The organism is Chitinophaga solisilvae (assembly GCF_009928525.1).
Lineage (GTDB): Bacteria > Bacteroidota > Bacteroidia > Chitinophagales > Chitinophagaceae > Chitinophaga > Chitinophaga solisilvae.
Genome location: NZ_JAABOK010000017.1, coordinates 1 through 115,343, shown reverse-complemented (window position 1 = coordinate 115,343; position 115,343 = coordinate 1). Strand labels below are relative to the sequence as shown.

Sequence of the window (115,343 nt, the reverse complement as noted above, 5' to 3'; positions counted from 1 at the left end):
GAACATGTTATCCTGCCCTTTGTAGAAGCTGAGGTATAGCCTGTTTTTGCTGTTGATGACCTGGTTCAGTTTGAAGTTGACATCATACAGAGAGTATTTGCCATACCGGTCATGAAACCTTTTGCCGTATAATACATCTACCAGCGATCTGCGGATAGACAGGGAGATGGCGCTTTTGTCTCGTACGATAGGGCCTTCCAGTTCCGCGCTGGCGGAAACGGGGCTGAAGGTTCCCTTTCCGTGCCATTCCTTCATGTTACCGTCTTTCGTGCGGATGTCCACCACAGAGGAGAGGCGGCCGCCATAACGGGCGGGGAAGGCATCTTTATACAGCGAAACATCTTTTACCGCATCTCCGTTGAAGATAGAGAAGAGGCCGAAGAGGTGGCCGGTATGATAGAGGGGAACGCCATCCAGCAGATAAAGGTTCTGGTCAGCGCCGCCGCCGCGTATGAGCAGGTTGCTGCTGCTTTCCAGGGAACTGCCTGTGCCGGGATACAGCTGCAGGGATTTCAGTACATCCTTTTCCCCGAGCAGGGCGGGGAAGTTGGATACGTAACCAACGGGCATATTGATATACCCGGCCTGGAGGGTAACAGAATCGTTTTCACCGCTTACAATGACCGTCTGCAGCTGATTACGGGCGGTCATATGTATGTCGAGCTGTCCTTCATCCGGTGGGGGAAGGGCCTGTATCACTGTCTCATAGCCAATATGGGAGAATACAATACTGTTGCAGCTGTCGGGGACCTGCAGGCTGTAAAAACCGTAGGCGTTGCTGACAGTACCTTTGCGGGTTACCGGGTCATAAATGGAGGCGCCGATGATGATCTCATGGCTGTTGACTTCCTTAACGAATCCGCTGATGGTATAGTATTGTGTCTGCGAGCTTTCGCGCAGCAGGAATATTTTACCGTTGACCGGGGCAGCCTGTATACCGGTTCCCTGTAGGATGGTATTGAGTACGGCTCCGGTGGTATGCTCCGTACCAGTGAGTTGAATTTTTTTATTCAGGTGCAGGAAGTTGGAACTGTAGGAGATGCTGATGCCGGTAGTGCGTTGTATGTCCTGTATAAAAAACAGGATGGAACCCTGCCGGGCGGGTGGCGTATAGGGGCGTATAAGCAGCGGATCCCGCATGTTTTGCGCATGCAGGATACCTGCTGGTAAAAATGCCAGCAGTAAGAATAAAGCGTATAATAAGTAGTTCGTTGATCTACCTGCCGATGACGATGATGCCGTCTTCTTCCTTGTAGTTGAAACCAAGCAAAAGTTGTAATTCGTGCAAAACCTCATCGCAGGACTGATCGTGGAAGGAGATCGTTGCTTTCTGCTGCGTTGCGGTGGCCCTATATGATTCGTCAATCCTGATATCTTTCCCGTAAAAATCGGCTAATTGCGGCAATATTTCAACAAGTGATTGATCATTAAATTGCAAAATTCCGGTTTTCCACGCCATAAAGTTAGGATTGTCGTTGCTGATGGCGCTCATCTGGCCATTGCCCCAGACGCCTTTCTGGCCACTGGAGAGGATTACGGCGGAAGTATCGTTTTCGGCGCCCAGTTTAACTTTTCCGGAGGCTACGATGACGGTGGTGTGGGCACTGGCAGTTTTCACGGTGAAGGCGGTACCCAGTACTTCCACAAAGGACAGGTTGGGTGTTTTCACTACGAAAGGGTGGGCAGGGTCGCTGGCCACTTCGAAGTAGGCTTCTCCTTCCAGTTCCACGAGGCGGCGGGCGCCTTCGGTATATTTGATGCGGGCGCCGGGCCGCAGGGTGATAACGGATTTATCGGATAATTCCAGGCTTTTGATCTTGCCTTCATTGGCCGCCAGTTCCTGTACTTTCAGCGTAGGGCGGCTTGCCAGCCACCAGGCTCCTGCAGAGAGTAATACGAGTATTGCGGCGGCAGCGGCATATTTAAAGCCTGAAAACCTGGCCCGTAGGGGAACGGGAGCCTGTACGCTATGGCTCACTTTTTCCCATGCGGCGGCGGTATTATACTGCTTTTGCGGCTTTACTGCATGGACAGAGTCCTGCCATATCAGCTGCAGCTTTGCATAGGTATCCCTGTTTTCTGCGGATTGTTCCAGCCATTGTTCGATGACCGTATTTTCTTCAGCAGTGGTAACAGATGATAATTGCTTTGCAATCAGATCATATAAGGAGGTATCATTGTGGTCCATATTACAGTGTGTGCTCTATCTTTAAAACGCGGGGAATGAAGATACCCCCTACTATTTAATTAACATATTTTTAGTAAAAAAAGCAAGCCTGCCGGCAGGCCGTACTCTCCCAGGTATTTCCGGAGTATTTTCAGTGCGCGGCCCATATAGTTCTCCACAGTTTTGGCTGAAAGGCCCAGTTTAACGGCTGTCTGCTGATGAGTCATGCCCTGCAGGCGGCAGCAGGTAAATACCTCGCGGCACTGCGGCGGCAGATTGGCAATAGCTTCATATATCAGTTGCTCATAATACGGCTTGGCATTCTGCTTCTCCAGTGCATCCGGCTCCTCACTCACGTCTACCACCCATTCATAGGCCTTATTGCCGGTTTCCTCCGCGTTGCGCCGGCGAAGCGCAGAAATGGAGTTGTTGCGCACCGCCCGGAAAAGATACGCCTTAATATTCGGGATACCGATTATTTCCCGGTGTTTCTGCCATAATTTGATAAAGGTCTCCTGCACCACATCCTCTGCAGCATCATCATCATTCAGAAAAGTATTGGCATAATTACACAATTCATTGTACAATGAATGAAACAGATCGTTATATGCCTGAAAAGAAGGTGTTGCTGTCATTTACCTTCATATAGTTTTGATAATGAATAGAACGCCGCTAAAGTAGCTATTTTTTTATTTATAAAATGATAGGGGGTATCTACATTTTTTGCGTCATTATATTATAACGGCCAGGCCTATATGCTGTAATGCACTTCCAGTTTTTTTAGTTTGTGTTTTTTTTTAGTTACCACGGTTGCATATAATCATATGCAACCGTTTCTTTTTTCCGGCTCCTGAATATTCGCCAATACTGGTGAAATTTTACGCATTATTTGCAAAGCGCCGCCATGGCACGTAACTTGGCTCCGGCACATCAACTGAAAAAACATGCAGCTTCTGATCAGACAGATTACTGCCGGCATCCTGCTGTCTGCCCTCACAGGCACAGCAGCTACCGCGCAGCAAACATCCTCCATATACAGGCATGGATGGATTGACTTTAACAAGAACGGACGGAAAGACATTTTCGAAGATCCCGCACAGCCGGCAGAACGCCGCATCCAGGACCTCCTCTCACAGATGACGCCGGAGGAAAAGACCTGCCAGATGGCAACCCTCTACGGCTATGGCCGGGTATTGAAAGATGAAATGCCCACCGCAGAATGGAAAACAAAAGTATGGAAAGACGGTATCGCCAATATTGATGAGGAACTGAACAGCCTTCCCTTCAATAAAAAAGCGGCGTCAAAATATTCCTTTCCCTACAGCCGGCATACGGAAGCTCTAAACACCATACAGCGCTGGTTTGTGGAAGAAACCCGCCTGGGTATTCCCGTGGACTTCACCAACGAGGCCATACACGGGCTTTGCCACGACCGCGCCACACCTTTCTGCGCCCCGATTGGTATCGGCAGCACCTGGAACCGCGCACTGGTCAGCCAGGCAGGCCATATCGCCGGCCGCGAAGCCCGCCTCCTCGGATACACCAATATCTATGTACCCATCCTGGATCCCGCCAGGGACCCGCGCTGGGGAAGGGTAGTGGAATGCTATGGGGAAGATCCCTTCCTGATAGCGGAGCTGGGCAAACAGATGACGCTGGGCGTGCAAAGCGAAGGCGTGGCCGCAACACTTAAACACTATGCGGTATACAGCGTACCGAAAGGCGGCCGCGACGGTAACGCCCGCACTGATCCGCATGTAGCTCCCCGGGAACTCCACCAGATTTACCTCTATCCCTTCCGCCGCGTCATCCAGGAAGCCCGCCCCATGGGGGTGATGAGCAGCTACAATGACTGGGACGGCGTACCGGTGACCGGCAGCTATTATTTCCTCACGGAACTGCTACGGCAGGTATATGGCTTCGACGGTTATGTGGTGTCCGACAGTGAAGCGGTGGAATACCTTTTCAGCAAGCATCATGTGGCGGCAGACTATAAAGACGCTGTACGGCAGGCGGTGGAAGCCGGTCTGAATGTACGCACCAACTTCACCCCGCCGGAAGAATATATCACCCCGCTACGCGAACTGATAAAGGAAAACAGGCTGTCCATGAAAACAATAGACAGTCGCGTGGCAGACGTACTCCGCGTGAAATTCAGGCTGGGGCTTTTCGATAAACCCTACAATGATCCCGTACCGGCCGATAAAGGGGTGCATACCGCTGCCGATGAGGCTTTTGCCCTGCAGCTGAACAGGGAATCCCTGGTGCTGCTGAAAAACGACCACGAAACATTGCCACTGGATAAAGGTAAACTACGTAACATCCTGGTAACAGGTCCACTGGCAGCCGCTTCTACACATGCAATCAGCCGCTATGGCCCTTCCAATAATCCGGTTACCACTGTGCTTGATGGCATCAAAACCTTTGCCGGTAAGGATATCCGGGTACAGTACGCCAAAGGATGCGATATCGTAAACCCCGGATGGCCAGGTACGGAGATCATCCCGACCCCGCCGGACAGCAGTGAACTGGCCTCCATAGCGGAAGCCGTGAAACTGGCCCGTCAATCGGACGTCATCATTGCGGTAGTAGGTGAAGATGAAAAAAGGGTGGGAGAAAGCCTTTCCCGTACGGATTTATCCCTTCCCGGCCGGCAGCTGCAACTGTTGCAGGCGCTGCATGCTACCGGGAAACCGGTCATCGCCGTGCTGATTAACGGCCAGCCGCTGACCATCAACTGGGAACAGCAAAACCTGCCCGCTATCCTCGAAGCCTGGTTCCCTGGCCCGCAGGGCGGCACCGCTATCGCGGAAACACTGTTCGGCGCCTACAACCCAGGCGGCCGGCTTCCGGTGACTTTCCCCAAATCGCTGGGCCAGATAGAACTGAACTTCCCCTATAAACCAGGATCTCACGCTGACCAGCCATCTTCCGGTAATAACGGTTACGGACGTACGAGCGTGAACGGCGCACTGTATCCGTTCGGCTTCGGCCTCAGCTACACCAGCTTCTCCTACAACAACCTGGTGGTTACGCCGCAAAAACAGGCATCCCAGGGCGACATACACGTAAGCGTAGATATCACCAACACCGGCAAGAGAAAAGGCGACGAGGTAGTACAACTATACCTGAAAGACCTTGTCAGCAGCGTTACCACCTACGTGATGCAACTCCGGGGTTTCGAACGTATCACCCTGCAACCCGGAGAAAAGAAAACCGTTCACTTTGTTCTCCACCCGGATGACCTTTCCATCCTGGACCGTAACATGAATACCACCGTTGAACCCGGCGACTTCGAAGTCCTGATTGGCACTTCCTCGGAAGACATAAAGCTCAGGCAGGGATTCACGATTATATAAGGTAATTGCGAATTATGAATTGCGAATTGCGAATGAAAGCGAAGACCGCAGCGGATATGATATCTGCTACGGTCTTCGCTTAATTAAGAATCACAAAATTTCGAAATCAGAAAATTCCTGAATCGCACATCAAATCTCAAATAACCAAATAATTAAATGTTTGTTATCTTGCTGCAAATTTTCCATTGTATCTATGAAAAGATTAACTACCTCGGTACTGGTAGCGCCATTATTTGCAATATTGTCGTGTGGTGGTAACAGTAACGCACATACGGAAACACAGACCGATACCTTAAAAACCGCATCTTTTGGATTCAGCGACTGGATAAAAAACCTGTCAGTACTGGATAAACCGCTGGAGCTGACGCAGCTGAAAGACGTTACCGGTAAATCCGGCCCCCTGCAAGGCGACCAGTACGCCACGGTGGAAGCGGGTATTCTTTCCGGCAACGACCGCTTTATTGCCGTCATCGTGAAAGGCACACTGAAGAAGGAAAATAACAGTATTACCTACCTGATTACCTATACGCCTGACGGAAAAGAAATTGCCCGGGCGGAAGTAGGCATGCAAACCGATGGGGAAACTGATGGTACCTCCATCTTCAAATTTCCGCTGGCAGACAACGATGCCATGATTGAAGTGCGGGAAGAATGGTTTATCAGTAAGAAGGGAGAAGATCCGGAAATGAGGTACAAGACCAGGTTCCTGAAGCTGGAAAGCGATGGCAGTATTGCTGCTGTTCCGCAGGAAACAGCTACGTTCGATGCTTTTGCCGGCCGCTTTAATGATATCTCCTTACCGCTGACCGTCAGCGAACCGGATGTTGCCAGGCTGAAACCTTTATCGAAACTGACTCCCTACTATAATTTTGAAGAGCTGATGCGCATCGGCGATGTACGGGCTTTTCACTATGGTAAGGCTGCTATACCCGGCGGCCCGCTCTATCTCTTATATGCTACCAGTGAAACAAAGAACACCAGCGATTATTTTCAGGCGCCTTCCGTGCAGCTGGTGTCCTATATGAATGGTAAAGAAGCAGATCATCTCTGGATCTGGTCTGCCAGCTCCAGCGAAGGGGTAGAATCCTCAACAAAAGATGCTGTAGTAGAGAAAGATGGCGCCATTACCCTGTCTCAGACGGAGGATGCAGACGGCCCCGGATCAGACTATCCTTATACGGGTAAATTCAAAAATATGTACAGGTATAAACCTGATGCCAGCGGCAAATTTGTAAAGACGCTGACTGGCCTTGAATTTATCTCTCCTGATTTTACTGCAGCTGCCCTGAAGAAAATAATGACCGAACAACAAAACGTTGTCATGACAGCAATGATTCTCCGTTTTAAACGCGAGATGCCTGTATTTGTGCACCTGAAATGGCACGACCAGAACGGGGAGCAGCTGGTAGAATTCTTCACCACCGATCAGGCAGGGAAGGTGCTGGATAGATATCAGGTATACAATACCCTGAAGAAAACCAGCTATGCTGAGGTGAGTGCTAAAGATGGCGCAGTAACAGGCAACCAGGTTGATGCTGCGGATGAAAAGCTGGAAGGCGCCGCGCGGCTGGTGCTGGGAAATAAAACAGTGACGATTGCGCAGGATGGGATGTTTGTTCCACAATAACTGATACGGATCTTTCCTGATGATAAATATGCTTAAACAGCGCCTTTACGGGCGCTGTTTTTATTTTCAGCCATGGCAGCCTGCTCTTACGGATGAGCAGGAATGATAATTGCGGCATATCAGCTTTGATCCGCAAGTTGTATTTTTATATAAAACCATGTACTATGTCCGGAACTTTCACAAAACTGAAAAATGCCTATCATCTGCTCAAAAGCATTGACTTTAAAATGCTGGCGAAGCTGTCTGAAAAGATAGACCTGCAGCAGGTGATGCAATCTGTCGCTAAAATGGATGAGACACAGCTGAATGGCCTGATGAAAATGCTGAGCAGCAGGGGCAGCAAAAAGGCGCTGCCACCTATCGACGGGGACTTTTACGACCTCAGTGCTAAGTTGTCGCGGGAAGACAGGGAACTGCAGCTGAAAGTACGAGCGTTCATGGAAAAGGAAATCCAGCCGATTGTGAATGAATACTGGCTGAAAGCAGAGTTCCCGTTTGAGATCATACCGAAATTTGCAGCACTGAATATCTGTGGCGTCACCTACGATGGCTACGGCTGTCCGAACCGTTCCTATCTCATGGAAGGCATCATTGCCATGGAAATGGCCAGGGTAGACGCATCTATTGCCACATTCTTCGGGGTGCAGAGCGGGCTTGCCATGGGTTCTATCTATATGCTGGGTTCTGAATCCCAGAAAGATGAATGGCTGCCGGGAATGCAGCAGCTGAAAACCATCGGAGCTTTCGGACTCACAGAGCCGGAAGTAGGTTCAGGTACTGCCGGCGGACTAACCACTACGGCTAAACGGGAAGGGGATACCTGGATATTGAATGGTCAGAAGAAATGGATTGGTAATGCCACTTTTGCAGATGTAATCATTATATGGGCCAGGGATGTGGATGATAACCAGGTGAAAGGTTTCCTGCTGCGCAAGGGTACTCCCGGTTTCAGTGTAGAAAAAATGCACGATAAAATGGCCCTGCGTATTGTACAGAACGGGTTAATCACGATGAAAGACTGCCGCATTGCGGAATCAGACCGCCTGCAGCGCGCCAACAGTTTCCGGGATACCAGCCGCGTGCTGCGCATGACCCGCGCCGGGGTGGCATGGGAGGCCGTAGGTTGCGCCCGCGGCGCCTATGAGAATGCATTGGCGTATACCCGTTCCCGTAAGCAGTTCGGTAAGCCGATTGCTTCCTTCCAGCTGATCCAGGGACACCTGGTGGAGATGCTGTCTAACCTGACGGCTATGCAGACAATGGCCTTCCGGCTCTCTGAAATTCAGGATGAAGGCGGACTTAAAGATGAACATGCTTCTCTTGCAAAAGTATTCTGCACCCTGCGTACCCGCGATGTGGTGAGCCGCGCCAGGGAAGTAATGGGAGGCAACGGCATCCTGCTGGAGTATAATGTGGCCCGCTTTGTGGCCGATGCGGAAGCCATCTACTCCTATGAAGGAACGAAGGAAATCAATTCACTGATCGTTGGCCGCGCTATTACCGGCGCCAGTGCTTTTGTCTGAAAAAATTAAAATCTTTTTTATAGATTTAAGAGTTTGTATGCGAAGTCCGCATACCCTGTTAAATCAAATGCAAACGTTATGACTAACGCAAACCGCCGTAATTTTCTGAAGAATGTTTCCCTGGGAAGCCTTGCTGCCATCAGTATTCCGAATATTGTATCTGCTGCAACGGTAGCCGATAAAACAAAAAAGGTCACGCTGAAAAAAGAAAGCGTGGTATTGTTTCAGGGCGATTCCATCACGGATGCAGGCCGTAAACGGGAGGTGGATACGCCGAACAACAGCGGCGCGCTGGGTGGCGGATACGCACTCATGGCGGCATCTGCCCTGCTGCTGAAACAGGCTTCCCTGAATCTGAAAATATACAATAAAGGTATCAGTGGCAATAAGGTGTATCAGCTGGCGGAACGCTGGGATACCGATTGCCTGCAGATAAAGCCGGATGTGCTGAGCATGCTCATTGGTGTGAATGACTTCTGGCATACGCTGAACGGCAATTATAAAGGCACCGTAAAAATATACCGCGATGATTACGATAAACTGCTGGACCGCACCAGGCAGGCTTTGCCGGATGTGCAGCTGATTATCGGCGAACCGTTTGCCGTGAAAGGCGTAAAGGCGGTAGATGATAAATGGTACCCTGCATTCGACGAATACCGCGCTGCCGCGAAGGCTATGGCTGATAAGTACAAAGCAGTATTCATTCCTTACCAGCGCATCTTTGATAAGGCGCAGGAATCCGCTCCCGGAGCCTACTGGACGGGCGACGGCGTACACCCCAGTGTAGCGGGCGCTCAGCTGATGGCCGCCGCCTGGCTGGAATGCGTAAAATAATATTTACCTTATATGCTCACAGCGCCCTGCCGGCGCTGTGATTGTTTTAAATTGTTTGCACCTTACTATGAAAAAAATCTGCATTTTATTGCTGATAACAGGATGGAGTATGATGACTGACGCTCAGAAAAGAGAAAAGATCCATTTGTGGCCCGGTGCAGTTCCCGGCGAAACGTCAGAAAAGATGTTTGCCGCGGTGGTATCGGATCGCAGCGGAAATGTAACCCGGCTGACCAATGTCACTGATCCGCTGATGGAAGTGTATCCCGCTGATCCTGCCAACAACCGCGGCGTTGGCGTGATTGTTTGTCCGGGTGGCGGCTACAGGATTCTGGCTATCAACCTGGAAGGCGATGAAATTGCAGCATGGCTCAACAAACTGGGCTATACTGCCTTTGTGCTGCAATACCGTGTTCCGAGAAAGGAAACCGGCGCCCTGCAGGATGCGCAACGCGCATTGCGTATTGTGCGCAGCAAGGCGGCGCAGTGGAACCTGAACCCCGAAAAGGTAGGCATGATGGGCTTTTCAGCCGGCGGCAGTCTCACTGCCAGGTCTGCCATACTCTATAACCTCAATACCTATACGCCGGTGGATAGTGCAGACTCCTTATCTGCCCGTCCTGCATTCGGTATGCTTATTTACCCGGCCTACCTGGATATGGGGCCCGGCCGCACCATCACACCTGCTTTAAAGCCGGACGCCAAAACGCCGCCTATGTTTCTATTCGCTACTGCCGATGATGTGCATGGTAACAGCGCACTGGTGATGGCCGGCGCGCTCCGCGATGCCAAAGCTCCTGCAGAGCTGCATTTTTATCAGGCAGGAGGGCATGGCTACGGCCTGCGTTCCGGTAACCCTGCAGCCGACGTATGGCCCGGACTGGCAGCCACCTGGCTGGAAACCGTGACGGAGCCAGGGAAGCAGGCAAACAGGTTATCCCGTAAACCCGCCGATAGCGGTAAAACATCCCGCTGAAAAATCATGTAAATCTTTCTGCATATTATGTAAATCTTCTCCTGCTATAATCGGCATCTTTACAACAATTAACCTGAACAGTTGTAATTATTAAAAGCCGATATAGTTATGGAAGACCACCAATATATGCATGTGCATATGGATCATGATCACCACGATCATTCGCCGGAAACGCCCCGTCAGCATGAGTCGCATGCACATCATGCTGTAAAGGACGCACATGCCGGTCACAGCGGTCATGCCGGCCACGATCATCATGCCATGATTAATGATTTCCGCAGACGTTTTTATGTTGTGCTCATACTGACCATCCCCGTCATGTTGCTGTCTCCCATGATACAACACTGGCTGGGACTGGATATACATTTTACGGGAGATAAATACCTGTTGTTTACCCTCTCTGCCGTCATATTCTTTTTCGGCGGATGGCCTTTTCTTTCCGGATGGTGGAATGAAATGAAAACAAGGAATCCGGGTATGATGACACTTATCGGATTCGCTATCACTGTGGCTTTCATTTACAGTGTGGCTACACTGTCCGGGTTGCAGGGCATGGATTTTTTCTGGGAGCTGGCTACCCTGATCCTCATCATGCTGCTGGGGCACTGGATAGAGATGAAATCGGTGGCCGGTGCATCGCGGGAGCTGGAACTGCTGGTACAGCTGATGCCGGCGGAAGCCCATCTGGTAGCCGGTAATCAGATACAGGAAGTAAAAACTGACAGCCTGCAGCCGGGAGATATTATACTCGTCAAGCCCGGTGAAAAAGTAGCTGCAGACGGCATTATCACAGAGGGAGACAGCTACCTGAATGAATCCATGCTCACAGGAGAATCCCGCCCGGTGGGCAAGCATCGGGGAGATAAGGTCATCGCCGGTTCTCTTAACGGTAACAATGCGCTGCGGGTGAGGGTGTCCCATAATGCAGCTTCCTCTTATCTTTCACAGGTAATTAAACTGGTAAACGACGCGCAGCTGTCCAGGTCGAACACGCAGCTGCTGGCCGACAAAGCTGCACGATGGCTTACCATCATTGCTATTGTAGCAGGTGTCAGCACTTTTCTCTTTTGGTATATCGATGGTAAATCACTCTCTTTTGCGATGGAGCGGATGGTTACCGTTATTGTGATATGCTGTCCGCATGCGCTGGGACTGGCGGTTCCGCTGGTGGTGGCGCGATCCACTACCGTGGCGGCGCAACATGGCCTGCTGATAAAAAACAGGACAGCCTTTGAGAATGCACGTAAAATTACCACGCTGGTATTTGATAAAACCGGTACGCTGACAGTCGGTAAGTTTGAAGTAGTGAAAGTGGCAGCCTTCAGCCCGGCCTGTAAAGAGCATGATTTGCTGGCGCTGGCTGCTGCAGTGGAACAGCAATCCGAACATCCTATTGCTACGGGTATCGTTAACAGGGCACAGGCATTGCAGCTGCCCGTACCTGTTGCAACGCAGGTACAGGCAATGGCAGGGAAGGGCATCAGCGCAGAGGTAAACGGTAAAGCAGTGCTGGTGGTGAGCCCCGCTTATATGCAGGAAAAATTTCCTGCACAGCAGCCCGTCGAAAACAGTGATACCGGTACCTTATCTTTTGTCATTATTGATAATGAGCCGGCCGGGTACATATTGCTTGCCGATGAAGTGAGGCCCGAATCCCTGCCGGCAGTTCAGGCGCTGAGAAAGGAAAATATCAAAACGGTGCTGCTGACCGGCGATAACCGGAAAGTGGCTGCAGCCGTGGCGGAGCAGCTACAGCTTGATAATTATATTGCAGAAGTGTTGCCGCATCAAAAGCTGGAAGAAATCAAAAAGCTGCAGGCCGCCGGCGAATATGTAGCGATGACCGGCGATGGTATCAACGATGCGCCGGCGCTGGCACAGGCGGATGTGGGTATTGCCATCGGTTCCGGATCGGATATAGCTGCAGAAACAGCGGGCATTGTGCTGGTGAACAGCAACCCGGAAGATATCGTAAGCCTGATCCGGTTTGGAAAGGCTACCTACCGCAAAATGATACAGAACCTGGCCTGGGCAACGGGTTACAATATCATTACCATGCCGCTGGCTGCGGGTATTCTGTATCACTGGGGCATTCTGCTGAGCCCTGCTGCCGGCGCTGTACTGATGACCGTCAGCACCGTGATCGTTGCTATCAATGCAAGATTGCTGAAATTATAACAAATCATTATTGGCATTTCAAATGAATATTTCTATAAATTTGACAGTGACGTTTAAAACCTGTTACTATGGGAATATTTGATAAACTCCGGAATGAATTTATTGACATTATTGAGTGGACTGATACGTCTGCCGATACGATTGTGTGGAAGTTTCCCCGCTACCAGAATGAAATAAAGATGAATGCAAAGCTCACTGTGCGTGAATCACAGGTAGCTGTTTTCATGAATGAAGGTAAAATCGCTGATGTATTTCAACCGGGCATGCATACGCTGAATACGCAGAACATGCCGATTCTGAGTACATTACAAGGCTGGAAATATGGCTTTAACAGCCCTTTCAAGGCAGATGTGTTTTTTGTGAGCATGCGCCAGTTCACCAATCAGAAATGGGGGACCAAGAACCCTGTTATGCTGCGTGACGCTGAATTCGGCCCCTTACGTATCCGCGCATTCGGCAGCTATGCTTTCCGGGTGAAAGACGGCGCTGAGTTCCTGAAAGAGGTGGCTGCCACCAATCCTGAATTTACGGTGGAAGGTATCAATGAGCAGCTGCGTAATCTCGCAGTTTCCCGTGGTATGGATGCCATCGCAGAAGCAAAAATTCCTGTGCTGGACCTGGCAGCAAAGTATGATGAAGTTTCTCAGCTCATCACAGATAAGATCAGACCTGAGTTTAATGAACTGGGTCTGGAACTCACAAAGTTTCTCATTGAAAATATTTCACTCCCGCCAGAAGTGGAAGCCGCGCTGGACAAACGCAGCAGCATGGGTATCGTTGGTAATCTGGGCGCTTATGCGCAGTTCCAGGCAGCCAATGCCATGGAAAAAGCCGCTGAAAATCCATCCGGCGGCCTTGCTGCAGCTGGTCTGGGTGTAGGTATGGGCGCTTCCATGATGGGACAAATGGGTAACATGTTCAACCCCACCCAGGTAAATCCGCAAACCGGCGCACCAGGCGCACCAGCAGCAGGAGCAGGCGCTCCGCCGCCATTGCCGCCAACCGCTGCCTTCTTCGTTGCGATCGACGGTAAACAGGCCGGCCCCTTTGACATGGACCAGCTGCGTCAGCTGGCCATCGGAGGCAGCCTGCAGTCACAAACACTCGTATGGAAAAACGGTATGCCCGGCTGGGCCGCTGCTTCCACCGTTCCGGAACTGGGAGTTGTGCTGAGCACAGTACCGCCGCCTTTGCCTTAAATTGCGAATTACGAATTACGAATTACGAATGCTGAGCGAAGATATAGGTAAAGAAAAAGAAGTAAATTCTTTATCCGCTTATATCTTCGCTCAGCATTCGTAATTCGTAATTCGCAATTCGTAATTGCTCTCAATTATACTTTTGCTCCAATCACACCACTCCTATGTCTTTTGAGGAAAAAACAAGTGAGACCGTCTCCTCACTGAAATGTCAGAACTGCGGTGCAATACTGCATTATGCCCCGGGTACCAACAGCCTGAAGTGCGAGTATTGCGGTACCACCAATGTTATTGAAGAAGCGCCTATGCCTGAAGGTATCCGTGCTTTTGATTATGAAGAATTTCTGGCCAGCCAGCAGCAACATATTGAACCGACACAGGAAGCCGTAGTGGTGAAATGCACTAACTGCGGTGCGTCTACTACCATGTTGCCGAATGTAACATCAGATTCCTGCCCGTTTTGTGCGTCGCCGCTGGTAATTGATCATGTGCAGACTACCGCCATTCTCCAGCCGCATTATGTGCTGCCCTTCGACGTGAAGGACCGGCAGGCGCTGGAATTTTTCCGTAAGTGGATGAGTAAATTATGGTTTGCTCCTTCCGACCTGGTGAAGAAAGTGAAAGACGGATCCTCCCAGCAGCTGAAAGGTATTTATATTCCGCATTGGAGCTATGATACCGATACAGCCACCGCATACCGCGGACAGAGAGGAGAGTATTATTACACCACCGAAACCTATACGGAAGAAGTGAACGGCAGAACCGAAACGCGTACACGCCAGGTGCGGCATACCGCCTGGTACAATGCTTCCGGTGAAGTAGACAATGTTTTCCGGGATGTGCTGGTATCCGCTAGCCCGTCGCTGCCGCGTAAAATGGCAGAGATACTGGAACCCTGGTACCTGGATCAGCTGAAACGCTTTGATGAACGTTATCTCAGCGGCTTCCGCGCAGAAATATATCAGACCACTGCCGAACAGGCGCTGGTAATCGCCAAGAAACGTATGGACAGCGCTATCCGTAACAGCATCCTGGACGACATCGGCGGTGATGAACAGATCATTGACAATTATGCGGTAGATTATCAGAACCTGGGACTGAAATATATCCTGCTGCCGGTTTGGATCAGCGCATACCGATATAATAATAAGCTGTATCACTTTGTAGTGAATGCCAGCACAGGCGAAGTTACCGGCGACCGCCCCTACAGCTGGATGAAAATAGCGGGACTCATTATCGGTATTATTGTCGCAGTAGTTGTACTGTATGGATTATTTGCCAATCAATAAAATTTTTACCGGCCTGAGACTTTTCAGGCCGGTAATTGACCCGGTCTGGGGAAAACAATCTACATGCAGGCGCGCGCGGCCGTAGCATTTCATCTTCTGCATTGATCTTCTGTAATGCTTTACTGTACTGTGTTTGGTGGGATGCCTCTTTCTGATGGTATCTTTTTTGACTGTTATACTGCTTAACAGCAACACATTATTAACCCAAATAACAGTTGTCATGAAAAAGACCATATTTTTAGCTACAGCACTGTCTGCTGCCTGGATGTTATCTTCCTGCGGCGGAGGTAACAATCCGCAAAACGAAAAACCTGTTGATTCTGCTCAGGATATTAATGAAACAGTAAAACCGGTGGATAACCAGTCTTCAGAGTTTGCTGTGAAAGCAGCCAACGGCAGCATGATGGAAGTAGAAATGGGTAAGCTCGCACAGGAGAAGGCCCAGAACCCACGTGTGAAGGCATTTGCAACCATGATGGTGAATGACCATTCCAGAGCAAATGAGGAACTGAAAGCGCTGGCATCCGGAAAGGGCATTACTTTACCTGCAGAACTATCTACCGAAACCAAGGATCACATAGATAAGCTGAGTAAGAAGACAGGTAAGGATTTCGACAAGGATTACATCAGTATGATGGTAGATGACCACAATAAAGATGTAAAGGAATTTGAGAAGGCATCCAATGATGTTACAGATGCAGACCTGAAGTCGTGGGCTTCAAAAACATTGCCCACCCTGAAAGCGCATCAGGATTCTGCCAGGGCAATTAAAGACGGACTGAAGAGATAAATCACTCAACCGGAAAAATCCTCCGCTCCGCATTCACCGGAACGGAGGATTTTTTTATTACTTTAATGATCTGCCGGCTCCGTAAATCCAGGTGCCTGCAATAGCGCTTAAAAGGGTGACTGCCACTACGGTGAAGCCGCTCCCGATCTGCGCGAACAGGGGGCCCGGACAGGCGCCTGTGATGGCCCAGCCGGTACCAAATATCAATCCGCCGTAAATCTGCCCCCTGCTGAATTGTTTAGGGGCAATAACTATCGGTTCTCCCGCTAATGTGCGGATGTTAAAACGTTTTATCAGCTGTACAGAGATAATGCCTGTAACTACTGCGGTACCAATCACTCCGTACATATGAAAGGAGGTGAACTGAAACATTTCCTGGATACGGAACCAGCTGATGACCTGTGTTTTTACCAGCAGGATGCCGAAGAAGATGCCGGCCAGCAGGTACTTGAAATTTTTCATGTATGCAACCATTTAAAGAGTAAGGGAAGAATAACATTGGCGCTGAATATACCGCCGGCCATAAAGCAGATGGTGGCTACCAGGGAGGGCCACTGCAGATTGGATAACCCCATAATGGAATGCCCGGAGGTACAGCCGCCGGCATAGCGGGTACCGAAGCCTACGAGGAATCCACCAATGATAAAGAAGACGAGCCCTTTCCAGTTGAACAGGTTATTCCAGGAAAATATCTCCGGAGGCAGCAGTGCGCCAAAATCACGGACGCCGTAAGTGGCAAGTCTTGCCTGCGTGGCGGCGGCTACCTGTATGTCTTTCGGATCATGCAGCAGCGTGGTGGCTATAAATGCGCCGATAAGAATACCTGCAACAAAGAAAAGATTCCAGGCTTCCTTCTTCCAGTCGTATTTAAAAAAAGAAAGACCTGCCGGAAAGCAGGCCGCACAAATATGCCGAAGGGAGGAAGAAATGCCGAATGTTTTGTTACCCAGTATCAGTAGCAGCGGAACGGTCAACCCGATCAGAAACCCTCCGGCAGACCAATGCCAGGGCTGTTGTAAAAAACGGAGCAGTTGCATATGAGGGAATATTTACCGGTGAAAACAGTTATTGTTCCAGAAGATCATTATACTCCGGATGGCGTTTCATATAGGCGTTTACGTAAGGGCACAGCGGTCTTACCTTCAGGTTGTTGGTTCTTGCATAGTCGAGTACATATTTAGCCATCTGTGAGGCAATGCCTTTGCCTTCCAGTTCCGGCGGCACTTCTGTATGGATATAGGCGATACCACCCGGAAACCTGGCGTAAACAATAAATGCCGTATGCCCGTCTACGGTAGTCTCAAATCTGTGCTGGGCCTGGTTTTGTTCAATAGTTAATTCCATATCTTTTTATTGATTGTCTTTGAACTGAATTTTTACATGGGTGCCGTCGCAATACGGTTTGTTGGAAGAGGCGCCGCAGCGGCAGAAGGCTGTCACTTTGTTTTTATGTGTTTCCCTGCCATGAGCATCCTTGACCACGATATTGCCATAAACCAGCAACGGCCCGTTGGGCAGCGGTTCTATTACGCTCGCAGCGCTGATTTCCGGGGCCACGCCTTCACCGGCGGCTACTTCGCTGTTCATGTAATAGGTGAGTGCGCCGGAGGGGCATTGTTTCACCTGTTCCATGATACGCGCGGTGGTACTGCCTTCGGCATTGATCCATGGCTTCGCGTGCGGATTGAATACCTCCGGCAGGCCATGAAAACACATCTCAGAATGTACGCACACATTGGGTTTCCAGACGATGGTCACCTCTCCGTTGCTGTATTTTTTTGTGATGTCATTCATACTCAGTCTTCTTTTGCGTTAATGATAACAGGGTTGGTAAGCACTTTATGAATAGGGCAGGAGTGGGATATTTCCATCAGCCTGGCCCGTTGTTCATCAGTAAGATTACCTATGAAGCGTATATCGTAATCGATCACAGTTGTTTTCGGATCGGGTTTGGCGGCGCTGTTAAACCGGAGGTCTATTTCCACGCCTTCCAGGGGCCATTTTTTCCTTTGCGCATACATGGTGAGTGTGATGGCGGTACAGGAACCGAGGCTGCTGAGCAGCAGTTCTCCCGGGTTGGGGCCTGTGTCGCCACCGGATATGTCTGTCGGTTCATCGGCCAGCCAGCGGTGATCGCGGGCAGATACAGATACCTGATAGGGGATACCTGTGATGCTTACTTTTACTTCTTCGTCCATGTGCGGGTTATTTAAAATTTTCTTTTATCCATGAAGCAGCGAGGTCTATGTCCTGCTGTGTTAAATTGTGTCCGGTGTTGATGTGATGGGCGCTCACCCGGAAGCCGCTGGCGCTGAGCAGGGTGGCATATGCTTCTGTGTCAGCAGCGTTCACGGTACCGTCCTGTGTACCGGAGCTCATAAATACCGGTTGCTGCCTGCTGGTATCGAAAGGATCTTCAATTCCCTGCAGGGGCTGCATAGGGCGGAATAATACCGCGCCTGCCAGCAGCTCCGGATATAGCATGAGTACAGCGCCGGCAATATTGGCGCCGTTGGAATAGCCGGCAGCTACGGTTTTGTTGCTGTCAAATCCTTTCTCTGCTGCCAGTTGTCTGATAAAATGTACCATTTCATGTGTTCTGAAATGTACGTCTTCTTCATCAAAGATACCCATTCCCAGCCGGCGGAAGAAGCGTGGCATACCATGTTCACTGACGTTGCCACGAAGGCTCAGTACATGAAAATCCTTTGCCAGCACCGGCGCCAGCGGCAACAGATCTTTTTCGTCGCCGCCGGTGCCATGTAGCAGCAATAACGTGTAGGCGTCATTGTTAGCTGCCGGCTGATAAATATATTGCATTGGTTTAAAATCCATTTCAACCCAGTTTTATCAATTTACTTTCAATCTCCTGGCGCTGCGGTTCAAACTGCGCAGGGAGTTTCAGGTGTGTGCCCAGTTCTGCCAGCGGTTCATCTACGGTGAATCCGGGACTATCGGTGGCCAGCTCAAACAATACGCCACCGGGTTCCCGGAAGTACACGGAGCGGAAATATTTTCTGTCCAGCTGCTCTGTGGCATGTAATCCCAGCTTTTCAATCTTTTCGCGATACAGCAGTTGCTCGGCTTCATCTTTCATGCGGAAGGCCACATGATGAACGCTGCCACCGGCTACATGCCCGCGTTGTTCGCCTTTGGCTTCCACCAGGTCCACATAGGATCCCGGCTCGCCTGACGGGCTGGCAAAGCGGTACCGGTTGGCGTGATTTTTCTGCAGCTGGTAGCCGAATACGGATACCAGCAGATCTGCCGTCGGCTGAATATCTTCGAGTGTCAGCGTTACATGGTGAAAGCCTCGTGTGGCGTTATCTGCGCTCACTTCTGCCGTTTCCCAGGGAATGCGGTCATCCGATTTTTCCGGTACGGTCAGTTCTACCTTCAGGCCATCCGGGTCCAGGAAGGTAAGATACACTTCGCCGAATTTGGAGGAAGGCTTGTTGTAGATCATATTGGCGGCATCGAGGCGCTTGAGCCAGAAGTCAATACTGCCTTCAGGAATGGAGTAGCCCACTTCCGTAGCCATATGCGTACCCCGGCGCCCTGCCATAATCTCTTCCCAGGGAAAGAAGGTCAGGATAGTTCCCGGCGTTCCTTTCTCATCTCCGTAATAAAAATGATAAGTGTGAGGATCATCGAAGTTGACGGTTTTTTTTACGAAACGGAGTCCCATTATCCTCGTATAAAAATCATAATTCTTCCTGGCATTACCGGAGATGGCGGTAATGTGGTGAATGCCTTTTACTGCTTGTTCCATATTCCGTTTTTTTAGTATTCCACTCCCGCCGTATTAGGCAGCGGGAGCGGGAATGATTATTGTTGTTTCAGCAATTGTACTTCACAGTTTATCTTTACTTCATCGCTCACCATCACACCACCGGCTTCTGTGGCTGCATTCCAGGTAAGTCCGAAATCCTTGCGGTTGATTTTTCCGTTCACGGTAAAACCAGCTTTCGTATTGCCCCACGGGTCTTTTACCACGCCGCCGAATTCCACGCTCAGCTTAACATTTTTGGTGATGCCACGGATGGTCAGGTCGCCGTAGAGTGTGTAGGATCCATCATTATCCACGCTTTCAGATTTGGTTACCTCGAAAGTGATGTTCCTGTACTGGTTCACATCAAAGAAATCCGGTGAGCGCAGATGCTGATCCCTGTCTGCATTGCCGGTGTTAATAGAGTCTACATCTACTGTAACTTTCACCGCTGCTTTCATGAAATCTTCCTCTTCGGTTGTTGCTTCCACCCGGAAGCTGTTGAATTTACCATTGACGTTGGTAATCATCAGGTGCCTGATTCTGAATCCGAGTTCGCTGTGGTCAGCGTCTGAAACCCAAGTGTGTTTTGCCATTGCAGGAGTGTTTTTATGATGAATAAATAAGGTAATCTGGTAATGCAAATATCCGTCACAGTGTGTCTGGCAGAAATGGATAAAATAAATTTAATGATGTACTATTTATGTGAAGTACTTAAAGGTACGGTATTTACCATGATGGTATTATTATCATATTACGATATTTTTTTTCCGGTATCAAAAACATTATGTATGAAATATTGTTTACTGGCAGGACCATCGCGCTGACAGTATCATAGACCGAAACGCTATTTTATGAGATACTTCCTGTTACTAACAATCATGCTGCCAACGTTGTTTGCGAGAGCACAGGAGAACGTGCAGACACTCACGCTGCAGGAATGTTACCGGCTGGCGAAGCAGCGTAATGCGCTGGTAAAGCAGGCCGAACGCTCCCTGCAGGCCCGCGAGCTTTCCCTGCAGGCGGAGAACCGTTCCTACTATCCGAAAGTAGATCTGCTGGCCGGCTATAATTACCTGGGCAAACCGCTGGAAATAAATCTGCAGCAGGTGAAAGATGGTGTGGTAAATGGTTCTGCGGCGCAAAGCGTGCATACTGCCAACACTGTTTTCCAGGAAATTACCGGGCAACCGCTGCCGCCGCGGGTGCAGCATGTAATTTCCAATGCTACCAAAGACCTCATCAACGCCTTTTATCCGGATTATAACCCCACTCTGGCGAAACAATCCTATCTGACTGCGGGCGTATTTGTGCGACAACCTATTTACCTGGGCGGTAAAATCAGCGCAGCGCAGGATCTGGCGAAATCGCTGGTTGTATCCGGACAGTTCAGTCAGCAGCTGGTGGAAAAGAACCTATACTTTCTTATCAGCGCCCAATACCTGCGTATCATGTACCTCAATACCATCATGGCGCATGAAACCGTGATAGTTGATGCGTTCCGCAGGAACCGCGACTATGCCGTGTCGCTGAAGAAAAATCAGTTATTGCCGCCATATCTGCTCAACTGGGCCAACGTATCCTATACACAGGCCACCAACCGTTATGCCAATCTGGAACTGGAAAAACAGAATGCTTTACTGGAGATGAATAACCTGCTGGGACGCCCGATAGATACCGCCATTACCATCAGCGATACCCTGCGCTATGCAGTAGCCTCGCTGCAGCCGGGAGAGCGTCACTTCTGGGAGCAGAACCCTGCTTACCGCCTTATTCAGAGTAAAACAGCCCAGGCGCAGGTAGCGGTGAAGGCTACACGCTCTTTGTCTCTGCCCAATATTTTTGCTATCGGTAATGTATCGCTCTACCAGCGGGACCTGCCTGTAACGGTGCCGCCCTGGCTGATCGGCGTGGAGCTGCAATGGAATCTGTTTGATGGCTTCCAGCGGTATAAGCGTACCAAAGCCAGTAAGGTGCTGGTGGAAGAAGCCCGGATGGCCGCGGAGAATACCCGTAACACCCTGGAGCTGCAACTGCGGGTAGCCGGCAATAAGGTTCAGGCGCTGCAACATGAGGTGGCATCGCTCGACAGTGCCCGGCAGCAGGCACATCTGACAACTACGCTTATCCATGACCGTATGCTGAACCAGCTGTCTTCCGTGAAAGATGTAAATGAAGCGCTGCTGCTGGAAGAAGAGATGCATAAGGTGTATTATACCGCGGTGCTGGGCTATTACCTGGCCCTGGCGGAATACTGGAATATCGTTGGCGCACCGGAACAATTCGCCACTTACGTTAACAACTAAACCGGTAAAATTCATGAGAGCCTTTTTAAAAAATTACTGGGCACTGCTGATCCCCATTGCTATCCTCATCATAGCACTGGTATTTTTTCTGAAGAAGCCTGCGGCAGCAGCCAATACACTACTGGGTATGGTGGATGCGGAATACGTGGATGTGGCAGCGGAATTTCCGGGGAGGCTGGACAGCCTGCTGGTAGGGCAGGGCGATACGGTGAAGAAAGGCCAGCTGCTGGGAGTACTGCGTTCTACCGAAATCAATGCCATCCGTAACCAGGCGCTCGCAGCCATTGATGCGGCAAAAAGCCAGCTGCAGCTGCTGGAGAAAGGGTCCCGTCCGGAAGCCATCAAGGCGGCAGACAACCTCTACAACATTACACAGGAACAATATGCGCTGATGCAGAAAACCTATAAACGTATGCAAAATCTTTTTGATGATGAGGTGATCTCCGGTCAGGAAAATGATCTCGTTTATTTTAAACTGCAGGCCGCCAAAAAAGAGATGGAAACGGCCAAACTGAATATGGACATGCTGAAGCAGGGAACGCGCCCGGAACTTATCAGCGCTGCCGCAGCCATCCTCCGTCAGGCAGAATCCGGCTATGAACTGACCCGCGCGCTGTCTGACAATACCTACATCCATGCGCCTGCAGATGGCATCATTTCCTCCATGGTCATTGAATCCGGTGAAATTGTTGCGATAGGCTACCCGCTGATGACGCTGCAAAAGCCCGCCAGCTATCACCTGCGCTTTAATATCCGGCAGGACGATATGAAAAAATTTGCCATGGGCACCCGGGTACAGATGCAGGTGCCGGGCTGCACACCGGAAAAATTTGAAGCGGAGGTATCTAAGATCGGCGCTTCGCTCACTTTTGCTGACTGGGTGCCGGTAAAGGAAAAGGGGAAATTTGAGCTGCGCACCTTTACTGTTGATTTCAAACCTGTTCATTTGTCCGCTCTGCAGGGCCTGCGCCCTGGTATGACGGCTTCCATGCAGATGCCATGATATTATCCATATTAAAGGTCACTATCAGAGAATGGAAACGCATCTTCAGGTTTCCGGTGTATTACCTGGCATTGCTGGTACTGCCACCGGTATTATGTGTTTTCTATGCAGGCATCTACAGCAGGCATTTTGTAAAGGATCTGCCGGTGGCTATCTGGGATGATGCACAATCGCCGCTGTCCCGGCAGTTTACCTTCATGCTGGAGCAAACAGAAACTATTCATATCACGCAGCAGATCAAATCAGAAGCAGCGCTGCAGGCTGGTTTGCGCCATGGCACCATTATGGCGGCCATTCATTTTCCGAAGCGGATGGATGAACATATCAAAAGCCGGCAACCGGTAACTATTACTGTTTATACCAATGTGTCCTTTCTGATTCCATCCAAACTGTTATATAAAGACGCCGCCCAGGTGCTGCTGACAGCCGCCGGAGGCGTGCAGCTGTCAAAATTCGTGAAAACAGGAATGCCGGCCGGAAAGGCCATGGCGCTGGTGATGCCGGTAAAGCTGCAGGCATTCACGTTGTATAACCCGCGGTACGACTATATGCAGTACCTGGTACCCGGACTGATTGTAGTGGTGATTCAGATGATGATGATCATGGTGTCTGCACTGGCTGTCAATTACGAATACCATACCGGTACCATGGATGATTTGTATGTAACAGCTCAGGGCTCCGCTTCCAACGCTATTGCCGGTAAAGCGCTGGCACTGCTGGGCATAGCCTGGCTCGATTATTTTATGGTGACGCTGGTAATATTTCCGCTTTTTGCCTCCGGTGCCTTGTATGTAGACGGACAGCTGTTTGTCATCTATACCTTGCTGGTGGTTGCCTGTATCAGCCTCGGGCTGATGGTATCCGCCATTCTGAGAGACTTGCTGCTGGCGGCAGACGTAGGGATCTTCTATACATCGCCGGCTTTTGTATTCAGCGGATTTACCTTTCCGCGCTGGGGGATGCCCTGGTACGATCAGTATTATGCCGCGCTGATGCCGCTCACTCCATTTGTAGACGCCTTTTTCAAAGCTTATTTTATGGATCTGCCATTGCGTTATATGTGGCCGGAGATGGCGCATATGCTGGTATTCCCGGTCATAGCCCTCCCGCTGGCCATTGTATTCCTGCAGCGATCCATGCATACTTTAAAACTGCAACATGCCTGATAACAGCAGACATACCGGTCATTTGTTCGTGCGGGAGCTGAAGCTGATTACCGGCAACCACAGCCTGTTGCTGACGTTGCTGATAGCGCCGCTGCTATATGTTTTTTTCTATGGTACCATTTACAGCTATAAGGTAGAAGAAAAAGTAGTGCTGGCAGTTGCGGATGAAGATAAAAGCGAGATGTCGCGGCAGCTGACAGAACAGCTGAATAACCTGCAGATTATTTCGGTGATGAGCGCCGGCAATCTGCAGGAGGCTCAGGAGCTGATGTATCACGGGAAAGCCATGGGGTATTTCCTGATTCCCAAAGGCACGCAAAGCAATGTGCTGGCATTGCGGCAGACAACCGTTGTACTGGCCGTGAATGGCGCCAGGTTCCTGCCTTCCAGCGAGCTGACGGGCGCTATCACGCAGATAGGGCTGGGGGTAGGCGCAGGAGTACGGCTTAAATACCAGGAGATGTCCGGTGGGCTGAACAGCACCATGGCCATGCAGGAGGCCATGCCGGTAAATGTAGACTTCCGGCCGTTGTATAACCCTCAATCCAGCTACGGCGGCTTTATTCTGCCCGTGCTGATTGTGCTGATACTGCAACAGACTTTGCTCATAGGGCTTTCAGAGAGTGTGGCGCTGGACCGCGAAAATGGTCATATTCCTTTACTGGTGAATGCCCGTGGCGGCTTCTCCGGGGCCTTGTACGGTAAAGGGCTGTTTTACCTGCTGCTCTTTGGCGCCTATGCTGCTTTTTTCATGAACGTAAATTACCGCCTGCTGGACCTGCCTTTCCGCGGCTATGCGCCGGATATGGCGGTATTGCTGCTGTTATTCCTGCTAGCCCTGATACCTATGGCTATCTGGGTAGGCACGCTGTTTAAAAACCAGTTGCTGGCAGCGCAACTCATGGCATTTTCCACCTATCCGTTTTTTATGATATGTGGTTATGCCTGGCCGCTGAAATCCATGCCGCTGGTATTCCAGTGGATTGCCGCCCTGATACCGCTTACGCCGTTTGTAAAAATCTATATTTCCATCGTGCAGGCCGGAGGTACGCTGGCAGACAACATGGGAGCGGTAATTCACCTGCTGATACTCTGGATTTTTTACGTTCTGCTGGCATTACTCGGATTGAGAAGATTGTATAAAAAGCAACAACCTGTATCTTTGTAAGGTGTATGCAATAGTAGATATAGAAACCACCGGTGGTCATGCCAGTGCGAACGGAATTACCGAAATCGCCATCTTCCTGTTTGATGGAAATGAAGTCACCCAACATTACCATACCCTGGTCAATCCGGGGACGCCCATCCCTTATTACATAGAATCGCTGACAGGCATCAGCAACAGTATGGTAGCGGATGCGCCGCCATTCAGCGCGGTTGCTCCCCTGATCTATGAACTGCTGCACAACAGGATCTTTGTTGCGCACAATGTCAATTTTGATTATTCCTTTATCAAGCACGGGCTGGCGGCGGCCGGGTATGACCTGCAATGCAAAAAGCTGTGTACCGTGCGGCTGGGGCGTAAAATATTTCCGGGATTGCCATCGTACAGCCTGGGTAATTTCTGCCGGCAGATGAATATACCGGTGAAGGACCGCCACCGCGCCACCGGCGATGCGGAGGCCACTGTGCGGTTGTTTTCCCTGCTGCTGCAGAACGATAAGGAAAAAATGATAGCCGCAGCGCTGAAGTCCGGCTCCAAGGAGCAGTTCCTGCCGCCTAACCTGGAACCGGCTGTAGTAAAGAAATTGCCGGATTCGCCGGGAGTATACTATTTCCATGATGTAAAGGGAAAAGTAGTGTATGTAGGCAAGGCCAAAGACCTGAAGAAGCGTGTTAACAGTCACTTTACAGGTCACAGTGCCGGTCGTCAGCGACAAAATTTCCTGCGTACCATCCATAACATCACCTACCAGGAAACCGCCACGGAACTGATGGCGTGCATCCTGGAATCGGTAGAGATAAAGCGGCTGTGGCCGGCTTTCAATACCTCCCAGAAACGGGTGGAGTTCCGATATGGGTTTTACCTGTTCGAAGACCAGGAAGGATACCTGCGCCTTGCCATCGAAAAGAGACGGAAGTTTTCCCATCCGGTTCACAGCTTCAACCTGCTGATAGACGGGCACCGGCTCATGCGCACGCTGATCCGGGAGTTTCATCTGTGCCCCCGTTTATGTTTCCTGCAAAAAGGAAACGGCACCTGTGCCGGTATTACAGCCGGTACCTGCTACGGCGCCTGTGAGAAAAATGAAAACCCCGGAAGCTATAATGAACGGGTGAAGACAGCCATCGCCTTCCTGCAGGAACAGCAGCCTTCGGTAACCATCCTGGACAAAGGCCGCCATGGCGGCGAGAAAAGCTGTATCCTGATGGAAAAGGGCCGCTTTTACGGGATGGGATATGTTCCCCTGCATATCGATACAGCGGATACTGAACAGCTGCGCCCGCACCTGACACAGTATCCGGAGAATGAAGTTATTATCAGCCTGTTGCGCCAGTACGCCGGAAATAGCCGCCAATTGTCATCTCCGGCATAATCATCTCCCGGAAAAAATATGTAAAGTGCACTTTTTCCGAAGGTTAGTGTTTTTAATTCGGTCATTCAGAGTTACTTTTGCACACTCGTCAATGTGCGTTTAATCTTTAATTTTTATATTCATGTTAGAGTCAAATTTCAAATTCCCGGGTCAGACCGCCTTCTACAAGGGAAAAGTACGCGATGTATATACCATTGAAGACAAGCTGATGGTGATGGCCGTAAGTAACCGTATCTCTGCATTTGATGTGGTGCTTCCCCGTCCGATTCCCTACAAGGGTCAGGTACTGAACCAGGTTGCAGCTATTATGCTGGATGCGACTAAAGACATTGTACCTAACTGGGTAAAGGCTACGCCTACACCTAACGTAACCATCGGTCTGAAATGCGAAACCTTCCCGGTTGAAATGGTAGTACGTGGTAACCTCACCGGCCATGCCTGGAGAACCTACAAAACCGGTCAGCGTGTACTGTGCGGTGTAACCATGCCGGAAGGCCTGAAAGAAAATGATTTCTTCCCGTCTCCGATCATTACCCCTACTACAAAAGCGCATGAAGGACATGACGAAGACATCTCCCGTGAAGAAATTATTGCCCAGGGGCTTGTCAGCAAAGAGGACTACGAACAGCTGGAGAAATATACCCTGGCATTGTTTGAGAGAGGTAAGGAAATGGCTGCCAAACGCGGTCTGATTCTGGTGGATACCAAATATGAATTCGGTAAAATCGGCGATACCATCTATGTTATCGACGAGATCCACACACCTGATTCTTCCCGTTACTTCTATGCAGAAGGCTATGAAGAAAACCAGAAAGCCGGCAAACAGCAGAAACAGCTGAGCAAGGAGTTTGTACGCGAATGGCTGATGGAAAACGGCTTCCAGGGTAAAGAAGGTCAGCAGGTTCCTGAAATGACCGACGAATTCATCAACAGCGTCAGCGAACGTTATATCGAGCTGTTCGAAAACATCACCGGCCAGTCATTCAAAAAAGATGATATGACACCGGCTGAAGAAGAGCAGAAAGTGCTGGAAGCGCTCGGACAGCTGAAGTAAAGAATTACAAATTACGAATTGCGAATTGCGAATGTGCGCGGAGAATTCAGCGATACCTGAAACGGGTTCGCTGAATTCTCCGCGCTTTTTATTTTATCTATCATCATCTCTGTATCACATTCGTAACCTGCAATTCGCTTTTGTTTCCGCTGCCATCTCCCCATTACATTCGTAATTCGTAATTCGCAATTCAGAATAATCTTTACTTTTGTACCGATGAAACACCTCGCGGCACTTAATACGTACTTTCTGAAATATAAATGGCGGCTTATCCTGGGATTACTGTTTACCGCTGTGTCTATTGTTTTCAGTGTTTTCCAGCCTATCATGGTGCGGCAGATCTTTGATCTGCTGTCGCATAACCTGGATGAATACAGGCTGCTGAGCGATACGGGGCTGAAAGGGGCCTTCCGGGCGGATTTCTCACGTATCCTGGCATTTTACGGCGTCAGTATTCTGCTCTTTGCATTGCTGAGTGGCTTCTTTCTGTTTCTGCAGCGGCAGACGCTGATTGTGATGAGCCGGCATATAGAATTTGATCTGAAAAATGCCATCTATCAGCATTACCAGAAGCTGGACCTGAACTTTTTCAAGATGCATCGTACGGGCGACCTGATGAGCAGGATTACAGAAGATGTATCACGTGTACGCATGTACGTAGGACCAGCCATCATGTATGCATCGCGCACGGTGTTCCTGATCGTCATCATAGTTTACCTGATGTTGCAGGTGAATCCGCTGCTTACGCTGTATACCTTATCACCACTGCCTTTCCTGGCACTGACTATCTATTACGTGAATACGATTATTCACCGGAAGAGTGAAAAGATTCAGTCAGAGTTATCCAATATTACCTCTATTGCCCAGGAATCCTATTCAGGTATCCGGGTGATTAAATCCTATGTGCAGGAAGAAGCCAGCACGGCTCATTTCCAGGAGGCGAGCGAAACCTATAAGCAAAGCTCCATCAGTCTGGCTAAAACCGATGCGCTGTTTCAGCCAGTGATGGCGCTGATGATCGGGCTGAGCGTTATCTTAACCATCTTCATCGGTGGGATGCAGGTAATTGCCGGTAATATCACGGTAGGTAACCTGGCAGAGTTCGTGATATATGTGAATATGCTCATGTTCCCGTTCCTGTCTATCGGTATGGTAGCATCTATGATACAGCGTGCGGCTGCCTCACAGCAACGTATAAACGAATTTCTGCAGATAACACCGGTCATCGCAGACGCGCCTTCCACTACAACAGCCTCGCTGGAAGGCGGTGTGCATCTGGATAATGTCACCTTCACCTATCCGCATACGGGCATTACTGCGCTGAAGGAGGTGAACCTGCGTATTGCACCCGGTCAGAAAGTGGCTGTGATCGGCAGAACAGGTTCCGGCAAGAGCACGCTGGCACAGCTGCTGATCCGTATGTACGATCCGCAGCAGGGCAGTGTGATGCTGGATGGGCACGATGTGCGTAACCTGCGCCTGGAGAGTCTGCGCTCACAAATCAGTTATGTGCCCCAGGATGTATTTCTGTTCTCCGACAGTATTGCCAACAACATCCGCTTCGGCGGCCCCGGCGCTGATATTCAGCTGGTGCAGCAGGCGGCGCGGCAGGCTTCTGTGGAGAAAGATATACTGGGCTTTAATGAAGGGTTTGAAACGGAAATAGGGGAGCGTGGCGTCACCCTCAGCGGTGGTCAGAAACAACGTATCTCCATTGCCAGGGCACTCCTTAAAAACCCCGACCTGCTTATATTTGACGACTGTCTCTCTGCCGTGGATGCACGCACCGAAAAAGAAATCATCGGTAACCTGTATGCCTATCTGAAAAATAAAACTGCTATCATCATCACCCATCGTATTTTCTCCCTGTTCGAATTCGATAAAATCATTGTGCTGGATGAAGGAAAGATCGTGGAAGAGGGTACGCATGATGAATTATTATCATTAAACGGATACTATTCCGAACTCTATGCGCGTCAGCAATCAAATGAGGATGATGGTGTAACTGAGTAACAATCATGATCTTGTATAGCCCCGGCCACAGCCGGTTACAGGTATCTTTTATGATTTTTCAAAATCATTTAAAAATATTTTGATATTTGTAAAACAATAGTATATTTGTTCCTTATTGTAACAGGATTTGATTCGTTAACACTTAAATCTATCAACTGTGGCGTACGAAAACAACAATCAACAGGAAAGAAACAATGATAGCATCTTTTCTAAACGATTGAAAGCGGGCAAAAGAAGAACGTACTTCTTTGATGTAAAGACCACTCGGGGAAACGACTATTTTCTTACTATTACTGAAAGTAAGAAGCGTTTTAATGACAACGGTTATGACAGGCACAAAGTATTCCTTTATAAGGAAGACTTCAACAAGTTCCTGAATGCATTGACCGAAACAATCAACTACGTGAAGACTGAGTTGATGCCCGATTTTGACTTTGATGCCTACAACCATGACTATGTGCAGGAAGATCAGGACGATGCAGAAACAGAAACATCCGCAGCTGATGTTACTGCCACTGTAGAAGCGCCTGTAGCGGCATCCGTTTCGCCGGCTTCACATAACTCAGACGAAGTAGACAAATGGTAAAAATTTACTCGAAATAATTATCACGCACCCCTGGATTTTTCCAGGGGTTTTTTTGTGCCCGACTTTGGTGGGCAATTACAAATTATAAATTACGAATTACGAATTACGAATGAAGAGCGAAGACATAAGCGGATAAAGAATTTACTTCTTCGCTTATGTCTTCGCTCTTCATTCGTAATTCGTAATTCGTAATTCGCAATTTAAGCGCAGCGCACTAAACCCTTTCTTCATTTTACTGTTATAGGTTTAAACATTGTTTGCATGCGAAAATGGCTTAGAGTAGTGCTTATTGCAGGAGGTAGCCTGCTGGGATTATTGATATTGCTGTTACTGGGGCTGGCCTGGTATATTAACGCCAACAAATCCAACTTTCTGAAGCAGATCACCGGACAGCTGAATGACCGTATCAGTGGTAACCTGACCATCGGGGATATGGAGCCTTCGCTGTTCCGTAGTTTCCCGAATGTATCACTGGCACTGAAGAAGGTAGTGCTGAAAGATAGCCTCTGGCAGCGGCACCGGCATGCCCTGGTAGATGTTGACTATATTTTCGTACGGGTGAACACGTTATCACTGTTACGCAGATACGTAGATGTAAAGGAAGTGTCGCTGCAGAATGGCAGCATCTATCTTTATACAGATACTACCGGATATACCAATACTACTGCATTGCAGGGAAACGGAGGCGGGAAGAAAAGCGGCAGCAAAGATGCGGACATCAAAATGCTGAACCTGGAACATATCACCTTCGAGCTGGAGAATGAACAGAAATTCAAACGGTTTACCCTGGAGATAAAACAGCTGAGTGGCAAAGTACAAGCCGCTGATTCCGGTATTCATGCTGATATCCGCTCGGAGATACTGGCGAAGAATTTTGCATTCAATACTACCAAAGGCAGCTACCTGAAGAATAAAACCCTCGGACTGAATCTTTCGCTGTTCTTCAAAAGGCAGACCAGACAGCTGGAAATACCACAGCAGGAAATGCGTATAGACGGCCAGCCGGTGATGATTACCGGCCGGTTTAATTTCTCCGAAAAGCCGCCGCCATTCTATCTTAAAATCAATGCCACCCAGGTACTCCTGAAAGATGCGGCCTCCTGGCTGTCACCCAGCATATCATCGAAACTGGGTAGCATCAACCTCAGCGCTCCGCTGGATGCAGAAGCCATACTGAACGGACATCTCAAATACAGGGATACCCCCAACGTACTCGTTACCTGGAAGACCACCAACAACGTGCTGATTACAACCATGGGTGAGTGGACGCATTGCAGCTTTACCGGAAGGTTCAACAATGAAATCATTCCGGGAGCCGGGCACAATGATGAAAACTCTGCGGTTAATATCTTCGGATTACAGGCTTCCCTGAACAGCGTACCACTCAAAGCAGATACCATCCGTGTGGTGAACCTGAAACATCCGCTGCTGCACGGACATTTCCAGTCGCAGTTCCCCCTGGCTAATCTCAACAGTGCCGCGGAAGATATTCCCATTCTGTTTAAAGAAGGTAACGCCAGGGCTGACCTGTATTACAGCGGCCCGGTACTGAAAGACGACAATACGCCTTCCTCCCTGCAGGGAATTGTGGAAGTGCAGCAGGGTGCATTTAATTATCTTCCCCGTGATCTTACCTTCCGCAACTGCAATGCCACCCTGCGTTTCCAGGGGCAGGACCTGCAGCTGGAGCGCGTCACTATCCAATCGCAGAAGAGCACATTGAAAATGGAAGGCACTATTAAAAATATGTTGAACTTCTACTTTTCAGCACCTGAAAAAATAGCGCTGAACTGGAAGATTACCAGCCCCCTGGTAGACCTGAATGAGTTCAGGAGTTTCCTGGTAGCGCGTAAGAAAGGGAAAAAACCAGTGAATAAAAAAGTACAGGGCGGAAAGGTGGCCCGCCAGCTGGATGCCGTGCTGGATGCGAGCAACGTACGTATGCAGGTACTGCTGGACAAAGTAATCTATGCGAATTTCACCGCCCAGCAGGTAGCAGCAGAACTCTCACTCACCAAAACAGATGTGCTGATTAATAAAATATCCCTGCAAAGTGCTGGCGGCAGCGCACAGGTGTCTGGTATAGTGCATCCCCAGGGTAATAACAATACCTTCAAAATAAACGCAGCTGTCACCAATATGCATATCGGCCAGCTGTTCTACGCCTTTGATAACTTTGGTATGGAATCGCTGACTTCCAAAAATCTCAAAGGCATTGTTTCAGCAAAGACCAATATCCGCGGTAATATCCTGGATAACGGTACGATGGCTAAGCATTCTCTTTTCGGCTCCATCAACTTCAGCCTGAAGAATGGCGCCCTGATTGACTTTGCGCCGCTGGCAGATATCGGTAATTTTGTTTTCCGCCGCCGCCGGCTGGACAGCATCACCTTTGAGAACCTGAGCAACACCTTCCAGGTGGAAGGCAACAAAATACTGATACCCCCTATGCGTATCGCCTCCAGCGCCGTTAACATAGACGTAAATGGCGTATACGGTATCAATGGCGGTACAGATATCAAACTGGACGTACCCCTCCGCAATCCCGCCAAAGACTCCGCCATCACCGACAAGGCAGAAAAAGAACGCCGCAGCCGCAAAGGCATCATCGTTCACCTCCGCGCTGTCAGCGAAAAAGACGGCAAAGTAAAAATCAAGCTCGGCAAAGGCAACTGAGAATATGTGGTTATTTTATTATTTGGTTATTTGAGATTTGATGTGCGGAGGAGATTTACGGATTTTGGAATTTTTTGATTTACGGATTTATTAAAATGCAGCGGAGATGCTTGCGAACAGCTCCATTATAATCTCCGCTGCATTTAAATAAATCCGTAAATCAAAAAATTCCAAAATCCGTAAATCTCCTCCGCACATCAAATCTCAAATAACTAAATAACTACATTATTAAATGCTCCCTGGATGTCGGCTTTGATGTCTTCTATGTGTTCGATGCCGAGGGAGATGCGGAGCAGGCCTGGTTCTACGCCGGCGGCTTTTTGTTCCTGCTCACTGAGTTGGGAGTGGGTGGTGGTGGCCGGGTGGATGATGAGGGTTTTGCTGTCGCCTACGTTGGCGAGGTGGTATATTAACTGTAATGACTGTACGAATTTATCGGCTGCTTCGCGGCCGCCTTTGATTTTGAAGCTGAGGACGCCGCCGAAACCATGCTGCAGATATTTCTTAGCCAGCTCATGGTACTTATTGCCGGGCAGGCCGGGATAGTTGACGTAGGCTACCTGTGGTTGCTGCTCCAGCCATTGGGCGAGGTGAAGGGCATTGTCTACCGTGCGCTGTACGCGCAGAGAGAGACTTTCGAGGCCCTGCAGGAAGAGAAAGGAGTTCTGCGGCGCAAGGGCGGGACCCCAGGAGCGGAGGCCGGCCACGCGCGCCCGGATAATGTAGGCGATGTTGCCAAAGGGGCTGTGGGCGCCGAATACTTCCCAGAACTTCATGCCGTGATAGGCTTCGTCCGGCTCGCTGAACTGCCTGAATTTACCATTGCCCCAGTTGTAATTGCCACCGTCTACAATAATGCCGCCGATAGCGGTGCCGTGTCCGCCAATCCATTTGGTGGCTGCTTCCACCACCACGTTGGCGCCATGTTCCAGGGGCCGGCTCAGGTATCCTGCTGCGCCGAAGGTATTGTCCACTACCAGCGGCAGGTCATGCCTGCGGGCAATAGCACTGATCTTTTCAAAGTCAGGAATGGCAAAGCCCGGGTTGCCGATAGTTTCTACATATATCGCTTTTGTATTTTCATCTATCAGCTGTTCAAAGCTCTCCGGCTCATCCAGGTTGGCGAAACGCGCTTCCACACCTATTCTCTTAAAACTCACCTTAAACTGGTTATAGGTGCCGCCATACAGGTAGGAAGAAGTAATAAAATTATCTCCCGGTAACAGGATGTTATGCAGGGCAATGAATTGCGCAGCCTGTCCGGATGCCACTGCCAGTGCGCCTACACCACCTTCCAGGGCAGCTATGCGCTTTTCAAATACATCCGTGGTAGGGTTCATGATACGGGTGTAGATATTACCGAACTGTTTCAGCTCAAACAGCTCGGCTGCATGTTCCGCACTGTCAAAAGTATAGGAAGTTGTCTGGTAAATAGGTACGGCAGCCGATTTGGTGGTGGGGTCAGGACTGTAACCGGCATGTACCTGCAACGTATCAAAATGCAAGGGCTTGGTAGACATAAAATGTAGTTTGAAGGTGGAAGAATATTAGTCTACAAATATAGTAGACTAATATGGATTTCAAAATATTTTCATTAATATCTTATCATGGGATACTTACAGATTAGCAGAAAATGTATAATTTGGAATAAATTTGATTTTGTAAGAAGAAGAGAATGAAAGAGGATTAACCTATGTTATTAACGATTACGACTACACGTTACCCCGCAACCGACCTTGGCTACCTGCTGCACAAACATCCCGCTAAAGTTCAGACGATACCTTTTGCTGCCGGAGATGCGCACATCTTTTACCCGGAGGCAACGGAGGAAAAGTGCACTGCCGCACTGCTGCTGGACATAGATCCGGTAAAGCTGGCAAGGAAAAGCGGTCCGGGAGGAAATGATTTTGCCCTGGAGGCATATGTGAATGACAGGCCCTATGTAGCCTCCTCATTTATGAGTGCGGCTATTGCCCAGGCATATTCCACCGCCATGAACGGGCGCTGTAAAGACAAACCGGAGGTAGTGGATGAAGCCCTGCCGCTGGAAATAAACCTGTCGTCTCTGCCGGTAAGCGGCGGAGAACAGCTGCTGCGGAACATCTTTGAACCGCTGGGATATGAAGTGAGTCTGCAGCCGGCCATACTGGATACACAATTTCCGGAGTGGGGCAGCAGCCGCTATTTTCAGGTGTCGCTTAAAAACACCATCCCGCTGAAGACATTGCTGTCGCAGCTCTATATTCTGATCCCCGTGTGCGATAACAATAAGCACTACTTTGTAGGCGATCATGAACTGGAAAAGCTGATGGAGAAAGGACAGGGCTGGCTGGACGGGCATCCTTTAAAAGAGCTTATCACGCGCCGTTACCTAAAACATATCGGAACACTGACGCAGCAGGCGCTGGATATACTGACCCGTGAAGAAGGAACGCCGGAAGAGGCGAAACCGGCCCAGGAAAAAGTAAGACTCCATGACGTACGGCTGCAGGCCGTGCGAGACATCCTGCTGGAACATGGTGTAACCGCCGTAGCTGATATGGGCTGCGGAGAAGGTAAATTATTACGGCTCCTGAAAGATAACAGTCAGTTCAAACGTATACTGGGCATGGATGTGAGCTTCCGCTCCCTGCAGATTGCCGCCGGTAAACTGAAATTGGAAAGGCAGCCGGAATCCCAGAAAGACCGAATCACACTTATACATGGATCTCTAACGTATAAGGATAAACGTTTATCGGGATATGAGGCAGCTACACTGGTGGAAGTGATTGAACACCTTGATCCTCCACGCCTGGCAGCCCTGGAGAAAGTAGTATTTGAATGTACCCGTCCGCCAATGGTGATTATCACCACAGTAAATGCGGAGTATAACATTAAATATGAAGCGCTCACCGCCGGTGCTTTCCGCCACTCAGATCACCGCTTTGAATGGACCCGCGCTGAATTTGAAGCATGGGCAGGCCGCATCGCTGCGCAATTCAGATACAGCGTAACTTTCAGACCGTTGGGCGACTACGATGAAACCGTTGGGGCTCCCAGCCAGCTGGCCTTATTTAAAACCAGTGCATCATGACCTTTGAAGAACTGCAACAACAACGGCATTACCTGTTACTGGAATGTGTCAGCGGCAGCAACGCGTATAACCTGCAGCTACCTTCATCAGACAGGGACCTGAAAGGTATCTTCATCATGCCCCAGGAAGAACTGTACGGTATGACACAGACCGCGCAGGTAGCCAACAGCACCAACGATGAAGTATACTTTGAAATAAAACGCTTTCTGGAGCTGCTGGAGAAAAACAATCCAAATATCCTGGAGCTGCTCAATACGACAGACGGGAACCGGTTGTATGCACACCCGCTGATGTCGATGATCCGTACCGAAGACTTTTTATCGCGCCTTTGCCTGGAGACCTTCGCCGGCTACGCCAAATCGCAGATCAAAAAAGCCAGGGGCCTGAACAAGAAAATAAATCAGTCGCACACCGCTGTCAGGAAGAGTATCATGGAATTCTGCCATGTCATCAGAGACAGCCAGAGTATTCCGCTGCAGCAATGGCTGACGGAAAACAATATACAGCAGGAAGATTGCGGGCTGGCTGCCATCAATCATTTCCGGGATGTGTACGCCCTGTTTCACCGCGGACAGTTTGCGCAGCCGGTGCAGTTCAAAGGGATTTTCTCCGGAGAAAAAGCCAATGATGTACAGCTGAGTGCTGTCCCTAAAGATGTACGCCCGGCGGCCATCATGAACTGTAACAAGGACGGCTATACGGTATACTGCAAGGATTTCGCCTCCTACTGGGAATGGATGGCATTGCGCAACGAAGCGCGGTACCAGCATAACCAGGAGCTGGGTGCTGATTACGACAGTAAGCACATGATGCATACCTTCCGCCTGTTAACAATGGCCGAAGAAATTGCCAGGTATCAGGAAGTACGCGTTTTCCGGCAGGACAGGGAATTCCTCCTGCGCATCCGTAACGGCGCATTTACCTACGACCAGCTGCTGGAAATGGCAGCAGAAAAATTAGATAACATGGAAGCACTGTATGCCGCATCTGACCTGCCGGACCATCCCGATCCGGAGAAGACGGCAGCGCTGCTGACAAGAATTAGAGCAACATTTTATGGCCAGAAGAAATAAATTATCACATATATCTATCCCGGAGTTGTCGCTGGTGATGCTGATAGGTCCATCCGGCTCCGGCAAATCTACTTTTGCGCGGAAATTTTTTAAATCAACGGAAATAGTTTCCTCTGATGCCTGCCGCGCAATCGTCAGCGATGATGAGAACAATCAGTCGGCCTCAAAAGATGCGTTTGAGCTGGCGCACTATATGACGGCCAAACGCCTGAAGAACGGGTTACTCACTGTAATAGATGCTACCAATGTGCAGCATGAAAGCCGCCGGGACTGGATACGGCTGGCAAGGGAATATCATGTATTACCGATCGCCATTGTGCTGAATATGCCGGAACAGGTTTGCACCACCAGAAATGCCGGCAGAACAGACCGGCAGCTGAAAAGCCACGTGGTGCCACAGCAGCTCAGTCAGCTGAAGCGGGGACTCCGCGGGCTGCGGGAAGAAGGCTTCCGCCAGGTATTTGAGTTGCGCTCCGAAGAAGACGTAGCGCAGCTGGAATCCATTATCCGCACACCGCTTTATAATAATAAGAAAGAGGAACATGGTCCCTTCGATATCATCGGAGATGTACACGGTTGCTATGATGAACTGTGTACCCTCCTGGAGAAACTGGGATACAGCATCGATAAGGAGCAGGGCCATCTTATCAGCGCACCGCAGACAACTAACGATGCCGGCTATACGAGAACGCGCAGGCCGGTGTTTGTCGGCGACCTGGTTGACCGCGGGCCGGCCTCTCCGCAGGTATTGCGCCTGGTGATGAACATGGTACAGAACGGACAGGCGCTCTGCGTGCCCGGTAACCACGACGCCAAACTGCTGCGCTGGCTCAATGGCAAGCAGGTACAACTGCGTCATGGTCTGGAAGCTACCGTTACCCAGCTGGCAACGGAAACACCGGAGTTCCTGGAGTCAGTGAAAACTTTCCTGGACGGGCTTATCAGCCATTATGTACTGGACGATGGCAAACTGGTGGTGGCACACGCGGGATTAAAGGAAAATATGCAGGGGCGCGGTTCCGGCGCTGTACGGGAATTTTGCCTGTATGGCGAAACTACCGGAGAAACCGATGAATTCGGTTTGCCGGTACGTTATAACTGGGCGCTTGAATATAAGGGCAAAGCAATGGTCGTATACGGTCATACCCCTGTGCCGGAAGCCCGGTGGCTGAACAATACCATCGACATCGATACCGGTTGCGTATTCGGTGCAAGCCTTACTGCGCTTCGTTACCCTGAACGGGAGCTGGTAGCAGTGCCCGCGTTGCAGCAGTATGCAGTGCCGGCAAGACCTATCGGTTACAATGAAAACAGTTCACTCGATGTAGCCCAGCAATACGACGGGCTGCTGGATATTGAAGACTTTACCGGGCGCAACATTTTATCTACCCGCTACAGTCATAATGTAACCATCCGGGAAGAAAACAGCATTGCTGCGCTGGAAGCAATGAGCCGTTTTGCTATCAATCCTAAATGGCTCATCTATCTGCCACCGACCATGTCGCCGGCGGAAACATCCCAGCGGGAAGGGCTGCTGGAATATCCTGAAGAAGGATTTAAGTATTTCCGGGAAGCAGGGGTCAGTAAAGTAATCTGTGAAGAAAAACATATGGGTTCCAGGGCAGTGGTCATCGTTTGTAAAGATGAAGCAGCAGCCCTGCGCAGGTTTGGTATTGAAGGCGAAGGTAACGGAGTTGTATATACGAGAACGGGCCGGTCGTTTTTTGCTGATAAGGCGCTGGAACAGGAATTCATTGGGCGCGTGAACGATGCCCTGCAGCAATCAGGATTCTATGAGCAGTTCAGAACAGACTGGGTATGTCTGGATGCAGAACTGATGCCATGGAGCGCCAAGGCTCAGGCATTGTTGCAGCAGCAATATGCCGCTGTAGGAGCTGCCGCGCTGCAGTCGCTCCCCGCTGTCACGGCCGCGCTGGAACAGGCTGTGCAAAACAATGTGCCTGCTCAGGCGTTATTGGAAAAGTATAACAGCCGGATGCAGCAGGTGACAGGTTATGTTGCCGCCTACAGACAGTATTGCTGGCCGGTAGACAAGCTGGAAGGGTACAGGCTGGCGCCGTTTCATATCATGGCTACCGAAGGAGCCACCTATTTTGATAAGGACCATGAATGGCATATGTCTGTCATCAGCGAAATCTGTAAGGCAGATGAAAAACTGCTGCAGGCTACCACTTCGCAGGTGGTAGACCTGAACGATGCAGCGGCGGTAGCATCCGCCGTCAGCTGGTGGGAAACCCTTACGGGTAAAGGGGGAGAAGGAATGGTGATAAAACCGTATACTTTTTTATCTTCCAATGATAAAGGACTTATCCAGCCGGCAGTAAAAATCCGCGGAAAAGAATACCTGCGTATCATTTACGGACCGGAGTACGATGCGCCGGAGAACCTGCAAAGGCTGCGTTCCCGTGCCCTGGCATCCAAACGTTCGCTGGCCATGCGCGAATTTTCACTGGGCCTGGAAGCACTGGAGCGTTTTGTAAATAAAGAACCACTGCAGTCAGTGCATCAATGTGTATTTGGAATTTTGGCGCTGGAAAGTGAACCGGTAGATCCGCGTTTATAACGTATTGTAAGACACTAAAAAATAGTTGCATTATGAAAGCCATAGCAGTTGCTAAATTTAAAGACAAGCCTTCCCTGATGGAATTGCCCAAACCCGCAGTAAGGCCGGGAACCATGCTGATAAAAGTGGTTGCCGCAGGCATTAATCCGTTTGACTGGAAAATGGTTGACGGTATCCTGGATGGGGCCATGCCGCATCAGTTTCCGCTGATAATGGGGGTAGACGGCGCAGGCGTAGTGGAAGAAGTAGGAGAAGGCGTAACCCGTTTTAAACAGGGAGACAAAATTTATGGTCAGTTCATACATGCGCCTATTGGCGAGGGTTCTTACGCCCAATACGCCATCGTACCGGAATCAGCAGCTGTTACCAAAGCGCCTGTAAGCATCAGTGCTGCTGAAGCCGCGGCAGTACCTACTGCTGGTATGACTGCCCAGCAGTTGCTGGATAAGCTGAATCTGGCGAAGGGAGACACCTTGCTGATCAACGGCGCTACCGGCGGTGTAGGCTCTTTTGCCACACAGCTCGCAGCTGCAGCCGGCATCAAGGTAATCGCTACCGTTGGCGACGATGCTGCCGCAGACCGCATGAAAAAGCTGGGCGCTGCCTATACCATCAATTACAAATCCGCTCCGCTCATCGATCAGGTGAAGAAGGAATTCCCGCAGGGCGTCAATGGTCTGATTGATATGGTCAGCCACACCACCGCCGGCTTCAACGCCAACCTCGGCCTGGTGAAAGCCGGTGGCGGCGCACTTACCACGCTCTTTGTGGCTGACGATGATGTATTGAAATCCAAAAATATTGCCGGCGGCAATTTCGAAACCAAAAGCTCTCCCGACGCATTGGATAAACTATCCATCGCCATCGACAGCGGAGATCTGGCTGTTCCCCTGGAAACCCGCATTACCCTGGAAGAAGCCCCCGCGGCTATCGCCCTAAGCCGCGATGGCCAGGCAAAAGGCAAAACAGTAATTGTTATTTGAGACTTCCTTAAATCAGGGAGGCCCTTTGGGGAATTACAAATTACGAATTGCGAATTACGAATGTTGAGCGAAGATTTAAGCGGATAAAGAATTTACTTCTTCGCTTAAATCTTCGCTCAACATTCGTAATTCGCAATTCGTAATTTGTAATTCCCCAAAGGGCCTCCCTGATTTAAGGACAATATCAAACCGGAACCGTAGCCTTATACAGCTCCACGTTCCCGCTGGTGGTGATTTCGTAGGTTTCGCCGTAGGCGGCCATAACGCACTGTCCTTTTTCGAGGGAAAGGGTATCAGAGCCTTTGATGGTGGCGTTGCCGCTGATCACTATCATGATTTCTGCAGCTTTGGCGGTATAGGTGTATACCTGGCCCGGCTGGAGGTTTATTCTGCTCACAACAAAATCAGGAGCAGGAGTAGGATATATTTTTTCAAGTCCGCCGGAGATGTTGTCGCCCTGCAGGATGTTGGGATGTACGCCTTCAAAGCGCGTGTGTTTCAGCAGTTCCGGTACATCTACGTGTTTGGGGGTCAGTCCGCCGCGTAATACGTTGTCTGAATTCGCCATCAGCTCTACGTTCTGGCCTTCAAGGTAGGCATGCGGAATGCCGGCGTCCTGGAATACGGCCTGTCCGGGTTGTACCTGCATGATGTTGAAGAAGTAGATAGAGAAGATGCCCCGGTCGATTTTTTCTGCGCTTTCAGGATCATTCAGCACTGCGCGGGCGGCCCAGAAGCCGGGATCAGACTTAGGCAATGTGCCTGCCTGATAGGAAGGGAGCATGCGGTCGGTCAGTGGACGCAGGATCATGTTCACCAGTGCCTGCGGCATTTCCATCACACTTTTATATAGTCCGTAATAGCCTTCTTTTTCGTATATGCCTGACAGTGAGGTGAACTCCGGAATGGTCTTCAGTACCCGCGACAGTTGTTCCTGTGGCAGAAATCCGTGCAGCAGCCAGAATTCGCTGAGTGCCACCATGATTTCCGGTTTATGGTTATCATCTTTGTAATTGCGGTTGGGGGCGTTCAGCGGGATACCGGCAGCGTTTTCGCGGGCAAAACCTTTCTCTGCCTCCGCTTTGGTAGGATGCACCTGGATAGACAGCATGTCTTTCACGTCCAGGATTTTAAACAGGTATGGCAGTTCCTTAAACTGTCCCCATACCTGCGGACCTACTATTTCCGCGGGTTGTTGCTGAATCAGTTCATTGAACGGTACAGGACCGTTACCGGTTGTAATGACGGATGGTGCGCTGGGATGCGCGCCCATCCAGTATTCTGCACTGGGTTTTTCCGATGGTGCTATACCCAGCAGGGAAGGAATATATTGATACCCCCCCCATGCATAATGCTGTACTTTCCCATCCAGTCTGAATAATTTCATATTGCTGTTTTTCGTTTTGCTCTTTTATTGCTGCAAAGTACAGCCAAAATATTTAATTTCCTGCTATCATTAAAACGATATGTTTCGTTGTTGTTTGTTAAAATCCAATAAGATATGAAGGATCGCCAGCTGCTGGGACAGCAGGGAGAAGCCATTGCGCGGGAGTATACCGGAAGGTATTGCAGGCTGCTGCATACGAACTGGAAATACGGCCGGAAAGAAATAGATATTATTGCTGTCAGGAATAACATCATCTACTTTATTGAAGTGAAAACCAGAACCGGCAACCGTTTCGGATGGCCCGAAGAAGCAGTGGATGACAGAAAGCAGGAACATATCCGGGAAGTAGCCGCTGCCTACCTGGAAACATTCGATCTGCATCCGGCTGCTATCCGCTTTGATATTATCGCTATCACTTTTACAGCCGCTTCCTGGGAACTGCTGCACCTGCGGGACGTATTTTGAGACAGTCCTTCATTAACGAACACTTAACAAAATAAACACCTGTGATGTATTTACAATGTGATGTTTTTTTATATCTTTGCGAAGCTTTTAAGAATTAACCCTGGATGTATTGCATGACCCGGTATCCCGGCATGTTTCAAGCAAAATCATCTCCCTGGAAAAAACTCCGTACAACACCTTTTGGGTATTGTTCATCATATAATTTGTTTATTATGAACTTATGGAGTCTGTCAATATGGTTACAGCAAACAACGGGAATGATAGCGGCAGGTAATGAGCAATTACACTGTAGCATTACACAACAACAGGGTGACAGCATGAGTATCCGGATCAGGATGGAAGAAGAAGAGAGCGGGTGTTCACAGCTGACAATATTAAACAGTCAACACTTTCCTGTGCGCATGATACCTTTTGCGCCCCAAAGCATATCAGCAGGACAACTGGTGTGCGTTACCGGTCTGCCACCGGGAATCTATATTGTCCGCATCACGATGGCCGGTAAGGCCGCCGAGAAGCAATTCGTCATAAGACAGTAAGCTGTCTTGCTGCTTTCGGGAGTCATAAAAATTATTACAAAACACAACAGGCTCCGGTTAATCCGGAGCCTGTTGCTGTTTATATGGTTAAGCACCAGCTTACATCGTCCACAACCCGGTATAGTTATGCGGGGTAATGGCTTTCAGCTCTTTCTTCAGCGCGGCGCTGATCTTCAGACCGTCGATGAATTTATGCATGCTCTTTTGTGTGATCTGCTCGCCGCCACGGGTCAGCTCTTTCAGGGCTTCGTAAGGCTGCGGATAATTTTCGCGGCGCAGTACAGTCTGAATAGCTTCTGCTACCACTGCCCAGTTGTTCTCCAGGTCTTCTTTCAGCTTGGCTTCGTTGAGGATCAGTTTGTCCAGGCCTTTCTGGATGGATTTAGTCGCCAGCAGGGTGTGACCAAAGGGAACACCGAGGTTACGTAATACAGTAGAATCGGTCAGGTCGCGCTGCAGGCGGGATACCGGCAGTTTGGCGCTGAGATGTTCAAACAGTGCGTTGGCCAGGCCGAGGTTACCTTCTGCATTTTCGAAATCGATAGGATTCACTTTATGCGGCATCGCGGAAGAGCCGACTTCGTTCTTTTTGATTTTCTGTTTGAAGTAATCCATGGAGATGTAGGTCCATACATCGCGGCAGAAATCAAGCAGGATATTGTTAACACGTTTGAGTGCATCAAACTGTGCGGAGATATTATCGTAATGTTCGATCTGCGTGGTATATTTCATACGTTGCAGGCCCAGTGTGCCATTCACGAATTTCTCCCCGAATTTCTCCCAGTTGATTTTAGGGAAAGCTACATAGTGGGCATTGAAGTTACCGGTAGCGCCGCCAAACTTGGCTGCAAAAGGAATATCGCCCAGCAGTTTGATCTGGCCTTCGAGTCTTTCCACAAACACGAGTATTTCTTTACCGAGGATGGTAGGAGAAGCGGGTTGTCCGTGGGTACGGGCCAGCATAGGCACCTTCATCCAGGACTGCCCCATTTTTTTGAGTACCAGTACCAGGTTGGCGAGCGCAGGCATGTATACATGTTCCACGGCATCTTTCCAGAGCAGGGGCGTAGCGGTATTGTTCACATCCTGTGAAGTAAGACCAAAGTGAACCCATTCCAGCTTGTCTTCCAGACCCAGGTTCTTCATTTCATTCTTCAGGAAGTATTCAACGGCCTTCACATCGTGGTTGGTAATCTTTTCCGTATCCTTGATGAGCTGCGCATGTTCGATGGTGAACTCCTGATAGATCTTACGGAGCGCAGGTACCTTGGCTTTTGGCAGGGTAAAGAGCTTCTGCTCCGACAGCGCAATAAAATATTCCACCTCTACCATCACACGGTAACGGATCAACGCAAATTCAGAAAAATAATTCGCCAGCTCGTCCAGTTGCTTGCGGTAGCGCCCATCCAGCGGGGAAATGGCAGTTAATGGTTGTAGTTGCATAATGTATGAATTCCAGATATTACAATTAACACGATGAAGGAAAACAAGTTCATAATCGTTCCGTTTAAAGAACGGTATTTTTCAATTTGGAACTTGTTAACCGGGATTTAGTTACTTTTGCAGCTTCAAAATTACTGAAATTGGAACGGAAAGTAAAAGTTGCGGCTGTAAGTTATTTGAATACGAAGCCTTTATTGTATGGATTCAGGAATCATCCGGTGATGGAGATGATGGAATTATCGATGGATTATCCGGCTAAAATAGCCCAGCAGCTTATAGATGGCGAGGTGGACGTGGCGCTGGTACCGGTGGCTATCATTCCCAGATTAAAGGAATACCATATTATCGCAGATTATTGTATCGGTGCTGAAGGAGCGGTTGCTTCCGTTTGTTTGTACAGTGATGTACCGATGAATGAAATAAAGCGTATTTACCTGGACTACCAGAGCCGTACCTCAGTGGCGCTGCTGCAGCTCCTGGTGCGTGAATACTGGAAGCTGGATGTGGAATTTGTGGCCACTACCGGCGATTACCAGGATAAAATAAAAGGTACGGATGCAGGTCTGGTGATCGGCGACCGTGCACTTGAGCAGCGTAAAGTTTCTCCTTATATATATGACCTCGCAGAAAACTGGCTGCGTTTTACCAGCCTGCCTTTTGTGTTCGCCGCCTGGATCAGTAACAAACAACTGCCAGCTTCATTTACCACTGCCTTCAACGACGCCACCGGCGCAGGTATCAGAAATATTCCGGCAGTAGTGGCTGAAAATCCCTATGAGGTGTATGACCTGGCTACCTATTACATACATAATATCAGCTACCCGCTGACACCAGCCAAACGCCAGGGGATGCAGAAATTCCTGGGTTACCTGATGCAGGAAAAATAACAGGGCAGCCCGGGACGCGTTCTGGTGAAGTGTTTTTTAAGTATCTTCATAGTTCACATTTCACCAAACATTAACGCGGTCATGAAAATCGGTATCCTGGGTAGTGGTCCTGTCGGGCTTACACTTGGCAGCGGACTAATTCAAACAGGTCACGAAGTTACTATCGGCACCCGTAACCCTGCACGTGAGTCACTGCAACAATGGCTGAAGAAGCAGCCTGAAAAGGCTGCAGCCGGAACCTTCCGGCAGGCCGCTGAATTCGGAGAGCTTATTATCATCTGTACCAGCTGGGCAGGTACCAAAAAGGCTATTGAAGCTGCCGGCATCTGGAATTTCAAAGGCAAGACCATCGTAGATGTCACCAATCCGCTGGATGGTAAAGGTCCAGATGATAACGGCCGCCTGTCTTTCGTGATCGGTCATAACAATTCCGCCGGCGAACAAATCCAGGCGTGGCTTCCCCCTGATGCCTCCGTAGTGAAAGCCCTCAGCTGTATAGGGCATCAGCATATGCTGCTCCGCGACTTCAAAGACGGAACTCCCACCATGTTCATCGCCGGCAACAGCGATAACGCCAAACAAACCATTATCCGCCTCCTCCAGGAATTCGGCTGGGACGATGTCGCCGATATGGGCAACATAGAAATGAGCCGGAGCATAGAACCGCTTTTTATCCTGTGGTCAGCATATGGATTTATGAATAATACGAGTAAGCACGCCTTTAGGTTGCTGAAAGAATAATTGAGCCCCTTTGGGGAATTGCGAATTACGAATTACGAATTGCGAATGTAGGCGCGAAGATTAAAGCGGAGATTAAGGCAGATCAACATTAGATATCTGTCTTAATCTCCGCTTTAATCTTCGCGTCTACATTCGCAATTCGCAATTCGTAATTCGCAATTAACTACTTCGTTTCTTTCACATTGATATAAAAATTCTTATCTACTTCAAAGGATTGTTTGCCCGGAAGACTGATGCTGGCGGTGCGCCAGGTGGTGCCCGGATAGATGAGTTTGTAGCCGCTTTCGTTCAGTTTTACCTTTACGGGCATATTGAAATCCTTTACATCTGATACCCAGCGGTACTGCAGCTGCTGCCCGACGATGCGGTATTCGAGTGTAGGGATGGTGGTACGGCGCAGGTACTGATCGAAGATACGGCCCATGTCAAAGCCGGCAGCCTGGCTCATGTAGCGTTCTACCTCCTGTGTGGTGACAGTCTTGTGGTAGAAGGTTTTGTTGAGCCCGCGCAGCATCTGACGGAAAGACTCATCATTATTCATAATCTGACGGATCATGTGGATCATGTTACCGCCCTTGTAGTACATGTCGCCGCTGCCTTCTGTATTGACGCCATAGGGTCCGATTACAGGAATGTCGTTCCGGATATTCTGACGGGTGCCGGTAACATATGCCTGGCCTGCCTTCTGCCCGTACTGGCATTCGGTGAAAAGGGTTTCGGAGTAGTTGGTAAAGGATTCATGAATCCACATGTCGGCGATGTCCTTGCTGGTAATGCTGTTACCAAACCACTCATGGCCGCTTTCATGGATCACGAGAAAGTCCCATTTAAGTCCCCAGCCGCTGCCGGAGAGGTCTTTGCCGCTGTAGCCCATCTGGTATTTATTGCCGTAGGCTACTGCACTCTGATGTTCCATACCCAGGAAAGGCACTTCTACCAGTTTATAGCTGTCTTTATAAAACGGATATTTTCCGAACCAGTACTCAAAGCATTTAAGCATGGGCTTTACTACCTTGAAATGTTCCCGTGCCCTTTCTTCATTATAGTCCAGCACCCAGTAGGCCAGGTCCAGTTTACCGCCTTCTCCGGAATAGGTATCCTTTATCTCTGTGTAATGCCCGATGTTGAGCGCTACGTCATAGTTGTTGATAGGGTTGGATACATACCATGTATAAGTAGTGGTACCATCGCCATTCTCTGTTTTCTTTTTCAGGCGGCCATTGGAGATATCTGCCAGATCGGAAGGGACAGTAACGTTGATGTACATATTTTCCGGCTCATCGCTCTGATGGTCTTTGTTAGGCCACCAGGCGCTGGCTCCCAGACCCTGTACTGCGGTAGCTATCCACGGGCGCTGCAGGCTGTCCTTGGCCCATACCACACCGCCATCCCAGGGCGCATTTTTAGCCCTGCGGGGTTTGCCGCTGTAGAAAACGGTAATTACCCTGGACTTTTGCCGTAGCTGAGGTGAGGTTACTTTAATCATCCAGGCATTGCCTTCCCGGGTAAAGGCCAGCGCTTTCCTGTCCTGTATCACACTGTCGATCACCATCGGTTCCTGCAGATCTATCTGCAGCACGGAATCAGGTTTGAGTATTTTGTAGGTGATATTATTATGTCCGCTGAAGGTGCTGTCTTCCGGGTTTACCCGCACATGCAGGTCATAGGTAATGACATCCCACCAGGCCCGCTGCGGGGTGATGGTACCCCTGAGGGTATCTGCCTTCGTAAATGGCTGTTGTGCTTCCGCCGAAAATGCGGTGAGCAGGGCTACACAAAGTATTGTTATGCCACGCATATATATAAATACATTTTAACCGGCAAGATATTAATTACCTGTATTAACTTATTTGCAAATTTTATCCAGAAGATATTAAATTACCGTCAAATGAAAAGTTATTATTGTCAGGCGGTTACAGTCTGGATACCGATAGCTGGATTATTACTCCTGTTTTGCGGCGGCTGCGGTAATCCTGAAAAGGAGTATAAGCAGGTGTTCCGGTATAATCAGGCAGAAGGAATCAGCAGCCTGGATCCTGCGTTTGCAAAAAGTCAGGCGGTCATATGGGCGGTACGGCAGCTCTACAGCACGTTGGTGGAACCGGACAACGACCTGGAGATCAGGCCGTCACTGGCGCGGCAATGGCGCGTATCTGCCGACCGGCGCACCTATACTTTCGACCTGCGTACGGATGTTTACTTTCATGATAACGATGTATTCCCAGGAGGTAAAGGACGCCGGATGACGGCACAGGACGTGGTGTACAGCCTGCGGCGTATTATGGACCCAGCCACCGCTTCGCCCGGAGCCTGGATCTTCAACGGCAGGGTGCAGGCAGACAGCGGCTTCCGCGCTTTGAATGATTCCACTTTTGAACTGACGCTCATCCGCCCGTTTCATCCTGTCCTCGGTATTCTCAGTATGCAGTACTGCTCTGTGGTACCCCGTGAAATAGTAGAAAAATACGGGAAGGATTTCCGCAACCATCCCTGCGGCACCGGACCATTCCGCTTCTTTTACTGGGATGAAGGACAAGGCCTGATACTACACAGGCATCCGCAGTATTTTGAAAAAGACAGTACCGGCGCCCGCCTGCCTTATCTGGAAGCCGTGAAGGTTACCTTTCTGGAAAGCAAGGCCGCGGAGTTCCTGATGTTCCGGCAGGGCCAACTTGATTTTATGAGCGATATCGATGCCTCCTTCAAAGATGAAGTGCTGACCAAAAGAGGAACCCTGAAAAAAGAGTGGGAGGGCAGAATGGTGCTGAACAAACATTCCTATCTTAATACGGAATACCTGGGCTTTATGACAGATACCGCCAGCAGCGCGCTGAAAGTATCTCCCACACGCCTGAAAAAAATACGGCAGGCCATTAACTACGGTTTCGACCGTACGAAAATGATGACCTACCTGAGAAATAATATCGGCACACCAGCCTTGTCGGGTTTCGTGCCAGCCGGACTACCTTCCTTCGATGCTGCAAAAGTAAAGGGGTATAGCTATGATCCCGGGAAAGCAAGGCAATTGCTGCAGGAAGCTGGATATCCCGGCGGGCGGGGGCTGCCGGCAATCAAACTGTTGTCTATCCCCAATTACGCGGACCTGGCTAATTATGTAGCCAACCAGTTGCAGGAAGTAGGTATCCGTATCCAGGTGGAAGTTGTGCAGAAAAGTCTGTTGCTGGAACAGACTGCCAAGTCGCAGGCGCTTTTCTTCCGGGGGAGCTGGATAGCAGATTATCCGGACGCGGAAAGCTACCTGGCAATGTTCTACAGCCGCAATCCCGCACCTCCGAATTATACCCGTTACAACAACCCTGCGTTCGATAAATTATATGAGCACGCTATCAGTGAAAATAATGACAGTATCAGGTATGAATTATACCGGGAGATGGATCAGCTGGTAATGACAGATGCTCAGGTAGTACCCCTGTTTTATGACGAGGTAATCAGGCTCGTACAGCCCAATGTATCAGGGCTTTACAGCAACGGAATGAACCTGCTGGAACTGCGGCATGTGAAGAAAAATTGAAATTTGAATTTTTTTTAACATTTCGTTCACATCAAAAGCCACATTTTAATTTGAGTTACAGGTATTTAGCATACCTTTGAAGATTATTTGTCACCTTTTCAACAAAAATTAATGACGGCGATACTGATATTCTTCTGTGTGCACTGGTTCTTTTCATTGTTCTTCCACACATTCTATTTACATCGTTATGCATCCCACCAGATGTATACCACCAGTAAATTCTGGGAGCGTTTCTTTTATTTCAGCACCTGGTTTTTCCAGGGTTCATCATACCTGATTCCGAGAGCATATGGTGTTATGCACCGCATGCACCACGAATACAGTGATACTGAAAATGATCCGCATTCTCCGCACTTCTTTAAGGATGTATGGACTATGATGGTACAGACCCGTGTGATTTACAATGGTTTCGTAACCCGTACCAGCAAAGTGGATCCTAAATTTATGGAAGAGCCTTTACCGGAATGGGATGCTATGGATAAATTCGGTGACAGCAATATCACCCGTTTCCTCTGGATGGCTGCCTATGTAGCATTCTACGTAGCATTTGTGCCGGCTGGTATGTGGTATCTGTATTTCCTGCTGCCGATCCACTTCCTGATGGGACCAGTACAGGGAGCTATTGTGAACTGGTGCGGTCATAAATATGGTTACAGCAATTTCGATAACGGCGATCACTCCAGAAATACTTCCCCGTGGGGTATCATCCTGCTGGGTGAGCTGTTCCAGAATAATCACCATAAATTCAAAGACAGTCCTAACTTCGCCAAGAAATGGTTTGAGTTGGATCCAAGCTATCAGGTGATGAAACTGATGAATTTTGTCGGCATTATTAAACTGAAGCCTGCACTGGTTACACCGGCGCAGATGAAGAAAGTGAAAGCCGCCTAGTACTCCGTACAGTCAATCTGTTACAATAATAAAAAGTGCCTCGCCTTTATGGCGGGGCATTTTTTATTTATCCCTGAACGGGCGGAAAGCGGCGTGGTGTGCCAGCGCGAGCATGGGTTTATCCCCTTCGCTGTCACCATACGCAAATATTTCCTGGTAATCTTCCAGGCGGAATTGCTGGCGTATCCTGTTCACCTTTTCTGTTCCGTTGCAGTTGATGCCAAGTATATTACCGCTTATCCGTGCATCCCTGGTTTCCAGGCGGGTGCCGATACAACCGATCTGCAGCGATGCGCACCAGGGCGACACCCAGTTTTCGGCGGAGGCAGTGACCACCACTATGCGGTGGCCCTGCTCCTGATGTTTTCGTATAGCCGTCAACGCCTGCGGGCGGATAATAGTTGGTAATCTGTTTCTACAGAAGTCAGCGCAGCCAGCATTGAAATCCTCTTCGGTCATCTCCCCGAAATAATACCGGAATACCCGTTGCTTCATCTCCTGTGCAGGAAGCTGTTTCAGTTTAAAACGGATCAGCGCAGGCAGTAGTTTCACCACACCCAGGTACATACGCATACTGCCCCTGTGGAACCGGATAATCTCCCAGAGTGTATCCTTCTGCGTGATGGTACCATCAAAATCAAAGAAGGCTATCGTGGTCACAGTTTAAGTTTTTTGAAAATACCTTCTGGTATAAGTTTAATAATCAGCATGATATATTTCCAATGCCATTTCACATAGATACTGTTCTTCCGTCTTTTACCCGCTTTGTATACTGCTGCAGCCACGGCTTCCGGACTGGCGGTAAGTAGGGGCGGCAGGTTCAGGTGCTGTGTCATCCGGGTATTAACGAAGCCGGGTTGAACGCTCATCACGTGAACGCCACTACGAAAAAGCCGGTTGCGCAGACCACTGAGATAGGCGGTGAATCCTGCTTTGGCACTGCCGTAAATATAGTTGCTCTGCCGGCCGCGTTCACCGGCCACAGAGCTGATGCCTATAATGGTACCGGTTTTCCGGGCCTCGTAATTTTCGGCAACTACATTTAATATGGACACTGCGCCGGTGTAATTGGTATGGATAATAGCAGCAGCTTCCTGCCAGTGTTGCTGCGCCTGCTCCTGGTCGCCCAGGTAGCCGAAGGCACATACAGTAATATCCGGTTGGACGGGTAGCGCGTTGAAGAAGGCTGCATGGGTATCGCAGGCGGTTGCGTCGAAAGTATGTACGGTGACGTTTACGCCATAGCGTATGATGAGATCCTGCTGCAGTGGTATCAGGGCAGCCGCATGACGTGCTGCCAGTTGTATGTCATATTGTTGAGCGGCGTATTTCCGGGCCATGGCTACCGCCATGTCGGAGCCGGCGCCTAAAAAAAGTATTGTCGGCATTCGGTGGTATTTGGTTAATCGGGGGTTACTATTTCGTCAGTAATAATCTGTCGGATTGCAGGGAAGCAAAGCGCTGGCTGGTATTGTACGTCTGTACAATCTCCGCGAAGCGGTTTGCATTGGGGTAGCTCTTCCAGAATATTTCCTGTTTCATGCGCGCATCTTTGGACAGGTATAACCGTCCGCCATACTGCAGCACAATTTCATCCAGCTCATCGAGGAAGGGAAACAATCCTTTACGTACCGGGAAATCCAGCGCAAGGGTATAGCCTTCCATGGGGAAAGAGATGAGGGAATCCTGGTTGCCGAATACTTTCAGGACTGCGAGGAAAGAGCCCCAGCCTTTCTCACTGATTCTTTTCAGGATAGCTACCAGTCCGTCTTTCTTTTCCAGTGGCAGTACAAACTGGTATTGCACGAACCCTGCCTTGCCGTAACCGCGGTTCCAGTGCAGGATAGCATCCAGGGGATAGAAGAAGGGTTCGTAGGGTACCACATTGGAGATTTCCCGTTTGAAATTTTTGCCGTAGTACAGCCAGTTGAATGCCTTGACCGTGAAGGTGTTCAGTACAAAAGAAGGCAGATTGAAAGGAACGGATAATTTTCGTTTAGCCGGTAACGTAAGAGGAGCTGCCTGCTGTGCGGAACTAAGCTCTTCGGGCGTGGCATGTTCTCCTACGATGAGGATGCTGCGGCCGAAGGAGTCGCCTTTCTGCAGGCAATCGATCCAGGCCATGGAGTAGGTATAATGCTTATATTCTTCAAAAAGCCGGATAACTTCTTCCAGGTTTTTTGCCTTGATCTGCTTCTGGCGGATGTAGGCGGTTTCAATTTTTTTCAGATGGAATTTTACGCGGGTGATAACACCGGTAAGGCCCATACCGCCACAGGTAGCCCAGAAGAGGTCGGGGAGCAGGGTTTGCGAACAGGTGGTGGTAACGCCGGACCCGATGATCACATCCATATCAATGATGTGTCCGGAGAATGCGCCGTCCACATGATGATTTTTACCATGTACATCAGAGGCTACCGCGCCGCCCACCGTAATGAATTTGGTACCGGGGGTAACCGGGAGGAACCAGCCTTTGGGTACAATGATGTCCAGGATCTGATCCAGGGTAACGCCGGCCTGGGTTTCCAGGATGCCATTTTCCGGATCAAACGAAAGGAACTTATCGTACCTGAGCATGGAAATACTGTGCTGCCCCAGAGAGGCATCTCCATAGCACCTGCCATTGCCGCGGGCAATAAGACGGGTATTGGTTTCCACGAAATTCCGCAGTTGATCTTCCTGCGTAAAAGCACTTTCTTCAGATGCTACTGTAGGGAAATTTCCCCAGTTCGCCAACCGCTTTTGCATTATTCAAAAAAACTTTTGTTAGTGGGCAAATAAATTAAAACATAAAAACTCAGGACCCACAGGAGTATGGTTAATTGAATAAAACGGTCTTTATATAGGATCTTGGTGGGAGAACCGGTATTGTTCTCCACGTAGGTTATTTGCAAATATCGTAATAATCCGCCAATTACAAAAAGGGTCGTATAATAAAGGCGATAGGTATGAAAGCGGTATTGTGTTTCGGGCGACATGGTATACATCAGATACGCAACGATGATGACTGCGGAAACCAGTGACAGCATTACGTTCAGAAAGTCGGGGTTGTAACCTTTTACCGCCTTGCGCATTTCCTGTCCTGATTGTATTTTAATCAGCACATCGTCGCGGCGTTTGGCTACGGCCATAAATAAAGCGAGCAGAAACACCATGACCATCAGCCATTCAGACATGGGTACATTGCCTGCAATGCCTCCGGCTTTTACCCGTAGCACAAATCCGATGGCGAGGATGATGACGTCCAGGATGGAAATATTTTTCAGCCCGAAACAATAGAAGAGGTTCATCAGGAAATAGATGCCCAGTACAAAGGCGAATTTCTGTTTCACCAGCAGCGCCAATCCGAAGCCTGTGAGTATGCACAGCCCGAAAAGCACCAGTGCCATAGGTTTGGACACAGCCCCGGAAGCCAGCGGACGTTTACATTTTTCCGGATGTTTTTTGTCTGCCTCAATATCCTGGTAATCATTAATAATATAAATACTACTGGCAGTAATGCTGAAAGCAACGAAAGCGAGTAATACCTCCATGATCTTCTCCACAATAAATATCTCACCTGCGAAGAATAACGGAATAAAGAGAAATGCATTTTTAGCCCAATGTTTGGGGCGCAGTAATTTGATATATTTCATGGGGGCCCTAAAGTTGACGCGACAAGTTACAATTTATTCAATTACTTTTGGTTACGTTAATGTTATTGCAATTGTAGTTTTTTGCTGCTAATCCCTTTTTTTCTTTATGCCAACAACATCCCAAAGTGCCCGCAAAGGGGCAATTGCTGAAGTATTTATTATTGTAGCATTGGCCATTGTGCCGCTTTTTGTCACCTTTCCCTATCGTGTAAACATCTTTTTGTCATGGGAGGGAGCTTACCGGTTATCATCCGGTCAGGTTCCTTTCAGAGATTTCGGGACCCCGCTGGGTTACGGTTTCTGGATGATCCCTGCGTTGTTTTTTAAGCTGTTTGGTCCGCAGATGATTTCCCTGGTAAAAGCCCAGGTGTTCATCAATATTATTGCAGGGTTATCTTTCAGGTCTATTCTCAGGAGTCTGGACGTGCAACCGGCTATACGCCTGTTATCGGTGCTGGTGTTTGCGCTGTCTTATTCCTTCTTCAATTTCTGGCCCTGGTACAATCATACGGTAATAGTATATGAGCTGGTAGCGATCAGTTTTTTGCTGAAGTCTTTCTTTACAGAGAAACTGATAACCAGGTACCTGTATATTACGGCTGCCGCACTTTTCGTGTTCCTGTCTGTTTTCACGAAGCAGGACGGTGGGGGAATGGCACTGATGCTTTGTCTGGCCCTCCTGGTGTATAATAGTTATATCACCGGTAAATGGTGGGACCCGGTTCGTTTCTGCGGGGCGTTACTGATCATTGGCGGCCTCTTTATTATACCCCTGCTGCCTGGTTTTGCCTATTGGTTCAACCACGGGCAGCCACCGCATAATTCCCGGTTAGCCCTGAACGATTTTACAGATGAAATTATGGGTAATTCCAACTGGATCAAGGCTTATGTGGTCCTGGCAGTACTTTGTCTGGCTGCCGGTGTAAAGCATTGGGGCACGTGGATGCATACACGAAAAGAAGTGTTGTTTGCCCTGCTTACCTTTGGCATACTGGGAGAAGCGGCTATCTTCCAGGTAACCAGCTACACCCCGCCGGATAACAATATTTTCTTCCACAGTTTTGCCTTTGCCTTCATCGCTACCTGGTTATGTGCCCTGCTGCAAGTGCCGCTTAATACAGGAAAGTCGCTGCTGTTTGCTATTGCGCTGGTATTGTTCTGGTGGTCAGGTACCTGGTGGAAGTATATCGGCCGGTATACAGACCGCCTCTTCCCGGTGAAGGAAGCCTATGCGGCCACCGATAGTACCCATGAGAATGTAGTATCGCGCCGCAACTTTATGATCAACCGGGATACGACTGACGTACCGGTTTCCAGGTGGGTATTTAGCGACCTGCCGGTATTCCGCGGCATCTATATGCCTCAGCCTACGGTAGACGGTATTCACCGCGTACTGGCGTTACCGTTAGTACATGAAAAGAAGGCAGATATTAAGGTGCTGAATATGACAGAGTTAACGCCGCTGGCAGCGGCTATGCCCTTCCGCCTGGAAACGGGACCGGACTATCCGTTATGGTACCACCTCGGAGTAGGGATGTTTAACCGGCAGCTGGCCGCATTCAAAGTAAAGGTGCAGCAGCATCATTATGACCTGGTATTGTTTGAGTATGCGCCCTCGCTGAATAACTTTTTCCCTTTCGCACTCCGCGATGAGCTGAAGCTGCATTACCAGCAGATAGATTCTTTCCTGGCGCCCCGCAGACCTGCCAATGCCATGATTGAGGTATATGTGCCGAAACAGTAAAGTCAGATATTGTATTTATAAGTTGACGGGTTACCCTTGGGTAACCCGTTATTTTTTGCCACAGGAGGAGAGAAATTACCGGGTACCTGACAGGTTGGAAGCAGACCGTTGGAGGTAATCTTATGTAAGATACAGCAGAGGAAAACCGGTGAGTTCAGGGGCAGAAAACAAGGATACACCAGGCGGTATTTACCGTTATAGTAAACTGCCGGACTGACAGTTTTATGAGTAGGGCAGGTTGCCTGACTGCAGGTACATTGTTTCACTTACGGCATCTTTTCAGGGTAGGATACAGGTATGATATCGGTAACCGTATTGATGAAAATAACTGTTTTTGTGATCGGCTGGTCACCTGGTTAAGGTGGCTGTACATGATCCGGTATGCGGGTTAAAAACCAGGCAATCCGTTTTTGAATTGATAAAAATAATTATTCTTAATATTTATAATATTATATAAATATTTATTTGTAAATTCATTGCTGTATCCGCTTTAATTGCTTTAATATTGCACTGATTTTAATATGATACCTGCAGGCTGCAGCTGATGAAAAAGCTACACCCCGGATAATAACAACCTCCTTAAAATACTATTGGTTTACCTGAATGACAGCCTCGAAAAAGGCTGTTTTTTTATTTTGTAACTATTTCATTTTAAATATATTAGTCTGTAAATGATAATACGATGCTTTAGGTAATGAAAAGTACCGTTTTTCCACTGATTTTTATTAACCGGTAAAATTAATTTTGGTGGTTAAAATTAATATGTACCTTTGTCATGTACCCGGAAAAACAGGCTTATGTCAGCGTTAAAATCTATTGATACGTTACGCTTTGATGGGGGAGTGCTCTGCCTCGATTTTGTCAACACTATCAGTAACCGGATGAAGCCGGACCCTTATGACTACCTGCCGGGTTTCAGGGAGTTGTTGCAGTGGTATACCCGGCAGGAGATATTCCCATCCAAGGTGTTGCATACCCTGGAACGGCTCGCCAAAGGATACCCCCAGAAGGCGGCAGTTGTGTTTGAAAAAACGATACAGCTACGGGAGCTTTTACTACGTTTATTCACTGCCGTTATGGCACATAAGTCACCCGCCGCAGGTGACCTGCAATTATTTAATACCTATCTCTCAGACGCCTATACGAACATCGAAATGACCTGGCGACCATCTCAGCAGAAGGGAGAATTACTGTTCAACGCACCCGCGCTGGAGCAGGTTACCTGGTGGCTGGTGAAATCGGCCCAGGAGTTATTTACCGGAACACAGCTGCAACAGGTAAGGCAATGCCCGGCCTGCGGCTGGCTCTTTCTCGATAAGAGCCGCAACGGTTCCCGCAGATGGTGTAATATGAGCAGTTGCGGAGATATTCATAAAGTTACCAAGTACTATCAGCGCAATAAAAAGAAGCAACCATGATCACAACGACCAAACCCGCCGGATCCCTGACAACAAAAATGTTCCTGTATCTCCTGGCGGTATATATAATATGGGGCAGCACTTATCTCGGAATGAAGATTGCCACCAAGTCAGTTCCTCCGTTTTTATTATCCGGCCTGCGGTTTTTGCTGGCGGGGCCTGTCTTACTGATAATCGGTATTGCCAAAGAAAGAACAATGCCTTCCGGGAAGCAGATCCTGTCCGCCGTTTTCGTAGGTACGTTACTGATAGGTATCGGGAATTCCTCGGTGGCGCTCGCCGTTCACCATATGCCCTCCGGCCTGGTAGCCTTGCTGGTAGCAGCCATGCCTGCCTGGTTCCTGGGTATAGACTGGGCCTTCTTCAGCAGGAAGCGGCCTTCGGCGCTGACCATGACAGGTATTGTTCTCGGATTCACCGGTTTATTTCTCCTGTTTAATCCTTTGGTGCACAACCACGCAAAATCGTTTCCGTTATGGCCCATCGTGGTAGTGGTATGCGGCAGCATCAGCTGGGCTACCGGCTCTCTTTTTGTACAGCGCCTGCCCATGCCCACCCAGATTACCAGCACCGCCATCCAGATGATAACAGGCTGTGTTTGCTCCTTCCTGGCCAGTTTCATTTTTGAACACGGCGCCTGGAGTACACTGCCACTCATGATGTACGAAGGATGGATCGCTTATTTTTATCTTGTGTTTATCGGTTCCCTGGTAGGATATACTTCTTACAGCTGGCTTACCAGGAATGCACCACCCAGGCTGACGGCCACCTATGCCTATGTGAATCCGGTTGTTGCTATGTTCCTGGGCTGGGCCATCGGGAATGAAGCTGTTAATTCGACGGTAGGTATGGCTTCCGCTGTTGTTATATCCGGTGTTGTGCTCATGACTTTAAAGAAATAATTTCTATTTTGAGGTATGACTACTATCAAATGGGGAATTATTGGTTGCGGTAATGTGACCGAAGTAAAAAGCGGCCCGGCTTTCAGGCTGGCAGAAAACAGCCTGGTTACAGCAGTTATGCGGCGGGATGCCGCATTGGCGGAAGACTATGCCAGGCGCCATCAGGTGGCCCGGGCTTATCATGATGCCACCGACCTGATGAATGATCCGGAAGTAAACGCTATCTATATTGCCACTCCTCCCGGCAGCCATGAAGCCTATGCGCTGGCTGCCATGGAAAGGGGGTTTCCCGTTTATCTGGAAAAACCTGCAGCGCCGGACAGTGCCGGTGCAAAGCGTATAGCCGACGCCGTAGCACGCACCGGCGCCCGGCTCAGTATTGCGCATTACAGGCGCAGGTTGCCGGCTTTTGCCTGCGTAAAGCAATTACTGGATGAGGCCCGCATAGGAGAGGTGCAGTCTGTAGACCTACGCCTGTGGAAGCCCCTGCCAAAAGAAGGCGCGGGCTGGCGGCTGGATCCGGCCCTGTCCGGTGGCGGCCACTTTCACGACCTGGCGCCTCACCAGCTGGATATACTCCTTTACTATTTCGGGCTGCCGGAACAGGTCAGTGGTATCAGCACCGGTACGGATGTACGTATAGCCGACATCGTTAGCGGCCAGGTTTTATTTCCCGGTAACATCCTGTTTAACGGCAGCTGGAATTTTGTTTCTCCCCGGCAACAGCAAACAGACGAATGTATTATCAGCGGAAGTAAGGGAAGTATTGTCTTTCATTTCTTTACAGATTTTGACCAGGTAACTTTACATACAGCTCATCAGACAAAAACATTCCGCTTCAATAACCCCACTCATATTCAACAACCTATGATAGCGGATGTGGTGAAATATTTCCGCGGCGAAATTCCCAATCCATGCAGCATTTCCGCGGCAGTTGACGGGCTGGTGCTGATGGAAAAACTGCTGGGATGATTTTCTTTTCCCCATGAAAACCATTATATTGCAATCTCACGCTTTGCAGGTATACCCGATATCCGATTCCTGGATATAGCCCTGTTGATGAACCACCGCCGCTTTAGCAGCATTAGTTTTATTTATATATATAGGTTCCGCTCTTTTGGGTGCATTATTTGTTTTGTTTGGTGTGTCCGCTATTGTAAGTAATTAGAAATTAACAGATATAAACTGACTATGAGAAAAACCATTATTGTATCGAACAGGCTGCCGGTAAAAATTTCAGAAAAGAACGGAGAGTTTACATTACAATCCAGCGAAGGCGGTCTGGCGACGGGACTAGGCTCTATCTACAGGGAAGGTAACAATATCTGGATCGGATGGCCCGGTCTTGAAATTGAAGATCTGAAGCAACAGGAGAAAGTAACGAAGCAGTTAAGACAAATGAACCTGATGCCGGTTTTTCTTACCCAGGAGGAAATCAATAATTTTTATGAGGGATTTTCCAACGAAACACTGTGGCCTGTTTTCCACTATATGGGCGTTTATGCCCGCTATGAGCAATCTTACTGGGATGCCTACCACCAGGTAAACCAGAAATTCAGGGATATTGTTTTGCAGATAGCGGGGCCAGGAGACATCATCTGGGTACATGACTATCAACTGCTTTTACTGCCGGGAATGATCCGTACAGAGATGCCGGAAATATCAGTGGGCTTTTTCCAGCACATCCCGTTTCCCTCTTACGAATTATTCCGTCTTATCCCCTGGAGGGCGGAAATACTGGAAGGAATGCTGGGAGCAGATCTGATGGGCTTCCATACCTTTGACGACACCCGCCATTTCCTGAATGCCGCCAGCCGCCTGCTGCCGGTAAACACTACCGCCAACGTGGTGTCCTATAATGACAGGGCAGTGGTGGTGGAAACCTTTCCGATGGGAATCGACTATGATAAGTTTGCCTCCCTCGGAAATAATCCCGAAGTACAGGAACACCTGAAAACACTGCGGGAAAATTTCAGGGAAGAACGGCTGGTACTATCTATCGACCGGCTGGATTACAGCAAGGGTATTATTCAGCGCCTGCAGGCATTTGAATTATTACTGCAGTTGCATCCCGAATACATCAGCCGGGTGGTATTATATATGATAGTGGTGCCCTCCAGGGATACCGTACCGCAATACAAGGAGCTGCGTGACGACATTGATAAGCTCGTAGGAAACATCAACGCCAGGTTCCGCACACTCAGCTGGCACCCGATACAGTACTTTTACCGTTCCTTCCCCGTGGAAATGCTGTCTGCCTTGTATAATTTTGCGGACATCTGCCTGGTGAGCCCTATGCGCGATGGGATGAACCTCGTCAGCAAGGAGTATGTTGCCAGCCGTAATAACAACGACGGCGTGCTGATACTCAGTGAAATGGCAGGTGCTTCCAAAGAACTGAGCGACGCCATCATTGTAAATCCCAACAACCTGGGCGCCATCACCCGCGCTATTACAGATGCCCTGAATATGCCGCTGCCGGAACAACAGCGCCGGATGCGGCAGATGCGGCAGGTAGTTTCCAAGTTCAATATTCATCACTGGGTGAAACTATTTATGACACGCCTCGCGGAAGTAAATGAAATGCAGCAGAATATGCTGGCGCGTCGTGTGAACCAGGAAACTGCCGTATTAATCAGGCAACAGTATCGTCAGGCTAAAAAACGGATTCTCTTCCTGGATTACGACGGCACCCTGGTCGGCTTTCAGCCCAACATAGATATGGCTTCTCCGGACCCGGACCTGTATCAGCTGCTGCGGGAGCTGGCAGCCACACCTGGCAACGATGTGGTCATGATCAGCGGCCGTAAGCACGAAACGCTGGGAGAGTGGTTTGGTAACCTTCCGCTGGACCTCATCGCGGAACACGGCGCCTGGCAGAAAACGAAAGAAGGAGAATGGTATCAGCTTCCTGGCCTGAACGACAGCTGGAAACCGGAAATTCTCACCATGATGGAACAGGTAACTGACCGTACGCCCGGCTCCTTCGTGGAAGAGAAAAGTTTCTCGCTGGTATGGCATTACCGCAAAGTAGAGTCCGGCCTCGGAGAACTGCGGGCCAATGAACTCATGAACACCCTCCGCTATTATACCGTAGAAAAAGGGCTGCAGGTATTACCCGGAGATAAGGTCATAGAAGTAAAAAACATTGAAATCAATAAGGGCAAAGCAGCTCTGAGCTGGCTGCACCATAAAAAATATGATTTCATCATGGCCCTCGGTGACGATGTCACCGATGAGGACATATTCAAGGCGCTGCCCTCCAAAGCCACCAGTATCAAAGTGGGCAGCCAGTTATCAGCAGCTAAATATTACCTGCGTAGTTATCATGAGGTGAGGCATTTGCTGAGGACACTTAGGAAAAACTAGTGTTTAATTGCGAATTACGAATTGCGAATTACGAATGAGGAGCGAAGACATAAGCGGATAAAGAATTTACTTCTTCGCTTATGTCTTCGCTCCTCATTCGTAATTCGCAATTCGTAATTCGCAATTAAAGAAATATCGGCGTGTCCAGCTTCATCGATATTCTGTATGCGGCGTTCATCAGTCCTACGTGGCTGTATGCCTGGGGAAAGTTGCCCCATTGGCTGCCGGTGGCGGATTCTACGTCTTCGCTGAAGAGGAGGAGGTGGTTGGAGTATTGGAGGAGTCGTTCGAACTCTCGCCGGGCATCGTCGAGGCGGCCAACACAGGCGAGTGCTTCCACGTACCAGAAGGCGCAGACGAGGAAGGTGGTTTTGGGTTTACCGAAATCGTCGGAGTGGAGATAGCGGTAGAAGAGTCCTTCAGGTGTTTTGAGTTCCTTTTCGAGTCCGGCCAGGTGATCGCGGGCGCGTTCGGAGGCCGGGTCCAGGTAGTTCATCATGATGAGCTGCAGAGTGCTGGCGTCCAGGTGTTCGCTGCCTGCGGCGTTGGTGTAAACTTTCCGGACGGGGTCGTAGCAGCTTTCGATATGGGCGGCGGCCCGTTCCTTGAGGGCAATGGCGCGGGCAATCAGTTCTTCGTTGCCGATGGTGCGGGCCATTTTTTCGGCGGCATTGCATCCGGCCCATTGAAACAGGTTGGTATAGCAATGGATATTGGCCATGTTCCTGAATTCCCAGATGCCTGCATCTTTTTCATCAATGGTACGTTCTATCTTTTTCAGCAGCAGATTAATCCATCTGTCAGAATCTTTTCGTTCGCTGAAGATAAAGCGGTGATCTGTATACAAGGGGAGCATCGAAATTAATACCTGCCCGTAAATATCATTCTGAATATGTTCATATGCCTGGTTGCCAACGCGTACGGGCTTATTTCCCATATAGCCGTTGAGGTGAGGCAGGATGGTTTCGGAAAGGGTTTTTTGTCCGGTGATACCGTACAGGGGTTGGTAACGGAAATCTCCGGAGAAAGAGATGTCCGTGATGTACCCGAAGTAGCGTTCCATTTCTTCAAAATGTCCGATGTGGTTCAGCGCCATAATTACATAATAGGTATCGCGCATCCAGCAGTAGCGGTAGTCCCAGTTGCGGCCGCTCTCCGGAAATTCAGGCAGGCTGGTGGTACTGGCGGCAATGATAGCGCCGGTATCTTCGTACTGGTGTATCTTCAGGGCGAGAGCAGAGCGGATAACATATGGCTGGAAATAGTTGGCGATGGAAGAATGTTTGATCCAGGTGTGCCAGTAAGAGACGGTTTCCCGCAGGAACCGCTCAGCAGTGCTGACCAGCGGGGCTTCCAGCGGATGTCCGTAGGTAAGGATCAGATAGCGGGTATCATTCAGTACAAAAAATTCTTCTTCAAAAAGATAGCTGACAGCAATATTGGTGGTCAGCCGGATATTTTCCTCACAGCCGGTAAACTCAATGTGGCTGCTGCCTCTGAGCGGACGCAGTTTTTTTGCGCCATAGTCGCAGGTGGGGGCACATTTCACGCGTATGCGCGGGGAGCCGTCAACCGGTTCTACTTTCCGGATCAGCATTAGTGGTTTAAAGAAACGTTCATACTGCATGAAGCGCGGCGCGAAATCGGTGATGCGGTAGCTGCCTTCAGCCGTCGTTATTTCCGTACAAAGAATGTTGGTGTTTTCAAGATAGTATTGATGGGAAGTATAATGTCCTTCCGGGAGCACTGAAAATTCGCCTCCCTGTTTGCGGTCGAGCAGTCCGCCGAAAATGAAGGAGCTGTCCATCCGGGGCCAGCAGAGCCAGTCTATATTCGTGTCTTTGTTGATATGCGCCAGGTAAGCGCAGTTCCCAATAAGTCCGGTCTGGTAGGTATGTCTTTCCATTCTTAATACAGTTTATTGGTTTACATAAATTTTTATAAAATTGTTCAACTGGGGGGCAAATGCTGTTCCAATTTGACTATTTTTAAGGGATAAGTTGCTATCGTCATGCAGACATTAAAAAAAACACATTATTTACCCCGCTTTGTAACTCCGGTGCATAATGGGGATGAGATTACGTGGTTGCTGGCCGGAGATCTTGGCGGCACCAAAACGAATCTGGCGCTGTTCCGGTCCGGCGAGGGCATACTGGATATTGTGCGGGAGGGTAAATATGCGTCCCGGGATTATACAAACTTTACAGACATTATACAGGATTTTATCAGCCAGGGCGAAGGCATGCCGCCGCAGCGTGTATGCATTGGCGTAGCCGGTCCGGTAGTACGGGGAAAAGTGGAGCTGACCAATCTTTCACGGGATTTAAGTGAAGATGATATCAGGCAGGCTACGGGGATAAAATCGGTAGCATTGATTAATGACCTGGAGGCGACCGCCTACGGGCTGGCGACTTTATCGCCCAGTCAGCTGACTACACTGCACCGGGGTGCGGCAGACAGTAACGGTAATATGGCCATCATAGCACCTGGTACAGGATTGGGGATGGCGGGACTTTTCTGGGACGGGCAGCATCACTTTCCGTTTCCTACGGAGGGGGGCCATACAGATTTTGCGCCGCGGACAGATCTGGATATATTATTATTAAGATACCTGCAGGAGAAATATGACATTGCCAGTTGTGAGCGGTTAATTTCAGGTCCGGGTATTTATACCATATATCAGTTTTTGCGGGATGTGAAAGGAATGGAAGAAAGTGCAGAGCTGGGTAGGGCAATTGCTGACGGGGATCCTGCGGCGGTCATCAGCAAGGCAGCCCAGGAATCGCGGGTAGCTATCTGTGTAAAAACGATGGAGTTGTTTGTCAGATATCTGGCGCGGGAATCCTGTAACCTGGTACTGAAGATGAAAGCCACAGGTGGCTTATTCCTGGGTGGTGGTATTCCGCCCAAAATAGCGCCCATGCTGGAAACCGGGGAGTTCTACCATCATTACCTGCAGGGGGACCGAATGGCAGAGTTGCTGGCCAGTGTACCAATACATATCGTTAATAATGATAAATCAGCCTTATGGGGAGCAGCATATTATGCTGGCTTATTAGAAGATAAATAATTACATTTGCTGCACAGGAAATGGTGTCTTCCTGACCCAAACCGTTTCGCTAACAGGAACTGATGGCGCCTACAAATAAATAATGGTACAGGTAGTATCATTACTAAACTGCTATTTGTAGGAATGAAACAATTCAGAAAATCACTGGAACAATTGACAGTAGCGTATCAGCTGCTGCGCTGGACATTGCTGGTATTGCCTGTGGCGGTACTGGCCGGGTCTATGGTAGCCCTGTTTTTATGGCTGCTGGATAAGGCTACCCATCTGCGTTGGGAGCATGAATGGCTGTTGTATATGCTGCCGCTCTCGGGTATAGTTATTTATTGGCTGTACCGGTTGGGAGGCAGGAATGCGGAGAAGGGCAATAACCTGATCATGGAGGAGATTCACCAGCCGGGTGGAGGTGTACCTGCGCGTATGGCGCCGCTGGTGCTGCTGACGACTATTATCACTCATCTTTTCGGTGGGTCTGCCGGGCGCGAAGGTACAGCAGTTCAGATTGGCGGCAGTATTGCCGGGCTGTTGTCCAGGAAGCTGGGGCTAACGGCATCGGATACACGAATTTTACTGATGACTGGCATAGCCGCAGGGTTTGGGGCTGTGTTCGGGACGCCTGTTACCGGAGCGGTATTTGCGCTGGAGGTGTTGGCCATCGGCGTAATGCGTTACAATGCACTGATTCCCTGTCTGATTGCCGCTGTGCTGGCCGATGTAGTGTGCAGCGCGTGGGGCATCACTCATACAAAGTACCACATTGATTTCAGCGGCACACCGCTCAGTGCTGCCATTCCTTTCATTCATACAGATTTACTGCTCCTGTTGAAAGTGATACTTGCAGGAGTTGCATTCGGGCTGACCAGCTTGTTGTTCTCCAGGCTGATGCATACGATAAAGCATAACGCCAATGCCTATATTAAAATTCCCTGGCTGATTCCTGTCGCTGGTGGACTGATGATAATTGCCCTTTGTTATGTGGCCGGTACCTGGGATTATCTGGGACTGGGTGTTATGAGTAAAGACCCTGACGGTATCAGTGTTGTGAACGCTTTCCGGGAAGGCGGACGGATCAATGACTGGAGCTGGCTCTGGAAGCTGGTTTTCACTGCAGTGACGCTGGGAATGGGATTCAAAGGAGGGGAGGTCACCCCCCTGTTTTTTATGGGCGCTGCGTTGGGGCATACACTGGCGCTGTTAATGGGCGCTCCGGTGGATTTGTTTGCCGCGCTGGGTTTCATCGCTGTATTTGCCGGCGCCACGAATACGCCGATAGCCTGTACACTGATGGGAATTGAATTATTTGGCGGCACGCATGTTCTTTACTTTGGCGTGGCATGTTTTACTGCATATTATTTCAGCGGTCATTCCGGTATTTATGGTTCGCAGCGCCTGGTTGTTCCTAAGTATGATTAGCATTTGATAAGTTTCATATAAAACTTATCTGCAACTTTTTTATTAATTGCCGCCGGTAGAGGATAAGCCATCTCTCTGCCGGCGGTTTTTTATTTGCATGATCTCCCGCTCATTTCATTTTTCTATTGTAATGCTGGTTCCTGTGTCTGAATTATCCGGAGCGTATATCACTACGTCATCGTATAAACGATTCTCAGTGCGTTCATTTTAAGCGTTTTTCGGCCGCGTTAAAGAGGCCCTGGCTTCGTTATAAACTCTTCGCACTGGGAGTCTCAAAATGATATGCCAATTATTCCTATAATATATATTATGTTAAATTGAATAATCCACCTTAGAAATGATAATCTATAATACTCCCGCCCTTCGATTCCAAATCGAAAAACATCCCGAACCTCTGCCATCAGGCTGTAATTCAAATGTCAAGTAATTAAATACGGGGATTTACAGGAAGGATGCGTCCTCCACTTCCTGCGGATGATCAGGAAAAAGCAGAAAATTCTATCCAAAAAATGAAGTGGAAAAATAATGTCGGTCAGACGCCGAAAAATTGGACCAGGGGGTCAAAGATTTAGTTGAGCAGATGATTACATCCTGATCCTGATTCAGATTTGCCTCTCGCCTATAGGCTCACTCAGCAATATTCCGGGTGAAACACCCAGGAACTCTGCAATCCTGAATAATGTTGCAAGGCTTGGCTGCGATTTGTTCGTACACCAGCGGCTGACAGTATTTTCTTTTGTCTTTAAAAATGCAGCCAGCTCTTTGTTAGAACGTTTTCTTTCAGCTAGTTCTGCTTTAAGTCTGTTACAATCCATAAATACTTAAAATGATTCGCTGCAATTATAAAGATAAAAGCCAGAGAAACCATCACCGCTGCTGCCACCTGCTTCGCAAAAAAAGGCTGCAGTTACATACTGCAGCCTTTTTCTAATTTCTAATATTAAGACTTATTCAATTCTTAGTTAGCACTTCATGTAACAAAGTCGCCAGCCAGGATGCGCCTATGACAGCGGAACAAATCCCTGAAATCCGGTGCCGGAATGCAAAGAAAAGTATGGCGCCCAGTATTATTAAACCAGGACCACTGAAAAATACCTGGATATATCCATGCAGTGGTAGCAACGGCAAGTGACTGTATATGCTTTTATAATCCTGCAGCAGGTACAGTACTATCGGATAAACCAATATTATTCCGACAATATATAAGAAGATCAAACCTATATTTCTTACTGAAAAAGTCATAACTGATTATTTAATTATTCTACGGGCTTTCGTTCTTTGTTCAATTCATCCAAAATACGGTTTACAACTGCTTTTAAAGCAGCATCATCAATCTGGCCATGGTCATTTACGATACTGGTGACATCCACATTCACCATCCGTGTATTGCTGCCTTCTTCCTTTTTATTCGCGTCTCCATGTGACCTAATTCCGGACGGCTTTGTCTGATAGATATTTATATTTCTATCCACATTAGAAGGTATGGTTCTGTCAAGATTATCAGACTCCGGACCTGCTGCTGCGTCCACTGTAACCAATAGCGCAACCGGAATATTGGCCTTCTTCAGTCTTCTCGCCAGATGGGTAACCAGTACTCCTCCATAACTATATCCCTGCAATATAACTTTTCCCCCCTTAACATCTTTACCATTATCTTTATTATAATTTGACAGGATATAATCATAGGCACTTTGTGTCACGTCATCCAATGTTTCAGGTATCCTATGATTCGAATTCCAAAAGTCTGAATGAAACGATTTGGCCTGCCCCCCTTTCTTGCTAAGATATTGTTCCTGCACTGCCTTGAGAATCAAGGGGGCGCCGCCTTTATCTCTTTGCATCAAAAGGTCAGCGCCACCGAAAGCAACAACCACATCTCCCGGATCTTCTCCCTTCACATCAATAAAGCGAAGCGGGTTATTATAGGCATAGGCATTAGGAGAAACTGATTCATACTTCTCCGCTTTGGGGTCAAGGGCATGCCATCTGCCTATCTGCGCGTCATACATCCTTGCGCCATAATCATACCATTCCAGACCGCTACCATCACTGAACTCTGCATTCTGCAATTCTTTCCCGTTATACTTCATCCTGTTCTCCGGATAATTTTTCCCTTTCAGGGCATTACTGCTGATCCCCGCCATTGTTAAACCGAAGGGATAATAATGCGTTTCTTCCACCACCTTGCCGGTCGCCTGCGTTACGACCACATTATCAAAGAATACATCCTGCGCACTTTCATTACTGGTATAGACATACAGGAATCCGCTCTTCTTCATAATCAGATTATCCGCAGCGAGCGTCTGCAGCTGGTCAGGCTCGCCTTTTACCTGTTTCACACCGCTATTTTCTTCTACCATATTAAACCGGTCGTCGAACAATGCATAGTTCAGATAGGCTTTGGGTTTATCCTGTCTGTTCTCATCCGGATCTTTATCTTTCATCTTCCTGTAATCATTATTATAGAAGCCGGCATTAAAAGGTGTCTGATTATTTACCATGCCGCCGCCGTGATCTGCTGCAGTTTTACTGTTCCCGCCAAATGCCTGTACCAGGTCAGCCACCATATTTTCAACCGGCGCCCCTGCCTGTTTTTTCTCATTCGGTACCTGTGATTTATAGAACGCTCTGGCCCCTATCCGGATGGTATCGCCAGCCATTACCCGCAATACTAATGAAGGCCCGACTTTCTTACCGCCGTCTTTCGCATTCAGCCTGGCTACGGATTCATTTTTACTGCCGCTGCCATCATCAGGATAACCAGCCGGTTTAGGCACACGGGTGGCATCCACATTGCTGAATAATGCATTTTCCTTAGCTGCTGCCGCTGATTCCATTGTAGCGGAATACATGGTAAAATCATTTTGCTCTGTGAGTACCAGGCGAACATTGCCCAGGTGATCTTTCACAAAATAATCATACACAAATTGCGGCGCTACGCCCGTTTTATAAACCAGTCTTATCCTGCCCTCTTCATGACCCAGGTACTGCAGGATATCATTCTGATATACCATATCGCCGACATAGCTGGTGGTAATGGTTTTGGCCGGTGTAACCGTTTTATCCGTCACTGTTTTCTGCAATTTATTACCGGCTGCATCATACTGGTAAGTAATGGTTCCTTTACCGGAAACAATCTGCACTGGCTTATTCTGGTGATTGTAGCTGATGGAGGTGATTGTTTTATTGAGATCCTTTTTGAGATTACCGTTCAGGTCATAATCATAATCATCGCCTGTTTTGTTACCATCTGTGAAATCTCCCAGCTGTGTAGCGGCCGTGCTGCCATCCTGTACTGCCAGGAGCTTGTTACTGTTATCCCTATAACGGTAGGTCAGCTGATCGATGGGTACAATTCCATTACCTGCCATGCCTTTCTGCGACATGCTGATGATATTACCATTTGCATCATAGGCGACCTCCCCTACTGTGAAATCTACTTTATCCCTGGTCCATGTACTGCCGGCAGTATTCTGTTGTGTGAAGTCTCCCTTACTCAATCTGTTTGCCCTGTCATATGCATAGCCATAAGCTCTGGGTAACGGATCATTCCAGCCTTTCCAGCGGATGCCTGCAATATTACCGGTGTATGAATTGGCACTGAAACCATCATCATAATTTATTTCCTGGCCAAAGTGGGCGGTATTGCCACCACTATTTAAATATGCTTTGTTAATACTTTTCAGCCAGCCACGGAGATGATATTCATAGCTTAGCTGTTCTATAGCCTGGCTTCCGGTTTGCATGCCCAACGCTTTGGTATTCAGTCTGCCCAGTTCATCATAATCATTGGCGGCAATGGTTTTCTCTGTGGCGGCATTATCATTTACTTTTTTCTTAACGCTCAGTGCTCTTCCTGCAGCATCGTAGCTGGTCATTGTCAGCACGGTTGTCTGCGGCGTTGCGCCACTGCGTGGATTGGTATGGCGCAGGTAGCTGCTGAGCACTTTGCCGCTGAAGTCGTACAATGTAGTGACGATATCCTTTCCGCCGGCTGCATTATCACTGATTACCTGGACGGGTCTTCCTTTATCATCATAATAGGTGGTGATGGTGAGCCACTGGTCCGTGTCCAGTACGCGGATCTTTGTTCCGGTAACTTTACCCTGCGGCATATTTCCCGGCGCTGTGAGGATTTCTGCATAGGGATTATCTCCCGGCTGCAATTTTGTGAAATCACCTGTGACAGCAGCATGTACACCATTGTAATTATATTTATCGTAGAAGATGTAAGTCAGCGGAATCAGGTCCTGCTGCGATATACCGGGCAACGGATTGCTGACCGGCATATTAATAATACCACTTCCCAGTGAAGGATCAATGTAAGCCAGTACATCTGCTGTACCGGAAGTTTCAAATCCGCTTTCCCATGTCACGCTGTTGGTGGCCACATAAGTATTGCGGTCATGCACCGCTACTACGAGGTCTGCGATTCCGGGCACCGGATAGGAAGTACTGCCGTCTGGTTGTACATTATTCATGGTAGTCTGCAGCGCATCCCTGGCGGCTGCTGATTTATACAAGGCTGTTTCCACAGGTCTGTTCACTGCATCATAAAATGTTACCAGCCATGAACCACCGTTCGTATTTTTCAGATTACCATCACGGGAGAAAACCAATCTGTCTCTGACATCATACACCATTTCAGTTGAATCAACCCCCGGCAGTTTTTTCACAATCAGCCGGTTACGTTCATCGTACCGGTATTGATAACAGAGTTCAGCAGCGATAGAAGTAAAATTCCAGGTAGTCGTGATTTTCTCTACTGCCAGCGGAGGAATAACAAAGCGCAGGTTATCTTTATTATCATACACATAATAGGTACTCAGCCAGCCCATATGTGCCGGTCCGGGAACATCAGCCAATTGCAGTTTCTTTAATACAACGCGGCCGTCTTTATCCTTATATTCTACGGATGCACTGCCTGCTTCATTGGTGGTTACTCTTTTAGTCAGCTGACCGGCATCATATATCGCATCAGTCGTTGCGGTATTGCCGGATACTTTCCATAGCCTGACAGAATCACTGACAGTATTCACAAGATATTGTTCTTTTACCGGACGGTTACCTCCTGACTTAGCCCAGCTGTTTCCTGCTGCATATTTATTCAGTTCCCTGTTGAGCGGTGATGCTTCATAGTCTGTCTGACTATAGAAAATGCTTTCTCCTTTGGCGCCGGGGTTCAATGTATTATTCTGGTAGAATGTCTGCTGCGCGCTGAACGGGTCTGCCTTGAATTTGCCGTCACTGGTGTTGCCGGTCTGTGGTACATAGGGCAGATACTTAAACTGTTCTCTTCCTGATGCATCATAGGTAACAGGAATGACTACGTCTTTACCACTGCCACTGATACCTTTTGAAACGCTTTGCAGTAACCGGCCCAGACCGTCAAGATACACCGTTGTCTGCTTCACTGCCTTCACATCCGTTGAACCGGCTATGACTTTAGCGTCTGCAGATGGCATGTAAGGCTCCCAGGTACGGACATAGTTAACGGTAGGTCCGCTATAGGCCGGAGGTAATGCCACGGCTTGCGCCGCGGGTCTGGTACTTGCTGCAGGAATATTCTGTGCACCGGCGATTCCTGCAGTCAGCGTACCTGCGATGAGCAATAAATATTTATAGCAATAATATTTTTTCATATACTGATGTTCTCACTGGATAAATAAATTCAACCGGGACCAATTATCTGGTATATCCTGTTCCAGGCAGAATACTGTAGTCATAGGTGAAATAATTGACGGGGGTTCCCATGGCATTAAAGAACCATTCGGATACAACACCCGATTTGATTAAAACCTCGTTGCCGCTGAATGTGACGGACCGATCGGTGTTGGTCACCTTCTTATTGGCATCATACGTTTCCTGGTAGTTTACTGTGAGGTTAGTGGCATTTACCTTGTTGCCCTGCAGGTCGCGCAATACAATATAGATATTGGAGGTCCGCTGATAGTGGTCTGTTTCATCAATAAGACTTACCTGTCTTTCTTCCACACTGGCTACTATCACCTGCGGCGCCGGGCAATTATTGGTTATGCCGAGGCTCACCCACCTTACTGTGTTATAGGTAGGGCTTAATGGATTCATATCTTTCTGCTCCTTCTCTTCTTCACCTGTATTCTGGTTATTGGCATCTTTCTTACAACGCTTGTTGCCGGTATCCGTCCATTTTTCGAGCGGGCAGGCTGCGCTGACACCTATATCTACCCATCTCACGGTGTTGTAGGTAGGGCTGGCCGGATTAATGTCTTTTTGTTCCTGCTCTGACCTGCCGGTGTTAAATCCTGCTGTGCTTAACTGGCACCTGGAATTACCTGTAGCCTTCCATACAGGGTCGCTGCTGTCCAGTACCTTGTATCTGTAGTCCATCAGGCGGACGATTTTCCCCTGCGCATCGCGCACTACTTTTAACCTGGCGAATCCGTCATACTCGTAGGTAAGCAGCTGGTTGCTGATATCACATTTGCTGGTGATACCCAGGTAAGGGTCATAGGTATAGGTTGTCATCTGCGCATCGCGCGGGTACAATCTTAATTCGTCTATCAGGCCGCTGCCGCTTACCGTTATTTCGGCGGCACTACTCACCTCGTACTGGTAATATTTCCATCCGTTATTGCCGGCAGCGCCCACGGATACCGGACTGGCGCCATTTACAAGCGGCACGGCATTTTTGGCCCAGCAGGATACGATGTATTGGCGGGTGGTACGGACAGGCGTTTTAATATTACCACTGGCAAGGCTATACGCTTTTTTACCGGTGATGCCATCCGCAACATAGGTGGCGGGAGGTACAATCCATCGGCCATTATCACTGGCATATTCAAAACTGGTATAGGCAATATCGCTGCTGTCAGCGTTAACTACCACTGCTACCGGTAATGTATTATTATAGCCCCATATATAACTTTCCGACTGGCTGCCGTTCTGTATCAGCGTTTTCAGGTTGAAGTTAGGTACGTCGTATATCTGGGATGTACGGAGTTTATACCTGGCGTCCTTCTGTAAACCGTTGCTATAGGTAGTTTTAACGAAACCGGCATCTGCTATGGGCCCTGACGCTTCCAGTACATGTGCTGTACTGTGTACGAATTTACCGGCAGTCTGTTCCGCATAGGTGTTCAGTACCCCTCCGGTTATATAGGTCTGAGTGCCTGACTGGAGGAGGTTTCGTTGTTCTATAGTATAATTGAGCTGATTGGCGGTCAGCATTTTGTTATGTACGTTGGTGGCGTCTGCAGGCGTATAGAAATCGAAAGGATAATATGTTTCAGTTCTCCTGATATCGCCGTTGCTGGTCTGTTCCCGTGTAACGGTGGGCAGCCTGTAGCTGTTATTATAGGTATATTCCCTGACAGTGGTAACGTAGCTGTTGGTCAGCTGATCGTACAACATGCTTGTTTGCTTTGAAGGGAGGAAACTATAATAAGGCAGCGAGTAGGCCACTTTAGTGGTAGCACGGCGGCCATCCTGGTTCTTGCAGATGATGAGGATGGTGCTGTTTACAGCTCTTGCCACTTCAGTAGCCGCATTCCCTACAACGATATATTCATTGAGCGTTTTGGACAACGCCTTGCCGGTGCTGTTATAGGTGGTCTGCTCCAGGAGCTGCCCCCGCCTGAAGTCCTGGGTGGTGAAAGGAACATAGGGTACATTCTGGCGGTTATAGGAGTTGTAGGCCGGAATGTCCTTATAGTCACCGTTATCGTGGTTGGAAAATTTATAAATTGTGTACCCGCCATTCTTTTCTTTTTCCACCACTTCAGAATAACCTACTGCGAGTCCGGAGCTGTTTAAGGTTAACGGAATGATGGTGTTGGGTGTGTAAATGGTGGAGGTAAAGTCCATATTCTGCTCATCTTTACCGCTTATAGAAAACAGGTACTGCGGTTTTACATCCAGGATACCGCTTCCGGGAAGGCTGCCGGGAAAGGCGCCCGCCGTATAGCCGCTGACGTAGTAATATTCCTTTTCGGTAGTATTGCCCGCATTGTCAGTATTTACGATCCTGGAGATACGCAGGCCGCCGCCATCGCCGGCCGTTGCGGTGAGAGAGGTTCTGTCATTGGAAAGGATCTTCGCATACCTGTTCATTTCATAGAAGAAGCTGGTTTTCCCGCCTGTAGGATAATTGATCGTTTCCAGTATCCTTGCTTTTACATAATCAATGCTGGGTGTTTTCGCAGTCAGATAATTCACGTTACTGACGCCGGCCGGCATCTGTCCTCCATTATGAAATCCCCAGTGGTCGCCCATACCTTCAAGATACCTGGGCAGTTCAGTGCTGTTATAATCAAAGCTGTAATCTTTTGTCTGCCCGCCCAGGTTTTCCCGGAAGGAAACACTGTTCAGTTCCAGTCGTTTCAGCGGGTTATTATTATAGTTGAAAAGAACGGACTGGTAAGTGTTATTACTGTTTTTTTCTGTGATGTTGATGCTGTCCAGCTTCAGCCATACAAAATTCTTGTACTTGGAGTTTTCCAGCTGGTGCGTCTGATAGTATGGTATCCCTGCCGTAGCCTGCAGCATTTCCAGGTAATAATCCGTATCCGGAGCACTGTTATAAAACTTTCTGCAGATATTGGTGTACACCACTGTCGGATAGGTATATTCGTCGCTTTTGGACATATTAAAATCTATCCGGAAATTTTTGTTTTCTATTTTACGCAGATATACCGGGGAGATAATTCTTCCGTTAGGAAAAGAACTGTAGGAAAAGGACTCGCAGGTAACATCCAGAAAACCGCCACCAACGCCGTTGATACTTGTATTAATATTATTCATATACAAGCTGCTGATGAAGGGACCGCGGTCGTAGGTAAAATAGATCACATCTTCGCCATTGGCGCTGATAATTTTGCTCAGGTACCAGGTAGAAGCCATATGGGCCACTCCGTTCCGGTAATTCTTCTTGTCGGGCGCAATTTCATCATTATATTCAATAGCGCCGGCGCCTCCGAAGATATACTGGTTCCCGTATTCGTCAGTAATGGTAAACTGTTTGAATGCCTTGGAGATGGCATTTGTTTCTACAACGTAAACAGGCTGTGTTACTACATAGGGATCAATCAGTTCATTGTTGAAGGTTATTTTAAGGGGTCGGTTTCCCTGTATCTGCCATTTGCCTTTTTCATCCAGGAAGAACTTCCCGGAAAAACCCATGAAATTGAATACAAACTCATCTGGTTCTTCATCCAGGGTTCTGGAGATCGGAAATGCCTTCATCACCTCATCTGATGACCAGTCAATGGTATTCAGGGTGCCTTTGTTGTAGTAATATCCGGTAGCATCCTGGATCTTATCCAGCGCCTGCTCATCGAATACTCCCTTTACAATCCGGTTGATGGCGCCGCCGGCAATGATGCTCCACCCCATCCCCACCCAGCCCGGATGGGTTTCTATTCTGTTCCCCCCGGCATGATAGCTCAATGATAACGGTAGTGATAATTTCGTTCCTTTCACATCGAAGATAGGAATGGATATTCCGGGAACCCCGGAAAAAAATGAGACCGGTACTTCGCCATAGGCACCCAGCGATGCAGCAGTGGGACTGGGGATAGACTGTCCCAGGGGTTTAACCTGCGCAAAACATAGCTGGACGCAGTACAGCAACATACATAGTATGCCGGTTTTCAGGGCATAGGTTCTTTTCATATTCTGATGATAATTATGTGCACGGTTATCCAGACACCAGGTAGGCTTTGATAACATCCGCCTGTGCCTGTGTTATAAATTGGTATAAGAGTGTTTACGGGCAGAATATATCTATCTGGTGGTGGGTATAGATATAGAGATATGCTGATAAACAGGCTTAACTGGTAACTGAGAAAATGTTGTTAACAACCAGACCAAATTATGTAATTACATGGGATAATTAAAAAGATCCTGCAGCTTGATATCATTAGCAACAGCGGCCTGCCGTCTGGAGTGGCTGACCATTTTTCTCCGGTGATAACTTCCCGTTCGCATACTTTACATGTACCTGCAGACAGGGGTGTATACCTGTAGGAAAATAACGTTCATATATTAATCCACTTGATAAGACTCCTAAAATCCATATCTTGTTATTCTGATGAGTACAAACCAACCATGGAATATAGAGGATCTGTTTAGTGCGCCGGGTACAATTCAGGCTGCAGATGCCTATAAGCACTACTATAAGCAGCTATACAATTACGGCAGAAAACTGACGGATAATACCAGTCTGATTGAAGACGCCATTCATGATGTTTTCATTTCCGTATGGCAGGCCAACGTACGCAACCCGGAACTGGCAGCGGGTAAGAGCTACCTTTTCAGCAGCTTTCGCAGAAGGCTGTTCCGTTACCACCAGGATGCAGTGAAACGAATACAACGGGAGCAACAGGTACAGGCAACACAGACTCCAGAATTCGGAGCCGACCATTTTATTATTCGCGAAGAACAGGATCACCGGATGAAAGCTGCTGTCCTGACAGCTTTACAGCAACTCACTCCCCGTCAGCGGGAAGCCGTATTTCTCCGGTTCTACGAAAATATGCAGTATGATGAAATCGCTGCAGTATTGGATATCTCTGTAAAGGCTACCTATAAACTTATGGCCCGCGCACTTGACGAACTGAAACAGCTGGTCAGCATCCCGCTTTATATGCTTCTCCCTCTCCTCCGGCTATTGTTTACCCGGTAATTAAAAATTCCTGAAAAAAACTTTAACGTCCGTGGGGTAATACTTCCTCCGGCAGACTTATTTATACAGTTAAACGGCAGAAACAGCATGCAGCAAGGTGATAAACCGCACAAACATTACAGTATAGCAGATCTTGCGGGAGATCCTTCCTTCCAGGAATGGGCGACCCGGCAAACAACCACTGCGGACAGCTACTGGGATCAGTGGATACAGGAACATCCGGACAATGCCGCTAATGCAAATACTGCCCGGCAGATATTGCATCAGGTACGCTTTCGCCTACACGAACCTGATGAATCTGAGTTATCAGCTTCCTATGAGCGGTTTACAGCTGCTATGGCAACAGCTCAACCAGCAGCCGGCCGCCTCCGCAGCCTGTTTCGTTTCCGTAATGCCGCCATCCTTTCAGGGTTGATTGCCGGCGCAGGACTGATTGCCTTTTTTGCCCTGCGCACTACAGAACAACGGATCAGCACCGCCTTTGGTGAAGTAAAAAGCATTACACTCCCCGACCGTTCCGTAGTCTGGCTCCGGGCCAACTCTGAACTGCGGTTCCGTTCTGCCTGGGCCAAGGGCATGCAACGGGAAGTATGGATCACCGGCGAGGGCTTCTTTGACATACATCCGGATAAAAACCTGCCAGCAGCAGGATTTATAGTTCATACCCCTGCTACGGATATTACCGTGCTCGGTACCGCATTCGATGTGAAACACCGGCACAACCAGACTACCGTATTCCTGAAAACAGGAAAGATACGGGTGGACTTTCCGCACAGGAAAACGCCTGGTATGATACTGCTGCCCGGCGATCTGATTACCTATCATGCACAGCAGCAGCGGGTTTCAGCCAGCAAGGCAGACAGCACCTATAGCAGCTGGATACAGGGCAAACTCCTGCTGGAAAATGCCCCGTTATCTGATATCATCCAGATACTCGAAGAGAATTATGGTGAGAAAATTATTGTCAGTGATCATCAGTTATTACAAAAAAGAATAGAGGGAACCATTTACCTGGAAAGCAGGGAAGATATACTCTTTATCATTTCCCATGTGCTGGATATCCAGATCAGCCACAGGAACGATACTTTGTATTTCAATAACAAAAAATAAAACGATAGCAATCAGGCAGATGGACATCCACCATTCCACAGACTGCCTGTCATCATGAATTAGCAATTAGCAGAAAGCTAACCAAAATCAAGTTCAACTATGAGGAAAGTACTATTCTTCCCTTTGGGAATGGTATGGCTCTTTGTGACCGTAACTGCCGGCAACCAGCAGGTACAGGCACAGCAGCGCATACCCTCAGTCAAAAATCAGCCACAGCGCATGACGGTAGATGCTGCATTGAAAAAACTGGAGAAAAAAAACGGGGTCACTTTCGTGTATGACAAAACCCTGGTAAAGGAGCTTTATACCTCTTTTGATCCGGAGAATGCAGGGAATAGCAATGTGGAGGAACAGCTCAAATCTATTCTTTATCCCAACGGGCTGTTATTTCTCTACATCAAAAAAGATTACTATGCCATCGTCACCGGCAAGGACAAAAACAACAACCTGCTATCCGGGGACACCCACTCTCCTTCCGCCGCCCCAGTGGTTGTAACCCAGTTCGGCAGTATATCCGGGAGGGTTACAGATGAAAAAGGAGCGCCGCTGGAACGTATCAGCATCCAGATTACCGGTACCAACAGGGGCGCCTATACGAATGAAAACGGGGAGTTCACCGTTGCCGGAGCTATGAACCGGAAACTGCTGATTTCCGGTATCGGTTACAGCGCGCAGGAAATCACACCGGCAACATCCGCCCCGCTGAAAATCACCCTGGCCAGCTCTTCCCGGGCACTCTCTGAAGTAGTGGTCGTAGGTTACGGCGAACAGAAGAAAGCCAATATGGTAGGAGCTGTGAACAGCGTGAGCGGCAAGGAACTTGCAGAAGCGCCAGTAGCCAGAGCTTCAGACGCCCTGGCCGGAAGAGTGCCCGGCATATTTGTTACCAAAACGAATGGGGCACCCGGCGCCGGTTCCAATATATACATCCGTGGCATCAGTACCACCAACGATTCCAAGCCGCTTATTGTTATTGACGGCATACCGGATCGTAACCTGGACAACCTCTCCCCTGCGGATATTGCCACCGTCAGCGTATTGAAGGATGCATCCGCCATTGCGGTATATGGCGCCAGAGCTGCCAACGGCGTATTACTGGTCACTACCCGGAAAGGCAATACCGGTAAGGCTTCCATTAACTTCACGGCTAACACTACCATTCAGCAGCAGACCAGGCAGCTGAAACCACTCGGCTCCTATGACTACGCACAACTTTATAATGTGGCGCTGAAAAATGAAAACAGCTTCAACCCGGCTGCGGGCAAAGGTTACAGTGATGAGGTACTGGAGAAATTCAGGACGGGCAGCGATCCCGATCGTTACCCTAATACTGACTGGTATAAAGCGGTGCTCTCTCCCACTTCCCTGCAGCAGCGCTATGACCTGTCTGTCAGCGGTGGCAATGATAAAACGCAGTACTACGTTTCTGCAGGCTATAATGATGAAGGTGGATTCTATCCGGCCACGCATTACAAACGCTACAACCTGCGTTCCAACCTTCAGTCGGAAGTAGCCAGGGGACTTATTTTCAACCTGCAGCTGGCGGGTTTCATGACAGAGAGCATCAATCCCAGGATCGGCAACTCCGGTATTATGAAAATTACCACGTCCAGTCAGCCGTTTTATGTAAATCAGTTCAGCAACGGGCAGTATGGTTTTGTACCCGCTGCCAGGGGTAACGTTTACCGGCAGTCGAGGGGTGAAGATGGCTACAACCGTAGCAATGGTACAGCTTTCAACGGAAACATCTCCCTGCAGTATGCTATACCCTATGTAAAAGGCCTGTCCGTAAAAGGGTTATTTGCCTACGACCGGGACCAGACGCTGGATAAAGTTTTCTCCAAACCCAATGCCCTGTATACTATGGATAAGGCAGGGAATATGAAGAAAGCCAATAACTATCCGGCCGCAGCCGACCTGATGGAAACCTTTAAACAGACCAGCAGCGCCACCAGCGAAGTTTCTGTCAACTATGACCGTACCTTCCGGGATCATCATATCGGTGGTATGTTGCTCTATACGCAAACGATGGATGCAGGCAATGATTTCAGCGCCAGTGGTTATAATTTTGTATCTCCTGCACTGGAAGTACTCAACGCTGCCGACCCGACCAATATCGGTATAACCGGAACGGGCAAACGAAAAAACCGGCAGGGAGTAGTCGGTCGCCTTATCTACGATTTTTCACAGAAGTACCTCCTGGAAATGAACTTCCGCTACGATGGTTCTGATATCTTCCCTCCCGGCAGCCGCTTTGGTTTCTTCCCTTCCATAGGTGCTGGGTGGGTCATCTCCAAAGAATCATTCTTCCGGGATGTAAAGCTGATAGACTTCCTGAAGCTGAGAGGATCCTGGGGGCTGCTGGGTAACGACCGGGTAGATCCATACCAGTTCCTGTCTACCTATAATATCATAGGCATCGACGAGAACCTTGTCAATCACGGATATTCCTTTGGCGGCACCAGCCCCGTTTACTATCCCGGCCTGGAACTGAATGTATTGCCCAACCCTGCATTCACCTGGGAAAAGGCCGTGATGAGTAATATCGGTTTTGATATGCAGCTATGGGATAACCGCATCAGCGTTTCTGCGGATTACTTCTACAAACGGACAAAAGATATACTCGCCCCGCGGGCAGATGCCATACCGGATGTTATCGGCGTAAAGCTCCCGGTAGAAAACGCGGCTATCGTTGACAACAAGGGATTTGAAATAAGTATAGGCTATGAAAACAGGCACCATGACTTCAGTTATTATGTAAGACCGAACCTCACCTATGCCCGCAACAAGGTGGTATATTATCCCGAAGCCGGCGCTATTCCTGAATGGCAGCGACTTACAGGCAAATCAGTAGGTCTGAAAACGGTACCGAAATTTGTTTCCCAGGGGTTATACCAGTCGCAGGAAGAAATAGATAAAGGTCCCAAACCACTGTATGCCAATGTATCGCCGGGAGATATCCGTTATGCAGATATTGACGGCGATGGTAAAATCACCTTTAACGATAAAACACTCACTGACCGCGGCAACTATCCTGAAATTCAGTATGGTATATCGCTGGGGGGCCGCTATAAGGGGCTGGAGCTGAACATGCTCTGGCAAGGTTCAGGTAATATACAGGCATATGTATACGGCGCCTATGCCTTCCCCTTCGGATACGACGGGCATGTACAGGAATTGCACAAGGATTACTGGACACCGGAAAACCGCAATGCCAGCTTCCCACGGCTGTTTATCTCCTATCCCAACAACACACAGGAATCTGACTACTGGCTGCATAACGCATCATATATCCGTCTGAAAAATCTGGAACTGGCCTATAACCTGCCTGCACAATGGCTGCGTCATGCGGGTATCCGTAATGTCAGAATATATGTCAGCGGCAACAACCTGCTGACCTTCAGCCGGCTGAAACAGATAGATCCGGAAGCCGGGGCTTACCTGACTATCATGTATCCGATGTTGCGCAGCTATAACGGCGGTATCAATATACAGCTCTAATTATTCAACCGACTAATCACCCGCATCATGAAAAAATATATCATACTGCTGCTCTTCATCACCGGCATATCGGCCTGCCAGAAAGGGTTTCTGGATAATGGCCCCCTGGATAAACTGACTGATGATATTATCTGGAAAGACAGCAGCCTGGTGAATCTGTACCTCGCCAACATTTACGCTGGTATCACCAGTGAATATGACAGGGCCGGAGGTTACCTGATGATGAGCCTCACCGATGAGGCAGAATCCAACAGGCCAAACCAGCAATCTCACCTGGTGAATTTCGCACTCCATAATTCAGGAACCGGCATCTTCTCTGATGAATGGACTTCCGGTTATGTCAGTATCCGCAAATGCAACCAGCTGCTGGAACAATTACAGACCGCGCCGTTCAGCGCTGCACTGACGCAACGCATGAAGGGGGAAGCCTATTTTCTCCGCGCCTTATTCTATATGGAAATATATGCGCGCTTCGGCCGCTTCCCGGTTATCCTCAAAACACTGGCCCTGACCGATGAACTGGCCGTACCCCGTGGTACCGACCAGGAATGTGTGAAGGCAATGACCGACGACCTGGATGCAGCTGCCCGCCTGTTACCAGCGAGATATGCAGACGCAACGCAGACAGGACGCGCCACACAGGGCGCCTGCTATGCCCTGAAATGCCGGCTGCTGCTCAATACCAGAAACTATACCGCCGCAGCCGAAGCAGCAAAAAAGGTAATAGACCTCAAACAGTATGAACTGTTTCCCGACTTCAGCAGCCTGTTCCAGCCCGGCAACGATAACAACGTGGAAGTCATTTTCGACAAACAGTTCGGCAGCCTGCAGAGTCAGCAACGCCACTATATGAACGACTATGAATATCCCCGCAACTTCACCGGCTTTGCCAGCGGTATCGACGATCCCACACAGAATATCGTAGACGCTTTTATGATGAAAGACGGTAAACCCTGGAATACCTCGCCGCTCTATAATCCGGAACATCCCTATGATAACAGGGACCCGCGCTTTTACAGCAGCATCCTGTATGACGGTATCTTCTTCCGGGGAGAAACACTGGACCTGATGAGAGGCAGCGCCGCCAATCCCTCTGAAAGAGGTACGCCAACAGGATATTACCTGAAGAAATTCCTCGATACCACCTACGACCTGAGCGGCGTTACCATACCTAACTTCAACAACTGCATCATCATGCGGCTGGCAGAAGTATATCTGAACTACGCCGAGTGTCAGCTGCAGCTGGGTAATCCGGAAGAAGCACGCACTTATGTAAACATGATAAGAAGCCGGGCAGGGATGCCACCGGTACCAGCAGGGGAAATGACATGGGAGAAATACGTGGCTGAAAGAACCGTGGAGCTGGCCTTCGAAGGTCAACGCTGGTTTGACATCTGCCGCTGGAAAAAAGGACCGGAAATACTCGGACAACCCATCTACGGAATAGTTGTCAGCGAAGAAAACGGGAAAAGAAAATACACCCGTACCAAAGTAGAAGACCGTACCTTCATCAGCCCGATGATGTACCTCTTCCCGATACCGCTGACAATTCTCAACAAATACCCGGCAGGCAAGGAGCTGGGACAAAATCCTGAATGGAAATAATCAATATCACCGTTAAAAAATATCATCATCATGAGACTTATGAAACACGCCTGCCTCTCGCTGTTACTGGCGGGATTATACACAGGCAGCCATGCACAGCAGCAGGAGGTAGTCATCAAAGGTACCGTCATCGGCGACACCAGGGGATATAACCGTATGGACCTGTACTCCAGGTATCCGGACAGATACGATTCCCTGAAGATAGTGCATAACACCTTTACCATCACCTATTCTTTTGAAGCACCCTATCGCCAGCTGTTTGCTTCCCAATACGATATGGAAGTAAAAGACGGATATGCTCCGCAGGGAATACTGATCGATAAACCAGGTACATACAACATCATAGCGCGCATCGATAGCAACGGTACACACTACTCCGCCACCAACGGCGATGCACAGCAGGTATTTGCCGCCTTCGCCGCAGACCAGGACAAAGCCTCGGATGCAGCAGAAAAAACCATCATGCAGAAATACGGAGCAGATGTATTTGCTAAGCGTGAGCCTAATCCGGCAGCAGAAGCTGATTTGACATCGCTGACCAACGCAGCTACCTCCAGACTGGTAAAACAGTACGTAGGTAAAAATCCTGGATCCTATGCTGCCGCTATCATCCTTCAGCGCAACAGCGGAGCAGTTGACAGCAAAACACTGGAATCCCTTTATCAGCGGCTTACACCAGCCATCAAATCACTGCGTGAAGCCAAAGATGTAGCCACAGAAATTTCAGCACGTAAACTGAGTACCGTAGGCTCCACACCGGCAGACTTCACCCTGAAAAACGGCGATGAACAACCCGTTAAGCTCTCCGCCTTCAGAGGTAAATACCTGCTGATAGATTTCTGGGCCAGCTGGTGCGGCCCATGCAGAGCCGCCTTCCCGCACATGCGCGAACTGTATGCAAAGTATAAAGACAAAAACTTCGAAATACTCAGCATCTCCACAGACCGGGATAAAGCAGCCTGGCTGAAAGCTATGAAAGAAGAAAACAACCCGTGGCCACAGGCACACGACGGGCAGGGCACTGTATCCAAAAAACAATTCAACGTACAGCTCCTCCCCACCCTCTACCTGATAAGCCCGGAAGGAAAAATCATCGCCCAGAAACCCGATGAAGCCGCGATTGATAAGAAGCTCGCAGCGATCTTTGGGATTTAATTATTTGATTATTTGAGATTTTGTGGCTAATAGTGAAGCCCCCTGAAGATAGATTGACGGATTTGGGAATTTTGAAATTTTGGAATTTTAAATGCAGCGGATGATTACGAAGATCTTTGCTCCATTTAATAAATTTCAAAATCCGTCAATCTATCTTCAGGGGGCTTCACTATTAGCTGCAAAATCTCAAATAACCAAATAATTAAATGGTTAAAAGGTGGCGGCAGCGGGTTGTTTGGCCTTTACGTCGATGATGGTCCGGTTGATGAAGGGAGCCATTATAATGAGCAGCATTAATCCCAGAATGACGATGCAAACTATTTCGTAGTAATCCATGGCATATTTCAGGAAGGCCTGCTTTTGTATGGCTTTGTCCAGCAGGCCGGTGGCGAGCTTTGCTGCCTGGTCCGGCGGCATTCCCCTGGCTTGCAGTGAATGCTGGTATAATTGTATTCTATCCTGTAAGCCATTGTCAGCCCGCGAAATCCGGTCGCTCATGCGCATGGAGTGAATCTTCGAAAAATACAGGGAGAAGTAATTTATCAGGGCGGTACTCAGCCCGAAGAACGTATACCGGATAAATACGCCTACTGCGGATGCCGACTGGCTGATAGCCTCCGGTACCGATGAAATGATAAACAGTACCACCGGCGTCAGCAACATACCGGCGCCCATGCCCTGGAGCATCAACGGAATCGCAAAGGTGCGCATGTCCGCTTCAGAAGTAAAGAGGAAATACATACTCCCGTGAAACAGCAGCAGCAATAAAAAACCGGCGAGCCAGATGAACTGAATAGGACGTTTCTTCACAACAAGTCTCCCTGAAATAACTGCTCCTGCAATAATCCCCAGGATGTTATACAACAGGAGTTCATACAGGTTAATAGGGTCCATCCCGAGTACCACAGAGAAAAAGTTGATGGTCAGATTAAAGGAACCGCGGATCAGATAGAGCATGCCCAGCAGGAACAAGCCAAAGATGAATGCCCTGGACTGAAATACTTCCTGGTGAATAAACGGGCGCTTGACCACCAGCTGCCGGATCACAAATACAGTTCCCAGCAATATGATGGCAATGATACTCCCTACAATGGTGTTGTCCTGCAGCCAGTAGTATTGCTGTCCGTATATCAGTACGTAACCAATCAGAATCAGCATGGGACTGTAGAGGAAGAAGCTGGCCCAATCCAGCTGGTACAGCGGTGTTTTGCGTACCAGGTGCACCTTGTTCATTAACAGTAATAATAAAATGGCGCCAGGTACAAACGTGTAAATCACCATTTTATATAACACGTTGTACTCGAAGTTATCGACCAGCGGAGCAGTCACCAGGGAGGTGAGTGAGGCTGAGCATAGAATCATGGCATAGAAGATAGCATAGCCCGTTTCCCGCGCGTGTTCTGACTTCAGGCGGCCAAACAGCAGGGTAAGGCAAATGCTGGTGACGCCGCAATTGACGATCCCCTGCAAAAAGCGGCAGACAAACAACACCGGCAGTTCCCTGGTATGGTAGCAGGCATATGTGATGAGCACTTGAAGCACCAGGCACAGGAGAAAATATTCCTTTGTGGATACACGGCTGAAGAATCTTCTTTCCAGTGGTGTAAAGCTGGCCAGGGATGCATAATACAGCAGCATTGAAAACTGGATATCCGCGGGCTCTACGCCATAAAATCCCGTAGCGGCGTTTACGTTAGCCGTAGATAACGCAAACAGCATTACTGTGGGGAACAGCACCAGGAAGATCGTCAGCCTGATGAGCCATTCCGGCGCCCATGCTCTGAATATAGGATTTTCTTTTCCCATAATCATTTATGTGCTTTAGCTACTGAAACATTGGCACTCATACCGGCGGAGAGCATTTTCAAAGATGACGGCGTACCGTTTAGCCGTATACGTACCGGAATACGCTGGGCTATCTTCACAAAGTTACCGGTGGCGTTGTCCGGAGGCAGCAGCGAGAATCTTGAACCCGTAGCCCCTGAGAGGGATTCTATTTTTCCGGTGAAGGTGACTCCGGGAAAAGCATCGATGGTGATCTGCGTAGTTTCCCCTATAAACATATGTCTGATCTGCGTTTCCTTGAAATTAGCCACCACCCATTTCCCGGACTGCCAGTCTACGATAAAGGCCAGTGTTTGTCCGGCCAGTACCAGCTGCCCTGGCTGTACGGTCCGGCGGCCCATCTTGCCGTCATATGGCGCTGTGATGATGGTATAGGAAACGGTGAGGTCATTTTTCCTGACAGCGGCTTCTCTTCCTTTGATGGTAGCTTCCAGCGCACCCTGCTGCACCTGTGCATCCTTTATCTTCGCCAGCGCTACATCATAGGCTTCTATGGCTGCATTGTAATCGGAACGCGCCACGGCGAGCGCCGCTTCCATTCTTTCCAATTGCTGTTTGGTGGCGGATTCCACATCGTACAGACTTTTATACCGCTGATACTCCTGTTCCTGATGCACCAGTTTTGCTTTGGCGGCAGCTATCTGCGACTGGTATACTTTAGCTGTCTGCGCGGACGTACGGATACCGCTTTCCAGTACGCTTACCTGTGCCCTGGCATTCTGCAGGGAGGCTTCCGATTCAAGCTGTTGCGCAGCATACTCACTGTTATCTATGATAATGAGCGTATCACCTTTCTTTACTTCCTGGTTTTCTTCATACCTGATCTCCTGTATATACCCGGTTACTTTCGCTACAATGGGGTTGATATATTCATCTACCTGCGCATCATTGGTTTCCTCAAACTTCCATTGATGCAGCAATGTTCTCACGCCCCATACGGCAAGGCATATCACCACGATGGAGGCAACGATAGTGGTAACTCTTGAAATAATCCTGTCTGTTCTGTTAGTGGTAGTGTTGGTGTTTGTCTTGCTCATATATTAAAGGTTGCCGGTTGCTTTCAGTAATTGATAGTATTGTAATTGTGCCGTCACTTCTGCGTTTGTCAGGTCAAACCTGGATTGCAGCAGTTGTGTTTCTGCATCCAGCAGGTCTGTCAGCAGTGACAGCTGATTGAAATAGGTGTTATTCACGATCCTGAAATTCTCCCTTGCCTGTTCAATGTTTGTCCGTGCTACTTCAATACGGGTAAGCGCTTCTGTGTACCGCAGGTAGGCGGCTCTGACCTCCTGGCGCACCTGATCCCTGGTATCGGCATGTTCTATTTCCTGTCTCTCCAGGTTAATCCTGGCTTCTTCTTTCTTATGTTTATTCTGGTAGAAAGCAGAAATGGGCAGCCCTGCTTTAACGCCTACCTGTCCCAGTCCGTACAGGCTGATGGCATAAGGGAAGAAGGCTATCTGCGGATAGGTGTATGCGTATTCAGCATACAATCCTACTTTAGGCAGGGTGGCCGATTTTACTTCCTTGAGTTTCAGTTCGCTCAGTGCTGTTTCTTTGCCGGAAATCTTAAATGCAAAGGAATGTTCGTAGGCGTCAGCGAGGTATTCTTCGTAGCTGCGCATGGGTATGTGTGCTATGGCGAGGCTGTCTGCAGCAATCTGGTTGTCGGTGCTGTCAGGCTGACCTATCATAATGTTCAGCCGTTGATTGGCAATTTTAATACTGTTACGGATTTCCAGCAGGGACATTTTCTGTTTGGACAACTTCAGTTCTGCGCGTAGCACATCTGTTTTCAATACTACGCCATGCTGCAGCAGCTGCCTGATTTCTTCCAATTCCTTTTCCCGTTCGGCAATATCCTGCAGCATTACTTTTTCGTAGGTGCGGTACCGGTAGATATCGAGGTAGTGGGCAGCGGCTTTGTAACGTATTTCAGTAGCGGTGAGGTTGCGCTGTTCTCTGGCCAGCTCGCTCTCCGTCTGCCGTACTGTAATTTCTCTGGTGGTTTTACCGCCGTTATACAGGTTCAGGTAAGCATCTGCGCCTATCTTATAGAATTCATGCACCACGGGAAATTGCGAGGGCGCATTAAAAAGGCCATCTTCATAAATGGCCAGGTTGGATACGCGTGCATAAAGTCCGTCTGCTTTTATTTCAGGCAGACGTTCATCTTTGGCGGCTTTTACTTTCTGGTCCATGCCCTGCACACGGAGGTATTGCATCTGCAATTGTTTATTGTAGACTTCCGCTTGCTTCCATACTTCCGGTAATGTGAGGGTGCGCTGTTCAGGGTTCTGACTGATGGCTGTTTTCCAGGGTAGTAATACTGCCAGCATCATACCTGTAAGCCATTTAATACTAATAGAAGACATATTGAATCTAATGAAGATGCAAAGTTCCATCCATCCTGATTAAAATATTTTCTATAAATTGCCATAAACTTGTTAGATCCGGCCAAAAATGACAAATCCCAAATCTGAGTTAGTATTGGAAGAAGTGGACCTGATACCGGATTCCGCTTTTATATGGCACCAGAAAACGGAGCATTATTTTCCTTTTCATAAGCATAACAAAGGACAGCTGACCTATGTTGAGGGGGGTGTGGCATTTTTATATACCCGCGATAAAACATATTTTCTGCCGGCCCGCCACTACATGTGGGTACCGGCCGGTGTGGAACACTATTTCCAGCACCGGTACCCGGAGAATTTTGTGCGTACCATTTATTTTTTTACAGATGAGGGAGATGACAAAAATGCTTTCTTCAGCCAGACAGGCATCTATCCGGTCAATAACCTGTTGCTGGAGATGATTCTGTTTTCGGAGAAATGGGATAAGCAGGATGTACTTCCCGGCTCACAGGGCTACAGCTTTATCAGGGCTATCAAAAGCATTCTTCCTGACATCAGCCTGCTCCCCCTGCCCATCAACCTGCCAACCACACAGCATCCCCGGATGCGGCCCATATTAAAGTATATACAGGAGAACCTCTCAGAACCGCTCACCCTGGAAAGCATAGGGCATACGTTTAATTTCAGCGAACGTACGCTGACAAGGCTATTCCGTTCCACTATGGACATATCCTTCTTTCAGTACCTCAAGCTGGCCCGTATGACCAAAGCCATGGGCTACCTGCTGGAAACAGATAAAAACATCAGTGAAATAGCCTGGGATACAGGGTATAATAGTGTATCTGCTTTCAGTAACACGTTTTATAAGCTGGTGGGGAAAAGGCCGTCGGAGTTTCTTTAATTCGTAACTCATTCATTTCTTTCTCGCATACGCCACCCTGTAAAACTCATACCCTTCCTCACTTCTATCCGGCATATACCGTTGTCTGTAGGCGGCGGCGCCCATGTCTTCCAGAAGTTCAAGATCGAATGACAGCAGATAATCTTTCAGTTCTTCAGGGCGGAATCCGAAGGTCCATTTTTCTTCCAGGGCGGAAACGTCCTGCAGGAGCTTTTCTCCGCCGGTGTATGCGGCAGGGGTTTCCAGCACTTTTTTATCGATATAGGTAAAGATGATGCAGGATCCTGATTTAAAGCGCCTGATGAAGGCAAAGGTATTATCGATGGCTTCCGGGGAGAGGTAGTTGGTAACGCCTTCCCAGATCACGGCAGTAGGCCGCGAGAAATCGAAATGATGCATGGCACTCAGCTGGTCGAGGCTTTGCTTATTAAAATCTATCTGGTAGAACCGGATGCGGGAAGGTATTTTTTTATTACGCAGTTTAGTGAGTTTAAAGCGGGCGGTGTTGGGATGGTCAATTTCTATGACTGGTACATTACCCAGCGAGGATAGCCGGAAACCGCGTGTGTCAAAGCCGGCCCCCAGTATCATCACCTGTTCCACGCCATGCTGAACGGCGTCATTGAGCAGGTCATCGATATATCTGGTACGGGCAATACCGGAAGTATAGGCGCCTGGAATTTTTTTCCGGATAATTCTTTCTGCCAGTGTTCTGACCGGAGACAGGCGGCATAACCAGGCCCATATTTTCAGGCTGCCGGAGAGAAAGAGGTGTGCATAGTTATCGGTAAATAATCTTTTTTCCTTTGGCCGGGTAGTTTCCAGTGCGCGGAACAAGGCCATATACTGAGCTGTTTTGCTGGTTGCTGTAGCCTTCATGTTGTGTCTTTTGGAGAATACCAATATACGAAATTTTTGCCGGGATAAATGCGTATAGGCATTAACGATAGAGACGGGTTAGTTGATTATTTAATTATTTAGTTATTTAATTATTTGAGATTTTTTTCCTGGTGGCAGGTTTGCCGGATGCAGGTAGCAGATAATGCTGGTTTATATAATTGATTTATAACAAGATAAAAAGGTTGCTTTGCAGTGTGGTGGAGGAAATTAATCCGGTATCCGGCAGAACCGGGGCCTGCGGAGGGTTAACAGTATGGTCATTTCATAATTTTTTGCGATTATTGCAATAAAATGCATATTTTTAGAAAAAAATCTAAATCGCACTGCGAAAATGAGCCACTCATTAAATATTGACAAATTAGACTTACAGATTATCTCAGAAATGTCAACTGATGCCGGTATCTCTTATGCCGAGCTGGGTAAGAAATTATTTGTTTCCGGGGGTACTATTCATGTACGCATTAAAAAGCTGCATGAAATGGGCGTGATACAGGGTACGCGGCTGCAGGTGAATCTGCGCGCCATCGGGTATGATGTGCTGGCTTTTATCGGTATTTACCTGGAGAAAAGCTCCCTGTATGAAAATGTGGCCAGACAGCTGCTGAAGATCCCGCAGATAGTGCGACTGAACTATACCACCGGAGCCTATAGTATGTTTGCGGAAATTATCTGCCGCGACAGCGGCGAGCTGCGGAAGATATTACAGGATGACCTGCAGCATATCAAAGGTATTGAGCGTACAGAAACCATTATCTCGCTGGAAGAAAGTTTTTCCCGGCCTATTAATGTCAGCGAAGTTATTTAACACACCATATGAATGAAGGCTGTCCGCAGCCTTCATTTTTTTTTGCGACCTCCTTCTTCTCCCTGCAACCCTTCTCTCAAAAAAATATTTGGAAAGTAATCGTCTTTTCCTATTTTTGTACTAAATAGTACACAATGGCAGGGAGATCCAGAATTTTTGATGAGCAACGGGTAATACAGCTGGCAACAGCAGTATTCTGGGAGAAGGGCTACGAAGCCACTTCTACTGACGACCTCCAGGCTGCCATGGGTATCGGCAAAGGCAGTTTCTACAACGCTTTCCCCGGAGGCAAAAAAGAAGTTTTTGAAAAGGCCCTGGATCACTTTAATACCGCCGCATTTGAACAGTTGCAGCAACAGGTGGCTGTCAGTAAAAAGCCGGTCTTTGCCATCCTGGAATTTTTCCGCAACATCGCATCAGATAACCGTCATACTCATATGAAAGGTTGCCTGATGGGTAATACCATTGCTGAGTTATCCAATGTAGACAAGGGGCTGGAGCAGAAAGCCGCCCGCCGCCTGCAACAGATGGAAACCCTGTTCCGGGAAGTGATTACCGCTGCGCAGCTGAATGGCGACCTGACTACCAAGGCGCCGGCGGATCTGCTGGCGCGGCATCTGCTGAACCTTTGGAACGGACTGGGCATTACCCGCCGTATGTACCCGACGCAGGCCGGCCTCGCCTCCCTGATCGAAATGAACCTGGCCGTTATCAGTTAAATTTTTTTATTCATTTTTGTACTAAATAGTACAATTTAAAATATCACTATTATGCATACCGTCACTTATCACCAGGCAACTGTAGATGGATTACAACTGTTTTACCGGCAGGCCGGAGATGCCACCGCCCCGGTTATACTTCTGCTGCACGGATTCCCGTCATCCTCGCATATGTTCCGCGATCTCATCCCCCTGCTGGCGGAGCGCTACCATGTTATTGCACCGGACTATCCCGGATTTGGCCACAGCAGCCACCCCACGCCGGAATCATTTGAATACAGCTTCGATCACCTCTCTGTAGTAATGGAACATTTCATCGACCACCTGCAGCTTCGCCGCTTTCATCTCTACGTGCAGGACTATGGCGGCCCTATCGGATTCCGCATCGCTGTCAGACGCCCGGAACTTATCGCCTCCCTGCTCATACAAAACGCCAACGCCTATACGGAAGGCCTCGGCCCCTTCGTACAACGTGTTGGCGCCTTACAGGATGCCGGCGACTGGGCAGGTATGAGCGCCCTGTTCGATTATATGATCAGTGAAGACGGTATCAAAGATGATTATATGCATGGCGCTAAAAATCCGGCGCGTATTTCTCCTGACGCCTGGAAAACAGATGCCTCCTTCATGAATACAGCCATACAACGTACCCTCTTTGCCAACTACAAAACCAATTTCCCGCTGTATCCGGTATGGCAGGCATACCTGCGGCAATACCAGCCCCGCACCCTCATCACCTGGGGCAAGCATGACCGCATATTTCCCGGAGAAGGCGCGGTAGCCTATCTGAAAGACCTGCCGGAGGCGGAACTGCACCTGCTGGATGGCGGACATTTTGTATTGGAGGAATATCACCGGGAAGTGGCTGCCCTCATCAGAAAATTCATCGGTTAAAACAAAAACGCTCCGCCGTCATGGCGGAGCGTTTCATTATCTTTTACTGCCTGCATACAACTCGTATTCCAGTAAGCGGCAATCAATGGTACTGGTATAAAATTCAATGCGCCGTTTTGCTTTCAGCCCTATCTTCTTCGCCAGGTCCAGGTTGCCGGTGAAGATATATCCGAAGTATCCCTTACACTGCTGCTTCATAAAGTCACCTATCCGCCCGTAGGTATCTTCCAGTGCCTGTATTTCTCCCAGACGTAATCCGTATTCCGGGTTCATATACACCACACCGCCGGCATCCTGCGGCACTTCAGTGGAGGCAAAATCGCAGACTGCGAAGGTAATCATATCGTCTACACCCGCAGCCCTGGCATTTTTGCGGGCATTCTCAATAGCCTGCGGACTCAGATCCGTAGCTATAATACGCAGACCGGGCGCTTCAGTTATCTGGTTTTCCAGCCGGCCTCTCTCCTCCTGGTACACTGCCTCATCATATCCGATCAGGTGCATAAAGGCATAATTGCTGCGGAAAAGACCCGGGCGGCTGTTGGTCGCTACAAGAGCTGCTTCTATAGCCACGGTACCGGAACCGCACATCGGATTGATAAACGGAGATTTCCGGTCCCACTGCGTGGCAAGGATAGTGGCAGCAGCCAGCGCTTCCAGCATCGGCGCTCTGCCTGGTATCTTACGGTAACCGTGACGGGCCAGCGAATCGCCGGAAGTATCTACAAAAATCTCTGCCTGTTCATTTTTCCAGAAAAGGTGTATCACGCCTCCGCTCAGCTCAGCACCTGTAGAAGGGCGTCTGCCATGCTTTTCGCGCATACGGTCAATAATAGCGTCCTTCACCCGGAGGTTGGCGAACATGCTGTTATTGATCGTTTCGTTCTGTACGTTGCTGGTAATGGAGAAATAACCATCTGCAGGAATCAGTGTTTCCCAGGGATAGGTATGAAGTTCCCGGTAGATCTCGTCCGCATCGCGGGCTTCAAATTGTTTCAGGCTGTAGAGTACCTGGCTGGCGCAGCGCAGGTTGAGATTAAGCCGGATACACTCATTCACAGACGCATAAATACGCACCCCTGTTACAAAAGTTTCTTCCACCTGAAATCCCAGCTCCTTTACTTCCTGCTCCAGGTAAGGCGTTAAGCGCTTGTTACAGGTGATGGTAACAGCGGCTTTCTTTGTATATAAAGACATAATGGCCGCAAATTACCAATAAATATCCTATATACCGTTAGCGGCAGTCAGGATTACGGGCTGTCCATCCGTAATAACGATGGTATGTTCGTGCTGTGCTACATATCCGCCCTTGTTTCCGACAAGGGTCCAGCCATCAGGAGCCTGATTCGCATAATTGGAGGCAGTGGAGATGAATGTTTCAATAGCCACCACGCCATTGGTACGGAATCTGGTTTTAATGCGGCGCTCATAGCAATTGAGAATATCTTCAGGGGCTTCATGCAGTTTTCTGCCGATGCCATGTCCGGCTAAATTACGGATAACACCATACCCTGCCCTTCCGGCTTCCTTCTCAATCAGTTTCCCGATCTCTGAAATTTTCACCCCGCCGCGTATCTGTCCGAGGGCTTTGTAAAGAATAGCCCGCGATGCATCCACCAATGGCTGATGCCCGTGAATATCCTCTCCCAGCACAAAGGACCCGCCATTATCCGACCAGTATCCATCCAGCTCCGCCGAAACATCTATATTCACCAGATCTCCCTCCTGCAGTATTTTATGGGCAGAAGGAATGCCATGGGCAATCTCATTATTCACACTGATACAAGTCCATCCGGGAAAGCCATAAGTCAGCCTTGGCGCAGACTTAGCGCCAAAACCATTCAACACCTCCCCGCCAAAATCATCCACTTCCCTGGCGGACATACCTGGTCTGGCATAATTCCGCATCTCTTTCAGTGTAGTAGCTACCACTTCACTGATCCGCTTCATTCCCTGTAATTCTGCTTCTGAAGTAATTGACATAATGATGCTTTTTCCAAAAATAGAGAAAAATTAATTACGAATTACGAATTGCGAATTACGAATGAGAAGCGAAGATTAAAGCGGATAATAATTAAGTATCCTTCTTTAATCTTCGCTTCTCATTCGTAATTCGCAATTCGTAATTCGTAATTATTTTATTTTATACGCTTCATTCTGCTCCATATTTTTATTGGCGTTCATTTCTGATTGCGGAATGGGCAGGATGGTTTTGCCGTTGCCGGGTTGAATGGCAATGGTGTTGGTGCCGGAACGGTATTTTGTGAAGGCGAGTTTGTTGCGGGTGAGGTCGAAGAGGCGGTGACCTTCGAAAGCAAACTCTTTACGGTTTTCGTCCAGGATCAGGGCCTGAAGGGCAGCGCCGGTAGCGGCGGTGGGTGTCCAGGAGGCGTCGGCGCGGGTGGCGATAGTGTTGAGATCCTGTGCCGCAGCGGCATCCAGGCCCTGACGTTGACGGGCTTCTGCCCGGATCAGGTACATTTCGGCCAGGCGGATCACTTTAACCGGTTCTTCAAAGCTGGTGTTGTTGATATATTTCAGCACCAGCATAGCGGGGTCTTCGCCGTCCTTGCGCTTGCCTTTGGTAATATATCCGCGGCGTATGTCCGTAGAGGCGTAGGCGTTATAGAGATTTTCGGAGGCCAGTGCATCGCCGTAACTGCCGGACTGCCAGTAGAAGTTTGCGAGGGCATCGCTACCCGGATTGTCCAGCAGGTTGTATTGCAGTTCAAAGATAGACTCCGCATTATTCAGCTTTCTCCCCTCTTCAATATACTGGCTGCGGCTCAGCAGCGTATAGTAACCATTAGTGATGACATCAGCGGCAAGGGTATCCGCTGCTACCCAGTCTTCGCGGTAGAGCTGCACTCTTGCCAGCAGCGCTTTGGCTGCATAGTGGCTCATCCTGCCACGCATAGCCGTCTTGAAGCCTACCGGCGTTTTCGGCAGCAGGCTGATGGCTTTGCTGAAATCAGCGATCACCTGATCGTATACTTCTTTTACCTTATTGCGGGAGGGCGACTGGATTTCATCTTTGTTGGTACCGCTCTTCAATACAACGGGAACGCCAGTATGATCTGCCGCTGTGGTAAAGTTGTAAGGCATGGCATAAAAACGTACCAGGTCGAAATGCGCCATGGCGCGGAGTGCATAGGCTTCCCCCATAATATGCCTTGCTTCTGCCTGGTCGGCCACCGGGTAGTCCACCTTTTCCGCCTTGCTGATGAGCAGGTTGGTGTTGGCGACCACGCGGTACAGCTGGTTCCACTGACTGGCAGCATATCCATCTGTAGCTACCGTATTGTATTGATCGTAAGCCAGGTACCGTCCCTGGTTTTTCTTGCTGATGTATACGTTATCGCTCATCAGGTCAGGCAGCAAGGTAGTGGTTCTGCCATAGCCATTGATGCTCTGCATCAGGGAATAGATACCGGTAATAGCGGCGCGTGTTCCCGGCAGATCCTGTATAACCAGGCTGGCATCCGTCTGCTGCTGCGGATCTATCTGCAAAAAATTTTTGCTGCAGGAGGCAGTTATCATCATGCCGGTGACAGCAAATATGTAGTGTAATTTTTTCATCTTCCAAAAGTTATTTACGGTTAAAACTTAATATCCAGCCCCAGCAGGTATGTTTTATACATCGGGGCATTCTGGTCTGCCTGCCCGTCGATACCCACTTCCGGGTCGAAGTTCATACGCTTGTCCTTGATGTAGGTGAACAGGTTGCTACCTCTTACATACAGGCGTACGCCCGCCATCCTGGCCGCTTTTATCCAATGCTGCGGCAGGTCATAGGATAAGGAAACATCTCTCAGACGGACATAATCGCCGCTATATAAGAACCGGGTGGAAGAAAAATTGGAGGAGCCGGATTGTGTACCGTCATAATCCATTTTCGGCACATCGGTGATGTCGCCGGGTTTACGCCAGCGGTGATCGTAGGTGTAACGCGGCAGACCGGCAGCGCCGTTCAGGCCGGAATTACCGTCGGAGTTGGCGTTGGCGCCCCAGTTATCGTAGATCTTATTACCGAAATTATAGGAGAACAGGAAGCTGAATGTAAATCCTTTATAGGTAAGGGTGTTGGTTAAACCACCAAAATATTTCGGTAATGCGCTGCCCTGGTTGTATTGCGCAGCTTTGCCGAATTCGGTGGTGGTTTTACTTTCCGTGCCATCAGTATACCACAGCGCCGTTCCTGTTTCCGGATCAACACCGGCATAACCGCGCAGATACAGCTGGTAAAAATCGCCACCGATAAACCTGTTGTAGTAACCGGAGAGAATAGGATTATTCAGTGCCGTGATACGGTTTTTCAGCGTTGATATGTTGAAGCTGGTTGTCCAGCCCAGGCCATGCTGCGCCGGTACCAGGTTTTGCGAAGTGATTTCAAACTCCCATCCGCTGTTTTCCATTTTACCGATGTTGGACAACAGGCTGGTAGTGCCGTTGGTGGCAGATACCGGCAAATCCAGCAGCAGATCGGAAGTGGTGCGGGTATAGTATTCTACGGTACCCGTTATACGATTTGAAAAAATACCGAAGTCAAGTCCGGCATTGAATGGTTTATTCTTTTCCCATGTCAGTACAGAGTTACCGTATTTGGAGAACACATAGCCCGGTTTCTGATCGTAGTCAGCATCCGTAACGGTGTACAATGCGCGGGAAGCGAAGTTCCCGATATCCTGGTTCCCGTTGACGCCATAGCTGGTGCGCAATCTCAGTTCAGAGACAATGCGCTGTGATTTCATAAAGGCTTCTTCTGCGATGTTCCAGGAAGCACCTACCGACCAGAAAGTACCAAAGCGTTTGTCCGCACCAAAGCGGGAAGATCCGTCACGGCGCACGGAAGCACTCAGGTAGTAACGTGATTTAAACTGATAGGCCGCATTGGCAAAAACGGAATTCAGGGAGTTGGAAGTAACGTTGGAGCCAGCGGCAGTAGCCTGTGCGGCATTATCCAATGTAAAGGTATTAGGCAGGAAGTTCTGCGCTTCCGCATTGTTGCCGGACCCGGTCACCTGCTGTGCTTCATAGCCGAGATAAGCATTTACACCATGTTCCCCGAAAGTCTGATTATAGCGGAAGATGCTGGTGTTTACCCAGTTCAGTGTACGGTAAGTGGAGTATCCTCCTTTACCACCGTTGCTGCGGGCGGTACCTACGCCGCTTTTATAAAACACCTGCTGGTCATTGTAATTGAAGTCAATGCTGGCCTGGTTTTCAATGCTGAAGTGTTTATTGAATTCATATTTTGCGCTACCATTTCCAACAGCGCCGTAATCAGCAATGGTATTCCAGTTTTCTTTTACTACTGCTACCGGGTTGTAGGCATTCAGGTACCCCAGGTCGTAGGAGCCGTCAGCTTTATAGATACGCAGCCAGGGCTGATAGCGCTTGTACATACGTACCGGATTGCCGTTGGAGCCTTCGTCCGGCTGAATGTTCATCCGGCGGTGACTGAGCTGCATGCCCAGGTTAAACGATAATTTTTCCGTTGCCTGGTTATGCATTTTCAGATTGGCGGTGTAGCGTTTGAAATCGCTGCCTTCCAGGGCCGCCTTACTGGTATAGTAGCTGCCGGAGAGATAGAAGGTGGTTTTTTCTGTTCCGCCTGCGGCAGATAAATCGTATTGCTGGTACTGTCCCGGACGGGTAAGTACATCGAACCAGTCGGTATTCACGGTGGTGTCTACACCGCCACGTTTCAGTTCGGCCGGGAAGCCGGCTGCTGCGTTGCCTGCGTTGACCCATCCTTCTCGCAGCAGCTCCACCATTTCGGTGGTGTTCAGGGGATATTTATCTTTAGACAAAGTCACTTTGTTAAAGCCGGCCTGTACGGCAGCATTGAATTTTGTCTTACCGCTTTTTCCCTTTTTGGTGGTAATCAGGATAACGCCGTTGGCTGCGCGGGAGCCATAGATGGAAGCTGCGGAGGCATCTTTCAGAACGGTAAAGCTCTCGATGTCAGCGTTATTGAGACTGCTTACACTGGTGGCAGCCAGTGGAACACCGTCTACCACATAGAGCGGGGCGCTGCCTGCATTGATAGAGCCGATGCCGCGGATGCGGATATTCGGCGCTTCGCCGGGCTGGCCGCTGCCATTGGAGGCAATTACGCCGGCCACGTTACCTTGCAGGTTTTCCTGGAGGGAGGCGCGCGGAGAACGGGCGTAGGCTTCCGGTTTTACGGTAGCCGCAGAGCCGGTGAAGCTCGCGCGTTTCTGGGTGCCGTAAGCTACTACCACCACTTCGTTGAGAGGGTTCAGGCCATCGGGCAGCGCCAGGGTGATATGAGCTTCGTCGTTATTCAGTGTAACCGTTCCCGTAGCTTTTTCATATCCGATGGAAGAAGCCACCAGCTTATAGGTTCCGGGCTTCAGCCCTTTGATGATAAATTCTCCTTCCTGGTTGGTGGCAGCACCCTGGGAGGTACCGGCAATATGCACCGTAGCGCCGGCCACCGGTTCGCCTTTGGCGTCGGTCACCTTTCCTTTAATGATGCCATTATCTTTCTCTGCGCCGGTAGCCGGTTCCGGACTAAGTTCTGCTACATTATAGATGATAAAGTGATCATTCACCACCCGGTATTTCAGCGGGGTGCCTTCCAGTATCAGCGTCAGCTGCTCTCCGATGGTACGTGCGCCTTTGGGCACATGAATACCGGTAATGGCCGATACCTGCTCCTGGTTGTAGATGAAACGGATTTCCGCCAGCCGTTCCATACGTGTAAGCACTGCTTTCAGCGATTCGTTCTGCACGCCCATTGTCAGCAGCTGCCCGGCTTTGCCCTGCCCTTTTGTAGGGCCCGCCAGCATCAGCTGGGTGCTGACAATCAATAACGCGGTGATGATAAGTTGTATTCTCATAATGAAGGACAATGTTCCTGGTGTGACTCCCTTTTTCCGGGGTTTGCTCCGGGCACGGCAAGGCGCTTCTGCCCCGGGCAAAAGAATGTTTTTTTGCATAAATTGCATTTGGTTTTAAGTGTCAGTAAAGTATTTAAGACCGCTTCAGCAATCCCGGTGGCAGCCGGGGTTGCTTTTTTTTAAGATGATGATAGCATAAACTGTAATTTTTCTACTGGCAACCACCTCCCCTGATGGTTACGATACTGTCCTTTATAGTGAAGGAAGACTGGTTGAAGGCGCATAGTACGCTGAGTATATCTTCCAGGGAGGATTGACGCATGAAGGAGGTTGTAAAGCGGCATTGCTGTACGGTGCTGTTTTCAAAAACTATCTGTATGCTGTATTTTTCTTTCAGTACAGCTGCTGCTTCCGCATAGGTGATGTTGTTAAATACAATGTCTTCCTGAGTCCATTCTGCTACGGGTAAAAAACTCACCTGTTCCGTCTTCGCTGCAGCCGTCTTTTTCCTGTCCACTGAAATCTGTTCATTGGAGCCGATGATGCCTATCTGGCGGCCGTCGGCATCTACCTTTACCTTTCCCCTGGCTACGGTAACGGTCACCTGTTCTTCCTGTGGCAGGGCTTTAATATTGAATACGGTTCCCAGTACGGTAGTGGTCACCTTTCCGGTATGCACAATGAAAGGCTGGCGGGTATCGCCTGCAATATCGAAATAGGCTTCGCCGGTGAGGTATACCTCTCTGGAATTGCCTTCAAATACAGCAGGGTATTGCAGCCGGCTGCCGGCATTCAGCAGTACGGAACTGCCGTCGGATAATTTGATAAAGCGTTTACGGACATTTTCCTTTGCCGCAATGGTAACTACCGGTTGCTGACGCGCAGGAAGTAACCACTGGCTGCCGGCGAAAGCGGCCAGCAGCAATGCAGCGGCAGCGGCGGCCCATCGGTAACGGTACAGGAAACTACGGCGGGCAGCTGGTGCAGCCTGTATACGGGCAGCCATATTTTCATAAAGCGCCTGATAATGCTCCTGCATGGCAGTAGTATCCGGCAGCCGGTCTTCATCTGCATCAAAACCCTGGTAGAAATTCTCTACCAGGTAACGTTCTTCCTCCGTACACTGGCCATCCTGGTATTTCTGCAGCAGGGCAGCCAATTTTTTTGCGTTCATATGGCAGGCATCTTTCTATCAATACACATAACCTGCTGACTGCCGCCATTGCAATTCAGGATTTTTTTTACATTTGTAGCGATACATGATAAAATCAACCAAAATATTCGAGACATATACCGATGAAGCGCTGCTGGCCGCCATGAAGGAAAATCAGACGGATGCCTTTGCAGCCCTGTATCAGCGGCATGTGGATCATCTTTACCGCACCGCCTGGAAACGCCTGCAGTCCAAAGCCGCTGCAGATGATATGGTACAGGAAGTATTTGTGAATTTTTACGAAAGAAGACATACCATTGATGTGCCGGTGAAACCCTACCTGATGGCCAGCCTGAAAAACCGGATCATCAATGAATTCCGCAACCGGCTGATACACGAAACACATCATGCGGCTATTGCCGCCACACAGAAGCAACATAGTCTTCCGCATACGGGGATAGACAGCAAAACGCTGCAGCTGCGTTTCCGGCAGACCCTTGAAAAAATGCCGCCGAAATGCAGGGAAGTTTTTGAATTGAGCAGGTTTGAATCTATGCCTAACAAATCCATTGCAGAGAAATTAGGGATCTCCGTCAACACCGTTGAAAAACATATGGGGAAGGCGCTGGCCATCCTGAAAAAGGAGCTGAGCGTACATGAACTGGGGCTGGCATTGCTGCTCCTCTCCCACCTGTAAGCTGCTTATATCACTTCATATTTTGCCGCAAGGTGTTGCATAAACGCCACCCTGTCCTGTATAAATTTCCGGTTGAAATAAGTATGACTGTAATACTCATAGCTCTCATGCTGGAACTGCAGGTAGAATAGCAACAGCATCCAGGCCAGCAGCGGGATAGCTGCTTCCTCTGCAGCCGGCAGCGGTTTTATTTTCCGGTAAGATGCCAGCAGCAATTCCATAGCGCGCCGTCCTTCTTCCGGAGTAATACGTTGCAGGTACATGACTATTTCGTAGTGAGCAAACAGCGTGGCGATATCATATACGAGGTATCCTTTACCAGAGAAATCAAAATCAAAAAGGGTGACAGTATTATCATCCCTGAAGTAGTAATTATGGGGGAAATAATCGAAATGGCAATACCCGGTGCTAAACTGCTCCGGGCACAGCTTTGCCAGCTTCTCCAATACTAATGGCGCCGTATCTGCCAGCTGCCGGTATTCCGTGGTGCAGCCATATCCTGTCAATGCCGCCTGCAGCACCTGCAGCGGTTCATGGACAGTAGTATGGATATTGTATTCCGGGCGGGGATAAGCAAGTTGGAGATCCTGGGTGATGAGATGATTCCGGGCCATGACCACGCCAATGGCAGCAAGTTGTTCATCCGTCAGCGTGATACCCGCGCGGGCGCCGGCGGCGAAGGTAAATAATACCGCGCAGCGTTCTCCTTCCGGTGCGTTAAAAGTCTGTATAGTATTTCCGGTATTGTCTTTCAGGGCATACACCACATTGGCGCCCTGCTGTTGCAGGATATCCAGCAATTGTATTTCAGCTTTGATTTCTTCCGGCGAGCGATGGTTGTGCCGGTACACTTTGAAGAAGAAACGGGTATTATCTTTTTCCAGGCGATAGGCGTCGCCGCTGGCGCCGCGCTGGATATAATGCCATGAAAAGCCTGCCAGGTCATACTTTTCATGGACATATTGCTGCAGAGCATCCATACGCAGCGTGGAAAACTGTACGGGGAATATCGTCATAAAGCCGGCGGAAATTTAATGAAGCCGGCAAATGTACGATGTCATTTTCAGGATTCAATATAATCAGGCGGCACATGATCAGTTAACCAGACATTATTTTCGGATCTGAAGAAAAGGAGTCCGTCGCGGTGCATCTGACCGCTTCTCACAGTCAGTATTACCGGGATTCCACGCCGGGACCCCACAGTGGCAGCCGTTTCCCTGGCAGCTGATAAATGTACATGGTGCCGGCTCATTTTCAGCAGGCCTTCGCGGCGGATGTTTTGCAGGAATTTTCCTACCGTGCCGTGATACAGGAACTCCGGCGGCGCTGCTGCTTCCAGATCCAGCGCCACTTTTACCGAATGGCCCTGGTTGGCGCGGATGCGGGTTTTATCATCATTGAAGGCAAAGCGTTGTTTATCGCATGTGGCTACCACCTGTTCCAGGTCCTTTCCGGAGAAGCGCTTTCCTTTGCCGTTGGCCAGCGTAATGAGGGTGGCCACATCTGCCCATCCGTTTGCATCCAGCTGCAGTCCGATAGTTTGAGGGCTGTGCCGCAGTATAAGACTCAGGAATTTACTGAGAGATTTATTTTCCATTGTTGTTTAATTTATCCCTCGCAGCCATCAGGGCGTATCCGAGCAGGTTCTGTCCTTTCCAGCGGAGGGGGTTTTCTATATGTTCATGATCGGCCTTCATCCCTATTCCCCAGATTTTATCTACAGGGCTGGCTTCTACCAGTATCCTGTTTCCTGTCTGCAATAAAAATTCTTTCAGCGCAGGATGCTGGGAAAATTTCAGGATGTTACCGGCTGTCACGATATTAAATTTATGCTCGTTCCAGATGGCGGGATCGAAATTTTTCACCTGCCGGCCCAGTTTTTTTGCTGCGGCAGGGGTTTTAGCCTGTATGATTTTTTCCAGTACGGGCATGTCATTGAACAGGCGTGCTTTACCAGCCATCATCCAGTGTTCGGCGGTGCCGTAGGAGATACCGTTTTCTCCAAAGGCGGCAGGCCACCACTGGCTGAAACAGCTTTTGGTAATGCTGCCGTCCGGAGAAGCCTGGTGCCCCCAGAAGAACAGGAACTTTAATTTTTCCTTGGCTTCATATTTTGCGATGAGCCATTCATTATTATATAACATGAGCGGAGAATTTACTTTCAAAAGTTTTCAATGTCTGTTTTTCATCTGAGCTGTCGTATATCGCAAAGACAATCCGGGAGAAGGCATGCCTGAACCGCGGGTTATCCAGCAGGTGAGCGGCGAACCAGGTGGCTACATCTTCCGGTTTGTTTCTGAATACACCGCATCCCCAGGCGCCGAGTATCAGGGTGGATTGCCGTTGTGCCACGGCGATGGCCAGCAGCCTTTCAATACGGTCCAGCATCACCGGTGCTATGCTGTCCACATGCTGCGGTTCCTTAAATTTCACAGCGCCTGTATTTACTGCCGGTGCTGTGATAACCGACACACAGTAGTAATTATCGAGCAGCTCATCCGCATCATTCCGGAATACGGGCACCTGCGGGGAAAACAGGATGTTGTCTGTATACAGGCAGGACGGATGCGCACGATTGGTAAGATAAAAATCCGGCTGACTGCCCAGGCAGCTGTACAGCGCACTTGCGCGGGCCAGGCTTTCCTCCTGCGCCTGGCTGCCTTTCAGGAAGCCGCCACCGGGGTTTTTAGCGGAGGCAAAGTTCAGGCAGCATACATTTTCCAGCTGTTCCTGTACAACAAGCCGGTGCGCTGCCGCAAAAGTAGTTTCCGGTGTCACTTCTATAATTGTCTGCGGAAAAGCAGGTCCTGTAACGTTTTGCAGCAATCCGCCATCTTCCGGGTAATAGCGTACGGTGTTTTCTACCGCATATTTCAATGCCGGCTGCAGGCTGATGATCTTATCCCGGCTGTTGGTATAGCTGCCTTCTTCGAGTATATCTACGGTTTCGCGTGCTGTTCCTGCTCTTGTCTTTCTTTTCATAATCGTTCGTTGTTCCCATCCGGAAATGTGCTGTCAGGGTTAACTGCTCCTTTTGCGGTATGGGCGGGTCTTTTATTGTTTACGTCAATTTGACGCAAAGTAAACGATTTTTTAAATACAATGGTAATTTTTTTTGAATTACGAATTACGAATGATGAATTGCGAGTGAAACGCGAAGTGTAAGCGGATAAAGAATTTGGATTTTAATACATCATCTCTGCTTATCCGCTTACATCTTCGCGTTTCACTCGCAATTCATCATTCGTAATTCATAATTCAAAAATAAATTTGGTTTTAAATTGCACACAATTTAATTTTACACAATTAAAATTTAATACCATGACATTGACAGAGACATTATATACGGCAGCAGCCACAGCCACCGGCGGCAGAAACGGACACGTAGCTTCTTCAGACGGTATCCTGGCGCTCGAAGTACGGATGCCCAGAGAGCTGGGTGGACAAAACAACAACTACACCAACCCGGAGCAGCTGTTTGCCGCCGGTTATGCAGCCTGCTTTGACAGTGCGCTCAACCTCGCTATCCGCTCGCAACAGGTAAAAACCGGCACAACCAGTGTTACGGCAGAGGTAAGTATTGGTAAAAACAATTCCGGAGGTTATGGGTTATCTGTAAGGTTGGGAGTACATATTCCTGATACCGATCCGCAGACAGCGCAGGAATTAATGGAAAAAGCACACCAGATATGTCCTTATTCCAATGCTACCCGCGGTAATATAGAGGTAACGCTTGCACTCATTTAAAAAAGACATGGTATGAAAATTCTGATGGTACTGACCTCCCACGATCAGCTGGGCAATACAGGTCAGAAGACAGGCTTCTGGATTGAAGAATTTGCTGCTCCGTATTACATACTGGCAGATGCAGGAGCCGATATCACCCTGGCTTCTCCTAAAGGCGGGCAGCCGCCGGTGGATCCCAAAAGCGAGCTGCCAGACTTCCAGACGGAAGCCACCCGCCGGTTTGACCAGGATGCAGCACTAAAAAACAAACTGGCGCACACCATTAAACTCCAGGAAGCAGATGCCGCAGATTATGACGCGGTATTTTACCCTGGCGGCCACGGCCCGTTGTGGGACCTGGCCAACGATCCCAACTCCATTGCCCTCATCGGCAATTTTTACAGTCAGCATAAACCGGTAGCCTTCGTATGCCACGCCCCCGGCGTATTGCGTAAGGTAAAAGACACCAACGGCGAACCACTGGTTAAAGGCAGGGAAGTAACCGGTTTCAGCAACAGCGAAGAAGCTGCCGTACAGCTGACGCATGTGGTGCCTTTCCTGGTGGAAGATGAACTGAAAAGCAATGGCGGCATTTACAGCAAGGCGGCCGACTGGCAGTCCTATGCCCTGCGCGACGGACTGCTGATTACAGGACAGAATCCCGCTTCCTCCGAAGCAGCCGCCAAAATATTACTGGAAACATTAGCGTAGATTTGCGTTGTTAAATCAGGCAAGAAATTGAAACAACTCAAATTATCCAATCAGCTCTGCTTTCCGGTATATGCATTGTCAAGACTGGTGACCTCCCATTATCAGCCATTCCTTGGTGAGCTGGATCTTACCTATCCGCAATACCTGGTAATGCTGCTGCTATGGGAGCACCGGACAATGACTGTGAAAGCGCTGGGACAGGCACTGATGCTGGATTCCGGCACACTTACGCCGCTGCTGAAAAGACTGGAAGCCAAGAAACTGATTAAACGCACCCGCAGCACCGAAGATGAACGGGTAGTGAACATTCAGCTGACTACCGCCGGAACGGCGCTGAAAGAACAGGCAGCCGGCATTCCGCAACAGATGCAGCAAAGCCTGGGCCTGTCACAAGAAGAGGTGCGCGGCCTCAAAAACCTCATCGAACCTATTCTGCACCGCCACGACAAAGAAGATTAAGCGGCGCAACGATAACGGATACACGAAAACATAGCCGGTTTCCCGCATACATTTTTTCTGTAGCACAGGTATAGTATTTATCAGGATAAAAAATTATCTTATGCCTGCTAAACCACGTTATGTATGCGAAAGATTCTTGCACTGATCAGTTTATTGGCGGGTGTATGGTCCGCTACAGCCCAGCAGGCGGGCAACTTCAATGGCCTGGATATGCAGCTGGGCAACCTGTACCGGCTGTCAAATGCACAGACACGCTCCATCAGCCCGGAAAACTTCACCGGAGAAAAAGGAAAAGGCGGGATGGCCATTCCGAAAGATAATGCCGCCCCTAATACCGCCAATGCTTCCCACGCCGCCAGGGACCTGGGACAGGGATGGAAGGTAAATCCCTTTGTAGTGATTAAACCCGGACAAACCTTTACCATGGGAGAAATCAGCGGTCCGGGCGCTATTCAGCACATATGGATGACCCCTACCGGCATCTGGCGATACAGCATCCTGCGCATTTACTGGGACGATGAAAAGGAACCTTCCGTAGAATGCCCCGTGGGCGACTTCTTCGGTATGGGCTGGAATGAATATGCACCGTTGAATTCCCTGCCGGTTACAGTTAATCCCGGCAGCGCCTTCAACAGCTACTGGATGATGCCTTTCCGGAAAAAGTGCCGCATCACCATGGAAAATATCAATACAGAGCCGATGAACCTTTACTACCAGATCGACTATACGCTAACAAATGTTCCCGACGATGCGGCCTATTTTCATGCGCAGTTCCGGCGCGCCAATCCGAACAGCACTTCCGATTATGTGCTGCTGGACAATGTGCGGGGGCAGGGCCAGTACGTCGGTACTTACATGGCCGTAGGTGTCAATAACTCCGGCTGGTGGGGAGAAGGTGAAATTAAATTCTTTATGGACGGCGATGCCAGGTTCCCTACTATCTGTGGTACCGGCACGGAAGATTATTTCTGCGGGTCCTACAACTTTGACCGCGGCGGAAAATACATTGCCTTCTGCACACCTTATGCCGGGCTGCACCAGGTGATAACGCCTGACGGCACTTACCGCGCCCGGCAACGGTTTGGGATGTACCGCTGGCATATCATGGATCCCGTGCGGTTCAGCAAAGATCTGCGGGTAACCATACAGGACCTGGGATGGCGGCAGGGAGGCAGATACCTGCAGCAGCATTCGGAAATTTCTTCCGTTGTATACTGGTATCAGTCAGAACCACATCAGCCTTTCCCGAAATTACCTTCCCGTGATGAACTTGAAATTAATTAACTAATAATTTTTCTTATTTTACGTTAATAACATGTAGCAAACATAAATCCCTAACCTGTTCCATTGTTTCATGCAACAAAAAACTATCCCTTTGTCAGCCAGGGATGTGCTGACATTGCAGTCGCTCAGAAATGTAAATCATACTGAGCCTGTTGCCTTTATCATTACCGGCACGCTGATGCTGACCATGGGTCTGCTCATGGCGTGGCTGCTGCGTATGCACCCGCAGGATACCGGCCTCTGGATATTTACGCTTTTTCTGCTGGGCACTGCCACTTTCTGTTTTTATCATTCCCGTAAAAAAAGACAGCTCAGAAATATTTTTGAAGAGCTGCTGAAAGCCAACCGGAAAGTTACCTATTCAGGAAGACTGATCCACATGGAGCTGACGCCACGTAATACCATCCGGTACAAATTTGAAGGCGGACGTTCGGTGGAAGCCTATCCCCTGCTGGTGCAGGACGGCGCCTCTCCTGCTTCCGGCTACAGCCGCCGCATGATTTCCGCTATGGGACTGGACCGTTCACCCGTTACACTGGAAGTAGCGCCCCTGCAGGAAAATACCGGTTTCATGCTCCACATTGCCTACGAAGATCAGCCCGCGCAGGTGTCTGAACAACCTATTCTGGCAGAAGACCGTAAATTTATCATGAAGGAAATTATTCTCCTCGGTATCATCTTCCTGATCCTGCTCTTTGTATTATATCTCTTTATTTCCTTTACCAGCAAATTCAGTAAAGCGGCGCTGCTGATGGGCTGGATTCCGCCCGCAGCCATCATTGCAGCGGGGCTGATTATTCTACTTTCCAGGTACAGGCGCAGCGTAAAAAGTGCCACGCATAAAATTGTCATCACCGGAGTTGTCACGGAAAAAATTACAGCCTGGGCACGCGTAGGAAAAAGCAGCATGCTGCAAACCTGGTATCGCGTAGGCCCGGAGACATTTGAAAGCAACGACGCTTCCCTTGCACATCCGGGACAGAAATTACAGATTGCTTTTACTGCCCGTAAAGATGGCAGCCGGGGCAGGTTAATCGCTATCCGCTAAAATCCTATTTTCGCATTATGATAAATGCGATTGATCAATCCGGTATCCTGGCGCTGGCCACCAGGCTGCAACGCCTGGGAGAGCTGCTGCGCAAGGACGGACTTCAGATATACAAAGCCCATGGCGTTGACTTTGAACCGAAATGGTTCCCGGTGGTATATTCCCTCTACATCAACGATGCGCTGAGTGTAGTGGAGATTGCCAACGAGATCGGCTATACGCACCCGTCAACCATCAGCCTGCTGAAAGAACTGGAAGCGCTCAGGCTGGTACGCTCTGCAAAAGATAAGACCGATACGCGGAAACGCATGCTTAGCCTGACCGACAAGGGCCGTAAAACCGTTGAAACCATTAAACCTATCTGGGATATCATTGCCGCAGCGCTGACAGACCTCACCCATTCCCCCCATAATATTATGCAGGCCGTTAATGAAGTGGAAGCCCGTTTCCGGGAAAAAAGCCTTGCTGAACGCGCGGCAGAAATCAGTAGAAAATCGTCATAACCACTACCCCGTTGCCTTTTATCTGCCTAAAAAAATATTTCAATTTATGTAGTCAACTACATATATTTGTAAAAAAGTTCAGTATGAACACGCAGATAACATACCGGCAGATAGGAAATGAGTTTTCAGCAGCAGTGATTGATCTGATACTTCCTATCCAGCAGGAGGAATTCAAGGTGAATGTAGACCTGGCAGCACAACCGGACCTGCAGGCCATAGAGCAGTATTATCAGCAGTCCGGTGGTAACTTCTGGGGAGCATTTCAGGGGGAGCAGCTGGTAGGCACCATTGCACTGATCGCCTATCAGGCCGGCGGTGGCGCTATCCGGAAAATGTTTGTGAGAAAGGAATTCAGGGGCAAGGAATGGGGCATCGGGCAGGCATTGCTGGAAACGCTGATGACCTATGCTGCGCAGCAGCGCATCCGTCACCTGTATCTTGGCACCGTATCAGTGTTACAGGCTGCCATGCGTTTTTATGAGAAGAACGGTTTTGAGCAGATACCTGCGGAAACGTTGCCGCCGGCATTTCCACGAATGCCGGCAGACAACATTTTTTACCACAGGGCGCTTTAAACAAAGCGCCCTGCAGATTAATTCCATAAGCGGTCTACTGACCAGCGTCCGCCCCCCTGTATGAAGATGGCAATACACATACCCAGCACCAGCAGATGATATTCAAAGCCTTCCGCACCGGCAGGCATCTTACCAAACCAGTTCATGAAGAAGCCGTCTTTCCAGTGAATAAAAACAATCATACCCAGGAACAGGCCGAATATAGCCACTGCTGAAATACGTGTAGCTGTTCCAGTTACCAGCAGTACCATACCCAGACACTCCACCAGGATGGCCAGCACAGCTACCAGATAAGGCAGTCCTGCATGTTCTGTCATATGCGTCATTTCTCCCGATAATCCCGGACCACCGAACCAGCCGAACATTTTCTGAGCGGCATGAGGGAATAATACCAGTCCTAATGTTACACGCAATACGAATCCTGTCAGGTTATTGTCCGTTGCAAACAGTTGCTGCATTAAATTTTTGTCCATTTTGCTTTCAGTTTTATGACTCAAAATTGGCGCAAAAACACGGTACAATCACGTGACATTTGATAAATAAATCATGTGATATTTATCACATCATGGTTTCAGCTGACGGACATGCTGGCTCTTAATACGGCTCAGTGTTTCCCGGGTAATGCCCAGGTAGGACGCAATGTGCTGCTGGGAGATCCGCTGCTCAAAATGGCCATAGGTATTAAAGAAATCGGCATATCTTTCTTCCGCTGTTTTCTGCTGGAACAGGAGGCGGCGTTGCAGTGAAAGGAAGGCGCTGGTCATCATTTTGCGGAAATAAGTATCCATTGCGGGTATCTCACGGAATAACCGGTCCAGGTCATTTTTTTCAATCATGAGTACTTCTGATGATTCCAGCGCATCAATATTGAAAATACTGGGCTTATTATGCAGCATACTTTGCCAGTCGGCAATCCACCAGTTTTCGAACGCAAACTGCACTACATATTCCCTTCCGTCATCATTCACTTCATACTGCCGCAGGCAGCCAGTGATAACGAAATAATCATACTGGCAGATGTTTCCTTCCTGCAGCAGAAACTGATACTTTTTAAATTTTCTTTGGGTAAAAAGGGAACAGCATAATTCCTGTTCCTGCGGGCTTAGCGATACATACCCTGCGATATGGTCCAGAATAGGTTGATACATACCGCAAATGTAAAAATACTGAGGCATAAAATATGCAGATAAAGTGCGTCCGGATAACAAAAGAGAACGTTTTTTGTAATATTATTGGACCATAGATTTTCTTAGTTTGAACATCAGTTAAAAAACGGTAAATGGATTCCAGCAACGGGCAACCAGACAAACCATTGATTACAGCAGGTATAGACGCATTTTTTCTCGGCGTTTACAACACCTGGACCTTTGTAGCCCGCTTTTTCCGGGAATTATGCCGGCTGCCGTTCGAGCGGCGCGAATTTGTACGGCAATGCTACCAGGTAGGTTATAAGTCCCTGGCCCTCATCAGTCTCACAGGCTTTATTACAGGACTTGTATTCACCAAACAATCCAGGCCGTCGCTCTCTGAATTCGGCGCTACCTCCTGGCTGCCGTCGCTCGTGGCAATTGCCATCATCAGGGCGCTGGCGCCGCTGGTAACGGCACTGATATGCGCCGGTAAGGTAGGTTCCAGCATAGGTGCAGAACTGGGCTCCATGAAGGTAACCGAACAGATAGATGCCATGGAAGTATCTGCCATCAATCCGTTCAAATACCTGGTCGTCACCCGGGTACTGGCTACCACCGTATGTTTGCCCATACTGATGGCATACACGGCGCTGGTTGGCCTCATGGGATCCTATCTCGATGTTCACCTGAATGAACAGCTGAGCATCACCACTTTTTTTCTCAAGGCATTCAATGATATTACCTTCCTGGACTTTGCCGCTTCTACGTTCAAGGCAATGGCCTACGGTTTTACCATCGGCATCGTCAGCTGCTATCAGGGATATCATGCTACACAAGGCACACAGGGCGTGGGTAAAGCTGCCAATACCTCTGTGGTAATTTCCATGTTCCTCATTTTTATAGAAGAAGTAATCATTGTTCAGGTTGTAAATTCGCTGCGATAAAATGAAACAACGTAACCCGGATATAGACATGAATGAAGTGGTGATCTCCATCAGGGATCTCTACAAATCATTCGGCCCCAATCATGTACTGCGGGGTGTGGACCTGGATGTGCACAAAGGCGAAAACGTAGTGGTACTGGGACGCTCCGGTACCGGTAAATCCGTGCTGATTAAAATTATTGTCGGACTCCTCTATCCCGATTCCGGTACCGTCAGTGTACTGGGGCAGGATGTAAGTCACCTGAACAGCGCGGAGCTGCGGGAGCTGCGTATGCAGGTAGGCTTCTCTTTCCAGAGCAGCGCACTGTACGACAGCATGACCGTCGGGGAAAATCTTGCCTTCCCCCTGCGCCGTAACAACAAAAAAATCAGTAACGATCAGGTACGCAGGATGGTGGATATTGTACTCGATGCAGTAGGGTTATCACAGGCCGTTAATCAGATGCCGGCGGAACTCTCCGGCGGCCAGAAAAAACGTATAGGCATTGCCCGTACCCTGATACTGAAACCACAGATCATGCTGTACGATGAACCCACTGCCGGCCTGGATCCTATCACCAGTACCGAAATCAATAATCTCATCAATGAAGTGCAGCGCAGGTTTAATACCAGCTCCATCATCATCACCCATGACCTGACCTGCGCCAAGGAAACCGGCGACAGCATCGCTGTCATGCAGGAAGGAAAATTCGTTGCCAAAGGCGCTTTTGACGAGGTTTTCCGGACAGAAAATGATCTGATTCAAAGTTTTTATCAATACAACTTCATACAGTAAGCTATGAGTAAAGAAAGCAACAAACGGACAGTTATCGTAGGCATTTTCATTTTCCTGGGCTTGCTCATTTTCGTTACAGGCGTTCTGGTACTGGGCGGACAACGCAAAACATTTGTGAAGTCCGTGAGAGTAAGCGCCGTGTTTAAAGACATTAACGGACTTGCTGCCGGCAACAATATCTGGTATGCCGGCGTAAAAGTAGGCACGGTAAAGAAGATCACCTTTACCAGGCACGATCAGATAGAAGTTATCATGAATATTGATAAAAGCTCCCGGCAGTTCATTCATAAGGATGTTACAGCCAAGGTGGGCTCCGATGGATTGATCGGTAATAAAATTATTGTGCTGTCCGGCGGTACCGAAACAGCACCTGCCATTGAAAGTGGTGATGTAATCCCGGTAGTGCCTGCACTCAGTCCGGATAATATTATGGCTACCCTGCAGGTCAACAATGAAAACCTGGTTACCATTACCGGCAACCTGAAAACCATTACCCAGCAACTTGTTGAAGGCAAAGGTACTATCGGCAAACTGCTGACAGACGAGTCGGCCTACAAAGACGTACAGGCAACCCTGACCAACCTGAAAGCTACAGCAGCCAATACGCAACGCCTCACCGACGGCCTGGCAGATTATGCTGCCCGGCTGCGTACCAAAGGCGCCTTATCCAATGACCTGATTACTGATACCGTTGTATTTCATAACCTGCGCGCCACCGTTGCCCAGATGCAGGAGGCGGCCCAAAAAGCCAACGGCGTGGTGGCCGACCTGAAGTCTGCCAGCAATACCATCAGTCAGAATATTAATAATGACCAGTCGCCCGCCGGTGTATTACTGCATGACCAGGAAGCTGCGGCAGGACTGAAAAAAATCATTACCAATCTGGAAGGCAGCACTTCCAAACTGGATCAGAACATGGAAGCATTGAAACATAACTTCCTCTTCAGGGGATATTTCAGGAAACAAGCCAAACGCGAAAGAAAAGAGCAGGAGGCCAAAGCAAAAGAATTGAACAAGGTGCAGGGCCAGTAGGCGCTGCACCGTTTAGTTGCTGCTCACCTTCACCAGCAAGGGGGAATTGAACATGCTGACCGGTGAAATTATTTTTTCCTCCAGCGGAATATGATTGCCATAGATACTTTTCATCTGTTTTTTTACAGCCGGGTGCGTCAGGTCAAAATCCCTGAATTGCTGCAACGTTCCCAGCTCCAGGCCGGTGGCTTCCTTATACATCTTCCATACCAGTTCCGAACAATATATTCTTTCATCAGACCAGCCGAAATAGAAATCATAATGCCTGCCTGCATACTGTTTACCTGCCGACAGCAGCTTTTCCAGTACCGGCGGCGTCAGTAAGCTGTCAGCTCCCTTCAGGCGCTTTACCACGTAATGCTGCTTTCGTCCGCGGGCAATCCACTCCTGCAAAGGAGCAGCCCCTACAGGTTCAATAGCTTCATATACATACCACTGACCTTCCTTTTTGAAAAGCAGCCCGCAATGGCTGTACCTGGAATGAGTAGCCAGCTGTATGGCAGTGCTGAAATCTGAAACCGATTCCTGGAAGATAATATCTCCTTCGTGCAGGCTTTCCCGTAGTCCGGCTGCCGGTTGCGCCTGTAAATGGCTACCCGTCAGCATCCCGGCCAATAACAGCCCCGTCTTTACCCATCTTCTTTTGCCTGATGACATACGATTTCTTTTTGTAATGATACGATTTTCTGTCTAACTTGCCTTGCCTATCACTGTCGTCAACACTATGCTACTTACACGGAGACCATATACCTTCAGGGTGCTGTTTATTGCCGTTACCGGTATGGTCCTCTCTTTCCGGCTTATACACAATGCTGATCACACTTTTATTTTCGATAAGGAGATTAATACCCTCCTGCTGGCCGCCGCTGCAACAATAACCATACTGACAGCCGTCAACGATATAGAAAAATTTCTGCAGCAACGGCAATGGCAACAACTGCTGCCAACGGTAACGGCTATACTTTTTACAGGACTTACCAGCGCTACGCTGGCACTCCTCCAACTGCGCGACAGCAGCCCTACCCTGTTGTTTGCCGGTACAGACGGACAGGAAAACAGCGGCGCCTCCCTGGAGCTGCGGGAAGATGGTACCTACAAACTCAGTTCCTATGCCCTGGGAACTGATCATTACCGTGGCCGGTACACGCTGCAGGACAGCCTGATATTACTTGATAAAGACAACATCGGCGCAATTACAGAAAGCCATATCCTGGTGATCAGGAAAGAATTCCGCCAGGATGCCGTGCTATACCAGCTGGATAGCGGCGGTTGTATGCTGGAAGAAGCTGTCAGCTTTGTTATCCGGCTGGACCGGCGCTTTCCCTGAGTCTTCCTTCGTTGTACCTGTTCCTTTAAAACGTATATTCGCCGCTGAACCTATACAGATGAAAACAAAAAGACGCTGGTTATACCTGATACTGATCCTGCTGAACATTCCCCTGGGACTAGCCACCAGATGGGCGCCGCAATACTTTCCGGAAATAATCCGCATTTATGGCGGCGATGTCTTCTCCGCCACCTGCATCTTTTTCGGCATCCGTTTTCTGTATCCATTGAAACCCTTATACAAAATTGCAATTATCAACTACCTGGTATGCTTCGCCATAGAAGTACAGCAGCTGTACCAGGCACAATGGGCAGTAGACCTGCGTAACACGCCGCTGGGCATCCTGCTTGGCCACGGCTTCCTGTGGAGCGACTGCGTATGCTACGCGGCAGGTACACTCCTTGCATGGGGATTATCTGTTTTGCTGGAGACAGTTTTTTTTAAACAAGCCATAAAATAATTA

The 115,343-nt window shown here is 49.0% G+C and carries 96 protein-coding genes and 1 riboswitch (1 of these 97 running past the window's edge); of the genes, 57 read left to right on the top strand and 39 right to left on the bottom strand.

Annotation, left to right across the window (positions count from 1 at the left end; all coding sequences use genetic code 11):
- The 3 genes from GWG06_RS26150 to GWG06_RS26140 all read right to left on the bottom strand — a co-directional run.
- A protein-coding gene (locus tag GWG06_RS26150) for a TonB-dependent receptor (RefSeq protein WP_160717225.1) crosses the window boundary here: on the bottom strand, nt 1-1,140 show its 5' portion. 1,422 nt of this gene lie to the left of the window's left edge; 1,140 of the gene's 2,562 nt are visible here — the first part of the coding sequence; it begins with the start codon at nt 1,138-1,140; the stop codon falls past the left edge of the window.
- Between the two features lie 76 nt (nt 1,141-1,216).
- Nucleotides 1,217-2,188: a FecR family protein gene (locus GWG06_RS26145; protein WP_160717223.1), complete on the bottom strand. Its 972-nt coding sequence runs from the start codon at nt 2,186-2,188 to the stop codon at nt 1,217-1,219.
- A 59-nt stretch (nt 2,189-2,247) separates the two neighbouring features.
- The gene (locus GWG06_RS26140) at nt 2,248-2,802 is read right to left on the bottom strand and encodes an RNA polymerase sigma-70 factor (RefSeq protein ID WP_127034449.1); all 555 of its coding nucleotides are present in this window, start codon (nt 2,800-2,802) and stop codon (nt 2,248-2,250) included.
- Nucleotides 2,803-3,111: 309 nt separating this feature from the next.
- Between GWG06_RS26140 and GWG06_RS26135 the strand changes: the two genes are divergently transcribed.
- From GWG06_RS26135 to GWG06_RS26095, 9 genes are all read left to right on the top strand, one after another.
- A complete protein-coding gene (locus GWG06_RS26135) occupies nt 3,112-5,526 on the top strand; it encodes a glycoside hydrolase family 3 N-terminal domain-containing protein (protein WP_160717221.1) in 2,415 nt (804 codons plus the stop codon).
- 193 nt (nt 5,527-5,719) lie between these two features.
- A complete protein-coding gene (locus GWG06_RS26130; RefSeq protein WP_160717219.1) occupies nt 5,720-7,153 on the top strand; it encodes a hypothetical protein in 1,434 nt (477 codons plus the stop codon).
- A gap of 164 nt (nt 7,154-7,317) precedes the next feature.
- Nucleotides 7,318-8,676 (top strand): acyl-CoA dehydrogenase family protein, encoded by a 1,359-nt coding sequence (locus GWG06_RS26125; protein ID WP_160717217.1) that lies wholly within the window; start codon nt 7,318-7,320, stop codon nt 8,674-8,676.
- A gap of 78 nt (nt 8,677-8,754) precedes the next feature.
- On the top strand, nt 8,755-9,510 hold the full coding sequence (locus GWG06_RS26120) for an SGNH/GDSL hydrolase family protein (RefSeq protein ID WP_160717215.1): 756 nt from the start codon (nt 8,755-8,757) through the stop codon (nt 9,508-9,510).
- Nucleotides 9,511-9,577: 67 nt separating this feature from the next.
- Nucleotides 9,578-10,486 (top strand): alpha/beta hydrolase, encoded by a 909-nt coding sequence (locus GWG06_RS26115; RefSeq protein WP_202183121.1) that lies wholly within the window; start codon nt 9,578-9,580, stop codon nt 10,484-10,486.
- A gap of 108 nt (nt 10,487-10,594) precedes the next feature.
- The gene (locus tag GWG06_RS26110; RefSeq protein WP_160717213.1) at nt 10,595-12,664 is read left to right on the top strand and encodes a copper-translocating P-type ATPase; all 2,070 of its coding nucleotides are present in this window, start codon (nt 10,595-10,597) and stop codon (nt 12,662-12,664) included.
- A 68-nt stretch (nt 12,665-12,732) separates the two neighbouring features.
- Nucleotides 12,733-13,863 carry an SPFH domain-containing protein gene (locus GWG06_RS26105; protein WP_160717211.1) on the top strand — a complete coding sequence of 377 codons (1,131 nt, stop codon included), beginning with the start codon at nt 12,733-12,735 and terminating at the stop codon, nt 13,861-13,863.
- A 164-nt stretch (nt 13,864-14,027) separates the two neighbouring features.
- The gene (locus GWG06_RS26100; RefSeq protein WP_127034463.1) at nt 14,028-15,152 is read left to right on the top strand and encodes a TFIIB-type zinc ribbon-containing protein; all 1,125 of its coding nucleotides are present in this window, start codon (nt 14,028-14,030) and stop codon (nt 15,150-15,152) included.
- A gap of 220 nt (nt 15,153-15,372) precedes the next feature.
- Nucleotides 15,373-15,942, top strand: coding sequence for a DUF4142 domain-containing protein (locus GWG06_RS26095; protein ID WP_160717209.1), 570 nt, complete (start codon nt 15,373-15,375; stop codon nt 15,940-15,942).
- A gap of 57 nt (nt 15,943-15,999) precedes the next feature.
- On the opposite strand, the gene GWG06_RS26090 is transcribed toward GWG06_RS26095, so the two are convergent.
- From GWG06_RS26090 to GWG06_RS26055, 8 genes are read right to left on the bottom strand one after another with little or no spacing between them, the layout of a single operon-like run.
- Complete coding sequence (locus GWG06_RS26090; RefSeq protein WP_235938541.1) at nt 16,000-16,404, bottom strand: DUF6691 family protein; 405 nt, start codon at nt 16,402-16,404, stop codon at nt 16,000-16,002.
- A complete protein-coding gene (locus GWG06_RS26085) occupies nt 16,401-16,979 on the bottom strand; it encodes a YeeE/YedE family protein (RefSeq protein WP_202183120.1) in 579 nt (192 codons plus the stop codon). The genes GWG06_RS26090 and GWG06_RS26085 overlap by 4 nt, the downstream gene beginning before the upstream one ends.
- Before the next feature lie 28 nt (nt 16,980-17,007).
- Complete coding sequence (locus tag GWG06_RS26080) at nt 17,008-17,286, bottom strand: GNAT family N-acetyltransferase (RefSeq protein WP_127034469.1); 279 nt, start codon at nt 17,284-17,286, stop codon at nt 17,008-17,010.
- A gap of 6 nt (nt 17,287-17,292) precedes the next feature.
- Complete coding sequence (locus GWG06_RS26075; protein WP_160717207.1) at nt 17,293-17,736, bottom strand: (4Fe-4S)-binding protein; 444 nt, start codon at nt 17,734-17,736, stop codon at nt 17,293-17,295.
- Between the two features lie 2 nt (nt 17,737-17,738).
- A complete protein-coding gene (locus GWG06_RS26070) occupies nt 17,739-18,140 on the bottom strand; it encodes an OsmC family protein (protein ID WP_160717205.1) in 402 nt (133 codons plus the stop codon).
- 7 nt (nt 18,141-18,147) lie between these two features.
- Nucleotides 18,148-18,777, bottom strand: a complete 630-nt coding sequence (locus tag GWG06_RS26065) for an alpha/beta hydrolase (RefSeq protein WP_202183119.1) — start codon at nt 18,775-18,777, stop codon at nt 18,148-18,150.
- 1 nt (nt 18,778) lies between these two features.
- Nucleotides 18,779-19,714 carry a ring-cleaving dioxygenase gene (locus GWG06_RS26060; protein WP_160717203.1) on the bottom strand — a complete coding sequence of 312 codons (936 nt, stop codon included), beginning with the start codon at nt 19,712-19,714 and terminating at the stop codon, nt 18,779-18,781.
- 56 nt (nt 19,715-19,770) lie between these two features.
- Nucleotides 19,771-20,307, bottom strand: coding sequence for a YceI family protein (locus tag GWG06_RS26055; RefSeq protein ID WP_127034477.1), 537 nt, complete (start codon nt 20,305-20,307; stop codon nt 19,771-19,773).
- 258 nt (nt 20,308-20,565) lie between these two features.
- Between GWG06_RS26055 and GWG06_RS26050 the strand changes: the two genes are divergently transcribed.
- The 9 genes from GWG06_RS26050 to GWG06_RS26010 all read left to right on the top strand — a co-directional run bounded on the left by GWG06_RS26050 (nt 20,566) and on the right by GWG06_RS26010 (nt 33,052).
- A complete protein-coding gene (locus GWG06_RS26050; RefSeq protein ID WP_202183118.1) occupies nt 20,566-22,017 on the top strand; it encodes a TolC family protein in 1,452 nt (483 codons plus the stop codon).
- Nucleotides 22,018-22,030: 13 nt separating this feature from the next.
- Nucleotides 22,031-23,020 carry an HlyD family secretion protein gene (locus GWG06_RS26045; protein WP_160717201.1) on the top strand — a complete coding sequence of 330 codons (990 nt, stop codon included), beginning with the start codon at nt 22,031-22,033 and terminating at the stop codon, nt 23,018-23,020.
- On the top strand, nt 23,017-24,186 hold the full coding sequence (locus tag GWG06_RS26040; protein WP_160717199.1) for an ABC transporter permease: 1,170 nt from the start codon (nt 23,017-23,019) through the stop codon (nt 24,184-24,186). The genes GWG06_RS26045 and GWG06_RS26040 overlap by 4 nt, the downstream gene beginning before the upstream one ends.
- The gene (locus GWG06_RS26035) at nt 24,179-25,354 is read left to right on the top strand and encodes an ABC transporter permease (protein ID WP_160717197.1); all 1,176 of its coding nucleotides are present in this window, start codon (nt 24,179-24,181) and stop codon (nt 25,352-25,354) included. The genes GWG06_RS26040 and GWG06_RS26035 overlap by 8 nt, the downstream gene beginning before the upstream one ends.
- 1 nt (nt 25,355) lies before the next feature.
- Entirely contained in the window at nt 25,356-26,723 is a 1,368-nt protein-coding gene (locus GWG06_RS26030) for an exonuclease domain-containing protein (RefSeq protein WP_160717195.1), read from the top strand.
- Nucleotides 26,724-26,844: 121 nt separating this feature from the next.
- Nucleotides 26,845-27,777, top strand: a complete 933-nt coding sequence (locus GWG06_RS26025; RefSeq protein ID WP_160717193.1) for a phosphoribosylaminoimidazolesuccinocarboxamide synthase — start codon at nt 26,845-26,847, stop codon at nt 27,775-27,777.
- Between the two features lie 216 nt (nt 27,778-27,993).
- Nucleotides 27,994-29,790, top strand: coding sequence for an ABC transporter ATP-binding protein (locus tag GWG06_RS26020; protein WP_160717191.1), 1,797 nt, complete (start codon nt 27,994-27,996; stop codon nt 29,788-29,790).
- A gap of 157 nt (nt 29,791-29,947) precedes the next feature.
- Nucleotides 29,948-30,376 (top strand): DUF3276 family protein, encoded by a 429-nt coding sequence (locus GWG06_RS26015; RefSeq protein WP_127034490.1) that lies wholly within the window; start codon nt 29,948-29,950, stop codon nt 30,374-30,376.
- Nucleotides 30,377-30,637: 261 nt separating this feature from the next.
- Entirely contained in the window at nt 30,638-33,052 is a 2,415-nt protein-coding gene (locus tag GWG06_RS26010) for an AsmA-like C-terminal region-containing protein (protein WP_160717189.1), read from the top strand.
- Nucleotides 33,053-33,264: 212 nt separating this feature from the next.
- On the opposite strand, the gene GWG06_RS26005 is transcribed toward GWG06_RS26010, so the two are convergent.
- Complete coding sequence (locus GWG06_RS26005) at nt 33,265-34,572, bottom strand: O-acetylhomoserine aminocarboxypropyltransferase/cysteine synthase family protein (RefSeq protein WP_127034493.1); 1,308 nt, start codon at nt 34,570-34,572, stop codon at nt 33,265-33,267.
- Between the two features lie 173 nt (nt 34,573-34,745).
- On the opposite strand from GWG06_RS26005, the gene GWG06_RS26000 reads away from it, so the two are divergent.
- Genes GWG06_RS26000 through GWG06_RS25985 form a run of 4 tightly spaced genes read left to right on the top strand, consistent with a single transcriptional unit; the run spans nt 34,746 to nt 40,765 of the window.
- Nucleotides 34,746-36,125, top strand: coding sequence for a 3' terminal RNA ribose 2'-O-methyltransferase Hen1 (locus GWG06_RS26000; protein ID WP_160717187.1), 1,380 nt, complete (start codon nt 34,746-34,748; stop codon nt 36,123-36,125).
- Complete coding sequence (locus GWG06_RS25995) at nt 36,122-37,198, top strand: DNA polymerase beta superfamily protein (protein ID WP_160717185.1); 1,077 nt, start codon at nt 36,122-36,124, stop codon at nt 37,196-37,198. Before GWG06_RS26000 ends, GWG06_RS25995 begins: the two co-directional genes overlap by 4 nt.
- A complete protein-coding gene (locus GWG06_RS25990; protein WP_160717183.1) occupies nt 37,182-39,782 on the top strand; it encodes a polynucleotide kinase-phosphatase in 2,601 nt (866 codons plus the stop codon). Before GWG06_RS25995 ends, GWG06_RS25990 begins: the two co-directional genes overlap by 17 nt.
- A 32-nt stretch (nt 39,783-39,814) precedes the next feature.
- Nucleotides 39,815-40,765, top strand: a complete 951-nt coding sequence (locus tag GWG06_RS25985; protein WP_127034501.1) for an NADP-dependent oxidoreductase — start codon at nt 39,815-39,817, stop codon at nt 40,763-40,765.
- Between the two features lie 184 nt (nt 40,766-40,949).
- Here the strand turns inward: GWG06_RS25985 and manA are convergent, their stop codons facing one another.
- Complete coding sequence (manA, locus tag GWG06_RS25980; protein WP_160717181.1) at nt 40,950-42,152, bottom strand: mannose-6-phosphate isomerase, class I; 1,203 nt, start codon at nt 42,150-42,152, stop codon at nt 40,950-40,952.
- 114 nt (nt 42,153-42,266) lie between these two features.
- On the opposite strand from manA, the gene GWG06_RS25975 reads away from it, so the two are divergent.
- Together GWG06_RS25975 and GWG06_RS25970 are read left to right on the top strand one after the other, a co-directional pair.
- A complete protein-coding gene (locus GWG06_RS25975) occupies nt 42,267-42,617 on the top strand; it encodes a YraN family protein (RefSeq protein WP_160717179.1) in 351 nt (116 codons plus the stop codon).
- A gap of 212 nt (nt 42,618-42,829) precedes the next feature.
- The gene (locus GWG06_RS25970; RefSeq protein WP_160717177.1) at nt 42,830-43,153 is read left to right on the top strand and encodes a T9SS type A sorting domain-containing protein; all 324 of its coding nucleotides are present in this window, start codon (nt 42,830-42,832) and stop codon (nt 43,151-43,153) included.
- A 99-nt stretch (nt 43,154-43,252) separates the two neighbouring features.
- Here GWG06_RS25970 and purB read toward each other — a convergent pair whose 3' ends face one another.
- On the bottom strand, nt 43,253-44,596 hold the full coding sequence (gene purB, locus GWG06_RS25965) for an adenylosuccinate lyase (protein WP_160717175.1): 1,344 nt from the start codon (nt 44,594-44,596) through the stop codon (nt 43,253-43,255).
- 140 nt (nt 44,597-44,736) lie between these two features.
- On the opposite strand from purB, the gene GWG06_RS25960 reads away from it, so the two are divergent.
- Together GWG06_RS25960 and GWG06_RS25955 are read left to right on the top strand one after the other, a co-directional pair.
- Nucleotides 44,737-45,483, top strand: a complete 747-nt coding sequence (locus GWG06_RS25960) for a menaquinone biosynthetic enzyme MqnA/MqnD family protein (RefSeq protein ID WP_127034511.1) — start codon at nt 44,737-44,739, stop codon at nt 45,481-45,483.
- A gap of 81 nt (nt 45,484-45,564) precedes the next feature.
- The gene (locus GWG06_RS25955; RefSeq protein ID WP_127034513.1) at nt 45,565-46,224 is read left to right on the top strand and encodes an NADPH-dependent F420 reductase; all 660 of its coding nucleotides are present in this window, start codon (nt 45,565-45,567) and stop codon (nt 46,222-46,224) included.
- A gap of 163 nt (nt 46,225-46,387) precedes the next feature.
- On the opposite strand, the gene GWG06_RS25950 is transcribed toward GWG06_RS25955, so the two are convergent.
- A complete protein-coding gene (locus GWG06_RS25950; RefSeq protein ID WP_160717173.1) occupies nt 46,388-48,022 on the bottom strand; it encodes a M1 family metallopeptidase in 1,635 nt (544 codons plus the stop codon).
- 90 nt (nt 48,023-48,112) lie between these two features.
- Between GWG06_RS25950 and GWG06_RS25945 the strand changes: the two genes are divergently transcribed.
- Both GWG06_RS25945 and GWG06_RS25940 read left to right on the top strand, forming a co-directional pair.
- Nucleotides 48,113-49,756: an ABC transporter substrate-binding protein gene (locus GWG06_RS25945; protein ID WP_160717171.1), complete on the top strand. Its 1,644-nt coding sequence runs from the start codon at nt 48,113-48,115 to the stop codon at nt 49,754-49,756.
- Between the two features lie 111 nt (nt 49,757-49,867).
- Nucleotides 49,868-50,647, top strand: coding sequence for an acyl-CoA desaturase (locus tag GWG06_RS25940; protein ID WP_127035956.1), 780 nt, complete (start codon nt 49,868-49,870; stop codon nt 50,645-50,647).
- Between the two features lie 63 nt (nt 50,648-50,710).
- Here GWG06_RS25940 and GWG06_RS25935 read toward each other — a convergent pair whose 3' ends face one another.
- The 4 genes from GWG06_RS25935 to GWG06_RS25920 are packed head-to-tail and all read right to left on the bottom strand — an operon-like array spanning nt 50,711 to nt 54,282.
- Nucleotides 50,711-51,307: an HAD family hydrolase gene (locus GWG06_RS25935; RefSeq protein WP_160717169.1), complete on the bottom strand. Its 597-nt coding sequence runs from the start codon at nt 51,305-51,307 to the stop codon at nt 50,711-50,713.
- Nucleotides 51,304-52,035: an SDR family oxidoreductase gene (locus GWG06_RS25930; protein ID WP_160717167.1), complete on the bottom strand. Its 732-nt coding sequence runs from the start codon at nt 52,033-52,035 to the stop codon at nt 51,304-51,306. The genes GWG06_RS25935 and GWG06_RS25930 overlap by 4 nt, the downstream gene beginning before the upstream one ends.
- A 28-nt stretch (nt 52,036-52,063) precedes the next feature.
- On the bottom strand, nt 52,064-53,395 hold the full coding sequence (locus GWG06_RS25925; RefSeq protein ID WP_160717165.1) for an FAD-binding oxidoreductase: 1,332 nt from the start codon (nt 53,393-53,395) through the stop codon (nt 52,064-52,066).
- Nucleotides 53,395-54,282, bottom strand: a complete 888-nt coding sequence (locus GWG06_RS25920) for a decaprenyl-phosphate phosphoribosyltransferase (protein WP_127035948.1) — start codon at nt 54,280-54,282, stop codon at nt 53,395-53,397. Before GWG06_RS25920 ends, GWG06_RS25925 begins: the two co-directional genes overlap by 1 nt.
- A gap of 106 nt (nt 54,283-54,388) precedes the next feature.
- Here GWG06_RS25920 and GWG06_RS25915 point away from each other — a divergent pair, with 106 nt between their 5' ends.
- From GWG06_RS25915 to GWG06_RS25895, 5 genes are all read left to right on the top strand, one after another.
- A complete protein-coding gene (locus GWG06_RS25915) occupies nt 54,389-56,026 on the top strand; it encodes a hypothetical protein (protein WP_160717163.1) in 1,638 nt (545 codons plus the stop codon).
- 797 nt (nt 56,027-56,823) lie between these two features.
- Nucleotides 56,824-57,444 carry a CGNR zinc finger domain-containing protein gene (locus tag GWG06_RS25910; protein ID WP_160717161.1) on the top strand — a complete coding sequence of 207 codons (621 nt, stop codon included), beginning with the start codon at nt 56,824-56,826 and terminating at the stop codon, nt 57,442-57,444.
- Nucleotides 57,441-58,346 (top strand): EamA family transporter, encoded by a 906-nt coding sequence (locus GWG06_RS25905; protein WP_160717159.1) that lies wholly within the window; start codon nt 57,441-57,443, stop codon nt 58,344-58,346. The genes GWG06_RS25910 and GWG06_RS25905 overlap by 4 nt, the downstream gene beginning before the upstream one ends.
- A 15-nt stretch (nt 58,347-58,361) precedes the next feature.
- Nucleotides 58,362-59,318, top strand: a complete 957-nt coding sequence (locus GWG06_RS25900) for a Gfo/Idh/MocA family protein (protein ID WP_160717157.1) — start codon at nt 58,362-58,364, stop codon at nt 59,316-59,318.
- Nucleotides 59,319-59,537: 219 nt separating this feature from the next.
- Nucleotides 59,538-61,715, top strand: coding sequence for a bifunctional alpha,alpha-trehalose-phosphate synthase (UDP-forming)/trehalose-phosphatase (locus GWG06_RS25895; RefSeq protein ID WP_160717155.1), 2,178 nt, complete (start codon nt 59,538-59,540; stop codon nt 61,713-61,715).
- A gap of 124 nt (nt 61,716-61,839) precedes the next feature.
- On the opposite strand, the gene GWG06_RS25890 is transcribed toward GWG06_RS25895, so the two are convergent.
- Nucleotides 61,840-63,621: a glycoside hydrolase family 15 protein gene (locus GWG06_RS25890; RefSeq protein WP_160717153.1), complete on the bottom strand. Its 1,782-nt coding sequence runs from the start codon at nt 63,619-63,621 to the stop codon at nt 61,840-61,842.
- A gap of 105 nt (nt 63,622-63,726) precedes the next feature.
- Here GWG06_RS25890 and glk point away from each other — a divergent pair, with 105 nt between their 5' ends.
- Nucleotides 63,727-64,785, top strand: a complete 1,059-nt coding sequence (gene glk, locus GWG06_RS25885; protein WP_160717151.1) for a glucokinase — start codon at nt 63,727-63,729, stop codon at nt 64,783-64,785.
- 7 nt (nt 64,786-64,792) lie between these two features.
- Nucleotides 64,793-64,864: riboswitch (Fluoride riboswitch) on the top strand.
- Nucleotides 64,865-64,908: 44 nt separating this feature from the next.
- Complete coding sequence (locus GWG06_RS25880) at nt 64,909-66,195, top strand: voltage-gated chloride channel family protein (RefSeq protein WP_160717149.1); 1,287 nt, start codon at nt 64,909-64,911, stop codon at nt 66,193-66,195.
- Nucleotides 66,196-66,797: 602 nt separating this feature from the next.
- Here GWG06_RS25880 and GWG06_RS30725 read toward each other — a convergent pair.
- The 3 genes from GWG06_RS30725 to GWG06_RS25865 form a co-directional block, all read right to left on the bottom strand.
- A complete protein-coding gene (locus GWG06_RS30725; protein WP_160717147.1) occupies nt 66,798-67,010 on the bottom strand; it encodes a helix-turn-helix transcriptional regulator in 213 nt (70 codons plus the stop codon).
- A gap of 441 nt (nt 67,011-67,451) precedes the next feature.
- Complete coding sequence (locus tag GWG06_RS30475) at nt 67,452-71,837, bottom strand: DUF6443 domain-containing protein (RefSeq protein ID WP_202183117.1); 4,386 nt, start codon at nt 71,835-71,837, stop codon at nt 67,452-67,454.
- A 43-nt stretch (nt 71,838-71,880) separates the two neighbouring features.
- Nucleotides 71,881-75,846, bottom strand: coding sequence for a hypothetical protein (locus GWG06_RS25865; protein ID WP_160717145.1), 3,966 nt, complete (start codon nt 75,844-75,846; stop codon nt 71,881-71,883).
- A 418-nt stretch (nt 75,847-76,264) separates the two neighbouring features.
- On the opposite strand from GWG06_RS25865, the gene GWG06_RS25860 reads away from it, so the two are divergent.
- The 5 genes from GWG06_RS25860 (at nt 76,265) to GWG06_RS25840 (ending at nt 84,229) form a co-directional block, all read left to right on the top strand.
- On the top strand, nt 76,265-76,858 hold the full coding sequence (locus tag GWG06_RS25860; RefSeq protein WP_160717143.1) for an RNA polymerase sigma factor: 594 nt from the start codon (nt 76,265-76,267) through the stop codon (nt 76,856-76,858).
- 87 nt (nt 76,859-76,945) lie between these two features.
- Nucleotides 76,946-77,968 (top strand): FecR family protein, encoded by a 1,023-nt coding sequence (locus GWG06_RS25855; protein ID WP_160717141.1) that lies wholly within the window; start codon nt 76,946-76,948, stop codon nt 77,966-77,968.
- 99 nt (nt 77,969-78,067) lie between these two features.
- The gene (locus GWG06_RS25850) at nt 78,068-81,469 is read left to right on the top strand and encodes a SusC/RagA family TonB-linked outer membrane protein (RefSeq protein ID WP_160717139.1); all 3,402 of its coding nucleotides are present in this window, start codon (nt 78,068-78,070) and stop codon (nt 81,467-81,469) included.
- 27 nt (nt 81,470-81,496) lie between these two features.
- Nucleotides 81,497-83,074 carry a RagB/SusD family nutrient uptake outer membrane protein gene (locus GWG06_RS25845; protein WP_160717137.1) on the top strand — a complete coding sequence of 526 codons (1,578 nt, stop codon included), beginning with the start codon at nt 81,497-81,499 and terminating at the stop codon, nt 83,072-83,074.
- 30 nt (nt 83,075-83,104) lie between these two features.
- The gene (locus GWG06_RS25840) at nt 83,105-84,229 is read left to right on the top strand and encodes a TlpA family protein disulfide reductase (protein WP_160717135.1); all 1,125 of its coding nucleotides are present in this window, start codon (nt 83,105-83,107) and stop codon (nt 84,227-84,229) included.
- A gap of 210 nt (nt 84,230-84,439) precedes the next feature.
- On the opposite strand, the gene GWG06_RS25835 is transcribed toward GWG06_RS25840, so the two are convergent.
- From GWG06_RS25835 to GWG06_RS25825, 3 genes are read right to left on the bottom strand one after another with little or no spacing between them, the layout of a single operon-like run.
- Complete coding sequence (locus tag GWG06_RS25835) at nt 84,440-86,035, bottom strand: MFS transporter (RefSeq protein ID WP_127035914.1); 1,596 nt, start codon at nt 86,033-86,035, stop codon at nt 84,440-84,442.
- A gap of 2 nt (nt 86,036-86,037) precedes the next feature.
- The gene (locus GWG06_RS25830; protein WP_127035912.1) at nt 86,038-87,111 is read right to left on the bottom strand and encodes an HlyD family secretion protein; all 1,074 of its coding nucleotides are present in this window, start codon (nt 87,109-87,111) and stop codon (nt 86,038-86,040) included.
- A 3-nt stretch (nt 87,112-87,114) separates the two neighbouring features.
- Nucleotides 87,115-88,449, bottom strand: a complete 1,335-nt coding sequence (locus GWG06_RS25825) for a TolC family protein (RefSeq protein WP_160717133.1) — start codon at nt 88,447-88,449, stop codon at nt 87,115-87,117.
- Nucleotides 88,450-88,537: 88 nt separating this feature from the next.
- On the opposite strand from GWG06_RS25825, the gene GWG06_RS25820 reads away from it, so the two are divergent.
- Complete coding sequence (locus GWG06_RS25820; protein ID WP_127035908.1) at nt 88,538-89,329, top strand: helix-turn-helix transcriptional regulator; 792 nt, start codon at nt 88,538-88,540, stop codon at nt 89,327-89,329.
- Between the two features lie 12 nt (nt 89,330-89,341).
- Here GWG06_RS25820 and GWG06_RS25815 read toward each other — a convergent pair whose 3' ends face one another.
- Nucleotides 89,342-90,208 (bottom strand): class I SAM-dependent methyltransferase, encoded by an 867-nt coding sequence (locus GWG06_RS25815; RefSeq protein ID WP_160717131.1) that lies wholly within the window; start codon nt 90,206-90,208, stop codon nt 89,342-89,344.
- Between the two features lie 352 nt (nt 90,209-90,560).
- Between GWG06_RS25815 and GWG06_RS25810 the strand changes: the two genes are divergently transcribed.
- The 3 genes from GWG06_RS25810 (at nt 90,561) to GWG06_RS25800 (ending at nt 92,647) form a co-directional block, all read left to right on the top strand.
- Nucleotides 90,561-91,034, top strand: a complete 474-nt coding sequence (locus GWG06_RS25810; RefSeq protein WP_127035904.1) for an Lrp/AsnC ligand binding domain-containing protein — start codon at nt 90,561-90,563, stop codon at nt 91,032-91,034.
- A gap of 134 nt (nt 91,035-91,168) precedes the next feature.
- A complete protein-coding gene (locus GWG06_RS25805; protein ID WP_160717129.1) occupies nt 91,169-91,753 on the top strand; it encodes a TetR/AcrR family transcriptional regulator in 585 nt (194 codons plus the stop codon).
- A 51-nt stretch (nt 91,754-91,804) separates the two neighbouring features.
- Nucleotides 91,805-92,647, top strand: coding sequence for an alpha/beta fold hydrolase (locus tag GWG06_RS25800; RefSeq protein ID WP_160717127.1), 843 nt, complete (start codon nt 91,805-91,807; stop codon nt 92,645-92,647).
- A gap of 36 nt (nt 92,648-92,683) precedes the next feature.
- Here GWG06_RS25800 and GWG06_RS25795 read toward each other — a convergent pair whose 3' ends face one another.
- From GWG06_RS25795 to GWG06_RS25775, 5 genes are all read right to left on the bottom strand, one after another.
- The gene (locus tag GWG06_RS25795) at nt 92,684-93,844 is read right to left on the bottom strand and encodes a THUMP domain-containing class I SAM-dependent RNA methyltransferase (protein ID WP_160717125.1); all 1,161 of its coding nucleotides are present in this window, start codon (nt 93,842-93,844) and stop codon (nt 92,684-92,686) included.
- 27 nt (nt 93,845-93,871) lie between these two features.
- Nucleotides 93,872-94,630: a type I methionyl aminopeptidase gene (gene map / locus GWG06_RS25790; protein WP_160717123.1), complete on the bottom strand. Its 759-nt coding sequence runs from the start codon at nt 94,628-94,630 to the stop codon at nt 93,872-93,874.
- 150 nt (nt 94,631-94,780) lie between these two features.
- Entirely contained in the window at nt 94,781-96,226 is a 1,446-nt protein-coding gene (locus GWG06_RS25785; RefSeq protein ID WP_160717121.1) for a RagB/SusD family nutrient uptake outer membrane protein, read from the bottom strand.
- A gap of 20 nt (nt 96,227-96,246) precedes the next feature.
- Complete coding sequence (locus tag GWG06_RS25780) at nt 96,247-99,516, bottom strand: SusC/RagA family TonB-linked outer membrane protein (protein ID WP_160717119.1); 3,270 nt, start codon at nt 99,514-99,516, stop codon at nt 96,247-96,249.
- A gap of 211 nt (nt 99,517-99,727) precedes the next feature.
- The gene (locus GWG06_RS25775; RefSeq protein WP_160717117.1) at nt 99,728-100,690 is read right to left on the bottom strand and encodes a FecR family protein; all 963 of its coding nucleotides are present in this window, start codon (nt 100,688-100,690) and stop codon (nt 99,728-99,730) included.
- A gap of 85 nt (nt 100,691-100,775) precedes the next feature.
- On the opposite strand from GWG06_RS25775, the gene GWG06_RS25770 reads away from it, so the two are divergent.
- The gene (locus GWG06_RS25770; RefSeq protein ID WP_127035888.1) at nt 100,776-101,366 is read left to right on the top strand and encodes an RNA polymerase sigma-70 factor; all 591 of its coding nucleotides are present in this window, start codon (nt 100,776-100,778) and stop codon (nt 101,364-101,366) included.
- Between the two features lie 5 nt (nt 101,367-101,371).
- Here the strand turns inward: GWG06_RS25770 and GWG06_RS25765 are convergent, their stop codons facing one another.
- From GWG06_RS25765 to GWG06_RS25750, 4 genes are read right to left on the bottom strand one after another with little or no spacing between them, the layout of a single operon-like run.
- Complete coding sequence (locus GWG06_RS25765; RefSeq protein ID WP_160717115.1) at nt 101,372-102,382, bottom strand: phosphotransferase enzyme family protein; 1,011 nt, start codon at nt 102,380-102,382, stop codon at nt 101,372-101,374.
- A gap of 47 nt (nt 102,383-102,429) precedes the next feature.
- Complete coding sequence (locus GWG06_RS25760) at nt 102,430-102,963, bottom strand: RNA 2'-phosphotransferase (protein ID WP_127035884.1); 534 nt, start codon at nt 102,961-102,963, stop codon at nt 102,430-102,432.
- Complete coding sequence (locus tag GWG06_RS25755) at nt 102,953-103,510, bottom strand: NADAR family protein (protein ID WP_160717113.1); 558 nt, start codon at nt 103,508-103,510, stop codon at nt 102,953-102,955. The genes GWG06_RS25760 and GWG06_RS25755 overlap by 11 nt, the downstream gene beginning before the upstream one ends.
- Nucleotides 103,500-104,348, bottom strand: coding sequence for a TIGR02452 family protein (locus tag GWG06_RS25750; protein ID WP_160717111.1), 849 nt, complete (start codon nt 104,346-104,348; stop codon nt 103,500-103,502). Before GWG06_RS25750 ends, GWG06_RS25755 begins: the two co-directional genes overlap by 11 nt.
- A gap of 339 nt (nt 104,349-104,687) precedes the next feature.
- On the opposite strand from GWG06_RS25750, the gene GWG06_RS25745 reads away from it, so the two are divergent.
- The 7 genes from GWG06_RS25745 (at nt 104,688) to GWG06_RS25715 (ending at nt 109,672) form a co-directional block, all read left to right on the top strand.
- On the top strand, nt 104,688-105,113 hold the full coding sequence (locus tag GWG06_RS25745) for an organic hydroperoxide resistance protein (protein WP_160717109.1): 426 nt from the start codon (nt 104,688-104,690) through the stop codon (nt 105,111-105,113).
- Nucleotides 105,114-105,125: 12 nt separating this feature from the next.
- A complete protein-coding gene (locus GWG06_RS25740; RefSeq protein WP_160717107.1) occupies nt 105,126-105,803 on the top strand; it encodes a type 1 glutamine amidotransferase domain-containing protein in 678 nt (225 codons plus the stop codon).
- A 27-nt stretch (nt 105,804-105,830) separates the two neighbouring features.
- Nucleotides 105,831-106,262: a MarR family winged helix-turn-helix transcriptional regulator gene (locus GWG06_RS25735; protein WP_127038918.1), complete on the top strand. Its 432-nt coding sequence runs from the start codon at nt 105,831-105,833 to the stop codon at nt 106,260-106,262.
- Between the two features lie 123 nt (nt 106,263-106,385).
- Entirely contained in the window at nt 106,386-107,546 is a 1,161-nt protein-coding gene (locus GWG06_RS25730; protein ID WP_127038915.1) for a glycoside hydrolase family 172 protein, read from the top strand.
- Between the two features lie 70 nt (nt 107,547-107,616).
- On the top strand, nt 107,617-108,594 hold the full coding sequence (locus tag GWG06_RS25725) for a hypothetical protein (RefSeq protein WP_160717105.1): 978 nt from the start codon (nt 107,617-107,619) through the stop codon (nt 108,592-108,594).
- A 17-nt stretch (nt 108,595-108,611) separates the two neighbouring features.
- Entirely contained in the window at nt 108,612-109,097 is a 486-nt protein-coding gene (locus tag GWG06_RS25720; protein WP_235938538.1) for a MarR family winged helix-turn-helix transcriptional regulator, read from the top strand.
- Between the two features lie 83 nt (nt 109,098-109,180).
- Nucleotides 109,181-109,672 (top strand): GNAT family N-acetyltransferase, encoded by a 492-nt coding sequence (locus tag GWG06_RS25715; RefSeq protein ID WP_127038909.1) that lies wholly within the window; start codon nt 109,181-109,183, stop codon nt 109,670-109,672.
- A gap of 17 nt (nt 109,673-109,689) precedes the next feature.
- On the opposite strand, the gene GWG06_RS25710 is transcribed toward GWG06_RS25715, so the two are convergent.
- Nucleotides 109,690-110,145, bottom strand: a complete 456-nt coding sequence (locus tag GWG06_RS25710; protein WP_235938536.1) for a DoxX family protein — start codon at nt 110,143-110,145, stop codon at nt 109,690-109,692.
- Between the two features lie 90 nt (nt 110,146-110,235).
- A complete protein-coding gene (locus tag GWG06_RS25705) occupies nt 110,236-110,820 on the bottom strand; it encodes a Crp/Fnr family transcriptional regulator (protein ID WP_158631478.1) in 585 nt (194 codons plus the stop codon).
- Nucleotides 110,821-110,951: 131 nt separating this feature from the next.
- On the opposite strand from GWG06_RS25705, the gene GWG06_RS25700 reads away from it, so the two are divergent.
- From GWG06_RS25700 to GWG06_RS25690, 3 genes are read left to right on the top strand one after another with little or no spacing between them, the layout of a single operon-like run.
- Nucleotides 110,952-111,746, top strand: a complete 795-nt coding sequence (locus GWG06_RS25700; protein WP_127038903.1) for an MlaE family ABC transporter permease — start codon at nt 110,952-110,954, stop codon at nt 111,744-111,746.
- A 1-nt stretch (nt 111,747) separates the two neighbouring features.
- Nucleotides 111,748-112,521: an ABC transporter ATP-binding protein gene (locus GWG06_RS25695; protein WP_160717103.1), complete on the top strand. Its 774-nt coding sequence runs from the start codon at nt 111,748-111,750 to the stop codon at nt 112,519-112,521.
- A gap of 3 nt (nt 112,522-112,524) precedes the next feature.
- Nucleotides 112,525-113,553 carry an MlaD family protein gene (locus GWG06_RS25690; protein ID WP_160717101.1) on the top strand — a complete coding sequence of 343 codons (1,029 nt, stop codon included), beginning with the start codon at nt 112,525-112,527 and terminating at the stop codon, nt 113,551-113,553.
- Nucleotides 113,554-113,565: 12 nt separating this feature from the next.
- On the opposite strand, the gene GWG06_RS25685 is transcribed toward GWG06_RS25690, so the two are convergent.
- The gene (locus GWG06_RS25685) at nt 113,566-114,210 is read right to left on the bottom strand and encodes a YiiX family permuted papain-like enzyme (RefSeq protein WP_160717099.1); all 645 of its coding nucleotides are present in this window, start codon (nt 114,208-114,210) and stop codon (nt 113,566-113,568) included.
- A gap of 67 nt (nt 114,211-114,277) precedes the next feature.
- On the opposite strand from GWG06_RS25685, the gene GWG06_RS25680 reads away from it, so the two are divergent.
- Nucleotides 114,278-114,880, top strand: coding sequence for a hypothetical protein (locus tag GWG06_RS25680; protein ID WP_160717097.1), 603 nt, complete (start codon nt 114,278-114,280; stop codon nt 114,878-114,880).
- A gap of 58 nt (nt 114,881-114,938) precedes the next feature.
- Nucleotides 114,939-115,340, top strand: a complete 402-nt coding sequence (locus GWG06_RS25675) for a ribosomal maturation YjgA family protein (protein ID WP_160717095.1) — start codon at nt 114,939-114,941, stop codon at nt 115,338-115,340.
- Nucleotides 115,341-115,343: the final 3 nt, after the last annotated feature.

Bases quoted from the DNA above. Each gene is read 5' to 3' on its own strand.
- GWG06_RS26145 (WP_160717223.1), bottom strand. From the start codon at position 2,188: ATGGACCACAATGATACCTCCTTATATGATCTGATTGCAAAGCAATTA.
- GWG06_RS26140 (WP_127034449.1), bottom strand. From the start codon at position 2,802: ATGACAGCAACACCTTCTTTTCAGGCATATAACGATCTGTTTCATTCA.
- GWG06_RS26135 (WP_160717221.1), top strand. From the start codon at position 3,112: ATGCAGCTTCTGATCAGACAGATTACTGCCGGCATCCTGCTGTCTGCC.
- GWG06_RS26130 (WP_160717219.1), top strand. From the start codon at position 5,720: ATGAAAAGATTAACTACCTCGGTACTGGTAGCGCCATTATTTGCAATA.
- GWG06_RS26125 (WP_160717217.1), top strand. From the start codon at position 7,318: ATGTCCGGAACTTTCACAAAACTGAAAAATGCCTATCATCTGCTCAAA.
- GWG06_RS26120 (WP_160717215.1), top strand. From the start codon at position 8,755: ATGACTAACGCAAACCGCCGTAATTTTCTGAAGAATGTTTCCCTGGGA.
- GWG06_RS26115 (WP_202183121.1), top strand. From the start codon at position 9,578: ATGAAAAAAATCTGCATTTTATTGCTGATAACAGGATGGAGTATGATG.
- GWG06_RS26110 (WP_160717213.1), top strand. From the start codon at position 10,595: ATGGAAGACCACCAATATATGCATGTGCATATGGATCATGATCACCAC.
- GWG06_RS26105 (WP_160717211.1), top strand. From the start codon at position 12,733: ATGGGAATATTTGATAAACTCCGGAATGAATTTATTGACATTATTGAG.
- GWG06_RS26100 (WP_127034463.1), top strand. From the start codon at position 14,028: ATGTCTTTTGAGGAAAAAACAAGTGAGACCGTCTCCTCACTGAAATGT.
- GWG06_RS26095 (WP_160717209.1), top strand. From the start codon at position 15,373: ATGAAAAAGACCATATTTTTAGCTACAGCACTGTCTGCTGCCTGGATG.
- GWG06_RS26090 (WP_235938541.1), bottom strand. From the start codon at position 16,404: ATGAAAAATTTCAAGTACCTGCTGGCCGGCATCTTCTTCGGCATCCTG.
- GWG06_RS26085 (WP_202183120.1), bottom strand. From the start codon at position 16,979: ATGCAACTGCTCCGTTTTTTACAACAGCCCTGGCATTGGTCTGCCGGA.
- GWG06_RS26080 (WP_127034469.1), bottom strand. From the start codon at position 17,286: ATGGAATTAACTATTGAACAAAACCAGGCCCAGCACAGATTTGAGACT.
- GWG06_RS26075 (WP_160717207.1), bottom strand. From the start codon at position 17,736: ATGAATGACATCACAAAAAAATACAGCAACGGAGAGGTGACCATCGTC.
- GWG06_RS26070 (WP_160717205.1), bottom strand. From the start codon at position 18,140: ATGGACGAAGAAGTAAAAGTAAGCATCACAGGTATCCCCTATCAGGTA.
- GWG06_RS26065 (WP_202183119.1), bottom strand. From the start codon at position 18,777: ATGGATTTTAAACCAATGCAATATATTTATCAGCCGGCAGCTAACAAT.
- GWG06_RS26060 (WP_160717203.1), bottom strand. From the start codon at position 19,714: ATGGAACAAGCAGTAAAAGGCATTCACCACATTACCGCCATCTCCGGT.
- GWG06_RS26055 (WP_127034477.1), bottom strand. From the start codon at position 20,307: ATGGCAAAACACACTTGGGTTTCAGACGCTGACCACAGCGAACTCGGA.
- GWG06_RS26050 (WP_202183118.1), top strand. From the start codon at position 20,566: ATGAGATACTTCCTGTTACTAACAATCATGCTGCCAACGTTGTTTGCG.
- GWG06_RS26045 (WP_160717201.1), top strand. From the start codon at position 22,031: ATGAGAGCCTTTTTAAAAAATTACTGGGCACTGCTGATCCCCATTGCT.
- GWG06_RS26040 (WP_160717199.1), top strand. From the start codon at position 23,017: ATGATATTATCCATATTAAAGGTCACTATCAGAGAATGGAAACGCATC.
- GWG06_RS26035 (WP_160717197.1), top strand. From the start codon at position 24,179: ATGCCTGATAACAGCAGACATACCGGTCATTTGTTCGTGCGGGAGCTG.
- GWG06_RS26025 (WP_160717193.1), top strand. From the start codon at position 26,845: ATGTTAGAGTCAAATTTCAAATTCCCGGGTCAGACCGCCTTCTACAAG.
- GWG06_RS26020 (WP_160717191.1), top strand. From the start codon at position 27,994: ATGAAACACCTCGCGGCACTTAATACGTACTTTCTGAAATATAAATGG.
- GWG06_RS26010 (WP_160717189.1), top strand. From the start codon at position 30,638: ATGCGAAAATGGCTTAGAGTAGTGCTTATTGCAGGAGGTAGCCTGCTG.
- GWG06_RS26005 (WP_127034493.1), bottom strand. From the start codon at position 34,572: ATGTCTACCAAGCCCTTGCATTTTGATACGTTGCAGGTACATGCCGGT.
- GWG06_RS26000 (WP_160717187.1), top strand. From the start codon at position 34,746: ATGTTATTAACGATTACGACTACACGTTACCCCGCAACCGACCTTGGC.
- GWG06_RS25995 (WP_160717185.1), top strand. From the start codon at position 36,122: ATGACCTTTGAAGAACTGCAACAACAACGGCATTACCTGTTACTGGAA.
- GWG06_RS25990 (WP_160717183.1), top strand. From the start codon at position 37,182: ATGGCCAGAAGAAATAAATTATCACATATATCTATCCCGGAGTTGTCG.
- GWG06_RS25985 (WP_127034501.1), top strand. From the start codon at position 39,815: ATGAAAGCCATAGCAGTTGCTAAATTTAAAGACAAGCCTTCCCTGATG.
- manA (WP_160717181.1), bottom strand. From the start codon at position 42,152: ATGAAATTATTCAGACTGGATGGGAAAGTACAGCATTATGCATGGGGG.
- GWG06_RS25975 (WP_160717179.1), top strand. From the start codon at position 42,267: ATGAAGGATCGCCAGCTGCTGGGACAGCAGGGAGAAGCCATTGCGCGG.
- GWG06_RS25970 (WP_160717177.1), top strand. From the start codon at position 42,830: ATGAACTTATGGAGTCTGTCAATATGGTTACAGCAAACAACGGGAATG.
- purB (WP_160717175.1), bottom strand. From the start codon at position 44,596: ATGCAACTACAACCATTAACTGCCATTTCCCCGCTGGATGGGCGCTAC.
- GWG06_RS25955 (WP_127034513.1), top strand. From the start codon at position 45,565: ATGAAAATCGGTATCCTGGGTAGTGGTCCTGTCGGGCTTACACTTGGC.
- GWG06_RS25950 (WP_160717173.1), bottom strand. From the start codon at position 48,022: ATGCGTGGCATAACAATACTTTGTGTAGCCCTGCTCACCGCATTTTCG.
- GWG06_RS25945 (WP_160717171.1), top strand. From the start codon at position 48,113: ATGAAAAGTTATTATTGTCAGGCGGTTACAGTCTGGATACCGATAGCT.
- GWG06_RS25940 (WP_127035956.1), top strand. From the start codon at position 49,868: ATGACGGCGATACTGATATTCTTCTGTGTGCACTGGTTCTTTTCATTG.
- GWG06_RS25930 (WP_160717167.1), bottom strand. From the start codon at position 52,035: ATGCCGACAATACTTTTTTTAGGCGCCGGCTCCGACATGGCGGTAGCC.
- GWG06_RS25925 (WP_160717165.1), bottom strand. From the start codon at position 53,395: ATGCAAAAGCGGTTGGCGAACTGGGGAAATTTCCCTACAGTAGCATCT.
- GWG06_RS25920 (WP_127035948.1), bottom strand. From the start codon at position 54,282: ATGAAATATATCAAATTACTGCGCCCCAAACATTGGGCTAAAAATGCA.
- GWG06_RS25915 (WP_160717163.1), top strand. From the start codon at position 54,389: ATGCCAACAACATCCCAAAGTGCCCGCAAAGGGGCAATTGCTGAAGTA.
- GWG06_RS25910 (WP_160717161.1), top strand. From the start codon at position 56,824: ATGTCAGCGTTAAAATCTATTGATACGTTACGCTTTGATGGGGGAGTG.
- GWG06_RS25905 (WP_160717159.1), top strand. From the start codon at position 57,441: ATGATCACAACGACCAAACCCGCCGGATCCCTGACAACAAAAATGTTC.
- GWG06_RS25900 (WP_160717157.1), top strand. From the start codon at position 58,362: ATGACTACTATCAAATGGGGAATTATTGGTTGCGGTAATGTGACCGAA.
- GWG06_RS25895 (WP_160717155.1), top strand. From the start codon at position 59,538: ATGAGAAAAACCATTATTGTATCGAACAGGCTGCCGGTAAAAATTTCA.
- GWG06_RS25890 (WP_160717153.1), bottom strand. From the start codon at position 63,621: ATGGAAAGACATACCTACCAGACCGGACTTATTGGGAACTGCGCTTAC.
- glk (WP_160717151.1), top strand. From the start codon at position 63,727: ATGCAGACATTAAAAAAAACACATTATTTACCCCGCTTTGTAACTCCG.
- GWG06_RS25880 (WP_160717149.1), top strand. From the start codon at position 64,909: ATGAAACAATTCAGAAAATCACTGGAACAATTGACAGTAGCGTATCAG.
- GWG06_RS30725 (WP_160717147.1), bottom strand. From the start codon at position 67,010: ATGGATTGTAACAGACTTAAAGCAGAACTAGCTGAAAGAAAACGTTCT.
- GWG06_RS30475 (WP_202183117.1), bottom strand. From the start codon at position 71,837: ATGAAAAAATATTATTGCTATAAATATTTATTGCTCATCGCAGGTACG.
- GWG06_RS25865 (WP_160717145.1), bottom strand. From the start codon at position 75,846: ATGAAAAGAACCTATGCCCTGAAAACCGGCATACTATGTATGTTGCTG.
- GWG06_RS25860 (WP_160717143.1), top strand. From the start codon at position 76,265: ATGAGTACAAACCAACCATGGAATATAGAGGATCTGTTTAGTGCGCCG.
- GWG06_RS25855 (WP_160717141.1), top strand. From the start codon at position 76,946: ATGCAGCAAGGTGATAAACCGCACAAACATTACAGTATAGCAGATCTT.
- GWG06_RS25850 (WP_160717139.1), top strand. From the start codon at position 78,068: ATGAGGAAAGTACTATTCTTCCCTTTGGGAATGGTATGGCTCTTTGTG.
- GWG06_RS25845 (WP_160717137.1), top strand. From the start codon at position 81,497: ATGAAAAAATATATCATACTGCTGCTCTTCATCACCGGCATATCGGCC.
- GWG06_RS25840 (WP_160717135.1), top strand. From the start codon at position 83,105: ATGAGACTTATGAAACACGCCTGCCTCTCGCTGTTACTGGCGGGATTA.
- GWG06_RS25835 (WP_127035914.1), bottom strand. From the start codon at position 86,035: ATGGGAAAAGAAAATCCTATATTCAGAGCATGGGCGCCGGAATGGCTC.
- GWG06_RS25830 (WP_127035912.1), bottom strand. From the start codon at position 87,111: ATGAGCAAGACAAACACCAACACTACCACTAACAGAACAGACAGGATT.
- GWG06_RS25825 (WP_160717133.1), bottom strand. From the start codon at position 88,449: ATGTCTTCTATTAGTATTAAATGGCTTACAGGTATGATGCTGGCAGTA.
- GWG06_RS25820 (WP_127035908.1), top strand. From the start codon at position 88,538: ATGACAAATCCCAAATCTGAGTTAGTATTGGAAGAAGTGGACCTGATA.
- GWG06_RS25815 (WP_160717131.1), bottom strand. From the start codon at position 90,208: ATGAAGGCTACAGCAACCAGCAAAACAGCTCAGTATATGGCCTTGTTC.
- GWG06_RS25810 (WP_127035904.1), top strand. From the start codon at position 90,561: ATGAGCCACTCATTAAATATTGACAAATTAGACTTACAGATTATCTCA.
- GWG06_RS25805 (WP_160717129.1), top strand. From the start codon at position 91,169: ATGGCAGGGAGATCCAGAATTTTTGATGAGCAACGGGTAATACAGCTG.
- GWG06_RS25800 (WP_160717127.1), top strand. From the start codon at position 91,805: ATGCATACCGTCACTTATCACCAGGCAACTGTAGATGGATTACAACTG.
- GWG06_RS25795 (WP_160717125.1), bottom strand. From the start codon at position 93,844: ATGTCTTTATATACAAAGAAAGCCGCTGTTACCATCACCTGTAACAAG.
- map (WP_160717123.1), bottom strand. From the start codon at position 94,630: ATGTCAATTACTTCAGAAGCAGAATTACAGGGAATGAAGCGGATCAGT.
- GWG06_RS25785 (WP_160717121.1), bottom strand. From the start codon at position 96,226: ATGAAAAAATTACACTACATATTTGCTGTCACCGGCATGATGATAACT.
- GWG06_RS25780 (WP_160717119.1), bottom strand. From the start codon at position 99,516: ATGAGAATACAACTTATCATCACCGCGTTATTGATTGTCAGCACCCAG.
- GWG06_RS25775 (WP_160717117.1), bottom strand. From the start codon at position 100,690: ATGAACGCAAAAAAATTGGCTGCCCTGCTGCAGAAATACCAGGATGGC.
- GWG06_RS25770 (WP_127035888.1), top strand. From the start codon at position 100,776: ATGATAAAATCAACCAAAATATTCGAGACATATACCGATGAAGCGCTG.
- GWG06_RS25765 (WP_160717115.1), bottom strand. From the start codon at position 102,382: ATGACGATATTCCCCGTACAGTTTTCCACGCTGCGTATGGATGCTCTG.
- GWG06_RS25760 (WP_127035884.1), bottom strand. From the start codon at position 102,963: ATGGAAAATAAATCTCTCAGTAAATTCCTGAGTCTTATACTGCGGCAC.
- GWG06_RS25755 (WP_160717113.1), bottom strand. From the start codon at position 103,510: ATGTTATATAATAATGAATGGCTCATCGCAAAATATGAAGCCAAGGAA.
- GWG06_RS25750 (WP_160717111.1), bottom strand. From the start codon at position 104,348: ATGAAAAGAAAGACAAGAGCAGGAACAGCACGCGAAACCGTAGATATA.
- GWG06_RS25745 (WP_160717109.1), top strand. From the start codon at position 104,688: ATGACATTGACAGAGACATTATATACGGCAGCAGCCACAGCCACCGGC.
- GWG06_RS25740 (WP_160717107.1), top strand. From the start codon at position 105,126: ATGAAAATTCTGATGGTACTGACCTCCCACGATCAGCTGGGCAATACA.
- GWG06_RS25730 (WP_127038915.1), top strand. From the start codon at position 106,386: ATGCGAAAGATTCTTGCACTGATCAGTTTATTGGCGGGTGTATGGTCC.
- GWG06_RS25725 (WP_160717105.1), top strand. From the start codon at position 107,617: ATGCAACAAAAAACTATCCCTTTGTCAGCCAGGGATGTGCTGACATTG.
- GWG06_RS25720 (WP_235938538.1), top strand. From the start codon at position 108,612: ATGATAAATGCGATTGATCAATCCGGTATCCTGGCGCTGGCCACCAGG.
- GWG06_RS25715 (WP_127038909.1), top strand. From the start codon at position 109,181: ATGAACACGCAGATAACATACCGGCAGATAGGAAATGAGTTTTCAGCA.
- GWG06_RS25710 (WP_235938536.1), bottom strand. From the start codon at position 110,145: ATGGACAAAAATTTAATGCAGCAACTGTTTGCAACGGACAATAACCTG.
- GWG06_RS25705 (WP_158631478.1), bottom strand. From the start codon at position 110,820: ATGTATCAACCTATTCTGGACCATATCGCAGGGTATGTATCGCTAAGC.
- GWG06_RS25700 (WP_127038903.1), top strand. From the start codon at position 110,952: ATGGATTCCAGCAACGGGCAACCAGACAAACCATTGATTACAGCAGGT.
- GWG06_RS25695 (WP_160717103.1), top strand. From the start codon at position 111,748: ATGAAACAACGTAACCCGGATATAGACATGAATGAAGTGGTGATCTCC.
- GWG06_RS25690 (WP_160717101.1), top strand. From the start codon at position 112,525: ATGAGTAAAGAAAGCAACAAACGGACAGTTATCGTAGGCATTTTCATT.
- GWG06_RS25685 (WP_160717099.1), bottom strand. From the start codon at position 114,210: ATGTCATCAGGCAAAAGAAGATGGGTAAAGACGGGGCTGTTATTGGCC.
- GWG06_RS25680 (WP_160717097.1), top strand. From the start codon at position 114,278: ATGCTACTTACACGGAGACCATATACCTTCAGGGTGCTGTTTATTGCC.
- GWG06_RS25675 (WP_160717095.1), top strand. From the start codon at position 114,939: ATGAAAACAAAAAGACGCTGGTTATACCTGATACTGATCCTGCTGAAC.